This window comes from Nakamurella multipartita DSM 44233 (assembly GCF_000024365.1).
In the GTDB taxonomy this organism is placed as follows: domain Bacteria; phylum Actinomycetota; class Actinomycetes; order Mycobacteriales; family Nakamurellaceae; genus Nakamurella; species Nakamurella multipartita.
In genome coordinates, this window is sequence record NC_013235.1 from 2,859,037 (window position 1) to 2,974,379 (window position 115,343).

100 protein-coding genes and 7 pseudogenes (2 of these 107 only partly in view) are annotated in these 115,343 nt (G+C 67.9%); 47 read left to right on the forward strand and 60 right to left on the reverse strand.

Features of this window, described 5'->3' with window-relative positions; translation table 11 throughout:
- On the reverse strand, positions 1-47 hold the beginning of the coding sequence (locus NAMU_RS12935; RefSeq protein ID WP_015747841.1) for a class I SAM-dependent methyltransferase. It extends 1,096 nt beyond the left edge of the window; the window shows 47 of its 1,143 coding nt (coding positions 1-47); its start codon is at positions 45-47; its stop codon lies beyond the left edge, outside the window.
- A 113-nt stretch (positions 48-160) separates the two neighbouring features.
- Positions 161-1,831 carry a response regulator transcription factor gene (locus NAMU_RS30995; protein WP_041368852.1) on the reverse strand — a complete coding sequence of 557 codons (1,671 nt, stop codon included), beginning with the start codon at positions 1,829-1,831 and terminating at the stop codon, positions 161-163.
- A 132-nt stretch (positions 1,832-1,963) separates the two neighbouring features.
- On the opposite strand from NAMU_RS30995, the gene NAMU_RS12945 reads away from it, so the two are divergent.
- Positions 1,964-2,458 (forward strand): LuxR C-terminal-related transcriptional regulator, encoded by a 495-nt coding sequence (locus tag NAMU_RS12945; protein ID WP_407669243.1) that lies wholly within the window; start codon positions 1,964-1,966, stop codon positions 2,456-2,458.
- A gap of 74 nt (positions 2,459-2,532) precedes the next feature.
- Here the strand turns inward: NAMU_RS12945 and NAMU_RS12950 are convergent, their stop codons facing one another.
- Both NAMU_RS12950 and NAMU_RS12955 read right to left on the reverse strand, forming a co-directional pair.
- Entirely contained in the window at positions 2,533-3,204 is a 672-nt protein-coding gene (locus NAMU_RS12950; protein WP_015747844.1) for a GAP family protein, read from the reverse strand.
- Entirely contained in the window at positions 3,204-6,431 is a 3,228-nt protein-coding gene (locus NAMU_RS12955; RefSeq protein ID WP_015747845.1) for a bifunctional cytochrome P450/NADPH--P450 reductase, read from the reverse strand. The genes NAMU_RS12950 and NAMU_RS12955 overlap by 1 nt, the downstream gene beginning before the upstream one ends.
- Before the next feature lie 256 nt (positions 6,432-6,687).
- Here NAMU_RS12955 and NAMU_RS12960 point away from each other — a divergent pair, with 256 nt between their 5' ends.
- The 3 genes and pseudogenes from NAMU_RS12960 (at position 6,688) to NAMU_RS31000 (ending at position 8,641) form a co-directional block, all read left to right on the forward strand.
- Positions 6,688-7,890, forward strand: a complete 1,203-nt coding sequence (locus NAMU_RS12960; RefSeq protein ID WP_015747846.1) for a cation:proton antiporter — start codon at positions 6,688-6,690, stop codon at positions 7,888-7,890.
- A gap of 173 nt (positions 7,891-8,063) precedes the next feature.
- Positions 8,064-8,201, forward strand: a pseudogene (locus NAMU_RS31795) (alpha/beta fold hydrolase); the annotation flags it as partial.
- Positions 8,202-8,215: 14 nt separating this feature from the next.
- On the forward strand, positions 8,216-8,641 hold the full coding sequence (locus tag NAMU_RS31000) for an alpha/beta fold hydrolase (RefSeq protein ID WP_052307930.1): 426 nt from the start codon (positions 8,216-8,218) through the stop codon (positions 8,639-8,641).
- A gap of 74 nt (positions 8,642-8,715) precedes the next feature.
- Here the strand turns inward: NAMU_RS31000 and NAMU_RS12970 are convergent, their stop codons facing one another.
- Both NAMU_RS12970 and NAMU_RS12975 read right to left on the reverse strand, forming a co-directional pair.
- The gene (locus tag NAMU_RS12970; protein WP_015747847.1) at positions 8,716-9,039 is read right to left on the reverse strand and encodes an AzlD domain-containing protein; all 324 of its coding nucleotides are present in this window, start codon (positions 9,037-9,039) and stop codon (positions 8,716-8,718) included.
- The gene (locus NAMU_RS12975) at positions 9,036-9,266 is read right to left on the reverse strand and encodes a hypothetical protein (RefSeq protein WP_015747848.1); all 231 of its coding nucleotides are present in this window, start codon (positions 9,264-9,266) and stop codon (positions 9,036-9,038) included. Before NAMU_RS12975 ends, NAMU_RS12970 begins: the two co-directional genes overlap by 4 nt.
- Positions 9,267-9,491: 225 nt before the next feature.
- Here NAMU_RS12975 and NAMU_RS12980 point away from each other — a divergent pair, with 225 nt between their 5' ends.
- From NAMU_RS12980 to NAMU_RS12990, 3 genes are all read left to right on the forward strand, one after another.
- Positions 9,492-10,118, forward strand: coding sequence for a TetR/AcrR family transcriptional regulator (locus NAMU_RS12980; RefSeq protein ID WP_217180857.1), 627 nt, complete (start codon positions 9,492-9,494; stop codon positions 10,116-10,118).
- A 404-nt stretch (positions 10,119-10,522) separates the two neighbouring features.
- Positions 10,523-11,476 carry an ABC transporter ATP-binding protein gene (locus NAMU_RS12985; RefSeq protein ID WP_015747850.1) on the forward strand — a complete coding sequence of 318 codons (954 nt, stop codon included), beginning with the start codon at positions 10,523-10,525 and terminating at the stop codon, positions 11,474-11,476.
- Positions 11,473-13,056, forward strand: a complete 1,584-nt coding sequence (locus NAMU_RS12990; protein ID WP_015747851.1) for an ABC transporter permease — start codon at positions 11,473-11,475, stop codon at positions 13,054-13,056. Before NAMU_RS12985 ends, NAMU_RS12990 begins: the two co-directional genes overlap by 4 nt.
- Before the next feature lie 119 nt (positions 13,057-13,175).
- On the opposite strand, the gene NAMU_RS28330 is transcribed toward NAMU_RS12990, so the two are convergent.
- Positions 13,176-13,601: a nitroreductase/quinone reductase family protein gene (locus tag NAMU_RS28330; RefSeq protein WP_169312492.1), complete on the reverse strand. Its 426-nt coding sequence runs from the start codon at positions 13,599-13,601 to the stop codon at positions 13,176-13,178.
- Between the two features lie 277 nt (positions 13,602-13,878).
- Here NAMU_RS28330 and NAMU_RS28335 point away from each other — a divergent pair.
- Both NAMU_RS28335 and NAMU_RS31800 read left to right on the forward strand, forming a co-directional pair.
- Positions 13,879-15,321: pseudogene (locus NAMU_RS28335) on the forward strand (ISNCY family transposase).
- A 177-nt stretch (positions 15,322-15,498) separates the two neighbouring features.
- Positions 15,499-15,711: pseudogene (locus NAMU_RS31800) on the forward strand (endonuclease/exonuclease/phosphatase family protein); the annotation flags it as partial.
- A gap of 404 nt (positions 15,712-16,115) precedes the next feature.
- Here NAMU_RS31800 and NAMU_RS13015 read toward each other — a convergent pair.
- Together NAMU_RS13015 and NAMU_RS13020 are read right to left on the reverse strand one after the other, a co-directional pair.
- Positions 16,116-17,444: a DUF1214 domain-containing protein gene (locus NAMU_RS13015; protein ID WP_083786026.1), complete on the reverse strand. Its 1,329-nt coding sequence runs from the start codon at positions 17,442-17,444 to the stop codon at positions 16,116-16,118.
- 73 nt (positions 17,445-17,517) lie between these two features.
- On the reverse strand, positions 17,518-18,426 hold the full coding sequence (locus tag NAMU_RS13020) for an alpha/beta fold hydrolase (RefSeq protein ID WP_015747856.1): 909 nt from the start codon (positions 18,424-18,426) through the stop codon (positions 17,518-17,520).
- Positions 18,427-18,557: 131 nt separating this feature from the next.
- Between NAMU_RS13020 and NAMU_RS13025 the strand changes: the two genes are divergently transcribed.
- On the forward strand, positions 18,558-19,568 hold the full coding sequence (locus NAMU_RS13025; protein WP_015747857.1) for a helix-turn-helix transcriptional regulator: 1,011 nt from the start codon (positions 18,558-18,560) through the stop codon (positions 19,566-19,568).
- Between the two features lie 445 nt (positions 19,569-20,013).
- Here the strand turns inward: NAMU_RS13025 and NAMU_RS29930 are convergent, their stop codons facing one another.
- From NAMU_RS29930 to NAMU_RS31430, 7 genes are all read right to left on the reverse strand, one after another.
- The gene (locus NAMU_RS29930; protein WP_169312493.1) at positions 20,014-20,163 is read right to left on the reverse strand and encodes a hypothetical protein; all 150 of its coding nucleotides are present in this window, start codon (positions 20,161-20,163) and stop codon (positions 20,014-20,016) included.
- A 90-nt stretch (positions 20,164-20,253) separates the two neighbouring features.
- On the reverse strand, positions 20,254-20,736 hold the full coding sequence (locus NAMU_RS13030) for a DUF2254 family protein (protein ID WP_041368857.1): 483 nt from the start codon (positions 20,734-20,736) through the stop codon (positions 20,254-20,256).
- Between the two features lie 5 nt (positions 20,737-20,741).
- A complete protein-coding gene (locus NAMU_RS13035) occupies positions 20,742-21,533 on the reverse strand; it encodes an alpha/beta fold hydrolase (RefSeq protein ID WP_015747859.1) in 792 nt (263 codons plus the stop codon).
- An 18-nt stretch (positions 21,534-21,551) separates the two neighbouring features.
- Positions 21,552-21,722, reverse strand: a complete 171-nt coding sequence (locus NAMU_RS29935) for a hypothetical protein (RefSeq protein WP_015747860.1) — start codon at positions 21,720-21,722, stop codon at positions 21,552-21,554.
- The gene (locus tag NAMU_RS13040; RefSeq protein ID WP_138180153.1) at positions 21,715-22,362 is read right to left on the reverse strand and encodes a DUF4386 domain-containing protein; all 648 of its coding nucleotides are present in this window, start codon (positions 22,360-22,362) and stop codon (positions 21,715-21,717) included. Before NAMU_RS13040 ends, NAMU_RS29935 begins: the two co-directional genes overlap by 8 nt.
- A gap of 89 nt (positions 22,363-22,451) precedes the next feature.
- On the reverse strand, positions 22,452-23,252 hold the full coding sequence (locus NAMU_RS13045) for a DUF4386 domain-containing protein (protein ID WP_015747862.1): 801 nt from the start codon (positions 23,250-23,252) through the stop codon (positions 22,452-22,454).
- A gap of 20 nt (positions 23,253-23,272) precedes the next feature.
- Positions 23,273-24,268 (reverse strand): NAD(P)-dependent alcohol dehydrogenase, encoded by a 996-nt coding sequence (locus NAMU_RS31430; RefSeq protein WP_041370616.1) that lies wholly within the window; start codon positions 24,266-24,268, stop codon positions 23,273-23,275.
- 476 nt (positions 24,269-24,744) lie between these two features.
- On the opposite strand from NAMU_RS31430, the gene NAMU_RS13055 reads away from it, so the two are divergent.
- The 11 genes and pseudogenes from NAMU_RS13055 to NAMU_RS13105 all read left to right on the forward strand — a co-directional run bounded on the left by NAMU_RS13055 (position 24,745) and on the right by NAMU_RS13105 (position 33,148).
- On the forward strand, positions 24,745-25,776 hold the full coding sequence (locus tag NAMU_RS13055) for a sensor histidine kinase (RefSeq protein ID WP_015747864.1): 1,032 nt from the start codon (positions 24,745-24,747) through the stop codon (positions 25,774-25,776).
- Positions 25,773-26,426, forward strand: a complete 654-nt coding sequence (locus tag NAMU_RS13060) for a response regulator (protein ID WP_015747865.1) — start codon at positions 25,773-25,775, stop codon at positions 26,424-26,426. Before NAMU_RS13055 ends, NAMU_RS13060 begins: the two co-directional genes overlap by 4 nt.
- A 59-nt stretch (positions 26,427-26,485) precedes the next feature.
- The gene (locus NAMU_RS13065) at positions 26,486-26,872 is read left to right on the forward strand and encodes a nuclear transport factor 2 family protein (RefSeq protein ID WP_015747866.1); all 387 of its coding nucleotides are present in this window, start codon (positions 26,486-26,488) and stop codon (positions 26,870-26,872) included.
- Positions 26,873-27,977: 1,105 nt separating this feature from the next.
- A complete protein-coding gene (locus NAMU_RS29940; RefSeq protein WP_169312453.1) occupies positions 27,978-28,319 on the forward strand; it encodes a three-helix bundle dimerization domain-containing protein in 342 nt (113 codons plus the stop codon).
- A complete protein-coding gene (locus NAMU_RS31015) occupies positions 28,316-28,519 on the forward strand; it encodes a DUF2795 domain-containing protein (protein ID WP_015747868.1) in 204 nt (67 codons plus the stop codon). Before NAMU_RS29940 ends, NAMU_RS31015 begins: the two co-directional genes overlap by 4 nt.
- Positions 28,520-28,533: 14 nt before the next feature.
- Positions 28,534-28,908: a response regulator gene (locus NAMU_RS31020; protein ID WP_015747869.1), complete on the forward strand. Its 375-nt coding sequence runs from the start codon at positions 28,534-28,536 to the stop codon at positions 28,906-28,908.
- Positions 28,909-29,258: 350 nt separating this feature from the next.
- Positions 29,259-29,608: pseudogene (locus tag NAMU_RS31805) on the forward strand (IS3-like element ISAar46 family transposase); the annotation flags it as partial.
- A 198-nt stretch (positions 29,609-29,806) separates the two neighbouring features.
- Positions 29,807-31,168, forward strand: a complete 1,362-nt coding sequence (locus NAMU_RS13090) for an ATP-binding protein (protein WP_015747871.1) — start codon at positions 29,807-29,809, stop codon at positions 31,166-31,168.
- A 1-nt stretch (position 31,169) separates the two neighbouring features.
- Positions 31,170-31,454 (forward strand): hypothetical protein, encoded by a 285-nt coding sequence (locus NAMU_RS13095; RefSeq protein ID WP_015747872.1) that lies wholly within the window; start codon positions 31,170-31,172, stop codon positions 31,452-31,454.
- The gene (locus NAMU_RS13100; protein WP_015747873.1) at positions 31,406-32,572 is read left to right on the forward strand and encodes a hypothetical protein; all 1,167 of its coding nucleotides are present in this window, start codon (positions 31,406-31,408) and stop codon (positions 32,570-32,572) included. Before NAMU_RS13095 ends, NAMU_RS13100 begins: the two co-directional genes overlap by 49 nt.
- Positions 32,573-32,614: 42 nt before the next feature.
- A complete protein-coding gene (locus tag NAMU_RS13105) occupies positions 32,615-33,148 on the forward strand; it encodes a sensor histidine kinase (RefSeq protein WP_015747874.1) in 534 nt (177 codons plus the stop codon).
- A 65-nt stretch (positions 33,149-33,213) separates the two neighbouring features.
- On the opposite strand, the gene NAMU_RS13110 is transcribed toward NAMU_RS13105, so the two are convergent.
- From NAMU_RS13110 to NAMU_RS13150, 10 genes and pseudogenes are all read right to left on the reverse strand, one after another.
- Entirely contained in the window at positions 33,214-33,954 is a 741-nt protein-coding gene (locus NAMU_RS13110) for an ABC transporter permease (protein WP_015747875.1), read from the reverse strand.
- Positions 33,951-34,919, reverse strand: coding sequence for an ABC transporter ATP-binding protein (locus NAMU_RS13115; protein ID WP_015747876.1), 969 nt, complete (start codon positions 34,917-34,919; stop codon positions 33,951-33,953). Before NAMU_RS13115 ends, NAMU_RS13110 begins: the two co-directional genes overlap by 4 nt.
- A 907-nt stretch (positions 34,920-35,826) precedes the next feature.
- Positions 35,827-36,462: a hypothetical protein gene (locus NAMU_RS13120; protein WP_015747877.1), complete on the reverse strand. Its 636-nt coding sequence runs from the start codon at positions 36,460-36,462 to the stop codon at positions 35,827-35,829.
- Complete coding sequence (locus NAMU_RS13125; protein WP_086008583.1) at positions 36,455-38,395, reverse strand: eCIS core domain-containing protein; 1,941 nt, start codon at positions 38,393-38,395, stop codon at positions 36,455-36,457. Before NAMU_RS13125 ends, NAMU_RS13120 begins: the two co-directional genes overlap by 8 nt.
- A gap of 317 nt (positions 38,396-38,712) precedes the next feature.
- Positions 38,713-38,838: pseudogene (locus NAMU_RS31810) on the reverse strand (excalibur calcium-binding domain-containing protein); the annotation flags it as partial.
- Positions 38,839-39,469: 631 nt separating this feature from the next.
- The gene (locus NAMU_RS13130) at positions 39,470-40,963 is read right to left on the reverse strand and encodes a serine hydrolase domain-containing protein (RefSeq protein WP_015747879.1); all 1,494 of its coding nucleotides are present in this window, start codon (positions 40,961-40,963) and stop codon (positions 39,470-39,472) included.
- A gap of 800 nt (positions 40,964-41,763) precedes the next feature.
- Positions 41,764-42,885, reverse strand: coding sequence for a cation:proton antiporter (locus tag NAMU_RS13135; protein ID WP_015747880.1), 1,122 nt, complete (start codon positions 42,883-42,885; stop codon positions 41,764-41,766).
- Between the two features lie 4 nt (positions 42,886-42,889).
- Positions 42,890-43,369 (reverse strand): cation:proton antiporter regulatory subunit, encoded by a 480-nt coding sequence (locus tag NAMU_RS13140; RefSeq protein WP_041368870.1) that lies wholly within the window; start codon positions 43,367-43,369, stop codon positions 42,890-42,892.
- A gap of 211 nt (positions 43,370-43,580) precedes the next feature.
- A pseudogene (locus tag NAMU_RS13145) lies at positions 43,581-46,016 on the reverse strand (HAD-IC family P-type ATPase); the annotation flags it as partial.
- A 24-nt stretch (positions 46,017-46,040) separates the two neighbouring features.
- A complete protein-coding gene (locus NAMU_RS13150; RefSeq protein ID WP_015747833.1) occupies positions 46,041-46,379 on the reverse strand; it encodes a DUF6788 family protein in 339 nt (112 codons plus the stop codon).
- A gap of 91 nt (positions 46,380-46,470) precedes the next feature.
- Between NAMU_RS13150 and NAMU_RS13155 the strand changes: the two genes are divergently transcribed.
- On the forward strand, positions 46,471-48,189 hold the full coding sequence (locus NAMU_RS13155; RefSeq protein ID WP_015747832.1) for an IS1634 family transposase: 1,719 nt from the start codon (positions 46,471-46,473) through the stop codon (positions 48,187-48,189).
- Positions 48,190-48,242: 53 nt separating this feature from the next.
- Here NAMU_RS13155 and NAMU_RS13160 read toward each other — a convergent pair.
- A pseudogene (locus NAMU_RS13160) lies at positions 48,243-48,563 on the reverse strand (cation-transporting P-type ATPase); the annotation flags it as partial.
- Positions 48,564-49,041: 478 nt separating this feature from the next.
- Here NAMU_RS13160 and NAMU_RS13165 point away from each other — a divergent pair.
- A complete protein-coding gene (locus tag NAMU_RS13165) occupies positions 49,042-49,884 on the forward strand; it encodes a recombinase family protein (RefSeq protein WP_041368874.1) in 843 nt (280 codons plus the stop codon).
- 225 nt (positions 49,885-50,109) lie between these two features.
- On the forward strand, positions 50,110-50,367 hold the full coding sequence (locus NAMU_RS29280) for a hypothetical protein (protein WP_083785830.1): 258 nt from the start codon (positions 50,110-50,112) through the stop codon (positions 50,365-50,367).
- A gap of 754 nt (positions 50,368-51,121) precedes the next feature.
- Here NAMU_RS29280 and NAMU_RS13170 read toward each other — a convergent pair.
- Together NAMU_RS13170 and NAMU_RS28365 are read right to left on the reverse strand one after the other, a co-directional pair.
- A complete protein-coding gene (locus NAMU_RS13170; protein WP_015747884.1) occupies positions 51,122-53,641 on the reverse strand; it encodes a S8 family peptidase in 2,520 nt (839 codons plus the stop codon).
- Positions 53,638-54,606 (reverse strand): AAA family ATPase, encoded by a 969-nt coding sequence (locus tag NAMU_RS28365; protein ID WP_015747885.1) that lies wholly within the window; start codon positions 54,604-54,606, stop codon positions 53,638-53,640. Before NAMU_RS28365 ends, NAMU_RS13170 begins: the two co-directional genes overlap by 4 nt.
- Before the next feature lie 392 nt (positions 54,607-54,998).
- Between NAMU_RS28365 and NAMU_RS13180 the strand changes: the two genes are divergently transcribed.
- Positions 54,999-55,715, forward strand: coding sequence for a TIGR02391 family protein (locus NAMU_RS13180; RefSeq protein WP_052307936.1), 717 nt, complete (start codon positions 54,999-55,001; stop codon positions 55,713-55,715).
- A gap of 236 nt (positions 55,716-55,951) precedes the next feature.
- On the opposite strand, the gene NAMU_RS31025 is transcribed toward NAMU_RS13180, so the two are convergent.
- Positions 55,952-56,155 carry a hypothetical protein gene (locus NAMU_RS31025; RefSeq protein WP_041368878.1) on the reverse strand — a complete coding sequence of 68 codons (204 nt, stop codon included), beginning with the start codon at positions 56,153-56,155 and terminating at the stop codon, positions 55,952-55,954.
- Here NAMU_RS31025 and NAMU_RS31815 point away from each other — a divergent pair.
- From NAMU_RS31815 to NAMU_RS13200, 4 genes are all read left to right on the forward strand, one after another.
- Positions 56,138-56,758, forward strand: a complete 621-nt coding sequence (locus NAMU_RS31815; RefSeq protein ID WP_407669244.1) for a hypothetical protein — start codon at positions 56,138-56,140, stop codon at positions 56,756-56,758. The genes NAMU_RS31025 and NAMU_RS31815 overlap by 18 nt on opposite strands.
- Before the next feature lie 617 nt (positions 56,759-57,375).
- Positions 57,376-57,756, forward strand: a complete 381-nt coding sequence (locus NAMU_RS13195; RefSeq protein WP_015747888.1) for a MerR family transcriptional regulator — start codon at positions 57,376-57,378, stop codon at positions 57,754-57,756.
- Positions 57,757-58,145: 389 nt separating this feature from the next.
- Positions 58,146-58,832, forward strand: coding sequence for a DUF6287 domain-containing protein (locus NAMU_RS29285; protein ID WP_138180161.1), 687 nt, complete (start codon positions 58,146-58,148; stop codon positions 58,830-58,832).
- Between the two features lie 421 nt (positions 58,833-59,253).
- Positions 59,254-59,505, forward strand: coding sequence for a hypothetical protein (locus NAMU_RS13200; protein WP_041368882.1), 252 nt, complete (start codon positions 59,254-59,256; stop codon positions 59,503-59,505).
- Positions 59,506-59,521: 16 nt separating this feature from the next.
- On the opposite strand, the gene NAMU_RS29290 is transcribed toward NAMU_RS13200, so the two are convergent.
- The 5 genes from NAMU_RS29290 to NAMU_RS13220 form a co-directional block, all read right to left on the reverse strand.
- Positions 59,522-60,475, reverse strand: coding sequence for a hypothetical protein (locus NAMU_RS29290; protein WP_138180163.1), 954 nt, complete (start codon positions 60,473-60,475; stop codon positions 59,522-59,524).
- 320 nt (positions 60,476-60,795) lie between these two features.
- Positions 60,796-61,164, reverse strand: coding sequence for a hypothetical protein (locus NAMU_RS13205; protein WP_015747891.1), 369 nt, complete (start codon positions 61,162-61,164; stop codon positions 60,796-60,798).
- A 145-nt stretch (positions 61,165-61,309) separates the two neighbouring features.
- The gene (locus NAMU_RS27420; protein WP_015747892.1) at positions 61,310-62,260 is read right to left on the reverse strand and encodes a hypothetical protein; all 951 of its coding nucleotides are present in this window, start codon (positions 62,258-62,260) and stop codon (positions 61,310-61,312) included.
- 47 nt (positions 62,261-62,307) lie between these two features.
- Positions 62,308-64,302, reverse strand: a complete 1,995-nt coding sequence (locus NAMU_RS13215) for an ATP-binding protein (RefSeq protein WP_015747893.1) — start codon at positions 64,300-64,302, stop codon at positions 62,308-62,310.
- 113 nt (positions 64,303-64,415) lie between these two features.
- Positions 64,416-65,534, reverse strand: coding sequence for an AAA family ATPase (locus NAMU_RS13220; RefSeq protein ID WP_015747894.1), 1,119 nt, complete (start codon positions 65,532-65,534; stop codon positions 64,416-64,418).
- A gap of 172 nt (positions 65,535-65,706) precedes the next feature.
- Between NAMU_RS13220 and NAMU_RS13225 the strand changes: the two genes are divergently transcribed.
- Positions 65,707-66,048 carry a histone-like nucleoid-structuring protein Lsr2 gene (locus tag NAMU_RS13225; RefSeq protein WP_015747895.1) on the forward strand — a complete coding sequence of 114 codons (342 nt, stop codon included), beginning with the start codon at positions 65,707-65,709 and terminating at the stop codon, positions 66,046-66,048.
- Between the two features lie 180 nt (positions 66,049-66,228).
- Here NAMU_RS13225 and NAMU_RS13230 read toward each other — a convergent pair whose 3' ends face one another.
- Both NAMU_RS13230 and NAMU_RS13235 read right to left on the reverse strand, forming a co-directional pair.
- A complete protein-coding gene (locus NAMU_RS13230; RefSeq protein WP_015747896.1) occupies positions 66,229-67,575 on the reverse strand; it encodes a vWA domain-containing protein in 1,347 nt (448 codons plus the stop codon).
- Positions 67,576-67,595: 20 nt separating this feature from the next.
- The gene (locus NAMU_RS13235) at positions 67,596-68,756 is read right to left on the reverse strand and encodes a hypothetical protein (protein WP_015747897.1); all 1,161 of its coding nucleotides are present in this window, start codon (positions 68,754-68,756) and stop codon (positions 67,596-67,598) included.
- A gap of 63 nt (positions 68,757-68,819) precedes the next feature.
- Here NAMU_RS13235 and NAMU_RS13240 point away from each other — a divergent pair, with 63 nt between their 5' ends.
- On the forward strand, positions 68,820-70,166 hold the full coding sequence (locus NAMU_RS13240; RefSeq protein WP_015747898.1) for an AAA family ATPase: 1,347 nt from the start codon (positions 68,820-68,822) through the stop codon (positions 70,164-70,166).
- Complete coding sequence (locus tag NAMU_RS13245) at positions 70,163-70,573, forward strand: hypothetical protein (protein WP_015747899.1); 411 nt, start codon at positions 70,163-70,165, stop codon at positions 70,571-70,573. The genes NAMU_RS13240 and NAMU_RS13245 overlap by 4 nt, the downstream gene beginning before the upstream one ends.
- On the opposite strand, the gene NAMU_RS13250 is transcribed toward NAMU_RS13245, so the two are convergent.
- Genes NAMU_RS13250 through NAMU_RS13260 form a run of 3 tightly spaced genes read right to left on the reverse strand, consistent with a single transcriptional unit; the run spans position 70,558 to position 73,430 of the window.
- Entirely contained in the window at positions 70,558-70,782 is a 225-nt protein-coding gene (locus tag NAMU_RS13250) for a hypothetical protein (RefSeq protein ID WP_015747900.1), read from the reverse strand. The genes NAMU_RS13245 and NAMU_RS13250 overlap by 16 nt on opposite strands.
- Before the next feature lie 15 nt (positions 70,783-70,797).
- Positions 70,798-72,786, reverse strand: coding sequence for a hypothetical protein (locus NAMU_RS13255; protein ID WP_015747901.1), 1,989 nt, complete (start codon positions 72,784-72,786; stop codon positions 70,798-70,800).
- Positions 72,787-72,836: 50 nt separating this feature from the next.
- Positions 72,837-73,430, reverse strand: a complete 594-nt coding sequence (locus NAMU_RS13260; RefSeq protein ID WP_015747902.1) for a hypothetical protein — start codon at positions 73,428-73,430, stop codon at positions 72,837-72,839.
- A 118-nt stretch (positions 73,431-73,548) separates the two neighbouring features.
- Between NAMU_RS13260 and NAMU_RS29945 the strand changes: the two genes are divergently transcribed.
- The 3 genes from NAMU_RS29945 to NAMU_RS28375 all read left to right on the forward strand — a co-directional run bounded on the left by NAMU_RS29945 (position 73,549) and on the right by NAMU_RS28375 (position 75,805).
- Positions 73,549-73,707, forward strand: a complete 159-nt coding sequence (locus tag NAMU_RS29945; protein ID WP_169312495.1) for a hypothetical protein — start codon at positions 73,549-73,551, stop codon at positions 73,705-73,707.
- 44 nt (positions 73,708-73,751) lie between these two features.
- Entirely contained in the window at positions 73,752-73,991 is a 240-nt protein-coding gene (locus tag NAMU_RS29295; protein WP_015747903.1) for a hypothetical protein, read from the forward strand.
- A 149-nt stretch (positions 73,992-74,140) separates the two neighbouring features.
- Complete coding sequence (locus NAMU_RS28375) at positions 74,141-75,805, forward strand: AIPR family protein (protein WP_015747904.1); 1,665 nt, start codon at positions 74,141-74,143, stop codon at positions 75,803-75,805.
- 266 nt (positions 75,806-76,071) lie between these two features.
- Here NAMU_RS28375 and NAMU_RS13270 read toward each other — a convergent pair whose 3' ends face one another.
- The 3 genes from NAMU_RS13270 to NAMU_RS13280 all read right to left on the reverse strand — a co-directional run bounded on the left by NAMU_RS13270 (position 76,072) and on the right by NAMU_RS13280 (position 79,276).
- Entirely contained in the window at positions 76,072-77,511 is a 1,440-nt protein-coding gene (locus NAMU_RS13270; protein WP_169312496.1) for an FtsK/SpoIIIE domain-containing protein, read from the reverse strand.
- 302 nt (positions 77,512-77,813) lie between these two features.
- Entirely contained in the window at positions 77,814-78,434 is a 621-nt protein-coding gene (locus NAMU_RS29950) for a hypothetical protein (protein WP_041368888.1), read from the reverse strand.
- A 131-nt stretch (positions 78,435-78,565) separates the two neighbouring features.
- The gene (locus tag NAMU_RS13280) at positions 78,566-79,276 is read right to left on the reverse strand and encodes a hypothetical protein (RefSeq protein ID WP_138180167.1); all 711 of its coding nucleotides are present in this window, start codon (positions 79,274-79,276) and stop codon (positions 78,566-78,568) included.
- A gap of 229 nt (positions 79,277-79,505) precedes the next feature.
- Between NAMU_RS13280 and NAMU_RS13285 the strand changes: the two genes are divergently transcribed.
- Positions 79,506-80,273 carry a YfbU family protein gene (locus NAMU_RS13285; RefSeq protein WP_015747908.1) on the forward strand — a complete coding sequence of 256 codons (768 nt, stop codon included), beginning with the start codon at positions 79,506-79,508 and terminating at the stop codon, positions 80,271-80,273.
- 64 nt (positions 80,274-80,337) lie between these two features.
- On the opposite strand, the gene NAMU_RS29300 is transcribed toward NAMU_RS13285, so the two are convergent.
- The gene (locus NAMU_RS29300; protein WP_015747909.1) at positions 80,338-80,586 is read right to left on the reverse strand and encodes a hypothetical protein; all 249 of its coding nucleotides are present in this window, start codon (positions 80,584-80,586) and stop codon (positions 80,338-80,340) included.
- A gap of 94 nt (positions 80,587-80,680) precedes the next feature.
- The gene (locus NAMU_RS13290) at positions 80,681-81,001 is read right to left on the reverse strand and encodes a hypothetical protein (RefSeq protein WP_015747910.1); all 321 of its coding nucleotides are present in this window, start codon (positions 80,999-81,001) and stop codon (positions 80,681-80,683) included.
- Positions 81,002-81,205: 204 nt separating this feature from the next.
- Between NAMU_RS13290 and NAMU_RS13295 the strand changes: the two genes are divergently transcribed.
- The gene (locus NAMU_RS13295) at positions 81,206-81,862 is read left to right on the forward strand and encodes a hypothetical protein (protein WP_041368890.1); all 657 of its coding nucleotides are present in this window, start codon (positions 81,206-81,208) and stop codon (positions 81,860-81,862) included.
- 151 nt (positions 81,863-82,013) lie between these two features.
- Here the strand turns inward: NAMU_RS13295 and NAMU_RS13300 are convergent, their stop codons facing one another.
- The 5 genes from NAMU_RS13300 to NAMU_RS27425 are packed head-to-tail and all read right to left on the reverse strand — an operon-like array spanning position 82,014 to position 88,499.
- Complete coding sequence (locus tag NAMU_RS13300) at positions 82,014-85,859, reverse strand: FtsK/SpoIIIE domain-containing protein (RefSeq protein WP_138180170.1); 3,846 nt, start codon at positions 85,857-85,859, stop codon at positions 82,014-82,016.
- 1 nt (position 85,860) lies between these two features.
- The gene (locus tag NAMU_RS13305) at positions 85,861-86,475 is read right to left on the reverse strand and encodes a nuclease-related domain-containing protein (protein ID WP_041368892.1); all 615 of its coding nucleotides are present in this window, start codon (positions 86,473-86,475) and stop codon (positions 85,861-85,863) included.
- A 59-nt stretch (positions 86,476-86,534) separates the two neighbouring features.
- Positions 86,535-86,672 carry a hypothetical protein gene (locus tag NAMU_RS29955; RefSeq protein WP_015747914.1) on the reverse strand — a complete coding sequence of 46 codons (138 nt, stop codon included), beginning with the start codon at positions 86,670-86,672 and terminating at the stop codon, positions 86,535-86,537.
- A gap of 25 nt (positions 86,673-86,697) precedes the next feature.
- Positions 86,698-87,696 carry a DUF7007 domain-containing protein gene (locus tag NAMU_RS13310; protein WP_015747915.1) on the reverse strand — a complete coding sequence of 333 codons (999 nt, stop codon included), beginning with the start codon at positions 87,694-87,696 and terminating at the stop codon, positions 86,698-86,700.
- Positions 87,693-88,499 (reverse strand): hypothetical protein, encoded by an 807-nt coding sequence (locus tag NAMU_RS27425; protein WP_138180172.1) that lies wholly within the window; start codon positions 88,497-88,499, stop codon positions 87,693-87,695. The genes NAMU_RS13310 and NAMU_RS27425 overlap by 4 nt, the downstream gene beginning before the upstream one ends.
- Positions 88,500-88,787: 288 nt before the next feature.
- Between NAMU_RS27425 and NAMU_RS29305 the strand changes: the two genes are divergently transcribed.
- The gene (locus NAMU_RS29305; RefSeq protein ID WP_138180174.1) at positions 88,788-89,141 is read left to right on the forward strand and encodes a hypothetical protein; all 354 of its coding nucleotides are present in this window, start codon (positions 88,788-88,790) and stop codon (positions 89,139-89,141) included.
- A complete protein-coding gene (locus NAMU_RS13320; protein WP_041368894.1) occupies positions 89,138-89,782 on the forward strand; it encodes a hypothetical protein in 645 nt (214 codons plus the stop codon). The genes NAMU_RS29305 and NAMU_RS13320 overlap by 4 nt, the downstream gene beginning before the upstream one ends.
- On the opposite strand, the gene NAMU_RS29310 is transcribed toward NAMU_RS13320, so the two are convergent.
- The 4 genes from NAMU_RS29310 to NAMU_RS13335 form a co-directional block, all read right to left on the reverse strand.
- The gene (locus NAMU_RS29310) at positions 89,730-90,674 is read right to left on the reverse strand and encodes a hypothetical protein (RefSeq protein ID WP_138180176.1); all 945 of its coding nucleotides are present in this window, start codon (positions 90,672-90,674) and stop codon (positions 89,730-89,732) included. The two genes, NAMU_RS13320 and NAMU_RS29310, sit on opposite strands and share 53 nt — an antisense overlap.
- A 142-nt stretch (positions 90,675-90,816) precedes the next feature.
- On the reverse strand, positions 90,817-91,899 hold the full coding sequence (locus tag NAMU_RS13325; RefSeq protein ID WP_015747919.1) for a helix-turn-helix domain-containing protein: 1,083 nt from the start codon (positions 91,897-91,899) through the stop codon (positions 90,817-90,819).
- A 324-nt stretch (positions 91,900-92,223) separates the two neighbouring features.
- The gene (locus NAMU_RS13330; RefSeq protein ID WP_015747920.1) at positions 92,224-93,594 is read right to left on the reverse strand and encodes a hypothetical protein; all 1,371 of its coding nucleotides are present in this window, start codon (positions 93,592-93,594) and stop codon (positions 92,224-92,226) included.
- Positions 93,591-96,074: a type IV secretory system conjugative DNA transfer family protein gene (locus NAMU_RS13335; protein WP_052307938.1), complete on the reverse strand. Its 2,484-nt coding sequence runs from the start codon at positions 96,072-96,074 to the stop codon at positions 93,591-93,593. Before NAMU_RS13335 ends, NAMU_RS13330 begins: the two co-directional genes overlap by 4 nt.
- 917 nt (positions 96,075-96,991) lie before the next feature.
- On the opposite strand from NAMU_RS13335, the gene NAMU_RS13340 reads away from it, so the two are divergent.
- Positions 96,992-97,348 (forward strand): hypothetical protein, encoded by a 357-nt coding sequence (locus tag NAMU_RS13340; RefSeq protein ID WP_015747922.1) that lies wholly within the window; start codon positions 96,992-96,994, stop codon positions 97,346-97,348.
- On the forward strand, positions 97,345-97,503 hold the full coding sequence (locus NAMU_RS29960) for a hypothetical protein (RefSeq protein WP_015747923.1): 159 nt from the start codon (positions 97,345-97,347) through the stop codon (positions 97,501-97,503). Before NAMU_RS13340 ends, NAMU_RS29960 begins: the two co-directional genes overlap by 4 nt.
- A gap of 299 nt (positions 97,504-97,802) precedes the next feature.
- On the opposite strand, the gene NAMU_RS13345 is transcribed toward NAMU_RS29960, so the two are convergent.
- The 5 genes from NAMU_RS13345 to NAMU_RS29965 form a co-directional block, all read right to left on the reverse strand.
- Positions 97,803-98,327, reverse strand: coding sequence for a hypothetical protein (locus NAMU_RS13345; protein WP_138180178.1), 525 nt, complete (start codon positions 98,325-98,327; stop codon positions 97,803-97,805).
- Between the two features lie 282 nt (positions 98,328-98,609).
- Positions 98,610-99,923 (reverse strand): hypothetical protein, encoded by a 1,314-nt coding sequence (locus tag NAMU_RS13350; RefSeq protein ID WP_015747925.1) that lies wholly within the window; start codon positions 99,921-99,923, stop codon positions 98,610-98,612.
- 5 nt (positions 99,924-99,928) lie between these two features.
- Positions 99,929-100,339 (reverse strand): hypothetical protein, encoded by a 411-nt coding sequence (locus NAMU_RS13355; RefSeq protein ID WP_015747926.1) that lies wholly within the window; start codon positions 100,337-100,339, stop codon positions 99,929-99,931.
- Positions 100,336-101,391, reverse strand: a complete 1,056-nt coding sequence (locus NAMU_RS13360) for a hypothetical protein (RefSeq protein WP_015747927.1) — start codon at positions 101,389-101,391, stop codon at positions 100,336-100,338. Before NAMU_RS13360 ends, NAMU_RS13355 begins: the two co-directional genes overlap by 4 nt.
- Positions 101,391-103,109 carry a hypothetical protein gene (locus NAMU_RS29965; protein WP_015747928.1) on the reverse strand — a complete coding sequence of 573 codons (1,719 nt, stop codon included), beginning with the start codon at positions 103,107-103,109 and terminating at the stop codon, positions 101,391-101,393. The genes NAMU_RS13360 and NAMU_RS29965 overlap by 1 nt, the downstream gene beginning before the upstream one ends.
- Positions 103,110-103,215: 106 nt before the next feature.
- On the opposite strand from NAMU_RS29965, the gene NAMU_RS13370 reads away from it, so the two are divergent.
- From NAMU_RS13370 to NAMU_RS13380, 5 genes are all read left to right on the forward strand, one after another.
- Entirely contained in the window at positions 103,216-104,022 is an 807-nt protein-coding gene (locus tag NAMU_RS13370; protein ID WP_138180180.1) for a hypothetical protein, read from the forward strand.
- 535 nt (positions 104,023-104,557) lie between these two features.
- On the forward strand, positions 104,558-106,606 hold the full coding sequence (locus tag NAMU_RS29315; protein WP_169312497.1) for a GNAT family N-acetyltransferase: 2,049 nt from the start codon (positions 104,558-104,560) through the stop codon (positions 106,604-106,606).
- Complete coding sequence (locus NAMU_RS28380; protein ID WP_015747931.1) at positions 106,603-107,073, forward strand: ASCH domain-containing protein; 471 nt, start codon at positions 106,603-106,605, stop codon at positions 107,071-107,073. The genes NAMU_RS29315 and NAMU_RS28380 overlap by 4 nt, the downstream gene beginning before the upstream one ends.
- An 83-nt stretch (positions 107,074-107,156) precedes the next feature.
- On the forward strand, positions 107,157-108,245 hold the full coding sequence (locus NAMU_RS28385; protein ID WP_015747932.1) for a DUF4917 family protein: 1,089 nt from the start codon (positions 107,157-107,159) through the stop codon (positions 108,243-108,245).
- A gap of 1,203 nt (positions 108,246-109,448) precedes the next feature.
- Positions 109,449-112,565 (forward strand): hypothetical protein, encoded by a 3,117-nt coding sequence (locus NAMU_RS13380; RefSeq protein WP_015747933.1) that lies wholly within the window; start codon positions 109,449-109,451, stop codon positions 112,563-112,565.
- Positions 112,566-112,731: 166 nt separating this feature from the next.
- On the opposite strand, the gene NAMU_RS29320 is transcribed toward NAMU_RS13380, so the two are convergent.
- Positions 112,732-113,748, reverse strand: coding sequence for a hypothetical protein (locus NAMU_RS29320; protein WP_138180186.1), 1,017 nt, complete (start codon positions 113,746-113,748; stop codon positions 112,732-112,734).
- A 1,517-nt stretch (positions 113,749-115,265) separates the two neighbouring features.
- On the opposite strand from NAMU_RS29320, the gene NAMU_RS13385 reads away from it, so the two are divergent.
- Positions 115,266-115,343, forward strand: the 5' end (the start) of a protein-coding gene (locus tag NAMU_RS13385; RefSeq protein ID WP_138180188.1) for a hypothetical protein. Its footprint extends 843 nt past the window's final position; only the first 78 of its 921 coding nucleotides appear in the window; it begins with the start codon at positions 115,266-115,268; its stop codon lies beyond the right edge, outside the window.

Here is a 115,343-nt window from a genome sequence, read left to right on the forward strand (position 1 = left end):
GCCTTCGTGTCGACGGCCGCCGGCGGTGCGGTCTGGGTCGTGGTCATGGCGCCTCCCGGTGCGATTGCCGGGTCGTTCCCGGCCTGCTCCGAATCTAGGAAGGTCGGCGACCCGCGCGCTTCCGCAGAAATGTGCACTTTCCGGGCCCGCTGTGCATGCTTCAGTGCAGGTCGGGCGGCCCGTCGTGCAGGCCGTTGCGCCGCGCCCAGGCGACGGCCGCGGTCCGGGTGGAGACGCCCAGCTTGCGGTGCACGTTCGCCAGGTGCCGGGCGACTGTCTTCTCGCTGATCACCAACGCCTGCGCGACCTGCCGGTTCGTATCGCCGCGGGCGACGAGCGCGAGGATCTCCGTCTCCCGTGCGGTCAACCCGCCGGGCGACGCCGTCGTTCCCGGGCCGCCGGCGAGCCTGCGCAGATCGACGACCGCCCCGAGGACCGTCAGGGTCCGCTCCGCGGCCTGACGCTCCAGTCGGGCCGAGGAGTTGTCGCCGAGTGCCGCGAGCGCCTCGGCGAGGACCGTCCGTGTCCTGGCGCAGTCGTACGGCGCCTCGAGCTCCCGCCACCGGGCCACCGCGTCGCGGAGCGGGGCCACCGCGTCGGCCGGCCGCCCGCCCGCGACCGCGACCACGCCGTCGGCCTGGGCGGCCGCGGCCAGCAGCCCGTCCGACCCCCAGCGCCGGGCGATCTGGGACAGCTCGGCGCACGCGCCCCGCGCCCTGTCCAGGTCGTGGGCCTCAACGGCAACATCGACAAGCGCACGGAGCACAGGCGCCCGCCCGTACGCGGGTCCACGGTGTCCCGCGAGAGACGAATTCAGCGCCGCGACGGCCGCACCGACCTGCCCCGACTGGGCCCTGAGCAGCGCCAGGCCGGGTTGCGGGTCCCGACCCAGCTCGTGAGCCTGCACGTAGGCGGCCTCCGCCTCGCCGATCCGCCCGCGCAGCCGGAGGAGGTCGGCCCGAAGGTAGTGACCCTCCGCCATCACCGCGACGTTCATGCCGATCAACTCGGTGCACACGATCCGGGCCTGCTCGGCGGCCACGTCCCACTCCCCGGCGACCTGCCGCAGCTGGACCTGATGCATGCGGCAGATCCCCGAGAACATGACGGCGCTGTCGAAACCCTCGCACCATCGGGCGACCGCCTCCGTCCACTCCCGGGCCCGGCGCAGGTCGGACAGCTCCCAGCAGATCGCGATCATCTGGCAGTACAGGTTCCCGGCGAAATCCGGCGGAACCGCGCCGGCCTGCACCGGCAGCATCGCCTCGTCGAGCAGGGACAGCCCCTCGGTCACCGCGCCCCCGCTCAGCCGCGCCGTCCCCTCGGTCATCAGGGCCAGCGAGAGCAGCGCGTGGTCGCCGACCCGCTGGGCGATCTCGCGGGCGTGGCGGGCGCGGTCGACCGCGCGGTCCAGGTCGCCGCCGCCCCGGAGCGCGTCCTCGGCGGCGAACTGTGCGGAGTAGCCGGCGGCCAGCTCGTCCGGGGATTGCTCGAGCAGGGAACGACCACGCTGGATCCAGCCCGAACCCTCAGCCAGATCCCCGCGCAGCATGAGCAGGAAACCCAGCCCGATGGCCTCCTGGGCGGCCCGGGTCATCGAGCCGTCGGCGAGCAGCCGCCGGTGCCCCAGCTCGGCCAGCCGGAGCGCCTCCTCGGTCCGGCCCAGCCACCACGCCGCGCCGCTCCACGCCATCAGGTCGTCGGCCGCCAGCCCGGCGACCGGGCCGGCGCGGCCGAACGCCTCCAGCGCCGCACCGAACCGGCGGTCGGCGGACGCCTGGCGGGCCTGGGCCAACGGCTCCGGCTGCACCGTCACGTCGGCGTCGTTCATTCTCCATGGATACAGCATTCATGCTGTCCCTGACCACTTTTCGCGGGCGGAGCGGCAGCCGGTCGCGTCGATGCAGGTCACGTGGACCTGGCGAGTCGTGGTGTTGACCGATGCGATTCGTGAGTGCAGCTGATTCCGAGTTCCTCCAGCGAACTCGAGCTGGACTCATCCTCGCCGACGCTTTGCGGGTGGATGCCCGGCCGCACCGGACTCGACGTCGCCGCCGAGGTCCGACGGCTGGGCCTGCCCACCCGGGTGGTCATCCTGACCACCTTTGCCCGGGCGGGCTACCTGCGCCGCGCGCTGGACGCGGGAGCCGGTGGTTACCTGCTCAAGGACGCACCGTCGGCCACCCTCGCGGCGGCGATCCGCACCGTCCACGCGGGCGGTCGCGCCGTCGACCCCGAACTCGCGGCCGACGCCTGGAGCGAGCCCGACCCGCTCGCCGACCGGGAACGCGAGGTCTTACGGCTGACCGAGGACGGGCTGTCCAACGCCGACATCGCCCGGCGCCTGCACCTGTCGGAGGGAACCGTCCGCAACTATCTATCCGAAGCCACCCACAAGCTCGGCGCCGGCAACCGCATCGCTGCTGCCCGGCAGGCCCGCGAACGCGGCTGGCTGTGACCGTCGCACACGACCACCAGTGCACGGTCGGGCCCCTGAGCGGAGTCCTGGCCGTGTGCCGGCCTGAGCGGGTGTCACATCGAAATCGAGCTCAGGCCCTCGATGCCCTTGCCGATCAGCACCGCGCTCAGAATGAGGATGAGGACCGCCATCATCCCGGCGTTGTTGGCCTGCAACCACACCTTCGCCCGGTCCAGCCAGGGTCGCATCCGCTGCCCGGCCACCAGGTAGCCGATCACCGGAATCGCCACCGTCAGGGATGCGATCGCGGTGAACACGATCAGCACGACCACCTCGGCGCCGATCGCCAGCCCGGCCGTCCCGATGGCCAGCCCGGCGGCAACCGCGAGAATGAGATTCTTGGGATTGACCGCGGACAGCAGCATCCCGACGACCAGGGACCGGCCGAAGGTGAAGTTGTCGATCGCCTTCATCCATTTCGGAGTGTCCCGCTGCTCGCCGCGGCGGCGCCACCGGCCGGCCCCCCGGAGCACCAGCAGAATGCCGAGGACGATCTTCGTCCACGAGGCCCAGGCCGGTGGCGGGCCGCCGGTGTGCAGGCTGCCGGACAGCCCGATCATGACGACGGTGACCACGACGACGCCGATGATCCAGCCGAGCAGGAAGCCCGACCCGTTCGTCGCGGCCCGTGGGGACAGCAGCATGAGGATCGCCGCGATGATCGGCAGGGGCGACAGGGCGATGCCGACGGCCAGCGGCAGGGTCTGCCCGATGACCGCTCCCATCAGCCGGCGCCCCAGATGTCCTCCAGGAAGCGTTTCTCGGACCGTAGACCGGCGAGCCAGGTGTCGGCGTCGTCGGCCGACTGCCCGGTCTTGCTCGCGGAGATCTGGGTGAGGGCGGCCCGGACCCCGGGCGCCAGGGTGCGCGCGTTCCCGCAGACGAAGATCGACGCGCCCTGCCCGATCAGGTCCCAGATCTCGTCCTGGTGGGCCAGCATCTCGTGCTGGGCGTACCGCCGGCCCTCCACGGGCTGCCGGGAGAAGGCGGTGTAGACCCGCACGTCGGCGGTCTTCTCGGAGTCGGCCAGCTCGTCGGCGTACAGGAACTGATCGGGGTAGCGGCAGCCGAAGAACAGCAGCGAGGGGGCCACCGGTTCGCCGCGCTCCTTCTGCACGGCCCGCTCCTGGAGGAAGCCGCGGAACGGGGCGAGCCCGGTGCCGGCCGCGATCATGATCATCGGGATGGTCGGGTCGGCGGGTGGCCGGAAGGGGATGGTCGGCTCCCGCCGGAAGGCGAAGATGGTGCTGTTGGGTGCCATGGAGGCCAGGTAGTTCGAGCACACCCCGGCGAACTCGTGGTCCCGGCCCGCCGCCGGTGCGCGCAGCACACCCGCGGTGATGGTGCATTCCGCCGGGCTGACCAGCGGCGAGGACGAGATCGAGTAGTAGCGAGGTTGCAGCGCCGGGAGCAGGTCCAGGTAGACCGCGAACGGGATCGCGCAGTCCGGGTAGCGCTCCAGCAGATCCAGCACCGACAGGTTCGGCCCGGACACCTGCTCGCGGTAGCGGGTGCGGGACTGCTCGTCGTCGCCCAGCAACGCCTGCAGCTCGGCCCGCTGCGCCGGGTCGTCGGTGTACTCGGCGAGCACCTCGATGTCGGCGCGGGTCGCCGTCGCCTGCAGTTCCACGCAACTGCCCAGGACGCCCAGTAGAGGAGTCTGTTCATCGGTGGGGAGGTGGGTGTGGGTGCCGCTGTTGGGAATGATCGTCAGGTACATGCCGGCGTCCAGGGCGAACCGGAACATCACCCGGCGGATCAGATCGATGCCGTTGCGCGGCAGCACGCCCAGGTGGTCACCCGCCCGGTACTCGACGCCCTCGGGCAACGTCACCTGCAGGTGCCGGGTCGAGCGGGCCCCGGGGCTCGCCGGATCGGTCAGGGTCAGCTCCCGGTTCTCGGTCACCCGGGCGGCTTGGGCCTCGTACGACAGCACGACCGGGTTCGCCAGCTGCCGGTTCACGATGGTGATCGAGAGCCGGGGGCCCGCGGCCGCCGGTTCGGCAGCGGTGGCCGGCAGGCCGAGCGCAGTCGCCAAGTCGGCCCACAGACCGGCGTGCCAGGACCGGTACTGGTCGTCGAAGTCGGCGTGCGCGTCGCCGGCGCCGCGGGGGTGCACCCGCGTCGCGCCGTGCCTTTCCAGCTCGGTGTCCAGCAGCGTGGGCACGGCCTGGTAGGTGGACGCCCAGTCGGTGTCGCCGCAGCCGAACACGGTGAAGGACAGGCCCGCGAAGGCGTCGGACGGCAGCGAAGGATCGCGCATCCAGGCGACGAAGTCCTCGGCGTTCTCCGGCGGCATGCCGTTGTAGGACGCGCTCACCACGATCAGCGCGCCGTTGGCGGGCACCTGCCCGACGTGCTCGTCCAGGGGCGCGAGGGTGACGTCGAAACCGCGCTCGGTGCCCTCCCGGGCCAGTTTGGTGGCGATCCCCTCCGCGGTGCCCAGGTTGGAGCCGAACAGGACGGTCAACGGGGTGCCATGACCGGCCACCGCCGGCCGCGCGACGGCCGCGGGGGCGGCGGTCGCCGCGGCGGCGGCCGTCTCGCGGTGCACCAGCGCCCGGCCGGGGCGCAGCTTAACCTTGATGAAGAACTCGTCGGGCTTGACGGTGAGGGTGGTCTTTGTGTGCAGCTGATAGTTGCGGTGGTCGACGAACTGGAACCGTTGCAACAGCATGCCCAACACCAGGGTTGCCTCCTGGAGGGCGAACTGCCGACCGATGCACGACCGCATCCCGGTGCCGAACGGCTTGTAGGCGTTCGGCGGCAGCGCAGCCTTGCGCTCGGCGGAGAAGTGATCGGGATCGAACTCGTCGGCGCTGTCCCCCCACACCGATCGGTCCCGGTGCAGGCTGGGGATCACCACCGACATGGCGGTGCCGGCCGGGATGGCGTACTTGCCGCCGAGCAGAGTGTCCTCGAAGGGTGCCCGGGTGAAGATCGGCGCGGTCGGCCACATCCGCAGGGTCTCGTCCAGCACCTGCGCGACGTAGGTCAGCCGCCGCACCTGGTCGTAGCTCGGTTCGGCGTCGTCGCCCAGGACCTCGTCGACCTCGGCGCGGGCCCGCTCGGCGAACTCGGGATGCTTTATCAGGTAGTAGATCGCGAAGGACAGCAGCCCGCTGGTGGTCTCGTGCCCGGCGACCAGGAACGTCAGGCACTGGGCGATGATGTTCTCGTCGGGCAGTCCTTCCCCGTTCTTGTCCCTTCCGGTGAGCATGCGGCCCAGCAGGTCGGTGTTGTCCGCCTGGTCGCCCTGCCGGCGGCGGTCCTCGACCAGGCCCTGGACCAGGTTCTTCATGAACTCCTGGTCCTCCTGGGTCTGCCGGTTGGCCTTGATCCGGAGCCGCTGCGCGATCTTGGGCTGGGTGGCCCGGCGCTGGGCCTCGGTCAGCACCCGCACCATCGCCTGCACGAACGGGTGCTGGGTGTCCCGGTAGTAGGAGTTGAAGCGGTAGTCGAACCCGCATAGTGCGATGGTGTCCAGGGTCAGGCTGGTCATGTCGACCGGGACGTTGACCTCCTCGTCGGGATTGAGCCGCGACCACTTGCCCATCAGCTGCCCGGCGATGTCCAGCATGCGTGGCATGTACTCCCGCATCGCCTGCTGGCTGAACGGGGCCATCAGGATGTTGTGCGCCCGGTGCCACATCGGATCGGCGGTGTCGCTGGTGAACAGCCCCGAACCGGCCACGCTCTTCTGCAGGGCCTTGAGCCCGGCGCCGATCTTCTTGTCGAACTTCTGGTCGTCGCACATCTGGTCGACCAGATCGGCACCCGAGACCATCACTCGCGAGCCGGCCGGAAGGGTCAGCCGATAGATGGGGCCGTACTCCTTGGCCATCGCGATGAAGCCGTCGACGGGGCTGTGCGTGTCGATGTCGAACAGGTTGCCCAGCAGCGGAAGACCGCGTGGGCCGGGGAGCTGGTCAAGGGTGATCGGTTCCGTCATTACTGGTTCTCCCCACGATCGTGACGGACAGGCGTCCGCGGTGGCGTGCACGCTGGACGCGGCCGGCGTCCATCGTGGCGCGCGCCCAAGCCCGGCAAACCTGACGATTTCCTGACAATTCTGTCGTGAGTTGACCACTGAGCGTCTGTCGTGAGTTGACCACTGAGCGCAATCGCAGAGCCCGCAATGACACGGAAAGTGATTCCTCTGGCCGGACGCGACCCCGGACGACAAGGCGCCGACCCGCACCACCACCATGGCGGGCATGGACGCTCTGTTGCTGGTCTTCGCGGTGACCCTGCTCGTCGCCGTGCTGGTGTCCGACCTCGCGCAACGGACCATCCTGTCCACCGCGGTCCTGTTCCTGCTGGTCGGCATCGTGTGCGGGGACGGCGTGCTCGGGCTGGTACCGCTGACCCCGGACAGTCCGATCGTGGCGACACTGGCCCAGCAGGCCCTGTTCTGGGTGCTGTTCACCGATGGGATGCGGGTCGGCTGGTCCGACCTGCGCGCCGCCTGGCGGCTCCCGGGACGGGCCCTGCTGCTCGGCCTGCCGCTCACGGTGGCCCTGACCGCGGCGCTGGCCGCCTGGCTGGTCGGCCTGTCCTGGCCCGAGGCACTGCTGATCGGCGCGGTGCTGGCCCCCACGGACCCGGTGTTCGCCGCGGCCCTGGTCGGCAACGAGCGGGTGCCAGGACGGCTGCGCCAGCTGCTGAACGTCGAGTCCGGCATCAACGACGGCCTGGCCCTGCCGCTCGTGCTGATCTTCCTGGCGATGTCCGGCGACGCGGATGCCCAGCCGGCGAGCGGGACCCTGCTGGCCGAGTTGGTCGGCGGGGTGGCGATCGGCGTCTTCGTGCCCTACCTGGCCGTGCGCCTGGAGGGCAGCCGGCTGTTCTCGGCATCGGCGCGGTACCAGCCGCTCACCGCGATCGCCATCGGTCTGTTGATCCTGGGGATCTGCCTGGCGACCGAGGCCAATCTGTACCTGGCCGCGTTCAGCGCCGGCATCACCATCGCCAGCTGCGGCCCCCATCAACGGGAATCGTTCGAGCCGATCGGCGAGCTGATCGCCGAACTGCTCAAGCTGGCCGCCTTGCTGGTCTTCGGCGCCCTCATCTCGCCCGCCTTCCTGGCGGAGATCCCCTTCGGCGGGTGGATCTTCGCGGCGCTGGCGATCATCCTCGCGCGACCGGCGGCGCTGGCGGTCTCCTTTCTCGGTTCGTCCCTGACCAGGAGGGAACGGTGGACCGCGTTCTGGTTCGGGCCCAAGGGGTTCGCCGCGGTGGTCTACGGGTTGCTCGTGCTGCAATCCGGTATCCCCGCGGCGGACACCATCTTCCATCTGGTCGCCCTGACGATCACCCTGTCGATTGTGGCCCACTCCTCCACGGACGTGATCATCGCCCGCCGGTTCGAGGAACCGGAAAGCAGCCGCCCCACCGCCGACGACGGCTGAGCCCCGGGCGGCCGTGCGTTGCCGGACCAGAAGCAGGACCGCCGCGCCGGGCAGTCACCCGGTGCGGTTTCGCCTGGCACAGCCCGGTGTGGCGGCACTGGCTGGTCGGGCTGTCCCGCCACCGCACGCTGATCCGGTACGACGAACGAGGCTGCTGACTGTCCGATCGGGACGTGCCGGAACCCTCGTTCGAGGACTGGGTCACCGACCTGGAAACCGTCGTGGACGCGATCGGGCTGGACGATTTCGATCTGTTGGGCATCTCGCAGGGTGGGGCCTTCGCCGTCGCCTACGCGGCCCGGCACCCCGCGCGGGTCCGGACCTGGTGCTCTACGGAGCGTCCGCCCAGAGCCGGCTGGTCCGAGCCGTCACCGAGCAGGACCGCGACCGGCACCGGTTGCAGGTTGACCTGGCCCGGCTGGGTTGGGGGAGCGACGACCCCGCGATCCGGCAGGTGTTCACGTCCCAGTTCATGCCCGGCGGGTCGAAGGAATTGTGGCAGGCGTTCAACGAACTGCAACGGGCGAGCACCTCGGCGGAGAACGCGGCCAGGGTGCTCGACGCCTGCGGGTCCATCGACGTGATGGACCAGGCCCGCCGGGTGCGGGCCCGCACGCTGGTCATGCACGCCCGGGGCGATCAGCGGCCGCCATTCGAACAGGGCCGGCTGCTTGCGTCGCTGATCCCCGACAGCCGGTTCGTGTCCCTGGACAGCGACAACCACATCCTCCTGGACGGCGAAGCCGCCTAGAGCGCCTTCCTGGCCGAGTTCGAGTCGTTCCTGGGCGGGATCGACCGGCCCGCCCGGCCCTGATCCGGCGGCGATCAGCCAAGGAGGGCAACGGCTCCGCCGGCGACGAGAAAGCCGACGGCTCCGGCCACCAGGGACCGGGTCATCGATCTCCCGCGGACGGCGACCACCGCGCAGGTCACCACCGCGACCAGTTGGGGCACCCGGTGACCGCCTCCGGCCGTCGCGGGTGGCGTCAGCGCGGACACCAGCAGTGCGGCCATACCGCCGATCCCGGCGTACCGGAGGATGAGTTGGGTCCGCTCACCCAGCCGCATTCGGCCCGCGATCAGCAGCGGCGTGACCCGCAGGGCATAACTGCCGATCCCGACCAGAGCGATGGCGATCCAGGTGCTCATCGCGATCGCCCCGCGGTCAGGCCGCCGGCCAGTGCAGAGGCACCCATCGCCCCGAGCACGCCGGTCCCGGCGGGCCACGAGGCCGACGCGAAGCTCACGGTCACGGCCGCCGCCACCGCCACGAAGCCGCTGCCGGTCCGCAGCTGCGGGGCCACGACGGCGGCCAGGCCGAGCGGGACCGCCGCGGCCAGGACGGTCGACCCGCTGTCGATCGAGCCGACCGCCACGCCCGCAGTGATCGCCAGGAGCCAACCCGGCGGTCAGTGTGACGGCGGCGCCCACGAAGTGCCGTCGCCGGTCGAGCAGGGTCCCCGGCTTCCCGCTCCGGTCGCGGTCCCGAGCCCGATGCACGGGCCGGGGAAGGGATCCAGGAAGGCCACCCGCACTGACCACGTGGACGAAGAACTGGACAAATCTCACCAAAAGCTGCACAGATGTGCTATAGTCTGCACATGCGTGCAGTCGCGGATCTGACCGGAGCGGCACTGATCCGGGAAAGTGCGATGCGGCTGACCGCCGACCGGGGCTGGGCGGCGGTGTCGATCCGGGACATCGCCGCGGACGCCGGCGTGTCGTCGTCGCTGGTGGTGCACCACTTCGGGACCAAGGCCCGGCTCCGGGAGGCGGTCGACGCCCGGGTGACCGAGGTCCTGGCCGACCTGCTCGGGCGGATGGGCGACTCGGACGCCCTGTCCGGGGAGTACATGTCGATTGCTGCCGCGTTCCACGACCAGGTCGGCGCCGACGGGGTGCTGCTGTCCTACCTGCGGCGGCTGCTGATCGACGGCGGTCCCGCGGCGACCGCGCTGTTCGGTTCACTGTACGACATGACACTGGCCAGCCTGGCCGGGCTGGAGTCGGCCGGGGTCGTGCGGCCGACCGCCGACCCGCCTGCTCGAGCGGCCTTCCTGCTGGTCAACGACCTTGCGGTGGTGCTGCTCCGTGGCGAGGTGTCCCGGGTGCTCGGAGTCGATCCGCTGAGCCGGGCGGGGCTGCAGCGCTGGGGGAACACCGTGATGGAGATCTACCGGGGCGGTGCTTTCACCATCGCCGACGACGCCGGACGGGGGACCGGGTGAAGCATCGGCTGAGATGTCGGCGCCGGCCGGGTCCGGATGAACCGACCGGTTCGGCCCGACCGAGCGGTGACCACGCCACCGACCCGGGGTCCGACGAAACCGCCTGCGGCCGGCCGTCGCGGGGCGGACCCAGCGGCGGCCTGAGGCCGGCCGTCGGACAGGCCTTCTGACGCCGAGGAAGGCCGCGCCCGCCGTGCCGGTGCCGCGTTTGCGCAGGCAAGCGGGGATCCGGGCATCCGGCCGACCCGTCGCGACGACCGCGTCCCCCCGTTCCATCGAGTACCCGAATCGCCTTGTCGCCCGCGTCCCGGTCACCGTCCCGGACCCGGCCGCCGGGCCGCACCACCACCCTCTCGATCAACCTGCCGGGCGCGTCGAGCGCGCCGGCGAAGGGAGCACCACCGGTGAGCACAACCCGATCCGTCATCCGCGCCGAGGGACTGATCAAGGCCTTCGGCTCCGTCCGTGCCCTCGACGGGCTCGATCTCGAGGTCACGCGCGGCGAGGTTCACGGCTTCCTCGGCCCGAATGGTGCCGGCAAGTCGACGACGATCCGGATCATCCTCGGCCTCATCCGGGCCGGCGGGGGCCGGGTCGAACTGTTCGGCGGCGACCCGTGGCGCGACGCGGCCACCCTGCACGCCCGGCTCGCCTACGTCGCCGGCGACGTCGCCCTCTGGCCCGGGCTGACCGGCGGGCAGTGCCTCGACGTCCTCGGGGCGACCCAGGGCGGGCTCGACGAGACCCGGCGCGCCGCCCTCATCGAGCGATTCGAGGTGGACCCGACGAAACGGGTCCGCGATTACTCCAAGGGCAACCGGCAGAAGGTCGCCCTCATCGCCGCCCTCGCCGCCGACGTGGACCTGCTCGTTCTCGACGAGCCCACCTCCGGGCTGGACCCGTTGATGGAGCAGGCCTTCCAGGACGTCGTGCGCGAGCGGCGCGCCGACGGCTGCACCGTCCTGTTGTCCAGCCACATCCTCGGTGAGGTGGAGGCCCTCGCCGATCGGGTGAGCATCATCCGCCGCGGCCGGACCGTGACCACCGGAACCCTCGCCGACCTGCGCCGGCACACCCGCACGCACGTGCACGCGGTCACCGTCGGCGCTCCCGGCGGCCTTGCCGAGGTCCCGGGCGTAGGGGACTATATCAGCGAGCGGGTCGACGGGCACATCGACAGCCGGTTCACCATCGATCCGGCGCACCTGGACGCCGCCGTCGGCCGGCTGCACGCCGCCCGGATCCACACCCTCACGGCCACCCCGCCGAGCCTGGACGCGCTGTTCCTGCGCAACTACGAGGGTCAGGCCGCCCTGGATGCCGCCGAGCTGGGCGAGCCGGAACAGGCCCGTCGATGAGGGCCACCGGATTGGGCATCATGCTGGGGGTCCAGTGGCGGACGCATCGCAGCGGCACCCTGGTCTGGATGGTCGCCCTCATCGCCGGGATGGTCGGGACGGCCATTGCGGTCGCCGCCCTCTACTCGACCCCCGACAAGATCCACACCTACGCCCAGGCCGTCACCGCCGGGAACGCGCTGGTCGCGATCAACGGGCGGGTCGAGGGCATCGACAGTCTCGGCGGGGTGATCCAGGACGAGTTCGGCTTCCTCGCCGCCTTCCTCCTGCCGCTGCTCGGGATCAGCCTCGTCGCCCGGGTCACCCGTCGCGACGAGGAGGCCGGGCGGCTCGAGGCGATTCTCGGCGGACGGGTCGCGCGGCACGTCCCGGTGCTGGCCGGGCTCGTCCTCGCCTCCGCCGCCATTGTTGTCACGGCCATCGCATTCACCCTCGGCCTGGTGCTGGCCGGGGTGCCCGCGGCCGGATCGCTGCTGTACGCCGGGTCCCTCGGTGCGCTCGCCCTCGTCTTCGCCGGGCTCGCCGCGCTGCTCGCCCAGATCACCCTGCACAGCCGAGGCGTCTACGGGTGGAGCCTGCTCGTCCTGGCCCTTTCGTACCTGTTGCGGGGCGTCGGTGACGTGACAGGCACGTGGGTGACGTGGCTCTCGCCGTTGGGCTGGGCCGAGAAGGCCGCGCCGTTCGGTTCGATGCGCTGGTGGACTCTGCTCATTCCCCTCGCTGTCGGCGGCCTGCTCGCCACCCTGGCCGTCGTCATCGCCGCCCGACGCGACCTCGGGAGTGCTCTGGTCCGTGGGGGCGCGGGACCGGCCCGGGCGACCACCTGGATGCGCCGGCCCGTCGGTTTGGCGGCCACGATCCACCGCCCGGCGGCCATCGGCTGGCTGGCCGGCGCGGTGGTGATCGCGGGGATGATGGGCGCGCTCGCCCAGCAGTTCCTCGACGCGGTCGCCGGGAACCCGGCCATGGCGGCGGCCATCGGCATGTCGGGTTCGCAACCCGAGGACGGTTTCGTCGCCGTCACCCAGCTCTACGTCGCCGTGATCGCTATGGGATACGCCGTGCAGGCCGTCGGCACCCTGCGCGGGGAGGAGACGGCCGGCCGGCTCGAGCCGCGGCTGGCCGGCACCCTGTCCCGCACGCGGTGGCTCACCGCGCACGGTCTGGTCATCGTCACGGGCCTGATCGGCATCGTTATCATCGCCTCGATCGTGTTGGCCACGGCGGCGGCCTGGTCGATGAGTGAGCCGGTGGACCCGGGTCCGGTCGTGGGTGCGGGCCTGGCCTACCTGCCGGCTGAGGTGCTCGTCGGCGGGATCGCCCTCGCCCTGTTCGGCATGCGGCCGCGCGCGTTCCCGGCGGCCTGGGCGGTCGTCGCGGTCGTCGCCGGCATCGCCCTGCTCGGCCCGGGCCTCCAGCTCGCCGGCTGGGTACTCGACCTGTCTCCGACGACCCACGTCGGCAATCCTCCGTTGGGCACCGTCCAGGTACTGCCGCTCGTGGTCATGGGCGCGCTCGCCACCGTCTTGGCCGCGGCCGCGGCGACGGGTTTCCGGCGTCGGGGCGTGCCGCAGGGCTGAGCCGGGGGCGAGGCCGGCGAGTTCCGGGAACTGGCCGACACCGTCGACTTTCCGATCCCGGGAACCTGATCGTCCGCGCCGCGCCGTGGCAATCCGGCGTGGCACGCACTCTGTGGCCTTCAGCCCGAGTTGCCGTCAATCGGTACCAGTACCGCGATGGGGATGGTGCGGCCGGCCTTGGTGGCGTACTTGGCGACCTCGGGTGCCGCCGCGAGAACGACGTCCCGCCACATCGCGTCCCGGTCCGGGCCGGTCACCTCGTGTGGCCACACCCGTAGGTGCCGGTCCCGGATCTGCACCTGGGCCGTCGGCGCGGCGCGCAGGTTCTTGAACCAGTCGGGGTCGTGAGGGGCACCGGAGCCGGTGCCCCAGACGACGAAGCCATCGGCCGTCTTCAGGTACCGCACGCAGGTCGAACGAGGTCGGCCGGTCCGCCGACCCGGCGACGTGAGGAGCAGGACCGTGACGGAGCGGCTCCCGCTGGACAACCGGCCGCCCAATGCGCGGTACATCCACACGCCGATCCGGTTGCCCGTCCGCGTCATGGCCCTCGAATGCGTTGACATGACCGACGCCTCCGCTGGTCGACATTACACGCCGGTTCGTCCAGGATCGTTGCAGCGAGTCCACCCGTGTGGCTCCTCCGCGCATCTCAAGCAAGAACTGGGCGAGCAGCGCCAGATGCATGTCACGAAACGGCCAGGATCGCTCAAGTGCTAACTACTTCACCCTGAAAAAGTCGGGTGCGTCGGAGCTGCCGGTATGTGCCCTGAGCTGCGAAGATGGTCCTGAACCCTTGGGCTAGAAGGGATCAGGACCATCGTGTTTCGTACTGTAGGCGATCAGATCTCGTTGTGGGAGGCCGTCCTTCCCGAAGAGTTGCTGCGGCTGCCCGAGGAGTTGGCTCGGGTGGACGCGCTGCTGGACGACGAGGCGTTCTTCGGACCGTTCGAGCCGTTCTTCGACCCGCGGATCGGCCGACCGTCCACACCGATGGAGGTCTACCTCCGGCTGATGTTCCTCAAGTTCCGGTACCGACTCGGGTACGAGGCGTTGTGCCGAGAAGTGAGCGACTCGTTCACCTGGCGGCGGTTCTGCCGGATCCCGTTCGACGGGGCCCCGTGCCGCACCCGACGACGCTGATCAAGCTCACGACCAGATGCGGATCGACCGCGGTTGACGGGTTGAACCGGGTGCTGCTGGCCCAAGGCGGTCGAGGCGAAAGTGGTCCGCACGAACCGGGTTCGCGCCGATACCACGGTCGTCCCGGCGAATGTGGCGTACCCGACCGACTCGGGGTTGCTGGCCAAAGCGATCCGCCGGATCGGCACCAGCGTGAAGCGGATCCACGCGGCCGGCGGCGCGGTCCGCACAAGGGTGCGGGACCGGTCCCGGTCCGCCGGAGCGAAGGCGCACGGGGTCGCTGCCAAGCTGCGGTCCCGCGCCCAACTGGGTCGAGACGAGGCCCGCGCCGGGGTGCAGAAGATCACCGGCGAGCTCGCTGACCTGGCCGAACAGGCGATCAAGGACACCCGCAAGCTGCTGGTCAACGCCCACCGCGCCGCGGACAGGGCCCTGGCCAGGGCCAAGGCGCTGGCCAAGACCGGGATCCGCGACGCGGCCGTCGGGCGACGCCGCGGCCGGTTGGTCCGCGCGGTCAACGACCTACAGAACCTGGTCGAGGCGACCGAACGGATCATCGAGCAGACCCGGACCCGGCTGACCGGCCGCACCCCGGACGGCGCCACCCGGGTGGTCAGCCTGCACGACACCCAGGCCCGGCCGATCGCCAAGGGCCGCCTCGGTAAGCCGGTCGAGTTCGGCTACAAGGGCCAGGTTGTCGACAACCAGGATGGCATCGTGCTGGACCACAACGTCGAACTGGGCAACCCGCCCGACGCACCACAACTGGCGCCGGCGATCGACCGGATCACCGCGCGAACCGGTCGGACGCCGCGCACGGTGACCGCGGACCGCGGCTACGGCGAGGCCAGTGTCGACCAGCAGCTGACCGACCGCGGCGTGCGGAACGTCGTCATCCCCCGCAAGGGCAGACCCGGCGCGGCCCGCCGAGCCGTCGAGCATCGGCCGGCGTTCCGGCGGACCGTGAAGTGGCGAACCGGCTGCGAAGGCCGGATCAGCACCCTCAAACGCGGCTACGGATGGGACCGCACGCGCCTGGACTCGCTCGAAGGAGCCCGGACCTGGACCGGACAAGGGATCCTGACCCACAACCTGGTCAAGATCGCCGCCCTGACCGCCTGAAACCCATCCGAACCAAGATCAACTACCCAAGCACCAGGAACTGCGGCCGACGAGCCGGGCCGATCAGACCGAATCGGCCTTCTTCATGGCGAAGTAACTAAGCCGTCTCCGAATTTCGGTCGCCTTGCGACTGCACCGGGGAAACCTTGAAGGGGTCCTGTCGAGAAGTGTGGGGACGAGCGGGCTCGGTTCGCCGCCTACGCCCTGTACCGACGGGCCGCCGAAGGAGCGACCGTGCGGGTCGTCGCCACCGCCATCCTGGACGACCACGGGCAGGACCGGCGACTGGTCGTGCTGGGCGACCTGAACGACACCGAACAGGCCGTCACCACCCAGCTGTTGTATGGGCCGCCCGGCTCCCAGGACGGGACCGGCGGCTTCAGCCGTCCTGTCTTGATGTGGCTGAAGAGGTCGGTAACGCTGTCGGCCTCTGTCAGCCGGTCGGGCAGTCCGGCAGCGGGAACTCTTTCAGTGCGCCGGAGGACGGGTTGCGCTTGACGATGGTTATCTGCGGCGGGTCCGCGTCGATCGACAGGCGGAAGTCCGCGGGGCACGTACGACCGGAGCAGCATGATCCGGAGGTCCTCGGAGATGTTCCCGGTGCCCACGGGGACTTTGACGGCGGACGCGGCACTCGCGGGCACCGCGCGCGTCGACGGATGGCGACGCCGCCGTCCGGCGGATTTCGCACCGGCGCCGACGGCGACCGTGCCGAGCACGAGGGCGGCAACGGCAGGTTGTGCAACACGACCTGCGGACATGAACTTCACGGGAATCATCTCTCGGCTCGGTCGTCACCGGGGCATGATGGCGGGTGGGATGTACTTGTCCTTCGCGATGTTGCTCTTGGGAACGACGCCGTAGACGCGGAGCATCAGGTTGAACTCGCGATCGCCGACCGGCAACCAGTTCGCCGTCGCGACGCCGTCGGGCTGGGTCCGTGAGATATAGATCGAGATCGAACCATCCGCGTTGGTCTGCAGCCCCTCGGTGTAGCTGGCGACGAGGTACTTGTCGATCGGGTTGGGGATTGGCTGGATCGCATCAGGGGTGTACGCGGTGAGCGACCAGAAGCGGGACGCTTCGGGGGTCGCGCCGGGAGGGAAGGTGAGCACGTAGCCGTCGGGGCGTGACCCGGTCAGCGCGGCGCCGCTGCCGTCGTAGAACGCGTGGTAGTAGGCCGCGGTTTCCTTCGTGTTGCAGTACTGGCAGAACTCCGTGATCGACGCCCGGTCGAGCACCTTCTTCTTCCACAGGCCGATGTTCGTGAAGTGGGTCCAATTGGTTGCGCCCCGGTTGTCGAGGTAGTTGTTGATGATCGCGTCGTGGGCGGACTTGGCGCCATCGGCGAACTGCTGCCGCTCCGAAGCTGTCAGCCCCATGCCGTCACCGAACAGCGCGTCGAAGTCGTCCGAGAGCTTCGCCTCCTGTTGCGTGAGCGCGGGTGTCCAGTCACTCGCGACGGCGGTCTGCAGCTGCGTCAGGAAATCGATCGGAGCGGTGCGGATGAGCAGGTCGGCGAGCGTCTTCACGGGTGCGCCGAACTCGGCGACAGGTTTCACTGCAGTCCCGACCCCGTCGATCGCCAGATCGTGACGGAACGTCGTCGCCTCGGTGGTCATGTTCATGCCCCCGCTGTACTTGTCGACACGGAAGATGAGGATCATCTGGTCCATCGGCAGCGGCACTGTGACCTCGCCGGTGATGGGGCCGGTGTAGCCGGGCCCGATCAGCGAGTAGGTGGTGTCGGGGGTGGGCACGTTCGCGCCTTTCGACGGAATGCCCACCGGATGCACGTTGCCCCAGGCGTCGAGCAGGAGCACCGAGTAGCCGGCCGAAGTGGCGGGCACATCGACCACGACCTCGTGGCCCCGCACGTCGATCGGGGTGCTCGCGTAAAGGGTGTCGTCGTTGATCGCGACGACCGCTTGGTACACGGGCGAGATCTTTTCGGGCCCGATGAACTCGTTGGCGGGCACCGGCAGCACCTGCGTCTGGAAGTGCGTGAACCAGATCGGATAGAAGGCGGTCACGTAGTTCTCCGTCGTCGAGACGATGTCCTTCCCGCCGTTGTTCCCGTTCGGTTCCTGAGCTGCGTCACTGGCGCTCACCGGCAGCGCCATCGCCATCACGGTCGCGAGGGTGAGCGCCGCAACACGTATGCGTGATCTCATCTGCTGATCTCCTTTTGCGTCGTCAACGCTTGTCGGCGTGCCCATTGGGCAAGTCTTGGTCGGCCATTCGGTCGCCCGCTGCCAGCGGCGCCCAGAACTGAGCCCACCGGTCGCGGTCGACAAAGCCGTAGTGGCCTGCGCCCCGCCAGACGTGGAGGGTCGCACGTGGAAGTCGTTCGGCGACGTGTATCGGCATCTGCGGTGAGATGATCTGGTCGGCGTCGCCGTAGAAGACGTCGAACGGCTGCAGCACGTCCTCGAGTTCGAAGCCCCAGTGCCACAGCGCCATCGTCATCTCGTACAGCCCTTCCTCGTCCTGAACCATTCCCGCGGTGAAGTTCGCTTCGAACATCTCCCGCTGGGCAGGATCCGAAAGAAAGGTCTGGGCATCTGACGGGTCGTCCTCGGCCATCGACTCGACGAAGGTCCCGATGTCCTGCTTCGCTTTCCTGACGTCGGACCGGTACGCCCAGCGGAGGACGTGATGCAGGTGACGCAGCTTCACGATCAGCTTGAGGTCGCGCATCACGAGCATCTTCGCGAATCCGTCCTCATCGAACGGGCCCACGGGGGACGCGAGAACGCCCCCCACAACGCGATCCGGCAGGTGGGCGGCGATCGCGAGAGCGTGCGGGCCTCCGCCGGAGTGCCCGGCGACCGCGAAGCGATCTAGCCCGACGTGGTCGGCGAGTTGCTCCATGTCGGGGCCCCAGTCGGCCATGGTCCGGCCCCGCTGGGGTGTGGACCCGCCCACCCCCGGCTGGTCGGCGACGAAGACGCGTACCCCGAGGGAGTCGTTGAGCACAGCGTCCGGGTTTCGGATCAATCGCGAGTCCGAGAGTCCGTGGCAGAAGATCACCGGTTCCCCGTCAGGATCACCGTACGAGTCGTAGGAGAGTTCGCGGCCATCGGCCAAGGTCATGGTCTGCATCAGATCTCCTTCGACGCGCGCCCGTGCCATCCCATGTGCAACCGACGATAGGGGGCACCGGTCAGACGGCCGTTGCACGTCAGTCCCAACTTTCCCTTGAGGCTTCGACTCGTCGGTCGCAGACTGTGACCATGCGCGGGGCGAGCGGAGCAGGGCTACCGGTCATCGTGTTCGATGCGCAGCCGACGTCCGCGGAGGAACAGTTCGAGCTGTTCCACGACACGACCGCGCCGGTGTTCGACACGCTCCCCTCGGGGAGCCCAGCCGACTTCTCTGCCCAAGCGACGGACTATCTCGTGGGTGACGTGGTCATCAGCCGGATCGCGCACGCACCGCAGAGCATGCGGCGCAGCATCCGCCATATCCGCTGCGGCAGCGAGGACGCGCTCGCAGTCCTCGTCTACCGCCGAGGGCGTGTCGACCTCAGCTTCGACCGCACCGAGATGACCCTGGACTCGCAGCACGTCGGCATCATCGACCTCGCTCGATCCTTCTACGCGGCCTGCACCGACATCGATTCGGTCTGGGCGGTCATCCCTCGTCGTCGCCTCCGTGCTTCCCTGGGGCGATCGCCGTGCGCGCGACTGCACAGGGACTCGCCCCGCGGGCGGGTGCTGCGCAGCACGGTCATATCCGTCTGGAACAGACTTCCGAACGCTTCCGCGGAAGACGCAACGACTCTGGCGCAGGAAATCATCGACGCCACCCAATCGGTGCTCACCGACGGCGACTTCGCGCCTTCCGACACCGCTCTAGCAGTGGCGATGAGCGACTTCGTCATCGCGCACCTGGATGATCTGGACCTCGACGCGCGCATGCTCGCCCGCACGTTCCACTGCTCGCGGTCGACGCTTTTCCGGATCTTCGCACCGCATGGCGGTGTCGCCGCCTACATCCGCGACGCGCGGCTGGACCGTTGCCTCGACGAGCTGCTCGAACCGTACGAGTCAACCCGCACGGTCCACCAGATCGCGACCAGATGGGGATTTGAGAACCCGAGTCATTTCCACCGACTTTTCACCACGCGCTACGGAACTCCGCCATCCACAGCGCGCGGCACACGCCACGCACCGCCCGGTCGCGCCTACGACCAAGACACGAGCAAAAAGATCAACACGTTCCATCAATGGGCCACCCGGTGAAACAGCCCCTGCCCGGTAGCCCACGAGCATGTGTGGTGAGGCCCGTCCGACGACCCCCTCACTCGAAGAGTTTCACAACATGCCGTCCAGTGAGGCTTCGCCTCTGACCGCCGAGGTGCGAGGCTGGTCAGCGTAGTCGGGGTGCGGCCAGGGTGGCGGGTATGGCTGCGTCGGTCACGGTGAACGACCTTCTTGATAGTCACGTGGTGCTGGACCTGGAGTGCCTGGATCGGATCTACCTGAATGGGTACCTGCCGAACCTGCAGGTGGGCGGCCAGGTGGTGACGTGCATGAAGCAGCACTTGGGGTACTCGATTCCGTCAACGGCGATCCTGATGAAGATCGGCACCCGGTTCCGGCGAGACGTCAGGCAGTTCGCCGAGACCCACTCGATCCCGATCGTGCGGTTCGGTCGGGACGACCGCAAGATCGACGTGATGCAACGTCACCTGGATGCGCAGGCCGCGACGGGTCGATCCGGGGTGGCCGCGATCGGGTACGCGCAGGAGTTCCAGAAGGTGTTCGCCGCCGCCGAGCGACCCAATTCTTCCGGGGTGCCCTGGTACACGTTCCACAAGGCCGGCCGGCGGGTCACCTGCTTCTACTTCTACCTGTGGGACATCGATTTCGGGCCAGGAACAGGACCAGGGCGATCACACTGGCAAAGTCAACACGAAGGCCGTGGTCACCGAGACCTGCGGGTCGAAGACCGCCTCGGCATCAGAACCGGTGCGGACCGTCGAAACACGGTCACCGAGAACGTGAACGTGCCGAGGAACGGGGCCAGCGTCGACTGGACGAACCTGTCGCTGCTGAAGGCGGGCTGCAGGCGGGGCGAGAACTGGCTGCTGGCCAGCTGCAAGGTGACCACCATCAGCGAGAACGTCGACGGTGTTACGGTGATCAGGGAGCCGGCGATGGTGGCCAGCACGTTTCGGGCCGCGTCCCCGCCGCCGCCGAGCAGGTACGGCGTCAGCCAGCCGAGCAGGTCGTCGTGCATATACTCGTCGACCAGCGGCAGCGTGATGCCGATCCCGGTTCCCCGTCGGGCGCCGCGGAACACATCTGTCGGCGCTTGCTCGATGGGACGGCCGGGAGCGGCACGGATCGGCGCCGGCCCGGCGTCACGGTGCCGGCCGGAGTCGCCGATTTCTGCCGGATCGACCACGCCCCTCAGGACTGACCGTCGAGGAACTCCAGCACCACGCGATTCCACTGATCGGGTGCCTGGACATGCCCGCTGTGGCCGACGCCGGGCAGCAGCACCAGCCGGGATCCGGGAATGGCTGCGTGCAGGGCGTCCGCGACCCAGGGAGGAGCCCGTACGTCGTCACGGCCGTAGAGCAGCAGGGTGGGCGCGGTGATTCCGGGCAGCGCCGGGCGCAGGTCGACCCGGGCGAAGCGCTCGACCATGGCGCGAGTGGTGGCCGGCCGGGCCTGGCTGACCATCGCGACCTGTTCGTCGACGAGGGCCGCCGGGGCGTCCGCCGGCAGCAGGGTGGCGACCATGTCCCGGGCCGCGTCGGCCGCCGGACGATCCAGGTCCGCAAGGGCCAGGGTGACGCGACGATCGACCTCCGACGGTGGAAGTGATCCCGCCCATCCGGCATAGGCCGACGCGAGGACGAGCGAGCGGACGGCGTCCGGATGACGAGCTTGGAAAGCGATGGACAGGATGCTGCCCAGCGAGTGGCCGATCACATGTGCGCCGGTGATGCGCAGCGCTCGGCGAAATCCGTCGAGATCTTCCACCAGCTGATCCAGATCGTGGCCCGCGGGCAGATCGGCTGACCCGCCGCACCCGGGCGCGTCCCAAGCGATCGTGGTGAAAGTGGGCGCGAAAGCCTCGAGCTGGTGGTGCCAGTCGCGGCTGTCGGCCATCGCTCCGTGCACCAGCAGGACGGGTGGGCCGGTGCCGGCGCGTCGGAAGGCAATGCGCCGGCCACCCACGTCGACGTGGTCCACGGCGCCACCCCCTTCGGGCTACTTGGGAAGGTGTTGGTCGCTTCCCGACGCCGTCGCCTGCTCGATCTTCAAGGCCTCGATCTCCAACTTCCGCATCGTGCTGCGGTGCTGGGTCGCGATCAGGACGATAAGCAGCAGAACGCCCATGAAGACGGCCACACTGAGAAAGATCCAGAACATGTCATTCATCGATTCCTCCTTGGCGGGTATTGCGGCTGTGCGCCAGCAGGGTGAGCGCGATCCAGGTGAACCACACGATCAGGCCGAGACCGAAGACGGACGCCGAGATCTGCGCCGCGGCCGGAACCAGCGTCGCCAGACCGGCGAGCCCGAGGGCCAGGCCGAGTCCGGCCAACCCGACCGGTATGGCACGGATGCGCAGCGCGGCGAGGCAGACGGCCAGCAGCCATAGCGCCCCGACGAGTTCGATGCCGCCGCCGAGCGCATCCTGGACAGTGGAAATGGCATGCCAGGAAACGACGGCCGCCCCGCGGTCGACGTCGGCGAAGGCCAGGACCGCCTGCTGGCCGACGAGGGCGAGCATGCCCGCGCCGAGCAACAGACCGGCCCAGATGAGGCCGAAGACCGTGCCGACGCCGACGACGACCGGATCCGCCGCCCGCAGGCGCCGCCGGAGGGCGAGCACGACGACCGGCAACGCGGCGCCGCCGACGAGGTAGAGGACCGAGTACCACACGTACATGGCGGCGGGCTGAGCGGCCAGGAAGTCCAGCGAGGCGCCCGGCTCGGTCAGCGGGTCGGTGAATCCGCGCGGCTGCAGGTACGCCAGCATCGCCAGGAAACCGATGACGTAGGTGCCGGCGACCACGTGCGCCGCGATTCCTCCTGTGAGCTCCCGGCCGGGGGCGGCCCGGCCCGCATCGATGTCGACGGGTGCGCCGGTGGCGCCCTGGGTCGTCATGTCCTCACGTCCTCCTGGCTCAGGTTCGGTCGGCGGCGATCACGGTGCGGCGACCCGGGCCGGTTCGCCGCCGGTCGAGCGTTCCCGCCGCGTCCGGCCCGGATCATCAACCAGAGGGTGAACCAGAGCTCGCCGCAGATCGACGGGAGCGCCACCATGACCAGGAACATCGGGGCGAAGGTCGAGTAGTCGGCCAGCAACACGTGGGCGAAGGTGTCAACCAGGTAGGCGCCGCCGGAAACGATCAGGATCCATCCCAGGAGCACCGGAGCCGGACGCGCGGTGACGATGATCCGTCCGATGAGAACGAGATGGATCCCGAACGCGGCCAGGCCGATGAGCCACAGGTAGTCGAACGCCTCGATGGTCAGCATTACCGCGGCGGCATCGGCATCCGGACCGAACCCGTCGGCGAACGTGGAAGACGTCGCCAGGCGGAGGGCGAGGAACAGGAACACGCAGGCCGCTCCCAGCAGGATCGTGTACCCGAGGCGGAACCAGGCAGCGAGCAGCGCACGTCGCGGGCCGTAGGGACGGAACACGACGTACAGGGCCCAGGCGATGGCGATGTCCAACAGGAAGACGATGGTGAAGGCGGCGACAGCGAGCCGCACCTGCCCGTCGGACTGGGCCAGGTTCTGCGTCGTGGCGGCGGCGTCGGACGGGTCGACCAGCCGCATGCGCACCGCGAAATTGGCGTAGATGGCCAGGACGAAGATCGCCGCGTAGCAGATGCCCGCGAGGCGGGCGGCGCCGCGCGCCGAGATGTCCGGCCGGGGAATCGGCCTGCTGCTCATGCTCGCTGCCTCCGTCGCCGTCAGTCCGGGCCCTGTTCGCGTGTCGACCGGACCTCGATGACGCTCTTGCCCCGGATTCGTCCGGCTTCGAGATCCCGCAGCGCCCGGGGCACCTCCTTGAGCGAGTAGGTCTCGGTGACGACAGGCGTCAAACCCTGCTCGAGGGCCAGGCGAAGCCGTTCCAGGCGTTGCGGCGTGGGAGATGAGACGAAGGCGGTCAGCCGTTGCCGGGACACCGTCGAACGGAGGACGGCGCGCAACTGGCGGCCCACCCCGCCGGTCCACCGGCCACCGTTCTCGCCTCCGACGATGACCAGGGTTCCGTCGCGGGTCAAAGCCGTGCGCAGCGTGCCCAGCCGGCGGCGTCCGCCGATGTCCAGGATCAGGTCGTAGCGGATCGATCCGTCGCAGGGATCGTCCTGCGCGTAGTCGATGACCCGATCCGCACCCAGGGAACGCACCAGGTCCAGCTTCGCCCGGCCGGCCACGCCGGTCACCCGGGCGCCGGCGAGCGCGGCCAGCTGGACCGCGAGGCTGCCGACACCACCGGACGCCCCCAGCACGAGCACGTGCTGACCCGCCTCGACCCGGCCGACCTCATGGACGGCCTGCATCGCCGCCAGGCCTGACGTCGGGGCGGCTGCCGCCTGCCCGAAGGACAGTCGGGTGGGCTTGGGCACGAGGCGGTCGGCGCGGGCGACGGTGTACCGGGCGAAGGTCCCGGACCCGATCCCGACCACCGCATCGCCCACCCGTGGCCGGTCGACGTCCGGTCCCGACGCCACCACCCGGCCGGCCACATCGCTTCCGAGCACCGGCTGCCGGGGACGACGCAGCCCGAACCCCGTCAGCCGCATCAGGTAGGGCAGGCCCGTCACCACATGCCAGACGCCGCGGTCCAGTCCCGCGCTGCACACCTCGATCAGGACCTCGCCCGCTGCCGGCGCCGGGACCGGGACCTCCTGAACCGCCACTGCGGACACCGGCCCGTACCGGTCCCGAACTGCGGCGCGCATGCGCTCCGCCACCCCGGCCTCCGGGGCGGGGGACAGGGGTGTGCGATCGCTCGCGCTGCCATCAACCTCTCGCGACGGGGCCGCTTCGCGGCTTCTGCCACCGGGCATGGTCTACCTCCGGTGCGGACTCATCCGCTTGGGGACAACCACCGGCTGCGCGGCCGCATTCGACCCTCCGGTCGGAAACGTGCTCTGTCAGCGGCCATGGTGCTCGCCGGCGATCAGCTTCGCCCTCGAGTCTTGTCCATAGCACGGCGGCGACCAATGGGTGTCCATACCCAATTCCGGCCGCGCCCGGCGCGGAGGCGTGAACCCGATCGGCTGAAGATGGGTGTCGGACATCATTGCGCGGTGTGGCGGGTCGTGCATGCTTGCCAGACCGGCATTGGCCGTGCCGGTCCTGACCGGTCCTGACCGGTCCGTCCGTCGTCCGGCGGGCACCACCGAGGACGACGGATGCCGGGACGGAGGAGACGATGACCCTGACACGTCAAGATCTGTCGCCGGTGCGCGACGGCCGCCGACGGCGGCCCGCATCTCGCGGGTGGTCGTTGTACCTGCAGGTGGTGGCGGTGAATACGGCCATCATGCTGGCGGCGGCGTTGCTGCTGGTGTTGTCACCGATCACGGTCTCCTTCCCGGTCGCCGCGGAACAGGGAGTGTTCCTCGGTGTCGGCGTGATCGTGATCGCGATCGCGAACGCCGCCCTGCTGCGGCTGAGCTTCCATGGCCTGGCCGGACTCGTCCGCCGCATGGAGAACCTGGACCTGCTGCGGACCGGTGAACCGTTGCCCGTCCGAGGCGGCCTGGAGACCCGGGCATTGATCGCCGGCTACAACACGATGCTTGATCGTCTGGAGACCGAACGTCGAACCAGCACCCGCCGGTCCGTGTCGTCGCTGGAAGGCGAGCGACGCCGGATCGGGCAGGAACTCCACGACGAGATCGGTCAACGACTGACCGGCATCCTGCTTCAACTGCGCGGGCTCCGCGACGGTCTTCCGGAGCAGGCCCGGCCGCAACTCCATCAGATCCAGAGTGAAGTGCGGGCGACGCTCGACGAAGTCGGCGCGCTGGCCTGGCAGTTGCGCCCCGGCATCCTGGACGACCTGGGCCTACGACGCGCGTTGGAGGCCCTGTGCGACACCCTCCGCGCGCACGCCACGGCCCGCTTCGTGCTGCACCTGCCGGCCCGAACACCCTCGCTCCCTTCCGAGGTCGAGCTGGCCTTCTACCGGGTCGCCCAGGAGGCGCTCACGAACGCCGTCCGGCACGCCCACGCGTCGACCATCAGCGTGTCGCTGTCCGCCCGCGGACGTCGGGTGGCCCTCGACATCGTCGATGACGGAACGGGTCTGGCCGACGGGACCGAGGAAGGAGCGGGGATTCGGGGAATGCGCGAGCGTGCGCTGCTCATCGGCGCGCGCATCGCGGTCCGGTCGTTGCCGACCCACGGTGTGCAGGTGACACTGACGCTCGACCTACCTGGATCGGACGGCCGGTCGTGACCCGCTTCCCCGCGCTCATCCTGGTCGCGGACGACCACTCCGTGGTGCGTGAGGGCCTGAAAGCCGTGCTGAGCCGGCATTCCGATCTGCGGGTCGTGGCCGAAGCGGTCGACGGCATCCAGGCGGTCGAACTCGCCGGCGGCGACATCGACCTTGCGATCCTGGATGTGGCGATGCCGCGGATGACGGGACTGCAGGCGGCGCGGGAGATCAATCGCCGCGCACCGGACCTGCCGATCCTCATGCTGTCCATGTACGACCGCGAGGAGTACTTCTTCGAAGCCATCTCGGCCGGGGCCGCCGGCTATGTCCTGAAACGACAGGCAGATCAGGACATCGTGGAGGCCTGCCGGGCCGCCCTCCGCGGAGAGTCGTTCATCTACCCCGCCGCCCTCACCTCCCTGATGCGCACCTATCTCGACCGGCTGGCACGGGGAGAGCGGCCCGGCCGCGGCCCTCTCACACCCAGGGAGGCCGACGTCGTCAAACTCATCGCCGAGGGCCACTCCGCGCAGGAGATCGCCGATTGCCTGAGCATCAGCCCCAGGACCGTGGATCGGCACCGCGCGAACATCCTGGAGAAGCTGGATCTACGTGACCGCGTTGACCTCACCCGATACGCGATCCGGGCCGGTCTGATCGAGCCGTGACCTCCGGTCTGGCCACGTCGCCCGTGCCGGGTGCCGCCCGAAGGTGGAGAATCCAAGGAATGGCGCACGACGACGACCTGCTCGATCTGCTCGCCCGACACACCGACGCCTGGAATCGCCACGACATCGACGCGTTGATGAGCCTGTTCGCCGACGACTGCGTGTTCGAGGCGTCCGGCGGCCCTGAGGTCTGCGGCACTCGCTACGCGGGCGTCGCGGCCGTCCGGCAGGGTTTCCTTGAGGTGCTGACCTCGATGCCGGACGCCCAGTGGGGTGGCGGCCGGCACCGTGTCATCGGCCCGGACGACGGCGTGTCCGAGTGGACGCTGACCGGGACCCTGGCCGACGGCCGTCGGGTCGAGGTGAACGGGTGCGACTTCCTCACGGTCCGGGAGGGAAAGATCATCCGCAAGAACTCGTTTCGCAAGCAGCGACCCCCCTTTTAGCCGGTGGACGGACGGGGACCAGCGGATCGGCCACCGCCGTCGGGAGGATGCTCTCGGCCGGGTAGGTGAACTCCGTCCCCGTCTGGTCCGTCAGCGAGACCCGATTGCGCCTCCGGTGAATTTCGGTCACCGTGCGGGTGGAGCCGCGCGGGTCCGGCCGGAAGAGGTCACCCGGAGCGAGGTGTCCGATGTGGTGCGTGGTGAGAGTGATGCCGCGGCCGGAACCGGATGCGTGATGCTCGTGCACGGCGGCAGCGTTGGCGAGGGTGACCGACGCGGCTGTCTCCTATCCGTGAGCGCCTCGAGAAAGCATTCGAGCCTCCCCGACATCGACGATCTCATCGCCATTGATGCACAGCCTTCATCGATCGATCAAATGCGCGGGAAGGTGCGAACTGCGGTCCCTGACGGCCGAACCGGCGGCCGGTTCATTCGGCGACCGGGCTGGGCCGCCCGTCCCGGACGCTCCCGTCAAGAGCTCGGGCTGAGGTCACTGATCAGCGGAAACGGAGTTCTCTCCGGTACCTGAACAGGTCGGGGCAGGCGGCCCGGCGACCTTCGGGAACCGACCGCAGGCGAGCGACCAGAAAGCAGCATCTTCGCGCAAATGAGGACGTGGATCGTCAGCTGATTGTAAGGTGTCCCGGGACTTGAATGCGCCAGGTCGAGCCGTTCTCCCGGCATCAGGCTCCCGGCATCAGGAAAGTCAGGAAGCCGTCAGGTTCATTTGTTGGCGATGGTGCCACGGTATTCACATGACCGGAAGCAAGGAGTGCGCGATGTCGCTGATGAACCGCTGTGACCGGATAGTTCTCGATAACCGGCTTCCTGTGGCCCGTGTCGGGACCCAGCGGTGAACGGGTCCGTGCCGGCGTCGCGGAGCGACGCGTGCGCGTGCTGCGCGCGGGTGTACCCGGCCGGCACGCCGATCGCCTGGGACCGTTCGATCAGTGGTTGGGTGCTCAGCGCCCATCGCAGCGTGGCCAGCACGTACCTTTCAACGCCGTCCAGGGCGGTGCCGGCGTGAGCGCCCGACACCTGAGCGGCGCGATCGTCAGGTACTCGTCAGGTCGGCCCGCTTCAAGAGACAGTAAAGTCGGATGTGGTGTCGACACAGCGAGAGGGTTTCATGGCGCCGGTCGTGGTCGGAGGTCGCAGTCACCGAGGTGCAGCCGAACCGGGCCGCCGGGCGGATGCGGTTCGTCAGACCGCCAGGCTGCATGAGGTCGCCCAACGCCTCGCCGGTGAGTTCGCCCAGTTGCTGCCGCCGGACATCGTGCCGACCGTCGTGAATCAGGCCTACCGCGACCTGGTCGACGAGGTACCCGGCGAAGCGTTGCCGGAGTTCGTCTTCCATGCCGCCCGCCAACGGTTGGTCGAGGCGGTCGGGGCCGATTCGGTGGGCCCGGCCGACCGGCGTCTCCCGATGCGCCGGCGGGCGTCGTGACGGCCGCCACGGCTTCGGCGGTGGCCGAGGCCACCGCGGCGGCGTTCTCGTTCGGTTCGGCGACCACGCGCGAGTTGTTGACGGCCGCCGTGGCCGCCCGAGCCACCAACGTCGTCCTGGAGGAGCTGCTGGGCCTGTCGGACGGTCGGTACTCAAGCGCCGCGGAGCTGACCTACTGCCTCGGCGAGCGGTCCGGCTGAGCGACTTCCGCGAGGTGATACGCACGCGCGTCCTGCTCGTGGAGGACGACCAACGGATCCGGCAGGCCCTCGGCCTCGCTCTGGCCGACATCGGTTTCGAGGTGGTCGAGGCCGATTCAGGCGATCAGGCGCTCGATCGGCTCGATCATTTGGTCGTCGACGTCGTGCTGCTGGACCTGATGCTGCCCGGGGTCGACAACCTGACGGTATGCCGAATCCCGCGGTCCTGCGGTGATCTGCCGATCATCATCGACAGCGCGAGAACCGACACCGAGGGCGTCATCGAGGGTCTGGAGTCCGGCGCCGACGACTCCCGCCGTTCTCCGTCGCCGGTGCGGAACCAACCGTCCTGCAGCACCGCGGCGGTGGCCTCCGTCCTGTTCAGGTAGCGGGTACACGTTGTAGCCGCCGCGGATGATCATGTCCTTGGCCCGGTTGCCGCACCACTACCGGAGGGTCACCCCGCACCTGTTCACCGACACACAGATCACCGCGCTGCTGGAGGCGACCAGCACCTTGCAGCCGGCGTTGCGGGCCCGGATTTGGCATACCCTGATCGGCCTGCTCGCGGTGAGCGAACTGCGCGTCGGCGAAGCGTGCCGCCTGGACGACACCGGCCTCGGCGACGACTCCGGTAGCGACCCCGCGGACGGGGTCTGCGGTCTGCCGACCATCCGCAAGAGCAAGCACGGCAAGCATCGGCAAGTCCCGATCCATGCCAGCACGGTCGCGGCCCTGCGCCGACCGCGGCACCTCAATGACCAGCAACACCGTCGCCGACCTGTTCGCCGACCTGGAAGTGACCAGATCGCATTCCCGGCCGCACGTGTCGACAACCCATGCTCCGAGGCCTGGTTCACGACCCTGAAGTACGCACCGGTGTTCCCCGAGCGGTTCACCAGTCTGCAGCCGCGCGAACGTTCATGTCCGATTTCGTCGATTCTTCATCATCATCATCATCGGCACCTGGGCGTCGGGCTCCACACGCCCGCAGACGTGCACTACGGGCACGCCGACGACGTCCAGCAGCGCCGCCTCCAGGCGCTGGCCGCGGCCCGGCAGCAACACCCCACCCGATTCACCACCGCCACCCCGATCCAGCGGGAGATCGAGATGCGCAACCAGGCCGGGAACGCGGCGTGATGCCTGCCCTCGCCAGCCCCATCATGGTGCCGTCCTCATCGGCGTCAAGGCCAGGCCCTGCGGGTGGAGACCCGAGAGTGGGGTCGACGGCCCCACCGTTAGGTCCATCCCACGCCGACGGGTCGGTGGGAGGATGCTTGGGGAATGCTGCGATCACTGACTGTTGTCGCGATGGTGGCGTACGTTGTAGTGGTCTACGCCATCGTGGTGGTTGGCGGCGGCGCGCTGGTGGGAGAGACCGGAGCGCCCGAGCTGTGGTTGTCGGTCCTGGCGACGGCCGTCGTCGCCATCACATTCGAGCCCATGCGGGCCGATATTTCCCGATGGCTCGCGCGAGTGCTTCGTCGGGACCGGATGACGCCCTACCAGGTGCTCGCCCAGTTCCGGCAGACGGCGACCGATGCCTATCCCGCGGCGGAACTGCCCGTCCGGATGGCCAGGGTGTTGGCGGAGGGCACCGGCGCGGCCGCGGCGCAGGTCTGGTTGACCGTGCGGGGCCGGCTCGAGCTCGCGGCGATCTGGCCGGCGCACCATGCTGACGAGGGTGGGTTGGCGGCAACCTCGCTCGAGGCTGCGTCGGTCGGGGCGCCGGCCGTCGGGCCTATTGAAGCAGCGGACGCTCCGGCCGTGGTCGTCGAGGGATCCCGGCGGAGCGTGGCCGTCCGCGAGCGCGGCGAACTGCTGGGAGCGCTGGCCGTGGTGGTGCGCGACGGGCAGGAACTGACTCCGGTCGAGGAACGGCTGTTCGCCGGGTTGGCGGGGCAATCGGCCCTCATGTTCCGGGTGGCCGGGCTGCGGGCGGGGCTCGAGCAGGAGCTGGTCGCCGTGCGGCGGCGCACCGGGGAGCTGCGGGCGGCCCGGCGGGACCTGGTCGAACGGCAGGACGCCGAGCGACAACGGCTGGAGCGCAACATTCACGACGGTGCCCAGCAGCAGGTCATCGCCCTGCTGGTCAATCTGCGTCTGATCCAGACGCTGCTCGGGCGTTCCCCGGAGCGAGGTGCCCGGCTGCTGGGCCAGCAGGTGGCGGCCGCACGGGAGAGCGTCGACACCCTCACCGCACTGTCGAGCGGGCTGTACCCGCCGATGCTGACCCAAGCCGGGCCGGTGGCCGCCCTGTCCGCCGCAGTGACGGACGGACCGATCCCAGTGGAGTTGGTGTCGTCCCGACTCCCACGCTGCCCGTCCGATGTGGAGGCCGCGGTGTACTTCAGCTGTCTGGAGGCGGTGCAGAACGCGGGCAAGCATTCGGGTGCCGCCGCCGTCAGGATCGAGATCGACGGTCGGTTCGGTCCCGGCGGCGCCGGCGAGATCGACGTGACCGTCGCCGACGACGGACGAGGATTCGACGTCGACGAGCGGACGGGCAGCGGGCTGCTGAACATTCGCGATCGGATCGAAAGTGTTCGGGGCACCGTGTCGATCACCTCGGTGCCCGGCCGCGGAACCACCATCCGCAGTTGGATCCCCACCGCTTCGATCGACATCGTCGCCCACCGGACCTGACATGCGGGTTGTGGGCTGGGTGCTGTTCGCGGCCACCTGCGGGATGGTCGTCCTGCAGGGGCTGATCCTGGCGACCGCGGGCTACTCCATGACCTCGTACGAGGTCGTGGTCGATCACGTCTTCCCGCTGCTCGGCATCGGGGCCATCGTCGGCGCCGGGGTCGGCGCACTGGTCGTCTGGCGATATCCGGGGAACCCGCCCCGGTCGCCGGACGAATCGCGGGATATCTCGGACAGGTGTTCGGGACCGTCATTGCCGTCACCGTCCTGTCGGCGATCTTCATGATCGTGCCGGACGGGCGGCTGCTGTCCCGGCGATGGCGATTCGCCGTCGCCGTCCCGATCGCCGCGCAGGTGCTGTGGTGGGTCGGGGTCGTCACGACCTCCCTCGCGGTCGGCGACCCGGGCAACGATCTCGAATCGGGCGCCGGCGTCCAACCGGCGGCTTTCGCCGGCTTCGCCGGGACGCTGCTGTCGATCCTGCTCGGGGCTGTCGCTCTGGGCCTGCGCCTGCGACGATCCACCGGTCAACAGCGCCTGCAACTGCGTTGGATCACCTCGGGGGCTGTGGCGCTCGCGGCGACCTTCGTGCTGTTCGCGCTGAGCGACCTGATCCCGGAGCCGACGCCGTGGATCCTGCCGGTGGCGACATGCCTTGCCTACATTTATTTCTCGGTGACCGTGGGCGTGGCCATCTTCCGCTACCGTCTCTCTGACCTCGACGTGATCCTGAGCCGGGCAATCGTCCTGGGCGTTCTCGCCGTGTTCGTCACCGTCGGGTACATCGTGGTCGTGGTCGCCATCGGCGCCGTGCTGATGGCCGTCGGCGCGCCCGGATCGACCCTCTACTGGCCGTCGTTGGTGGCGACCGCGCTGGTCGCAGTCGCGTTCCAGCCCCTGCGCAGCCACGTCCTGCGGCTGGCGGATCGGCTGGTCTACGGCGACCGGGCCGTGCCCTACGAGGCTCTGGCCACCCTGAGCCGGCGGCTCGCGGACAGTCCATCACCCGACGTCCTGCCGGCCAGGGTCGCGGAGGCGACCGGCCGGGCCGTCGGCGCGGCCGGCGTGGTGGTCCGGCTCGGTAGGCGCGGAGAACCGGCATTGACACGTCGTGCGGTCTGGTCGGCCACTGGTTCCTCGCCCCGGTCGGGGCCGGTCGATGGGCCATCGCTGGCGCTGGCCGTGCTGGACTCGCGGGAGCAGGTCGGCGACATCGAGATCATCATGCCACCTGGCCGAGCGTTGCGGACCTTCGAGCGGCGCCTGCTGGAGGACGTTGTCGCGCAGACCGGCGTGGCCTTCCGAAACGCGCTGCTGGAGACGGAACTGGCGGCGAGGGTCCAGGAGGGCCGCGCCCAATCCGCGGAACTCGAGTCCTCCCGGCGCCGGTTGGTGGGAGTCTAGGATGAGGCGCGGGCCCGGCTGTCGGCGGCGATCCAACGCAGCGTGGTTCCGCATCTGCTGGCGGTCGCCCGTGGGTTGACGACCGGTCCGGACGCCCGTCAGGGCCAACCGCCGGGTCTGGAGCAGTTGATCGGCCGGACCGAGACCGCGCTGGACGAACTGCGCACCGTGTGCCGCGGATTGTTCCCCGCCCTGCTCGAACGGCGTGGCCTGGTGCCGGCACTGGCTGACCGGTTGGCCCACACCCATGCGCACACCCGGGTGGAAGTCGACGATTCCGCCGATCGACGCCTCCCCCGGGCGGTCGAGGCCGCAGCCTACCTGTTCTGTGTGGAAATGGCCCCGGCAGACCGGCCCGGCATGATCACATTGCGGGTGGAGAACGACCGTCTGGTCGCGGCGGTCGTCGCCGACGACGCCGGGGCGAACGAGAACGCCTGGTCCGACACGACGACCACGGCCGCCGCGTGGCAGCACTGCCGGGATCGGGTGGCCGCACTCGACGGTGCGGTGCACGTGCACAGTTCCGGCCGCCAGGCGACGATCACCGCGATCATTCCGGTGAAGCAGCGATGACGAAGCGACGGTGCCCGGACCATAGTGGTCCGGGCACCGTCGCTCAGGTCTCCGCTACCCGCCGTTCACGCGTCCCGTCGGCGCGCCGCCGCCAATGAGACGGCGAGCATGCCGGTTGCGACGAGCGCGAAGTACGCGAGGGAGGCCCAGGGACCGGCGCCGAAGGGTCCGGTCGCGGACGAGCCGTCCGCGATAATGAAGTCCTTGGCCGCATTGAACGGTAACCACGGCGCCACCGCCGCCCCGACGCCGGGGATCAGTTGCAGCAGCTGCTCGGCCATCAGGATCCAGACGAGCACGATCGAAACGGCGCCGGCCGTGTGCCGGACCAGAGTGCCGACCGACACCGCGATCACAGCGGCAATCAGGTACACCAGACCGACGCCGGTGACGTGCCGCCAGTCGTCCAGGCCCGACAAGGACAGGTCGAACTCGGGCAACAGCACCAGGCTGATCGCCCAGGCCCCGAAGGCCGCTACCAGACCGATGACGGCGGCCAGCGTGCCGACGACGACTGTCTTGGCGATCAACGCCGGGCTGCGGCGGGGGACCGCCATGAACGTCGTCCGCATCGTCCCGACCGCGTACTCGGTGGTGACCGCCAGGGTGGCCATCAGCATGACCACAGCCATTCCCAGCACGTACCCGAATTGCGTCGAGGCGACCGTGCCGATCTGGCCGTCCTTCGCGGTGGCCACCGCGATCAGGGCGCTCAGGCTCACCGACGCGAGGATCGCCGCGCCGGCCGACCACCACGGGGACCGGGTTGACACCAGTTTGATGCGCTCGGCGGCGATGAGAGTCATCGCATCCACCTCCCTGCGCCGGCCAGGGCCGGGATCCTGTCCGCACCATCGACGGAATCGCCGGCGGTGTATTCGATGTCGTGACCGGTGATGTGCATGAAGGCGTCCTCCAGCGAGGCTCGCTGGACGGAGAGTTCGGTGAGCACGACTCCGGCTGCGGCGGCGAGCGTGCCGACCCGGGCAATGTCGGTGCCAGTGACGATCAGCGAGAAATCGCTGTCGGCGTCGGGTTCGACGTGGACTCCGGCGCGTTTGAGGGCGGCGGTCAACTCGTCGATCTGCAGGGTGCCGACCCGAACGGTCGAGTGCGATGCGGATTCGACGAAGTCGGTCGTCGAGGCAGCCTTGATCAGCCGGCCTCGCCCGATGACGATCAGATCTGTTGCCGTTAGGGCTATTTCCGGCAGCAGGTGGCTTGAGACGAGGATCGTCCGACCCTCGCCGGCCAGTTGCTTCATGATCTGCCGGATCCAGACGATCCCCTCCGGGTCGAGGCCGTTCACCGGCTCGTCGAACAGCAGGATCTCCGGATCTCCGAGCAACGCGGCGGCGATCCCGAGTCGCTGGGACATACCCAGGGAGAACGCGCCGGCGCGGCGATCGGCCGCGCCAGTCAATCCCACCTGGTCGAGAACGGCGTCGATGCGCGCTTTGGGAATCTGGCCGGAGGCGGCCAGCCACCGCAGATGGGATCGAGCGGATCGGTTGGGGTGCACCCACTTCGCATCGAGCAAGGCACCGACCGTGCGTAGCGGGTACTTCAGGTCCTGGTACGGCTGGCCGTTGACCAGGGCAGCGCCGGCGGTCGGCCGGTCCAGCCCCAGGATCATGCGCATGGTGGTCGATTTCCCGGATCCGTTTGGTCCGAGGAAGCCGGTCACCCGGCCGGGCTCGACACGAAATGACAGGTCGTCGACGGCCGTAGTCCCTCCGTAACGTTTTGTCAGGCAGCGGGTTTCGATCACTGGTACCTCCGGATGGTGGACGGGGCGTTGGCTGTGTTCACCATCCCGCGCTGCCTCAGCGGCGCGAAGTGGGTTTTCCCCACGAATCGGGGTGGCTGCCCCCCGATGGACGCGGGTTGACCCTCCACCGGACGCCCAGGCCGTGGATCACGTCGGTTTCGACCCAGAACCGGACCACCAGGCCGGGCCGAGCCAGATCTGTCGACCTGCGAGTTGCAGGTTACCCGCCGGCGGTACGACCCGGTCGGACTCGATCGGCCCGTCCTTCCACGCCCTGTTCGTGGCCGAATCGTTGCCCGGTTCGGTCCGCTGGTCGCCCGCTGCCGCCGGTTGGTCCCTGGCGGCGCCGCAGCCGGCCAGCAGTCTCGTCGTTTACGACATCACGGAACAGGCGCTTACTGCGGCGTGCGCCGATGCATCGGCCACGGTCTGGCGAACTCCAGATCCAACTGTGGGACGTCGCCGACCTGACCGGCACCGGTCCGTCGACCCCTCATCACGGCTTTCGACGTGATCCATGACCAGGCCGACCCGGCAGCGGTGCTCGGCGCGATCCCCAGGGTCCTTGCCCCTGACGGTGTGTTCCTCACGGTGAATATCCGAGCGTCCAGCCACCCGCAGGAGAACCGAGACCTGCAAGGTACGCGTTCCTCTACGGGATCTCATTGCTCCACTGCATGACGGTTTCGTTGGCGCAGGACGGGCGCCGGACTCGGCGCAGCATGGGGCCGGCAGACCACCGCACGGATGCTCCACGAAGCCGGCTTCCAACGGGTCGACGTGTGCGCGGTGGAAGGGGACTTCGTCAATTGATTGCTACTTACCTGGCCCGCACCAAAACTGCCCGCGTCAATCGCGGGGGATCGATCCACGGCACGACCCCGCGCCGGCGACCCAAGTCACGGCGTCATCGACGCCCCGAATCCGGGCACAAAGGTTCCAGGACCGCACGGCCGTTCTGGCTACGTGGCGGCCGGTAGTCCTCGAGTCGTAGCAGGCGCTGCGTCAGCTCGTCCGCCTCGGCGAGGGTCGGCGGCGTGGCCGAGCCCAGGTCGCCCCGCACGACGACGGCCCCGACCGTCAACGACGCGTCGCAGGCGAAGTCGATCTGATTGAACAGTGCGGGCTGCGAAACCGATCGGACGCTGCCTTCCATGCTCACGGCGACCGAACACCCGTCGTACGGGCCGAAGGCGATCCTGGTCATCACGACCTGGTGGTACTCGCTGCCCATTCGAAGGCTTCCGTAGATGTCGTACACCGGGTGCGATTCGCCGTCGGCCTCGATCTGCCTGACGACGTTAGGAAAGGAGAAGGACTGACCGCCCAGCTGTCGCCAGCTTGCGACGCCAAATCTGATCGAGTTCAGCCGCAGGAGCGGGGCGTCGTCGGCCGTCTGCTCACCGAGACGCAGCGCGGCCAACGGCACCGTGATCGCGTGCACCAGTACCGGGTCGATGCCCACCTCCTCGCCCCACTGGATCGATCCGTCCAGCACCGCTTCGGCGCCGGACTGCTGCTTGAAAGTCAATTCGTCAGACATCGCTCTCGTACGCCTCCTTGACCTTGGCCTTTTGCTCCTCGGTCAGCCCACTCATGCCGGCCATCCGGACGTCGCTGATGATCTCACCGATGGCTGGCAGGACTTCGGAGACCTTGTAGCGCTTGGTGATCGCGCGATACTCCAGCGGAATCCCGCTCTGGTTGTAGAGCTCGAAGAACACATCGACGCCCCCGGAGTCGGTGGGCGGCTTGTCGGGTGCCGGCAACGCCTTCCCTACCACCACCTCGATCGCCCCTCCCGAGCCCAGGAGAACCTGCTCGACGAAGTCGGTGTAGTCGCCCTTGACCAGGCGCGTCGAGCTCGGGCGCGCCTCGAGCTTCGCGCCGAGTTTGCCCTCGCCGACCGCGGTCGGCCCTTCCTTTCGTGCCTCCTCGACCCAGTAGGCAACCTGCAGGTAGTTGGACTTCTTCAAGAAGCTGCCGATACTGCGCACGAATTCCCGTGGCGGCGGACTGTCCTTGAGCATGTGCGGTGCGGTACTGGCAAGCAGGCCGTACGGGCTCATCTTGATGAGGAAGGGAACGGCATTCTTGACCGTGGAGAGCGTTCCCCCGGAAGTCTGATGCAACGTGTCGCCCAGCAGGTAGCTGTAGATCAGGCCCAGAAGCCCCAGGAATGCATCCTTCGACACCTGGTCGAGCTTCTTGACCCAATGCTCCTCCGGGGCCGCCGTGAACTTCTTCTCCAGATCGGAGGTGACCTCCTGCACCAGGCCGAGAATCTGTTGGCGTGCCTGTGAGGGCGGGGCGAGTTCCACCTTCCCGCCGGGCAGCGCTGCCTGAGCAAAGAACTTTATCAAGGAGGAGGGGACGACCCCCACCGTCGCCTGCAGGTAAACATCGTCCTGAATCCCGTTCGTCAGATAGTCCTGGACCATGGCGTCCATTTCGCTGGACTCCTTGCCCATCAACCACCACCATTCGAGATCGGCGACGGGCACACCGGTCATGTAGCCGGCCTTCGCGGGCGCCCCGAGCTGCTTCATCTGCCCGCTCTTGGCTTGGGACAGGGCGTCAGTGAGCTGGCCCTTCAAAGCCAGTCCGACGGTCCTGAGCCTCTTGTTGGAGCCAGGCGCAAGTTCGTCCACCGCCTTGGTGACGAATTCGATCTTGGTCCTCGGTTCGGAGGGCTTGCCGGAGATCCAGCCCAGCTCGGCGAGCTTGCTCACGATCGGGGTGCGATCGATCGACCCCCCGTGATCGCTGTCCAGGCGCACGTCGACGTCCGCGGTCTTGCCGCCGATGTCGGTGCCGTAGGGAACGCCGCCGTCCAGGAACGACTTGATGGAATCGGTGACGTCGTCCGGATCCTTGGTGTACTTGAGTTGGTTGGCGCTCGGCCCAAGGCTGGGCACCATCAGTTCTGCCTCGAAACCGACCATGCGTCGCAGTTGACGACCGACGAGCCCAGACCGGGGCGCCTCACCGGGTGCCCGGCCCGGCGCGGTGTCGCCCGCTGACGGCTCCCGCAGCGCCGACAAAGGCGAGGTCGAACTGCCGTCACCGCGCGTGGCACCACCTGGATCCGCGGGATTATGGGTTTGCTGCCGCAGCACCCGCAGAACGTTGTCCGCGACCCGATCGGCCTGCTTCTCCGCGGGGTCGGCAGCGCGGCCGATGACCGGACCCGGTCCGGATGCGGCAGCACCCTGCTCAACGGTGTGGGCCAGCTCGTGGGCCAGCAACCGTCGCCCGGACGTGGTGTGCGGCGCGTAGCTACCCGCTCCGAAATAGATATCTCTTCCAAGCGTGAACGCCGTCGCCTGCACCGATCTCGCGAGATTGGCAGGTTCGCTGCCGGTATGGATCCGGACGTCGCTCAGGTCGGCGCCCATCGCCCCACCCATCCGCCCGGCAATGCTTGACGGTAGCGGCCGCCCCCGACCCTGCAGCCGCGCCAGCGCCTCGTTCATCTCCGGACTGACCCGTGAGCCGCCCAACGGGTCGTTGGGCTCGCTGCCCTGCCGACGGACCGGACCGATATTCGCCTCCTGAACCAGACCTGGAACCGGCGCCGGACGGCAGACCGCCGGCGCATCTGATCCTGCTGGCACCGCGAGCGTGACATCCGGGCCGGTCGAAGGACCGGCTCCGCTCTCCGGCCGATGCTCCCGTCGCCCAAACCTCATGCTCTGCCCCTTCGCGGTGGTTTTCAGCCATGCCAACTGGCTGATTCCCCACGGTCAGTAGTCGATCCCCACGGTCAGTAACATTCTGGGCCGACGCAGGTTCAAAATCCATGGTTCGGGCAACTTCGGCGACTCAAATTACTGGCCAACACCGGACTTCCCCACCTGCCGCCGATGCCATCACCGTCGCGGTCGAGACGGAATGCGTAGCCTGGTTCGCCGACGTAAAGAGAACTGCACCGGGGCCCAGTGCGGCCGGCGCCGCACCGCTATATGAACGACGCCGAACCCGATTCCGCTCGGGTGGTTGCCGGGGCAGCCAGCTGCTGATCGATTGTTGCCGGACCGGTGGCTGCCCGACGTGTCGCTGTGCCCCCGCCCCGGCAGCCATTACAGCCGCAGCGGTGCCCGTCAGCGTGGATGTCACGGTGACTGCGGACGGCGGTGCACTGACTGTGACCGTCGACGATGCCGGTGTGGTCATCCGGGCGACGGTCGATGTCATCATTGCTGGCCCGCCGGGCACCGAGGGCGACACTGCTGCCGCCCGATGCCCCGGCACGTGCTTGTTGGAGGCGTACTGGCCCACTGTCGATCGCGAGCCGGCGAAGCCAGCGTCGTTAGGCTCCCCAGCAGCCAGGGGACCAGGATTGCGAACACCGCAGCGACGGCAATCTCAGGGTAGTGGCCACGGCTTCCGCGGGTGCCTCCTCACGACAAGGCAACTCATTGAGCGGCGATGGATGATCGCCGAGGAGGCTTTGGTTTAGGCGCCCGACAATTATGGTTGGCCGGGTCGTGCTCGGCCGCGGCCGGCCCCACAGCGAGCCCGCTCGCGGATCCAGGCGCGACTGACCGTTACCGCACGACCTGGTTGGCCCGCGCCGGATGGCGAGCTCGGCGTCGTGTGGTCGATCGGCCCTCGGCCGGACCGGCGGCCCCCTGTCCAAATCGGGCCGTGTAGGCCACCCCGAGCCGGAAGACGGCCCAGAGCACGCCGGTCACCGCGGCGGCGACGAGGACGACCCCGAGGTCGGGCTGGAACAGGCTGATGGTACGAAGCGGCGATCCGACCAGTCTCGGCACCAGATCAAGGATGATCCACGCCGCGGCCAGTGTGGTGAACAGTGGGAACCAGAGACTGAACAGTCCTGCCGCACCGGATTTGGCGCGAAGTTCGACCCGGTGCCGCCAGGCCCAGATCATGCAGAGCAGGTAGGCGATCGGCAACAGCACCAGTGCGGCGAACAGGACCTGCCGCGGCAGGCGCGGTTCCTCATCGGCCTGATCGATGCCCAACGCGGCGGCCGTGATGCCGTCACGCAGGCGGGAAGTCTCCCCGAAGCCCATCCCGCTGCCCCCGTTGACCAGCACGACGACCCCGGTGTTGGCGGCGGGAACCATGGTCGCGAGCGATTCGTAGCCGGGGCTCGACCCCGAGTGCCAGACCGTCCCGTCACCGGAGTCCACGAACCAGCCCAGCCCGTAGAAGGGCGACGCCGCACTCGCGGGGCGCATCATCAGCGATTTCCCCTGGGCGCTGAGCACATCGTCGCGCCCGTTCATCATCATGGCCAGATACCGAGCGAGATCGGCGGCGCTGGCGACGACGCCGCCTTGCGGAGCCGTTCCGCGCGGCATTCTGTTGTCGGCAAGCGGCTGCATGCCGCCGAACCACGGTCGGTGCCCGGTCGCCATCGACTCATGGACCTGGCCGTCGGCGACGAAACTGTGCGTCATGCCGACCGGCTCGAGGATGTGCTCGGCGATGTAGGACTGGAATTCGTCCCCACCGACGACCTCGACCACCCGGCCGAGGATCTCGTAGTTCGCGTTCGAGTACTCCCACGTCGCACCGGGCGCGGCGGCCGGAGTGAGCCCGGCCAGCCGGTCGACCCGCCACGCCAGCTCGTCGGTCCCGCCGGTGTCGTCCGTGAAGGACGTGTTGCCCTGCAGGGTGGAGAAACCGCTCGTGTGGCTCAGCAACTCGCGTAGGGTGATGGCCCCCGCGGGCCGACCGGAGAACCCGTCGAGATAGACCTCGACGCCGGCGTCGAGGTCGACCGTGCCCGCCTCGACCAGTTGCATGATCGCGAGCGCGGTGAAGCTCTTGGAGATCGACCCGGTCAGGAATGGGGTGTCCGGAGTGACCTTCGTGTCGCCGCCCAGGGTCAGGACACCGCGCGCTCCGGCCGACTCCAGCCGGCCGTCGGCCACGACGGCGTAGGCCAGTCCGGGGACGCCGGAGGCTGGCATCTCGCTCTCGATCACGTCATCGATCGATCCCGCCGGCTCGCCCACCGCCAGCAGGGAGCCGGCACCGAGGGCGAGGATGGCCATCAGCCCGCGCACGGAGCATCAACTCCTCCTGGCCGGTCACACCGGGCCGGTCCGCCGGATCCTCATCGACGTGCTCGCTGGCTCCCGACTGGAGGTCGGCTCCGTCTCGGCAGCGGGGATCATCCGCACCTCCGGGCCGGGTCGGCGTCGGCCCGGAACGGGCCGGCAGCGTCTCCGCATCGTCGCAGTGCGGCACCGCCGCAAACCTTCCGATCAGCTGACGATCGTTCGACGGTGCCGTGGGGATCCACCACAACGGGCGGAACGTCGACCTGGCCCGACGGTCGCCGGGCTCGGAGTCGATGAAGGGGCCTGTCATAGATCAGACCTAACCGTCGCCGCCGCCGACGGATGCGCAATAATCGATTTCTGCACCCAACCGCGTTCGACGACTGACGGGTACTGTCAGTGAAGCCAACGTCGTTCCCGCCGGGTTGCGCACCGCAATGTCCGATACGCACGGTAGCTAGTCTTTTACTGAGCACCAATTCGTCGATTGGCCGGTTTCGCCCGCCCCTGCGCGACGTCCGTTTTCGAGTCAAATCCTCGTGTACCTCGGACCTGAATGTCCGGGTCGCCTGCTTCGCTAGTCGGGGCGCGGGCGGCCAGTTCAGCCCAGTAGAAAGCGAAAGAGTGACATCACACGAATTGGTCGACTCGGGCCATTTACGAGTGGGTGGTGATCAACGGTTGTACGCAATCAACGTGGGTCCAGCGACGGATCCCCGACTCATCCGCTCGATTCATTGAGGGTCGCGTGTGGTTTGTCGGTGACGATTTCCCTTCGCGGATTTCCTGGCTGCTGAGATGAGTCAGGTGAAGCGGACAATTACCGGCCCAACGGTCGCCACGATTAGTACATAGGCGGCCACCAGCGGTTCCAGGCGAGGGACTGCGGTCGCGGTGAGACCGACGATCACTAAGGAGAATTCGCCGCGCGGAATCAACGCAACGCCGGCCCGCAGCTGCCCGCGCCGGCCAACCCCATCTCGACTGGCGGCGTAGGCCCCGCTGAGGATCTTCGTGGCCATCGTGACCAGCGCGAGGCCGAGCGCTACGGGCCACACTGGCAGTAATGCGGCCGGGGCAATGGCGAACCCGATCGCCAGAAAGTAAATAGCCGCGAACAGGTCGCGCAACGGGCTCAACACGACCCGGGCACGGTCGGCCACCGGGCCGCTCAGGCACAACCCGACCAGGAACGCGCCGACCGCCGCAGATGCGCCGGCAAGCTCCGCCAACCCGGCCACGACCAGGGTGACGCCCAGGATGCGTAACAGCAGTTGTTCCGGTTCAGGATGCGATAAGGCCCGACCGATCACCCGGCTCCATCGGCGGGTGACCAGAAAGGCGCTGCCCACCGCTGCCGCGGCGAGCAGAGCACTCACCAGTGCCCGCCAACCGGCACCGCCGGCGGCCAGCACCGCGAGCGGCGGCAGGTAGACGGCCATCGCGAAATCCTCGAGCACCAGAACCGACAGCACGGCCGCCGTCTCTCGGTTACCGAGCCGGTCGAGGTCGCCGAGTAGGCGGGAAACGATCCCCGATGAGGACACCCAGGTCGCGCCGGCCAACGCGAGCATGCCCAGCGGGTCCAGTCCGAGCAGCCAGCCGACGAGGGCGCCCGGAGCTGCGTTCAGCAGACCGTCGAGTAGCGCCGAAGGTAGGTGGCGGCGCAGGCTCGCGGTCAACTCGACCACTGAGAACTCCAGGCCGAGGGTGAGCAGCAGCAGTACGACGCCGATCGACCCGCCGATCTCGACGAACTCAGCTGCCGCCGGAACGGTGGCGAGACCTCCCTCACCCAGAAGGAGTCCGGCCAGCAGGTACAGCGGAATCGGGGTCAACGCGAACCGGCGAGCTAACGCGCCCAGCGCGCTCAGCACAGCCAGGATGATGCCCAGCTCCAAGAGTAGGGCGATCGAGGTGTGCATCGGATCAGCCGCGCAGGATCCGTTCGACCCCAGCGATGCCCTCCGGGGTTCCGATGACGACCAGGACGTCACCGGCCGCGAGCACGTCGGACGGAGCGGGCGAGGCGATCACCTCGTCACCGCGGACGATGGCCACGATTGATGCTCCGGTCAGGGTCCGCGCCCGGGTGTCGCCGAGCAATCGCCCTGCATAGGGCGACCCTTCGTCGACCTCGACTTGGCCGGCGCTCAACCCGGGAACCTCGCGGGTCAGATCGGCGAATCGCTCCGCGATGCGCGGTGCGCCCAGGATCTCGGCGACCGCGTCCGCTTCCTCGGCCGTGAGTTTGAATAGCGTGACCGAGCGGTCGGGATCCCGCCGGTCATACCCGACGATCTCGAAGCCACCGTCTCGCCGGGCGATTATGCCGACCCGAGGGCCAGCGGCGGTAGCGAACTCGTACCGCAAACCCACACCAGGCAACAACACTTCGTTGACGTCCACCGAGCCATCATCGTACAGGGTGACCCGCCGCCATCGGTTCCCGGATCTGCGCACTCGGTACTTTCGGTTGACGATGCTTTGGAATGAGAACTAGAGGAGATCGTCGGTGGGATGAGTCGCCTACTGGTTCAATTGTGCTCCGATCTGATGCGTTGATTCTGGCTAGACACTTCGCCACGAAGAAGGCCGATCCGAGCTCGAGCAGGGCCTGTCAGACCGCGGACCGACGACGTACGCCTTCGAAGTGGGTCCGCTCGGTCATCCGGCGGCGGAGGTACTTGTCGGTGGCGACGACGAGCGAGGTGAGGGCGGCGACGCCCAGGATCCGAATCCATGCCTCCAGGGTGATCGGGGCGGTTTGGAACAGTTGGTTCATGCCGGGGAGGTAGGTCAGGGCCAGTTGGCCGACCAGTTGGGCGGCCACTCCGACGATGATCCAGCGGTTGCTCAGCGGACCGACGTGCCACATCGAGTGGGTCAGTGATCGGCAGCTGAACAGGTAGAACGTTTCTACGAGCACGAACAGGTTGACCGCCGCGGTCCTGGCCTGTTCTGGGGTTGCCCCGCTGGCCGATTCCCACGCGAACAGCCACCATGCGCCGCCGATCAGCAGGGCGGAGACCAGCAGGATGCGGGCCATCAGGGCACCGGTCAACAGCGGTTGCTGGGGATCCCGCGGGGGACGGGTCATGATTCCGGCCTCCTTGGGTTCGAAGGCCAGCATCAGACCCAGGGCGACCGCGGTGGTCATGTTGATCCACAGGATCTGGGTGGGCAGGATCGGCAGGGTCGCGCCGAGCAGGATCGCGGTCAGGATGACCAGTCCCTCGCCCATGTTCGTGGGCAGGGTCCACACGATGAATTTGGTGAGGTTGTCGAAGACGCCGCGACCCTCCTCGACGCCGGCTTCGATGGTGGCGAAGTCGTCGTCGGTGAGCACCATATCGGCGGCGTCCTTGGCGACCTCGGTTCCGCTGCACCCCATCGCGACGCCGATGTTCGCCTGGCGCAGGGCCGGGGCGTCGTTGACTCCGTCACCGGTCATGGCGACCACGTGACCGCGCGCCTGCAGCGCCTCGACCAGCCGAAGCTTCTGCTCGGGGGAGACCCTGGCGAACACCCGGGCGTTGTTCACGGCATCCGGGGATTCCTCCGCGGAGAGCCGGCGTAGGTCTTCACCGGTGAGTACCTGCCCGTCGGTGGGTTGATCGAGTAGACCGAGCTGGCCCGCGATGGCCGCCGCTGTCGCGGCGTGGTCGCCAGTGATCATCTTGACGTCGATTCCGGCGGTATGGCAGGCGCGTACCGCCGCGGCGGCCGCGGCGCGGGGCGGGTCGTGCATGGACTGCAAGCCGGTGAACACCAGATGGTCCACCCTGCCTTCCCGGAAGGCATCCGGGTCGGCCGACCGATGCACGGCGGTGGCCAGGACCCGCAGTCCGCGGTCGGCTAGGTCCTCGGCCGCGGTGAGGGCTGCGGCGGCGTCCAGGGGTTCGCTGGTCCCGGCCGCGCCCATCTGGGATGTGCACAGGGGTAGGACCCGTTCGATGGCGCCCTTGACCAGCATGATGTGGTCACCGCCCGGCCGCCGGCGGTGCAAGGTGGCCATGTACTGCCGGTCGGAGCTGAACGGGATCGTCGATTCCCGTGGGTAGGCCCGGGCGATCTCCACCGGGTCGATCCCGGCGTTGGCCGCGGAAACCAGCAACGCTCCCTCGGTGGGGTCCCCGGACCACTGCCAGGCCCCGTCCTGGCGGGTGATCGTGGCGTCGTTGCAGGCGGCGCCGGCGACCAGACACCACCGCAACGCCTCATCGGCCTGGCCGGTTACCGCGACACCGCCGGTGTCGATCAACACGCTGCCTTGGCCGGAGGCGGCTTCGGTGAGCTCGAAGGCGCGGGCCGGGGTCCACACCGTGCGGACCGTCATCCTGTTCTCCGTCAGGGTGCCGGTCTTGTCCGAGCAGATCACCGTGGTGCTGCCCAGTGTCTCCACCACCGGCAACCGACGGACCACTGCGCGCCGCTTGGCCATCCGGGCCACCCCGATGGCCAGGGTGATCGTCACGGCCGCCGGCAGCCCTTCGGGGATGGCCCCGACCGCGAGGGCGATCGCCGCGGTGAAGGTCTGTATCGCGTCCTGCCCCCGGATCAGTCCGATTCCGAAGGTCACCGCGGCCATGGCCAGAATGATCACTGTCAACACTTTGCTGAACCGGGCCAGCTTCACGGTCAGCGGGGTGTCCAGGGTCTCCGCGGAGCCGACCAGCCGGTGGATTTCGCCGAGTTCGGTCTCCGCGCCGGTGGCCACCGCGATGCCCGCCCCGTGACCGGCAGTCACCAACGTGCCGGAATACACCATGTTCCGCCGGTCGGCCACCGGGGTGGTCTCGGGCAGGACCACCTCGTCCTTCACCACCGGCACCGATTCGCCGGTCAGTGTCGATTCGTCCACGTGCAGATCGGATATCCGGATCAGCCGCAGGTCAGCCGGCACCATGTCACCGGCGTCCAGGAGCACCACGTCACCGGGCACGAGGTCTTCGGACGGCACCGTCAGCGGCTGCCCGCCGCGCATCACCCGGGCGCGGGTGTGTACCAGCGCCCGCAGACTATCCAGCGCGGCTTCGGCCTTGGACTCCTGAATCTCGCTTTCCGCACATCTGGGCCGCTATTTGTGCCCCCACCGAGGGTCCTGGTCGAGCACGCGTAGTGACAGGTCTTCAAGCTCGGTGACCAAGGCGCGGAGCCGGCGGGAGTTGTCGAACCAGGGCTGGTAATCGCGTAGTTGGTCCTCGGTCAGGCGCCGGGTGACGGTCCTGCCCGCGAGCTTTCGGGTCCAGCTCCAAAACGGTGGGTGGAGCACGGGCGGGTCGGCGTGGCATCGGCAGCTGGGCTTGCCACATCGGGCCTGACGGTGGGTCACGCTGCCGGGCAGGACGAACCCGAGGGCGGCCAGCTGCGCGCTGATCTGGTCGGCCCCGGCCCGGTGCTCGGGATCGATCTGCACGACACGCCTCCGAGATCCATCGCTGCCTCCACTGTCCACAGTATATGTACTGCGGACAGCTGATGTCGAGGATGACACGCGGGAGGCCGGAATGGGCGAGGCGGGCGGCGGGTCCGGCGCGGAGGCCGGCTTCGGGCTGGTCAGTCAGCGGTTGGGGCCGCTGCCGCTGATCAACCACTTCCTGGACCGCATCGGCCTGGACGCAGCGCTGGATCGGTGGCTGCCGGAGCCGGACCGCCGGTTCAAGCTCACGCCCGCGGCGGCGATCCGGCTGCTGGTGGTCAACCTGCTGGTGGGCCGGGCACCCTTGTACGGGTTGGGTGAGTGGGCCGCCGGGTACCCGCCGGCCCTGCTGGGTCTGCCGGGTCCGGACACCGCCTGGCTCAACGACGACCGGATCGGGCGGGCGTTGGTCGCCCTGTTCGACGCGGACCGGGCCAGCCTGCTCACCGAACTGATCGTCGGTGTGGTCGACGAGTTCGGCGTGGACACCGCCGAGATGCACAACGATTCCACCTCGGTGTCGGTGCACGGCCAGTACAAGCAGGCGGACGGCACCCCGCGGCGGGGCAAGCCGACGCCGGCGGTGACCTTCGGACATTCCAAGGACCACCGGCCGGACCTGAAGCAGTTGGTGTGGATCCTGACCGTCTCGGCGGACGGGTCGGTGCCGATGGCCTACCGCCTCGCCGACGGCAACACCAGCGACGACCCGACGCACATCCCGACCTGGGACGGGCTGGTCAAGGTGGTGGGCCGGCGGGACTTCCTGTACGTGGCCGATTCGAAGCTGTGCTCCGGGCAGGCGATGCGGCACATCGACGGCCAGGGCGGCCGGTTCGTCACCGTGCTGCCCCGCACCCGCGGCGAGGACAAGTGGTTCCGTGACTGGATCGGGACCAACCAGCCGGCATGGACCGAGGCGATCCGGCTGCCCGGGCAGCGGATCGGCGACCTGCCCAGGGTTTGGTCCACCTTCCCCGCGCCGCTGCCCTCGGCCGAGGGGTACCGGATCATCTGGGTCCACTCCACTGTCAAGGCCGCCCGCGACGAGCACGCCCGCCGTAGCCGCATCGAGGCCGGCGCCGCCGCCGTCGACGAACTCGCCGGCAGGCTGGCCGGGCCGAAGACCCGGCTCAAGACCCGCGCCGCCGTCGAGCAGGCCATCACCACCGTGTTGACCGACACCGGTTCCGCCCGCTGGCTGCAGGTCACCGTCACCGAAAGCATCGAAGAGGGCTTCCGGCAGGAAAAGCGTGGTCGGCCCGGCGCCGACACCCGCTACCGGCGCACCACCCGCACCCGCTACACGGTCAGCTGGCGATCCCGGGACGACGCCATCGCCCACGACACAGCAAGCGACGGCTGCTTCCCGATGATCACCAACGACCGGCACCTCACCGACCAGGAGGTCCTCGCCGCGTACCGGTACCAACCCAACCTGGAACGCCGCCACCACGTGCTCAAGAGCGTCCAGGACGCCGACCCGATCTGGCTGCGCGACCCCGCCCGCATCGAGGCGATCTTCTGCTGCCAGTTCCTGGCCCTGCTCGTCGGCGCACTCATCGAACGACAGATCCGCACCGCCATGAAAGCCGCTGCCACCACCAACATCCCGCTCTACCCCGAGCTACGCGCCTGCGAAGCACCCACCGCTGAAAGGATCTTCGCCGTCCTCGCCGACCTGACCCGCCACGAACTGCACCGCGACGGAGAACTCGTGCAAGCCTTCGAACCCGAACTCACCCCACTACAACAGCAGATCCTCGACCTGCTCGGCGTCTCCGCCACCGCCTACCGCCCCAGCTGACCTCCACCGCCGGTTGGGGGGCCATATCAGCTCCGAGAAGTGCGGAACGTCAGCTGAATGACACCGACCAGCACATTGACCAGCACCACCCCGAAGATCACGATGGAGTCGACATACTCGCCCAACGCCGCGGTGATCACGCCGGCCACGATCAACACGTAGATCAACGGATGGCGCACCTGCCCGCCGACGCGGGTCAGCAAGCCACGGCGCGCCGCGGCCGCGAAAGCATTTGGGCCGTATCGGTCCAGCCGGGCCGCCGCCTCGTCCGGGGTCAGCCCATTGTGGACGTCGGTCTCCAGCAACAACACAACCTGGTGACCGGCCAGCACGTGATGGGCGGTGACCGGCGGCGAAAGTTGGTTCGAGTTCACGGTTCAGCGTGTCGCATGAACCAACACGCGTGGCAGAGGAATAGGTCCCCAGTTGGTCCCTCCCGCCCCAGACGAGGTCCGGTCGCCGGGTGGCCCCTTCCCGGCCCCCCGGGGCCGACAGAGGTGCTGCAAGCGCGCAGGGGATCAGGATGCCCACACCGCTGACCTGGCCGGTCACGGCCGTCGGAGCGCGCGTCGATCCCGTCGATGCGTCGACGTCGAGGATCTGCAGTGCATAGAGGGGTCCCTCTAGAGAGGATGGCGGGCCGTCGGATGATCGCTTTGGCCAGGTCCGCCGTAGGGGCTGCGGGTGAACCCGCGGTAGGTGATCGGCACCGCCGCGCATGAGAAGCGTGTGCAGCTCGAACCAGACCCATCGCCCAACCCACTGGCCGACCTCGACGCGCTCATGGGCGTGACTCACGGTCCCGTGCCGGGCATCGCCGGCTCAGACCAGGCCGCTACAACCAGGACCCTGATGATCGATGCCGTCCGACAGGACGGCCGGTTCATCGGCGGGGCAGCGCCCTACGGTTACCGCCTGGTCCACGACCGGCAGCACCACAACCCCGGCAAGGCCATCCGGGGCCAACGGCGAGCCCACCTGGAACCCGACCGCGACCAGGCGCCGATCCTGCAAGAGATCTTCCACCGCATCCTGGCCGGCGACGGCCACACCACCCTGATCAACCACCTGACCCAGCGAGCCGCACCGCCGCCGATCCGACGCGGATCCGCCGGGTGGACCGTGAAGGCAATCTCCGCGATCCTGGACAACCCCCGGTGCACCGGCTACGAGTTCTGGCACCCCTACAGCGCCCGCCGCCATCCCTGCCTACCGCCCGAGGCCTACCAGATCCTCGTGCGCTCGGACCGCCCCGCGCACCCCGCCCTCGTGGCCATCCAGGACTTCCTCACGGTGGCCACGATGCGCGACCACCCGGTCAGACCCCGCCCCAGTCGCACCAGCCTCGCGGAGCCGATTCTGCTGCACCGGATCAGCTGCGCCATCTGCGGCCGCACCATGAGCGTCTCTTCCAAGGACGGCCGGGTCCGATACCGATGCCGCGCCACACCCGGTGACCCGGCGGCCGGTCACCGATCATCGGTCTACGTCGCCGAATCCCGGGTCCTGGCCGCCACCGCACCATGGCTGCGCCAACAGTCCGAGACGTGCCCATCATGGGCAGAAGACCGGCTCGCCCTCCACGCGATGATCGACGCCGTCAACCTACGGATCACCTACGACCACGGGACCGACAGCATCCATGCCACAACAGGTATCGGACGACAGATGGCGTTCAGACTCACCCGGGATTGATCGAACGAGGGGAGGCGTAAATGAGTGTCCGAGGGGGGACTTGAACCCGTCCATCGACCCAATCGCCCGATGTTGCGATGTCCTTGACCTGGTGAAACGTCTGGAACAACGTGGTCCGGCCCGGGTCGCGGGCTGCTCTGTTGGCCCATGATGGGCCAGCCTCCGCGTTCTGGCCCTCGGTCCTCGTTGTCCGTCATCTTGCGACGAGGCTACCGTCCGAACGGTATGGCGATCGGTATGGCAGGGACGATGAAGGTGACGGTGGCTCTGCCCGTGGAATCCGTGGAGGCCATTCGCCGACTGGTCGCCGACGGTGGGGCCGACGTTCGTCCAGCACGCCATGCAGGTCTCGCTGGACGACGTGGCCGGGGGGCGCTGCTCCGGCAGGCGCTGGCGGACACCGAGGGAGCGATGACCGACCAGGAGCTTCAGTGGGCCGATCAGGTGCTTGGCAGGTCCGGTTCGGCCGGAATCGCGGCGTGAACCCGGGCGTCACGATGGACGCCGGCCCGCTGATCGCACTGGACCGGGCGGACCGTCGGGTGATCGTTCTGCTCGGCCGGGCCGACCCGACCGGGGCCGCCCGTCATCGTCCCCGGTGCCGCGCACTGCCCAAGCGATCCGCGACCCCGCCCGGCAGGCCCGGCTCGCCTGCTTGTTGCGACAGCCTCGAACCCGGGTCGCACCACTGGACCGCGTGGACGCGACCGACGTCGGGCGACTGCTCGCCGCCAGCGGCACCAGCGACCCCGACGACCTGCGCATGCTCGACTCCAACCTGGCACTCGACGGCACCTGAACGTCGGACAGTGCAACCAGCGCGAACTCCGCGCGGCCGGGTCGGGACAAGAACCGCCGCCCTGGGTCGGGAACTGGAGCGGCGGGGGAGTCAAGATATTTGGTGCTTCGTCCCTGTCCCCAAGACTTGGCGAGCCTTGGCGGCCGCGGTTCCCGTCGGACTGTTTCGCGTTTGAGGTAACCGATCGCTCCGTCACCCAACCGGCACTCACGCCCGTCGAACCGCGTAGGCGATTCTCTCCCGCACGCGGCTTCACCGACGTCGTTTACCGTCGGCATTCGATGGCACCCGCCAGGCCCGGAAAGGCCTGGATGCAGGACCGATTCCTCGGTCCAGCCGCCGACCGCCCGCTTCGCCCAGGACCAAGATCGAGTTCACTTTCGAAGATCAACTTCGGGTCATGGCATACGATCGATCGAGGCCGATTCGCCGGGGCGATCATGACGTGGGTCGGATCCGGACCAGCGAACGGATCTGGTCGAAAACCTGTGAGTACACATCGACGCCAATTGTTGGCGAAACCCAGATGGATGCGACCGCGGCGTAGTCGATCAACTCACCGAATAACCCACCGGCCTGCTCGTAGCACTTGACGCGGATCGTGATGGCCGAGCCTTGCCCGCTTGCCCAAGCCTTCTCGATGTCCCACCGGAGGTGCTGGACTGTTGCCGCGCCTGCCTTTGACGCGTCGGCCGAGATCCCTGAAGCTGCACCGAAGTCGGGAACAGGACCTTCCGGCTTCACGAAAGAGAGTGCAGCGCGACGGTACTGGCGGTGCCGCCAGTTCACCGGCGAAAGCCAAGCAAGGGTGGCGTCGATCCGCTTGGCTTCCCGAACACTGAGGCCGTCCGGTAGCGGGATGGTCAACTCTTGCTCGGTTGCCGGGCCGATCTGGCCGAGGAACAGCAATACTGCTTCGTTGGTGGCGCAGCCGGCAGAAAAATCACGGATGAGAATTCCGTTGCCGATCGCGCGTTCCAGAGGAAAAACCGAGGTGCTTAGGTCGTCGAATCCACCAACGCCGTGAACGAGCAGCGCCTTAATCGCCGCAGCACGCTGGCGGCGGGTGATCGGTCGGCCCTCTGTGACCGTGTCGACGATGTCGTGGAGGCGGGCAGCCTGGCGTGAGACGAGGGCGGCCGAGACGCTCGTCCCGATGGTATGAGTCTCTCGACCGGCTGTGGGCGCAGCTACCCTGATCCCAGGGCCGAGGGCTCCCGCCGGCCGAAACTTGATGATGTTGGTTGTGGTCCCGCCGCTGGCAAAACAGGCGCGGCCACCCGGAGCCGCGAGGTCAGGCTTGAGGCTTCGCCGATAGCCCGACCCGGTGGCCGATATTGGGCTGACACTTCTAAGCCCATCGTTGGGATCGACGCGGTAGCCAAGCTCCGCATCTGGCGCGGCATCTTCGTGGGTCGCGCCGATCGTCAACCCGTTGATTGATTCAGCGGGAGCGATCAGGCGTCTTAGGTTTTGTTGCCGCGCCAGCGCCGCGAGCGTCGCCTGGCGGCGCTCATCTCCCGTGAGCGACGCGAGTTGGCTGCTGTCATTCGGTGCGAGATCGAGCGACGTGTAGTTGCCGGCCGACACGATGACAAGGACGCCATAGTGGTAGCTGAGCCAATCGATCATGCGCGCCCACGACGACAACACAGTGTCGAAAGGAGTCGCAGGATCGCCAACGGAGAGATTGATAATCGTGACATCGGGGGCGGCGGCGGGAGTGCCGTCAACCTGCTCCTCAAACAGGTCGCGAAAGGCTCGCCGCATTAGGTCAGGTGCGAGAGCCTCAACTGGCAGTTCCTCGATGCGATCGATGGTCTCGTCGCAGGGGCGCAAGATGGGCCGAACGAGGACCGGCCGTGTCGCTGCTGGCTCGCCGGAACCGCGGTCGCCCCAGATCGCAGCCGATACCATGGCCGTCCCATGTCTACGCTCTTCCACCGTGTAATCGGACTGGAGATCGTCAGGATCGAGGATCGTCACGCGCCCGGCGAGCACCGGATGGTTCGAAGCGGGGACCCCGTCGAACAGGCACAGCACTGGTCTATCGATCGGCGGCGACGCGTCCACGGTGACGTCGTAGTCGTTGTCGTCACCTGTCGGTAAGGCAACCTGGCCGGTTGCTCGCAGGTACATGACGTTGGCGGACTGCACTGTCTGGACTGCCCCGAAATCACGCCGAGCGAGTCGTTCGACGAGCCGGTTCGGCAGCCTGGCCTTGAGCCCGTGGTAGCCAATGTCCTCGATGATCGCAGAGGACGTAACGGACCCTCCGTCGCGGTGGAGCAACGCGGTCACTTCTGTTTGAACGGCCGTACGGCGGTCGGCCGACGCGCGGAACCACAGCTCGATGTCAATGGGTACGAGCGCCTCGGGGTCGCGACCGGCGAAATGAGCTTCCCAGTCGATGAGCTTCAGTCGGTCTTGTGGTCCCCAAAGACGCACGTCCTTTAGATGTGCGAAGAAGTCCCGCAACGGTGTGCGTCCGCGAGGCAAGTTCTCGCCTCGCCGCCAAGCACGCCAAAGAGACAGCAGGTCGTCGAGCGAGGCCTGGTTGACGCAGATGGCATGCAGGCAGGATGTGACGAGCGGACTGCGAGCCTTCTTGGACACCAGTTCGAACTCGTCGTCGGGATCGACCCGTGACTCGGCCTGACTGATGATCTCGATACCGAGCTTGTCGGCCACACCGGTGAGGTCGATGTTCTCGTCGCGTGCTTCCAACACGAGTACGAGTTGCGGGTCGGCCGCTTGGATAGATTCGGAGAGCTGGATCTGTTCACCGAGTGCGGCTTCCAACGCGTCGAATTGATCCTCGAGACGCTGGACACGGGCCTCTACGTTGATGAGCTTGACACGGCCTCCACCACCGCTCGGGCGACGAATGTCTCTCGGTACGCTTACCGTGCCCACGATGATCGGCCGCTGCGGTGAGACGTCGCCGACGGCGGTCACGTCTGACTATTTCGATTGCGGGTCGCCCATTCCCTGAGGACGCGTTGCGTGACTTCGCGAGCCTTTGGTTCAGGGCCGGACAGGATGGAGCGGCGCTGCACGTCCAGCGCGAACTGTTCGAGTTCAGCGAAGCTGACGCCGTAGAGTCGTTCGGCGATAGTCTTGGGCGCAAGGCCGAGATCAATTCTTGTGCGCTGTGACCATGCGCCCAGAAACTCAACCGCGGCAGCTCGAGTTGGTCGGGGAAGCTCGATTCGCAGCTGCATCCGCCGCCAGACCGCGCGGTCGAGCAATTCAGCGTGGTTGGTGGCGGCGACAACCACGACGTAGCTCGGTAGCTTGTCAACCTGAAGAAGCAGCGAGCTGACGACTCGCTTAATCTCGCCAGTCTCATGAGTGTCGCCACGCTCCTTGGCGACCGCATCGAACTCGTCGAAGAACAGAACGCAGGGACGAATGCGCACGGCGGCAAACAGGGTCTCGAGCCGAGATGCCGTCTCGCCGAGAAAGCTTCCGATGAGACCTTCGTAACGAGCAGTCAGAAGCGGGACAGCCAGTTCAGTGGCCAGAGCTTCTGCGAGAGTGGTCTTGCCTCCGCCCGGAGGACCCACCAGGAGAATGCGATGACGTGGTTCGACCCCATGACTTCGCAGAAGGTCGCGGCGGTGGTGTTCTTCAACCAGATCGTTGATCGTTTGGCGTGCAGCTGGAGGTAGCACGAGGTCGGCGACACGCCTCGCGGGCTCGCCCTCATGAAGGAGGGCGCCTGCGTCGTTCCGCGCAAGCGGGGAGATGTTGGAGGTCGGCCGGCGCCTGGATAGCGCGTCTGTCAGTTGGGAAGCAAGGACGCTGTGCCTCTTACCCTCTTCTTCGGCGATAAGGGCCTCGGCTGCTCGGCGGAACGCCAGGTCGTCGCCACCTGCGCCAGAGCTGACTAGTGCCAGCAACAGGTCGGCGCGCGCCATGCTTCCTCCATTCAGACTCGCTTACCCACATCGTCCCAGACACTAGGCGGCTAGTCGGACACCGACTCGTAGGCCGATGTCTTGTCCGCAACGATCTGCGGTTGTAGCGCAGTGTCACCGGTGCAACCCGCCCTCGTGTTCACGCTGTCGCCCTCTTGGTACGGCGTCGAGGTGTAACCCCATGCTTCAAGGGTTCTGCGGGCGGTGGCCAGCGTCACGCCCGCGGAAGCTCGTCAAAGTACCTCCGCCGAACCGTTCAAACGCCAGAGTCGGGCGGTGTACGTTGACCACCCTGGCGCAGGGGAACGTCGCAACAACCGCATCGACCTTGGCCGTTGGAAGCGGAACCCGACCGCGGACCTTCGTCGGTGGTTGGGGCTACTTTGACCACCGTGGATGCCAAGAGAGCCGCCGAAGCGCTCCGGGACCTCAAGTCTTGGGCCGAGACTGACGACGCGATCCAGCGCGAGACGCCGCAGCACACTGCGTGGAAGGCGAAGGTCCAGGGCGTCCTCGATCGAAGCCTCGGGCATGAGGCTTCGACGACCAAGGAGTTCCGCGAGCTCCGCTACTTCGTTGGCGTCTGGTCCGGTGCAATCGGCGAGGCGGAGCGAGATGCCCAGTACTTTCGTGGCAGGGTGCATGACGCTATGGCGCTGATCGAGGCCGCAATATACGAACTCGAGGTCGGTCTTCACGACGAGACCATCGACAGCGGCAGCTTCGATGCGGGGCTCTGGGATCATGTCAAGCACAACGTCGAGGAAGAGCGCTGGGACCAGGTGGCCTCAGCTGCTGTGATCTACACGGAGGACAAGGTCCGCCGCTGGTCATGCTCGCCCACGGACAGGCAGGGCCGGAAGGTCACAGGCAAGGACCTCTTCGTCCGGGCGCTCGCCGCAGACGGACCGCTACCGCTCGGCTCCCAGCCGAATGAGCAGGACGGCTGGCGCAACCTCGGCACTGGCCTCGTAGCGGCGCTCGGCAACGTCGATCGGCACAACATCCAGGAGCGCGACGACCTCCGCCGGTACGCGATGGGCGTGGTGGGACTGGCGAGCTTGCTGCTGACGCAGATCCGGTATCAACACCCCGGTGCAGTGCGTTGACGCAGATTCGTTGCTCTGACGGTCAAGGGCAAGCCGATTGCGCGACTGCATCCCTTGAACAAGAGGCTTCGCACCCGACTTGAGGTGAGGTGGTCCGCGACGCCGCGCATGACCAGCATGTGCAGCGCCAACCAGACCCAACGACACGTCACCTGGCCGACCTCGACGCGCTCCTGGGCGTCATTCACGGTCCCATACCGAACGTGGCCGGCTCCGGCCCGGCGGCCGAAGCACGGTCACTGATGATCAACGCCGTCCGGTGGGGCGGCCGGTACATCGGCGGTGCAGCGCCCTACGGATACCGCCTGATCCACGACCAACCGCACCACAACCCCGGCAAGGCCATCCGGGGCGAACGGCGAGCGCACCTCGAACCCGACCGCGATCAGGCGCCGATCCTGCAGGAGATCTTCCACCGCATCGTGGCTGGCGACGGACACACCACCCTGATCAACCACCTGACACAGCGAGCCGTACCGCCACCGACCCGACGCGGATCCGCTGGGTGGAACGTGAATGCAATCTCCTCGATCCTGGACAACCCGCGGTGCACCGGCTTTGAGTATTGGCACTCCTACAGCGCCCGCCGTAACCCGGCCTGCCGCCGGAAGTTTACCGGATCCTGGTGCGATCGGACCGCCCCGCGCATCCCGCCCTCGTCACCATCCAGGACTTCCTCGCGGTGTCCACGATGCGCGCCCAACCGGTCAGACCCCGAGCTAGTCGCACCAGCGACGCGGGGCCGGTCCTACTCCACCGGATCAGCTGCGCCAACTGCGGCCGCATCATGGGGGTCTCGTCCAAGGACGGCCAGGTCCGATACCGATGCCGCCCAACACCGGGCGACCCGGCGGCCAGCCACCGATCGTCGGTCTACGTCGCCGAATCGCGGGTACTCGCTGCACTCGAACCATGGTTGCGCCAAACAGTCCAAGACGGGCCCATCATGGGCCACCGCAAACCCCCAACGCGCGCGATCATCGACGCCGTCAACCTCCGAGTCACCTACGACCCCGGGGCCGACAGCATCCACGCCGCAATAGGTGTCGGTCGAGAGGTGACGATCAACCTCACCCGCAATTGATCGAACAAGGGAGGTGTAATTGAGTGTCCGAGGGGGGACTTGAGCCGACCATCCAACCAATCGCCACCCAGTGGGATCCGCTTGGCCTGGTAAAACGTCTGAACCGGTGTGGTCCGACGGGACCCGCAAACCGGCCTTCGTGCCCATCATGGGCACGCTCGGCGATGCCGGCCTCCCGGCCCGCACGACATACGGTGACGAGGACACCGCCTCAACGGCATGGTGGTCGGTCTGGCGAAGGTCACCGTCACACTGCCGGTGGTCTCCGCGGAGGCTATCTGCCGACTGGTCGCCGATGGCAAGGCCGATAGCGTCTCCGTGTTCGTAGAGCACCGCCATGCAGGTGTCCCTGGACAATGTCGCCGGGTGGAGCGCCCGGACGCCGCGGTCGCCGATGCTCGGACAGGCACTGCTGGACACCGGGGAGGGATGTCGGCCCAGAGTGGATAATCCCGGCAGCTGCTGGTTTCCTACAATGATGTCGGCGTCTCCGGCGCGACCTACCGTTGCGCCGGTGATCGGATAAACCGGCGGGACCGGGACTGACCGTCACCGTGCGGGGGAGGGCCGAGAAGCATGATCACCATCGGTCAGCTCGCCCGGTACGCCGGCGTGACGGTCAAGGCGGTTCGGCACTACCACCGGTGGGGCCTGCTCGACGAACCACAGCGGGACTCGTCCGGCTACCGGCGATACACCGCGGCAGACGCGCTCCAGGTGGTGAAGATCAGGATCCTGGCACGGGGCCGGCGTGCCGCTTGCCGCATCAAGGACCTGCTGACCGCCCACCCCGACCAGTTCACCGCCGCCGTCGCCGACATCGACCGCAGCCTGCGGGAATGGGCCGAGGCGATCCGCGACGCCCGCCTGCGTCTGGCCCAATTGGCCGCCGGCGACGAAGCCTTCGTCCCGAGGACGTGGCCGGCTATCTCGGCCGGCTGCGGGAACTCGGCGTGAGCCGGCGCGCGATCCGGATGGAGCGGGACGGGTGGATCCTGGTGCACTCCGCCTCCACGGGCGCAAGCGGCCGGGTGGATCGCCGACAAACTCGCGGCGATCGAGGACCCGGCGTTCACCGCGATCTACATGCGATCTGACCGCCGAGCACGCGGCCGAGGCTGCAGGTGCCGCACCGGCAGGGAGGCTGGATGAACCAGATTGGCCGGCCGGATCCAGCCGCCGGACTTGGCGGAGCAGTGGTGGCCGGGCATCGATCTGGCAGAATCGACCAAGGAGGGCCACCGCAGAACGGTCGTGTCTCAGGCGAATCAACTGGCGTTGATCGCGACGACGAGCGGGCATTGGGGGTAGCCTCGCCCCCCAGGGTCGGAACGAGGTTAGGGGACATGGGCGGTTCATTGCGAGGCCGCGCGCTGTTCCTGGTCACGACGGTGTCAGTGCTATCCGCCTGCACATCGCACCCCAACTCCGAGACATCCCCCTCAGCGTCCGGACGTCCAACCATAGAAAGCTCGTCCGCAACGACGGCAAGCACCGTCGCAGGGGACCCGACAGCGCTTACGGCCGACAGCGCGGAGGTCACCACGTCCGCCGATGCGATCGCGCCCGGCGGCCATGTCGCGCTCGATACCGACCCGGACCTGCAACAAATAGCGGCCGGAAATTACGCCAGCCTCATGGGAACGTGGACCGAAGAGGCTTATGCTGCTAATCCTCACGACGGCACTGGCGAACAATGGCATCAAGGGCGTGACGGAAGAACGCTTGACGTTACCAGCAACGATATAGTTTATGGAAGCGTCACGATACACGGAGGTACCCTGACATACGACGCGGGTAACGGCCCGACATCTCTCCCCCTCTCCTTTCGAAATGAAGGGGAATATCTAGAGGCATCGCCCGTGGACCAGGATGTTGTTATTAACTGGCTTGTTAGGTTCTACCCTAACGGGACGGTCGACCTCAACTCCGATCTACTTCCCAACAATGGCGTGACCCTCGATAACTCGAAGAATACGATTTACATTTGGTCGAGCAATAACGGCATCTCCGAAGTATTCTTTCAGGTCTAGTTTCAGGCGGTGTTTGGGCGCGTCCGGCGCAGGTTGGCCAATCTGCCCATGATCCTAGCCACGCCGATCGCCGAATGACTGGCCAAGCGATATTTTGCTGACCTGCCGCAAGGTGGCCGTCTCGGTGTGGGATCGGAGTCGTCCGACGGGATCTGCACGGTCGTGTCGGCGACCTGCCAGGCGCGCCTGACCCCGTTCTCGTCGACGTGCGTGGCGGTGCTGAACGATTCGACGGCGACGTCGGGGCGGGTGCCTTGCGCCAGGTCAGCACATCGAACCCGGCCGCGAACAGGTCGGCGAACAGGGCCGGAGACCAGCCGCCCCGGTCGAAATCGACCAGCACCCGCCGGTCGTCGCCGACGATGCGGCGGATATCGGGGAGCCGGCGGCGGATCTCGGCGGCCAACGACGCGACGGACGGGTGGCCATCACCACCCACACCAGAGCCCCGTGGGCGTCGGCGATCCACGTTTCCACGGTGGCCGGCGCAGGGAACCGCAGCCGGGACACGTACGTCAAGTTGATCGCCGATACTGCCGACGACGAAGAGACCGATAACAAGTCGAAGTCGGCCGAGCTTGAAGCAGCGAAAGCTCGTCATGTCTTATACCGGCCGAACTTGCAACTCCTGACCGGGATCGCCGAGTTCGAGGCAGCGGTATTAGCGGTATGACAAATGACGACATTTTCTAGAACTGCGGATAACTCTCACAGAAATTGGGGTTGGACACATCGACTGGTGTATTCCAGTTAAGTGCACCCCAATGTACAACTGGCGGGGTAACCTGATTCAACATCACGCCGGGGTTGTCCATGTCGCATAAGGACGCCGTTAATCGAAACGGAGTAGCGCCATTCACACCCTGTAATCCAATCGTTTGAGTTCCATGTTGGCCACCCACTGCGTAATCGTACGAAATGTTGAATTCAAATGAGTTCGTCCGGCTGGCCCGAGCCAAGACGATCAGCTTCACCTTATCGGTACTTGTAATCTCTACGTCGTGCGAATTGTCAAACAAGGCCCCATCTGAACTGTGACCGTCGGGATCCGGCACATTCTCTAGCTGAATTGGCTGATCATCCTCGAAATTCAGAAAGCCTCTCAATGGAGGGCCGCCGCCCCCGCCCTCCCCCCAGTGGCCAATTCTTGGGCCAGCGGGCACTGGACCAGCGACCACATCGCTCGCGCGAATGTTGCTGATTGTGGTGCTGGCCGTGTTGGCACCTTCGAGTGTCATTGTGATATACAGGTATCCAACGGAATATGCGCCACCACGAAGCTCTCTCATGAAGAATGCATCGTCACCCGCGGATCTCATTTCGGTGAAATCCGTATTCACGAACTCGCTAGAGTCGGTGTCAAGGTTGTAGGCAGCAAGCCAGGCAATATCGCCACTACGTACCGTGAGGATATCGACATTCGGAGCCTGCGTTTCGTCGGGTGCCCCCCAACCAAATGGATGCTGGGTCATAACGAAATTGGTGGCGGCGATCGTCAGAGAAACTAGACCGATGACGATACCTATGACAGCGAGGCGATGCGCACGTATCCACGACTCTTTTGATCTTGGATCAGCGGCTATCTGGCTAGCAGTTGATTTGGCTTCCTGTGAAGGCTGTAGCATGTCCCCCTGAGATGTCATGGCTTCGACGATCTCATATCGGCATCGAGCACGTCCCTGCAGGGGTGCATTGCCTGCGCGGGTCACGGCTGACGGTCAAAGTTCGAGCCACAGGTAGACAGAGACCGTGGGGTGATGTCCGTGCAAAGGCGCCTGCCCAGCACCACTATCCAGGCCGTCGCCGCCAGGTCGCGTAATGGCTCTTCTCGAAAGTTCCCGTCCGCCGGGGTGAAGCGAGGATGGGGCCCTGCCGAAACCGGACGAAGCGGGCGGCGCGCACTGGTCACCCCGCGACGAGGCCGGCGACCGGTTGCCTGCCAAGCGGTGGATCTTGAGCGAGGTCAATGGTGGGCGGGCCATGGATGACACGCGCCGACTCCGGCAGCGTGGGCCACGGCAGCCAGCACGAGATCGGTTCGAATCACGTCCAGGGCGGCGACGGCAGTCACGAGGTCGACCCGTTCGCCGTTCCCCAGTGAGGCGATGATCGCGAGCAGTCCTCGTTCGCCACCGGAGAAGGCCGCCGTGTTGTCCTCGGTCAGTTGGGTCCAGTCGATCCAGGTGTCGCCGTCGTCGATCCGGACCCAGGGATACCCGTGGTTGGCGAACCGGCCGCCGAACGACCGGAGGAGCAGTTCGACGGCCGCCTCGGTGGGACGGTTACCTCGCGCCCAGTCGCGCAGCTCGGATGCTTGTGGCGTCGTCGACATCGCGTCGGCCCTTTCGGATTCGTCGTGGGTCTGCTCACGACCTATGCCGGTCCGGGCCTTTGGGGTGGCGTGACCGGACCAGGCGACGTGACAGATCGGATAGTGCTCGGTCCGCCCGCGATCGGTTGACCACGGGCGGACCGCGTCATGCAGCGACTGCCTCGTCGCCCGGGTTGTCGTCGACGTCATAGTCGTCGACCTCGCTGTCGCCATCGTCTGCGATGCCGACGATGGTCGTGGCATCGGGATCGCCCGAGGTGACGTCGACTTCCTTGGTTCGCCAGGTGGTTTCGGTGAGCTTGCCGGCGGCGGTGTCGAGCACGGTGTAGCGGCAGACGCGGATCTTGGCGTATCCGGCGTCGCGGGGGATCGCGACGACGTCGCGCGGGTTGAACGCGACGAGCAGCAGGCGGCCGTGGTCGCCGGCCCACCCGCTGGCGTAGTCGTGGGTGCCGACGTGCAGTCCCTGGGAGCAGGGGGCGTCGCGCTCGTTGTCGACCTCGGAGCGGGCCATGACCAGGGTTGCGCCGACCGGGTTGGGGATGTGACCGGTGTGCGGGACGCCGTCGACCCAGACGGTGTTGCTGCCGGCGGTGATGGAGGTGTTCTGCTCGTCGCGGTGCACTCCCTTGTAGCCGACGAGTAGGCCGTCCTCGGTGATGGTCATGCCGCGGTCGGAAATCCACCGGTACAGCCGCTTGCGGACGTGGCGGGCGGGGTTGGCGGCCAGGTTCTCCAGGAAGTTGACCGGCCCGGTCCAGCTGTCGTCGTTCTGCTCGACCTTGGCGACGATGTGGTCGGCCAGCGCACCGTGGATCGGGTCGCCGTCGAAGAACAGGGTGCCGCCGAGGTAGGTGACCCGGTCAGTCAGGGCGCGCATGGCCGCGATGGCGGTGTCGGCGAAGTCGATGAGCGCGAGCAGGTCGGATTCGACGGCGGCGAGGGCCTCGGGGGCAGCGTCGTACTCACGGGTGAGCAGGTCGCAGATCTGGTCGAACTTCGGGTGGTCGCCGGCGATGACGTGCGGGCGACCGGCGAGCGCGAGCATCAGGTTGCGCCCGGACTCGTTCTCGGTGCGGATGAAGGGGATTCGCATGGTGACCTCCCGGTCGGCTGGTGACTTGTGTTCGGTGTCTGGCTGTCTCATGTGCGGCCTGGGCGCGCCGCCCCGAACGGATTGGGGGCGATCGCGTTGGCGTAGAGCACCAGGTGATCGAGCGCGTTCTCGTCGTACTGGAAGTTGGCGGCCCTGACCAGCAGCGGAAGATCGCGGTGGAGGGCGGGAAGCCCGCGGTGGGGGACGCGGCCGGCGTGCCTCTGGATCAGTTCGCGGGTCTCGGGGTCCAGGGACGTGAACGAGGCGGCGGCGGTGACGGCGCGGTGGTAGGTCGGGTGCGTGATGCGGTCGGCCCGGCTCTTGCCGAGGGCGGAGATCGCGGCCTTGACGGCGTTGTGCTCGCGCATGGCGGCGACCAGATCATCGAGGCTGCCGAGTGCGGCGAACCGGTCGTCGACCCATCGGCGGGACAGGTCGTCGGCGCGGACCGCCCGGGGAACTCGGCGGCGCAGGGCGGCGGTGGATTGGCCGCTGCGCAGGTGGATCACCAGGTAGCCGTCCAGGGCGCGGCGGAATTCGATGGATCGGATGGCGTAGGTGGGCAGGTGATCGTCGGTGTAGGCCAGGGGGTGTTCGGCGGAGTTCACCTGGTCGGCGGTCATGGTGGCCTGCCCGTTCCCGCCCACGAGTTGCACGTCGTAGCTGGTCTGGGTGCGTGGCCGGTCCGGCTCGGACGGTAGCTCGATGTCCTCGAAGCGAACCGTGTCAAGGGGGCTGTCGTCGCCCCAGGTCAGCCAGTCGACCCGGCCGCTCAGGTCGTGACCGTCGCCGAACTGCACCAGCAATCGCACGCGATTGTCCGCGACCCAGGCCTTCGCGTGCCGCCTGGCGGACCGGCCCTTCGGGACGCCCACCAGCACGGTGACCTGATCGAGGGTGGCGACGCTGAGCTTGTCCAGCGTGTTGGTGCTCAACGCCCCACGGGAGGTCTTGCCGTAGAACGTGGCGTGCGACCCGAGTTCGGCCGGCCCGAGGTCACTGATCGGCCGACCACGCCACTGGGCGGTGGACAGTCCGTGAACGCCGGTCCATTCGGCCGCGCGGCGGAGCGGAATGGTGGACAGCACGGCCATCGCCGCGCAGGTGGCGGCCGCGGTGCGCCGGTGGGCCTCCCTCTCGAATCGTTCGGGCAGATTCCGCAGAGCCGCCGCGACCGTGTCGATGGACCGTGACGTGTCGCGAACGGCCTCCCGGGAGGGGGTGATGTCGACCGAACCGATCGGCAGGAACACCGTCAGGCCGGGCCGCCCGTCGTGGACGTGCCAGGTTCCGCCGGCCCGCTCGCGCACGGCGTGCACTGCCGACGCCGGGAGGGGGTAGGCGACGCTGCCCATCACGACGGTGATGCCGCCCCGGCGGGTGTGCAGCACGTCGTTGCCGAGCCACATTCCATCGGTGTAGAGGGATTCGGGTTCGGAGCCGTCGACCAGGACGGTGCCGGGCCGCCAGGAGCGGAAGAACTTCTCGGCGGCGTCCTGCATCTGCCGGTGGTCGCCGACCGCGATGGACACGGTGACGCCGTTGGCGTCGACCGTTTCGGTCTCGGCCAGGATGTTGACCGTCCCGACTCCGTGGTTGTCCAGCGCGAAGACTGCGACGGTGCGTCGTCCGTCCTTGGTGGCGGTCACGACGAACTGTCCGCCGATGGTGAACGCGGACTTGGCGCCCAACCCGAACGACCCGATCTGGGTGTTGGTGCCGCGCTTGGTGGATGCGCCGTACCGGGCGTAGACGTTGACGATCTCGTCCCGGGACAGGCCGACGCCGTGGTCGGTGATGACCAGGGTCGGGTTCAGCGCGGTGGGCAGGGTGACCTCGACGGGGGCGGTGGTGCCGGCCGCGACGTGCGAGTCGAGCGCGTTGGTCGAGTATTCGCGCAGCACCGCCAGGTGCTTGTCGGCGTACAGGTTGGTCAGCACCTGGGTCAGGTGCGCCATGCCCTCCGGGTCCAGGGTCATCGTGGTGGACGCCACGCCCAGCGAGTTGGTGACGGACACGGCGGCCGAGGTGTCGATCTGCATGACTGCGCTCCCGGATGATCGGCGGTTCGAGGTTCGCTGTGGTCGTGCGCGGCCACCCCGGACCACCCGACCGCAACACGACAGCGCTTGATGAATAGAGCTTTTCGGGTCGGTCAGGCGGCGCTGGACCAGCGACCGGATGCGGTGAACAGGTCGCTGAACACCCGACGGGCGGCGTCGGGAATCTTGCTGCCCTTGGGTCGACCGGCCAACAGGGTGCGGATGGTGGCGGCAGCCAGGTCGGCGCGATCCGCCCGCCCGGCGGCGACCATCACGGCGATGGCGTCGTCCCACCGCCCCGGGTGGGTGCCGTCCGCGCGGCCCATCACGCTGATGGACCCGAGCAGGGCATAGAGCACGTCCGGGCGGTGCCGCCAGTCCACGATGCCTGGGTCGTCCAGCACGGCGACCGGGTCATACAGGGAGGCGGTCTCCCGCCATCCGATGAACTGGATGGCCGCGCCCTCGCCGACGCAACCGGTGACGGCCAGGTCGGCGGCGTCGACGTCGTCACGGGGCAGCTCGCCCAGGACCCGGGCGGCGTTGTGCCAGGATCGCATCGACGGCCAGGGCTTGCCGGCGTCCACGACGGTCGCGGGCATCTGGTGGATCAGGCTGCGGTGGGCCCGGGTGAACGCGACCACCTCGGATCGGGCCCGCAGCGCGTCCTCGTCGCGGTGCCGGCCGATCAGGTCGTTCATCGTGGGTTGGCTGGCGGCGGCGAAGTCGGTGAACATGCCGTCCCACCAGGCCTGGTGGTCGCTGACCCAGGTCAGGTGCAGGAATCGGTTGGCGATTGGCGCGGACAGTTCCTGCCCGTTGACCGCCATGCTCGGCGGGTTCGCCGCGGCGACGATCGAGACGGAATCCGGCAGTTGCAGGTCGCCCACCACCCGCTCCTGGCAGACCCGCAGCAGGGCGTTCATCACCGTGGGTGGGCAGGTGGTGAGTTCGTCGAGGAAAAGCAGCGCCTGGTCGGCCTCGGCGCATCGGACGGCCCAGTCGACGGGCGCGTTGCGGACGATGCCGTCGACCTCGATGGGCAGGCCGGAGATGTCGGCGGCGTCGCGGATGGAGCCGACGACGGTTTCGACGTGCCGCCCCCAGGCGGCGCCGAGCTGGTGCATGGTGGCGCTCTTGCCGGCGCCGGGTTCGCCCCAGGCCAGCACCGGGACGTTGGCCCGGACGGCGGCGGCGAGGACACGGAGGTGGATCGGATGCTGGCTGCTCATGCCGGCCCTGTGTGCGGCCGACCTCGACGTCCCGAGGAATCGATGATGCAACGGAGCAGCGCGAGCGTGGACGACCTGCTTTGGCGGCGTGTCCGTTTCCGGTTCGGGTATTCACGCAACAACGCCGTGAAGTCATTGCCGAGTCCATGGACGCATCCCGTACGATGCGGATATGGCAAAGCAAACCGTCACCACCATGGTGGACGATATCGATGGTTCGACCGACGACGTGATCACCTGTGCGTTCGGGCTGGGCAATTCTCAATTCGAGATCGATCTGAACGCCGCTCACCGCGAGGAACTGGAATCGGTACTGGCCAAGTTCATCGACGCCGCGCGCGAGGTGGGTGGCGGCCGCACCCTGCGTTCGCGCCAGACGACCAAGCGCGTCGAGCGTTCCGACCGGGAGCAGACGCAGGCGATCCGTCAGTGGGCGAAGGACAACGGGTTCGAGGTGTCCGAGCGTGGGCGCATCTCCAAGAGCGTGGTCGATGCCTTCGAGGCCGCCCACTGATCCTCCACCACATATGCACCGGCCCGGCAGTAATGCCGGGCCGGTTTCGTGTCCAGGCAACAATGAACCCGTGCCGACGACAAAGGTTCACTGGCCATCGGTGCACACAGGGGCGATCGACGGTCCGTGAAATGGTCATCGAAGTTGAGCTGAGCCGCGGGAATCACTCGGCAGCCACTGCTATTGGCGCTGGGTTCGCCTGGCCGTCGAGTTGATCCGCACGGTCCGCACCCAGTTCGGTGGCTGGGTGGTGCGCTGGCCGACGATCGCTGCGATGACGGGCACCCGCGCCGGCTGGCCGGGCCAGGGGGTTTCGCCGTCGGTGAGCACGACCACCGCGCTCGGTGCCGGTCGCAGACTCAGGGCGGCGTCGATTCCGACGCGCATGTCGGTGCCACCGCGTCCACGGACCTGGCTGATCGACACCGCGCCCTGGTACTCGACCACTTCATGCACGGCCGCATCCACGTCCAGCACCCGCAGGTCGCGACCACGGATACCGAGAGCGGCGGCGATGCCGACGATCTCGGCGGTGACCGCGGCGAGGTCGGACGCCGACATGGACCCGGAGGTGTCGCGGACCGCGGCGATCCGCGGCTGCGGCGAGTACGTGCCCGGGTAGACGACGCGTCCGGCGCCGAGCCGGACGTTGCGGCGGCGGCGGGACCGGCGGGTCCAGTCGGCGTCCGTGTTGCCGCGGCGGCAGGCGGCGGCCGCGGCCAGGTCGGCGCGGAGCACCTGCTGCCAGGGCACGGTCGGCGGGGCGAGGGTTTCGGCGGCCCGTTCGTGAAGACCCGCCGGGATGCTGCCCCGCCCTCGAATCGCGGCGTGATCGCGGATGGATGCCGCGGTGGCGATCCGCACGCGTCGCCGTTCGACCGGGCCCACCCCGGCGCCGGCCGAGTCGTCGGCTTCGGTTTCGTCGTCTCCGGGTGCGCCGGGGATCGGCCCGCCGCCGGCGCCCGGCCCGCACCCTTGATACGGCTCACCGCTGGCTGCGCCGGGTTGACCCGCCGGGGCGCCGGCCCCGCGTGGGGTCGGCGGCGATGCCGGGGTGGCGGCGTAGTAGATCTCCGCGCACCGGTGGTCGGGCTGGCCCAGCGATGCGGGAAGGATGCCGTAGGCGGCCAGCTCGGCGCAGCCGGCGTCACGCAGGTCGTCGTTGATTTCCGCGTCGGCGGCGGTGTTCCACCGGTCGTGGTCGTTGGGCCCGACACCGGCGTCACCGGCTCGTTCGGCATGTTCGTGGAACAGATGGCAGCACTCGTGCAGCAGCGCCTGCGCGCACATGGTGTCCGTCCACATCACCGGCTCTCCGGCCAGCGCAGCGAAGTTGACATACAGCCGCATCCGCCGGTCCACCGCGAAAGAGTCGACCCCGCTGAAGTTGCTGCACTGCAACGCGAACAGCATGGACGCCATGTACGGCATCTGGTCCAGGGCCAGTGCCCGCCATCGGGACAGGGCGCGGTGCTGGTCCTCGGTCGGCGATACCGGTCCCCGGGTTGCCGGACGCTGGATGCTCATGCCTGGCTCGTGTGCGGCGGTCACGCGCCGGCCAGCAGCACGTCCAGGGGTACGTCGCGGGTCACCCGACGCTCGGTGGGCACCCGGCCCGCGCTCCACCGCGGGCCGAAGTAGGCCTTCGACGCCGATCGCAGGTAGGGCTTGGCCGACAGCAGAGCCGTACCGCCGTTCGCGGCCAGCCCGGCCAGCAGGGCAACACCAGACGTGTCCACGGTGTTCGCGCGGCGGCGGTCGGTCTGCTCGACCGGTTCGACCTGCGCGTGCAGGTCGCCGTCGATCATCCGGTAGCCGGCCAGACGAGCGAAGCCGTGCCTGAACCGGTCGTCGTCGGGCTGGATGTCGGTGATCAGCAGGTCGTCGTCGACCCGGAGTCGGGCCTGACCGGTGACCCGGACCAGGGCCGGGTCGTCCCGGCGCGGCCGCCCGGCCGAGCACAGCCCGGTGAGAAGGTTCCGTTCGGTCAGCAGCGGATCAAGCCGCTGCATGGCCGTCCAGGCGTCGTCGGCCGCTTCCGCAGCCGCCAGTTGGGTTGCCTGGAAGGCCATCCCGCCCCACTCCGCGGCCTTCATGACCGCGCGTTCGGAGGTCGTAATGAAGCTCAGCGGCGACGAGCGGCCGATGGTCCGGCTCGTGCCGTCGAGCAGGACCGCGGCCAGCGCGGTGAAGAAGGGGAGAGGGTCACGGGCGTCAGGGGCGGGCAGGTTCAACGCGGACGCCCACGGTTTGACCGGCGCACCCGCCAATGAGGTCGGTGCCCAGTACTTCTCGTGGATCAGTTCGGGGATGACGACGAGGCGGGCGGTGCGTTCGGCGCGGATCAGGTGGGTGAATCGGCGGCGCATCGCGGCCACCGGGTCCGGACGCTGGTCGGTGGCGGGGATCCGGTTGGCGATCGTCGACGCCTTGGTCACGACGGTCCGGTTCACCGCCCACACCGTCGTCTCCTCGGTTCCGCCGAGAATGGTCATGGCGTCGGCGTCGTTGAATGGTCGCGGGATCCCGGCGGCCGGGCCGGCGGTGTCCATCAGATGGGGAACGCCGTTGCGGGCGAACAGGAACGTTCCGGGCGTCGCGCCAGCGACCGGTTGGCTCATCCGCGGGATCGGCGCGCCCTTCTCGTCGGCGCGCTCGCGCATCGCCGAGTCGTACTCGGTCACGGTTCGGGCGGGTGCTGCGGGCATGCCCACCTCGTGTGCGGCGCGTCTGGGGTGCCCGCGCCCCGCCGTCGAGCGGATGGGGTGGGCATGGCCGCACACGAGGTCGGCATGCTCAAGCGCACCGATGCTCCGACGTCGGATGACCCGTCGCGGTCGCCGACCTCCCAACCCGCGCGAACCGGATCGACCAGTCGCGGACTGATCCCCGGGTCGACGACGGCGAAGGCGCTGTATCAGGTGTGGTCCGGCACGCCGGTGACGGTCGTGAAGTCGCCGCCCGGCGCCGGCAAGACCGCGCTGGTGGTCGACGTCGTCCGGCAGCTGCTGACCCGCGCCGCCCTCACCGTGTACGTCGTTGCGCCCAACAACAATCAGGTGGCCGCCCTGGCCGCTCGCCTCGCGGACGCCCTGCCCGCGGATTCGGTGCTGGTGCTGGCGAAGAAGATCAAGCCCGAGGAGGTGCCGGCCGCCGTCTTCGCGGGTGACTCGGAGCGAGCCAGACACCTCGCGGCCGCCCACGTCACCGTGTGCACGATCGCCCGGGCGATGGTCCAGCCGCCGCAGTGCGACGTGATGGTCGTCGACGAGTCCTACCAGTCCACGCACCAGCAGGTGCGGTCGGCGATGGCCAAGGCAGATCAGGTGCTGCTGGTGGGCGATCCCGGGCAGATCGGGCCGGTCGTCACGGTCCGCACGGATCTGTACACGGGGCCGACCGCGCCGCACCTGCGGGCACCGGACGTCTTCGACCGGCACCCGGATGCCGTCGTGTTGACTCTGCCGCACACCTACCGATTCGGCGCGGACACCGCGCAGGCGTTGGCGCCGCTGTATGACTTCGGTTTCGGCAGCGCCCGGCCGCCGCGGAGCATCATCGGCCTGCCCGAACTCGCCTCGATCCGAGTCGACGGCGTGGAGGAAGGGAACACCGACGAGGATCTGTTGCAGGCGGTGGTCCGCCGGGCGGTCGGCCTGGTCGGTCGGGTCGCGGACGTCGACGGCGAGCTCCTCCCGGTCACCGACGGGGACGTCGCCGTGGTCGCCTCGCACAACGCGCAGGTCGCGTTGCTGCGCGGCATGTTGGCCGAGCAGGGCCATCCCGACCTGTTGGTCGGCACCGCCGACAAGCTGCAGGGCGGCCAGTGGGAGGCGGTCGTCGCCGTCGACCCGCTCGCCGGGGGTGTGCAGGGCAGCCATGCCACCAGCCTGGGGCGCCTATGTGTCATGGCCAGCCGGCACAAGTCGCACCTGATGTGGGTGCACGACGGCCGCTGGGACCGGGCGGTCGGCGTCGACGCCAGTCTGTCCGCCGCCGATCGCCTTCGAGCGCGTGAGGTCCGCCAGCGACTGACCGAACCGTCCCCGGCAGCCCACCTGCCGGGTCACGGCGACCGGGATCCGGCGGCGGCCGAGTCGAACTGGAGCACACGATGAGCAACGACGACCCGGCGGTCACCCGGGTGATGATCGTGCCGGCCGGCGGCGAATGGCTGTGGTCACCGATGCCGTTGGACGATGCGGCCGGGGCGATCACCGCGGCCGTCGGACACGACTACCGTGCCTTGGCGCTGACCGACCAGCTGACCGTGCTCGTGGGCGAACGCGACGATCCCGGGATCGACGTCAACCCGTACCTGCCCGCGATCGGGCGCCTGTACGGCCGTCCGCTCACCGGACGGGGATCTGCGGTGTTCACCGGCGGCCTGGTGCGGGTCGGGCAGGACCTTCGGGTCATGCCGCTGTCCGCGGCGCACTGCCGCCGGCTCGTCGACGTCGTCGATGCGACCCAGTCGCGAATGCTGGCGATCAGGCCGCGGCGGATCGATCATCCGGCGGGCTGATCCGTGTCCGCCGGTGGCCGTCCGGTGATCGGCGGGACGTCCGGATCGTCGACCGCTTTCACCTGCCAGGGCGGCGAGAGCTGTTCGGCGTAGCCGGCGGCGGCCTCACGGGTTTCGAAGGCGACTCGACGATGCCGGCTGTCCGGGTGCATGGCGATCCACATGCCGGTGATGGTCGCACCCGCCCCCGACAGTGCGGGTGCGACCATCACGACTGCGCCCGATCAGGACCAGGCGAAGCGCCAGGCTCGTCGGCCGGTCCACGGTACGGTCACGACCTGGGCCTGGGCCGGATCCCCACCGGACAGCTGGTAGTCGCGGCTGACCCGTTCCCAGGCCTGGTCCGGTGTCTCGCCGTCTCGAACGTCGTACACGTGCGCGGACTCGGCCCGCAGCCGATCGCCGCCGAACATGTCCGGGTGCGTGGTGTACCCGCCGACCTCCACCAGATGGGTCTCGGCGGCGCGCAGCAGGTCGCCGGTGGTCGGCGCGCTGCGATGCCGGGTCGCCCGAACCGGTTCGGGCATCGCCGCGAGCAGCCGACCGGCGGCCGGCCCGCTGATTCCATCGAACCCGACGACGCCGTACTGTCCGTTGCCGACCTGGTTGCCGTACAGGTGGGGGACGTACCGGGAGCTGGTGTAGGGAGTTAGCGATCCGGTCACCTCAGGGTGGCGGCTCCACCCGGTCGTGGCACCGTCCCGGGTGGTCGCGCTCGGTCGCCCTCCCGGTCGAGCCTTCCGCAGCATCGCGGCCAGGTCGATGCGCCGGGTGTCGGCCGGATCCGCACCGTGAGGATGCGAAACCTGGCTCGTCGACGCGGGGTCGGCGTGCCGCGACGCGACCAGCGGGCCCAGCACTGCGCCACTCGGTGTCCGGTCGACCGAGAACAGTTGCACGGCCGGGGTTCCGTCGGCGCCGTCGGCCGGCTGCCCGGTCCCGTCGGTCAGCACGACGGCGACCACCCGCCGCCCGTCGTGGATGCCGCTGCGCACGGTGACGGTCCGGTCGCCCACCCGTTCCGGCGGCAGGGTGCGGGCGATCCGATCGGCGACCGGCACGTTCTCGTCCCCGGCCGGCGGTGTCGGCCCGGTGCCGCCGGCAGCCGCGTTCGGGTCAGGCTGGGCCCGGTCCGGTGGTGGCGGCGTGGGCCCGGCCGGGATCCGATTGGCTCGGGCATAGCGAGCGGCTGCACGCCGGGCGACGTCGTTGTGCGCGTAGCGGGCACCGGTACGGTCCCGGTGACCGAGCGGGCAGGTGTGGGTGGCGGCTCGGCTGGTGAACCGCCCGCACTGCTCGCATTTGTCGACCGCCATCCGGGGGCGTCCCTTGACCAGCTTGTTGTACGCGCGGCCGGGGCTCCGGTCGACCCGCACGGAATCGAAGGAGGTTTCGGGCACCTGGTAGCCGTAGGTCTTGCCGCGGATGGTCACGCCCATGATCCCGGAACTGCTGTCGTAGGCGATGGTGTCGATGAACGTGGAGGGAACCGGAACCACGGTGACCCCGTTGCTGGCGACCTTCTCGGCCCGCCTGCGGCGCAGGTCGCCGGCCTGGGCCAGCGCGCGGCTGGGCCGGCGGGCCTCCAGCACGCAGGACACCGCCTCGGACACCTCGACGCCGGACGGGCCGAAGTCCCCGAGTTCGGTTGCGGCCCAGTTGCTACCGGAACGGGTCACGCGCACCCAGCCGGACACCACCCGTCCGTCGGCGGACACCGCGGACACCGGGACGTCGAAGGTGGTGCCGGTCTGCCGCTCGAACGCCTTGATGCTGGTCGCCGACGGCATCCGCACCGCGAACGACCCGTCGGCCGACTTGTACGCCATCCGATGCGTGCGCCGCATGCCGACGATGGACCGGCCGGACGTGCGCCGGGGAGTGAAATCGTCCGGCATCTGGGCGTAGTCGCCGTCGGTGGCCCCGTACTCGGCGGTGACGAAGTGGGTGTCCCACCACGACCGGGGATCGCCGGCCTGACGGGGGTCCGTGCCGGCGCGGACGGCGGCCGCCTCGATGTAGCCGGTCTGCTCGGCGGCCAGCCGCTGCCGCCGGGCCCGCAGGACCTCGCGGGTCCGGCGGGTCGGGTCGTCGGATTCGGCATCCGTGGGCGCGAGGCTCACCCCGGGGGCGGCGTGCTGGTGCTGGGTCCACTGGCCCCCGGTGCGCACCCCGGGTTCGATTCGCGGCTGGGTCAGGTAGCGGGTGCTCATACCGGGTCCATGCGCGGGACCCCGGTGCGCCGATGCGGCTGCCAGGACGGTCAGGCGTTGGCGTGGACGAACAGCCGGATCAGCCCCAGCTCCGCGAGGCTGTCCAGGTAAGTGGTCTCGGTGTGCGGGTCGAGAAGGACCACGTTGCCGTGCGGCCTGGGCGCGCTCGTGTACGGGGCGTAGTCCGTGGCAACCAGGATCAGCGGCGGCAGGTCCGCCGGCCAGTCGAACGACACTGGGCCCTCGTCGGTGGAGTCGCCGCCGCCGGGTTCGTCTACCGGGCCGGGGATGGGCAGCCCGGTGAACGGCTGGTCCCGGTCGCCCAGCAGCGCGGTCAGAACGTCCTCGCCGACCGCGGCCGGGTCGAACTCCCCGGCGGCGGTCGCGCCGGCCACCAACCCGGCCTGCACAGCGGCGGCCGTCGCCACGGCCTGCTCCCACCGTTGGCCAAGCGCCTCGTCATGACCCACCTGAGTGTCGGGGAGATCCGCGTAGCCGGGGATCAGCGCACCCAGCAGTTCGGTGCGGGTCTCCGCGCCCGTCAGATCGGTGCCGTGTCGCATCAGGAACGGGAAAGGATCGCCGCCGGGCCCGGTGAGCACGGGCAGCGTCGCGGTATCGCCGGCGGGAACGGTGGTCAGCATCGGGCGCCTCCAACAGTGGGTTCGACACACGCCCTATGCCGCCGCGGCCGGACCGGTCGGTGCGTCGGCCGCACAATCCTGTTGCGGTCAGGTGGGCCTGGCCGCGCACACTGACGGCATGACCAGTCGCAAACCCTCGGCGGGGGTGAACCCGCGCGTCAAGCAAGTGCAGCTGCTCCGCCGCAGCGGCGCGGCCGGCCCCCACGCGTCGAAGGTGCGCCGCAACCGCGGTCACGACCGCCGTCGGGCGATCGACCGCAGCAGCCGCGGCGAATAGGCGTCAGTAGGATCCTGCGAACACGGGTTCTACAATCGGGGCTGATGAGGCGGCAACAGACCACCGCGGCAGGATTCGGGCCCCTGGCCGCCCGAAGTGCGTCCGATGCGGTGGATCTGGATCTGCTGCGGGCGATCTCCTGGAGCGACTATCCTGATCTGCCGGTCGGCGTGGTGCATCTGGAATCGTGGCGGTTGATCCGCGCGGGTCTCGTCGCGCGAACGCCGAACGGGCTGGTCGTCACGGCCCGCGGGCATCGGGTGCTCGACGAGGACGACTTCTAGTTCCGTCCCATCTGGCCTCCGCCGGCACATCCCTTCGACAAAACCCACAGCCGCCGTCACAACTGGCCGGTCCGGCAAGCTGTTCGATCCGGATTGTCCAGACACCGTCGGCCCGAATCAGGCACCAAGCGGTGTGGGAGGATCGAACGATGGGGCGACTGCACGTAACGCAGATCGAGCGCAGGCTCGACGATACCGTGAACAAGCACATCGACATGTCCGATGTCCCGTTCACCGGCGACCAGCTCCGAGCCTCATCGTTGAGTCGAGGTCTGGCTGCGTTCATCGTAATGAAGGTCGCCAACGTGGATCCTCTGACCGCAGCCAATAGCGTGACGGACGAGGGTGGCGATAATGGGATCGATGCGGTTATTGCGCTCGCTCTTGAACGCAGGATCGTAATGGTTCAGGCAAAGTGGGCTTCAGACAGTCGGGGGAGTGCAGAGAAAGCCGACATTCTGAAGTTCCGCAAAGGCGTGGACGATTTCGTATCAGGTGATTGGTCCAAGTTTGGCCCGAAGTTTAACGCAAAGAAGTCTGAACTTGAGCCGTTGCTCTACGACCCGTCTCTGAGAATTGAGATGATCTTCTGTCATTTGGGGACGGGCGTCCTCTCTGCCGAGTCGGCCCTTCTGATGGACGAATACCTGGACGACATGAACAATCCAACCGAGATCGGATCGTTCCTGTATCTGAACCAGGGGCAGGTACACCGAATGTTGGTTGACGATGTCGTCAAGACCAAAGTAAACCTCGACGTGGAACTATCTGACTGGGGAACGCTTGAACAGGAGCCGATTGCATTCTACGGTCACGTCAGTGGCGAGACAATCGCCGGGTGGTACATTGAGAACGGCAGCTCACTGCTATCGCAGAACGTTCGTGTGCTGATTCCAGATTCTGAAGTCAACGATGGACTCGTGGCGACCCTAACGGACACGCCCGGAAAGTTCTGGTACTTCAACAATGGCCTGACAGTTCTGTGTGATCGAATATCGAAGGCACCTCTTGGTGGCGCCGATCGTCGCTTAGGCCGCTTTACTGTCGAGGGTGCATCGATAGTCAACGGAGCGCAGACCGCGGGCTCGCTTGCACGGTTCTCCGCTGCCGCTGGCGACCTCGCCGAGGTGAGAGTTCTCGTCCGTTTTATCTCTCTCGAGAATTCTCCGGCTGACTTCGCGAAGGATGTTACTCGGGCGACGAACACTCAGAACCGCATCGGCGGCCGCGAATTTGTTGCGTTGGATCCAGAGCAGGCACGACTGCGAGACGAGTTTGCAGTCGCAGGTATGACTTACGCGTTTCGAACCGGTGAGGAGGCACCCTCTCCGTCCGATGGTTGCGACGTCGTGGAAGCCACGGTGGGGCTTGCTTGTTTGCATAGCGCTCAATTGGCGACGCAAGCCAAGAGGGAGATTAGTCGGTTGTGGGACGATATATCACGGGCGCCGTATCGGACTCTATTCAATCCGTCAACCAACTACGTGCGGGTTTGGCGGTCTATCCAGGTCCTTCGAATGACAGAGGATTTGCTCCGAAGGGCGCGAGAGAAACTCGATGGCCGCGAGAAGCTGATAGCCACCCACGGAAATCGGGTAGTTCTGCACTTGCTGTTCCGTCGATGCGACACTTCGTCAATAGGGGATCCCGACCACGACTGGGAATCAGAGCTGGAAAAGATCAAGGGAGAATTTGAGGGGATTCTTGAAAAGGTTTTCGCGATAGTTGAGGGGGAATTCCCGGGTTATCCTGCGAGCTTATTCAAGAACGCATCGAAGGTCCAGTCGTTGGTGTACCGAGTTCTCGAGAGCTGATCTGTGGGTCTGTCTCGGTTGCTGGCTTCGCGATGACGAACACGCCGGAACCGCGCATGCATGCGGTATGGACATCACGCTGTGGTTCCCGATCACGGGCGGCATCGTCGGATGGCTTATCGGCGCGGCTCTGTGCCTGGCGGCCGACGGGATCGGTGATCCGGCGATGATCACGCCGGAGGACCGTGACCTGTTGGCGCTTGCGATGGCGACGGGAGTCGCCGTCGATCCGGACGAGACGCACGCACCATGCACTCCTCGGCGCTTCAGGACCGGTTCTGTAGGCGGGAGCTGCGGGCGTTCGCGGCGGCGATTCCACGAAGCGGCCGCCCGTTCCTGTCGGTGACCGGCTCGCCGTCGGGATCGGCGTCCGCGCCCCGGCGAGCGCCGCGTGGGGCCAGGAGTGCCTCGTCGACGCGCAGCGAATCGGTGTGCTGAGCGATCTGCCGCGCGGTGGGCTCCGGCTGGCCAGTGGTCGGCACGCCCAGCCGCAGGAGGGCGGCCCGGTAGTCGTCGCTTGCGGCGTAGAAGCTTTTGAAGACGTACGGTGCGGTGCCCTCGAGTTCTGCGCAGCCGCTTCCCTTCGCGGCGTCGCAGTCTGCCCGGATCGTCGGCGGGACGTGTGGGACGGATGTCTCGTCGTTGAAGGCCTGGGTGCGGGCCTGTCTGGACGGATTGGAGCCGACGAGGATCTTGTGCCCGATCTTGGCTTTCAGGCTGGGTCCGATGCCGGTGGAGTTGTTCGCGACCTGGCTGGACAGGACGAGTCGGATGCCGACGAACCGGAGTTCGGCGACGATCTTGTTGATGAACCGGTCGAGAGCGGCTTTCGGGATGTTCTCCTGATCGACCTCCACCTTCAGCGGGTGGTCGCGTGGGATGCCGGCCGGGACGCGGCGCGGTACGAGCAGCGCCGTGACCTCGTCGACCACCACCAGGATCGGCGCGAACTGCCGCTCCTGCGGGAGTTCCAGCCAGTTCACGACTCCCTCTGCGGCCAGCACTCTGGCGCGTCGCTCACCCTCGGCGTACACCAACGCCAGTGCGGTGACTGCGGCCTCGGCGTTGTCGCATCCCCACCCGCCGGGGCGCACCATGTCTTTGCACCAGGCGAAGTCCAGCGACTTGGCCGGCAGGTCGATCACGCACAGCTCACTGCCGCTGGCCAGCGAGCCGGCGATGATCGCATTCAACGTCACCGACTTGCCCGAGCCGGGCAGGCCCGCCACGAGCGCGAAGGCCTGCGCCTTCCAGTCGATCTCGGCCACCGAGCCCAGACGGGCGCCGGCCGCGGGAAGTCGGCGACCGAACATCAGGCGGTCCCGGTCGGTCGTGGAAAGGTCGGCCAGAGGGTAGGGGATCAGGGCGGGGAAGGTGGGCGGTTCGGACGGAATGAGCGAGGCGGTCAGGGCGGCCGGGTCGACCGTCACGTACCAACCCGGGCGCCCCACCACTGCGGTCGCCACCTCGTCCAGCTTTCCGTCATGGCGGGACGGCATGTACCGGTTGGGCAGGCCCAGGTCGAACCCGCCGTCGGCGCGCGGACGGCACCGCACCTCCCATGGCTTGACGCCCAAAGCCTGTGCCACTGCCCCCCGGCAGCGGATCGTCGGGGCGTCCATCCTGGTCAGAGTTGCCAGCCCGAGGTGGACGTCGAACCGGCTCATCACGTGCCCCGGGTACTGGTCCTCCAGCTTGGCCGCCATCCGGTCGCCGTCCGTGGGCCTGGTGCCTCGGGCCAGCCGCACATCGAAGGACTCGCGTTCCGACTCGGACGCGGACACCTGGGTGATCGCCGCCTGCCGGGATGCCGTCGCCCGGCTCGCCCCCAGGTCGATGTTGTCGATCTCCCACCCGTCACCGTGCCGATCGCAGATCAGCTTCAGCAGGCCGGCCGAGTGTTTGCGAGGGTCGAAGCCCGTCGGCAGCGGAATGGCGATGCGTTCGATGGTGGCCATACCCGGATCAGTCGCCAAGCCACCCTGTCGTTGACGCCGCCATAGCGCGGTCAGCTTCCGCGGTAGACGCGTGCCTGCAGCGCCAGTCTGGCTGCCTGACCCATCCGGCTGGCGGTGGTGTCGATCGGTTCGCCCGTCTGGCGGGAGACGACGTGAGCGAGGCCGGCCTGGACGACCTCTCGGAGATGAGGTGGGACGTAGGGGGACCCCTCCGACACTCGGATGTCGAACTCGGGACCGGCACCCTGACGCTGCCTGTGGACCAGTTCGGCGTCGAACCCGTCGCAGGGGACCAGCAGTTCGGCGCGCACGGTCCCGCACGGTTCGGCGTGCACGGTGAATGCCTGGTCGTCGGGGAGTTCCTCCCCGGCTATCGCCTCCCAGGCGCGCTGGGCCGCGGTGTTGCGCACGGCCTGTTCCCCGTGCCGGCGAATCCATTCGGCGTCCTCGGCTGGGTCGTCGTCAACGCCATCCGCGGCTGGAACGATGGTGATGGACTCGAATCCCGCGGTGGGGTGCGGTGCGGTTATTCGCCGCAGGCCGGGCGACACGACTCCCGAGTAGTCGTCGCCGTCGGCGTCGCGGAACTCGAAAAGCACGCCTCCCCCTGACCGGTCGACACCGAGGCTGACCACCTGCACTCCCGGGATGTCCGTCAGCGCGTCGTGCACAAGACTCCGGGGTTCGTGAGCGGTGTCGCCGGGTCCACGGAGGGTCACTCCGGACGTGCTCCGCCGATCTGGAGCGAATCGCCCACCGTCGAGGGTGCCCGCGGGCCGGCGATTCGGCCGGAAAGCCCCGTTCATGCGTGCTCGATTTCGGGCCGGGAGTGTCCGGTGGGTGTCCACCGACCGGTGTAGGCAGGCTTGCGGAGCGTGTCGCGGACCGCAACCTCGATGACGCTGAACAGGATCCAGGTTGCCATGCCCATTCGGCGCTGCAGGATCAGCGGCGCAGCGACGTCGACGAACTCGGCGAGTTCCTCCGGAACCGCCTGCCCCAGGGGCGCAACTGTCGCGGAGAACCGGTCCAGGCCATCGGCGGTGCCGAGCCCGGTGACGACAACGTCGGCGTTGGGGGTCAGCGGATCGCATACCACCAGTTCCACGCGCACCATGCCTGCATCGTCGACGGCGACAGTGAACCGGCCGGTGTGCCCCACCTGGTCCGGGTGCGCTTCCGACCAGACCTGGTGGGCGGTGAGGTCGCGGAGAAGGCAGCCGATTTCGGTGCGCAACGAGTCGGCGAACTCCTTGGCGCTGCGCCAGCTGGCGCCCGGGCTGCACCCAACTCTGGCCAGGCGTTCGGGCATTCCCTGGCCGTTCATCTCGATGAACGCCGAGCCGAACCGACCAGCGCATTGGCGGCCGTCCTTGGTGGTGAACGTGAAGGATCCACTGTGTGCGTTGCCGGGGCAAACGTCGGTCACCTCGACGGCGTCGATGCCCGCCAGCACGGCCTGGACTGTGGACGGAAGATCCGTCATGGATTGAGGAGGGTCGATGGTCCGCATGTCTCGGTCATGCGCGGCCTTCAGCTCGCCACCGGTGGGAACGATTGGACCGCTCGCGTCTGCGGTCGCCGAGCAGCGAGAAGGCTCGCTTCGGTACGAAGCGAGAACTCGCCTACGCCCGCTCCAGGGTCAACTGAACAAGCTGGCGAGCTCACCGGTCGCCAGCTTGTGGACCGTCGACGTATGACAGTGCTACGCTGAGCGTCATACAAGACACCTGGAGGACAGCATGGCTGTACTGAACATCCGAGTCGACGATCGGGTCCGCGACCATCTCAAGCAGATGGCTGACGTCGACGGCCTCACGCTCAGCGAGTTTGTGCGAAACCTGCTGCTGGAGGCGGTAGTCCCCATTTACGAACAGGAGGTCGAACATGGCGACGAGCCTGCCCCGGAAAGCATGCGGATCTTCGAGAGGCAGGCGCTCTCGCTCTTGCACCGCATCCTCGCCCGGGTGCTGCCCGAAGATGCTAACGAAGACGATGGCGATCCCGATTACCAGCTCATGCGTGCGCGCCTTCTTGAAGCGGGTTTCGCTGGCTCGTATTGGTATGAAGTCGCCGGGTTTAGCACCGAACTGTCTAAGCGAGATTGCGGCCGCGTTTCGGACATTCTACAGATGTTCCGGATTATCACCTTCAGCATTGATCATCTGGCGAAGGCAGGGGTACTCGTCGATGATGAATTGTCGTACCACCTAGAGTTCGGGGGCTTCGATCACAACGACGCTCTCGAAGGTCAAATGGCAAGCTACGTAGACTTTCTCATGCGCGATAGTCGATGGACGGAGCTGAAGCCCCAGATTAATCGCCATGACAATGGGAACTCGCACACGCTGATGTTGGACACATACTTGCGCATGCTGTCCGAGTTCCGCCGGATCATGGACGGCCGTAAACGGGGATCGGGCCGGCTGGACTACCTCCTTTCCTGCGAGGAACTGAAGCGCATCGTCGACGCCCAAATCCACCCTTCGAACCGCAACTACGACCGGTGAACCACGACGACGCGAAGCGACGTTTGATCTGGCCGTCCTGGGGGTCATGGGTCCGGCCCCAGGCTTACGCATGAGCTTCTGATGCCGCGAAATCGAAAATCGCAGCATCACGAGATAGCATCGGAGGCAACGATGTAGCAGAGCCAACCGATGCGGCGCCGGTGATCAGGGTGCAAGCGGCGAGCAGGGCGACCTGTCGGGTCGCCCGGCGATTGCGAAAGCCATCGGTCGGCAACCTCAGGTAAGTGCACATCAGTCCGAACGCGCTGACGAAGAACAGCGGCCAGACAATAAGTACGGCAACCATTTCCATCCGTTCTCCCTCCATCGGCCAGTCGTGCAGGCCGGCTACCCAAAAGCACGGGCGGGCTGTTGTCGTCGGTCCTCGTCGGTGTCCTGCGCGAGCGTCAGCGGGTCGGAGTGCCCCGTAATTGGGTGCGTAGGCGCGTCAGCTCGTCCCGCCGGGCGTCGTGCCAGGCTTGGTATTCGCGATCGACCACGTCGGGGGTGGTTGGGTGACCGAGGCGATCGCGCAGAGCGTCGTGGGCGGACAGGACGGCCGCCCGATGGAAGTCCCAGGCGTAGTCGTCCGGCTCGTCGCGTCCGTCGAGGTCGGCTCCGGCGTCGACAAGCATGGCCAGATCGGCCTCCAGCCGGGCCAGCGCATGGCTGACATCCGGATTGAGGGTGGCATCGGGCAGTGTCAGGGCGGTTTCGATGGTCGTCATGTCCGATTCATGCGCGGTCAGAGTAGATCGACCACGTGCGCTGCTCGGCCGGGCCGCGCATGACAATGCAGTACCTCGCGGTCGAACCGCGGTCAGACCCGGTTCGACGTCCGTGCCGAGAGTCCCGGTTCGCCTTCCACCGTGCGACAGGAGCAAGCAGTGACCAGGAATGCTGATGATGCTGCCGGTCTCGATCCGGCGCTGTTGCGGCTGGCCGACGTACCGGCCGGGCGGGTGCTGACCTGGTACAGCGATGACGTGACCGCAAGCGAGCCCTACGGTTACGGCTGGATCGACGTCCACATCGAAAAGGTCGAACGTGGCATCCGGTCACCGGCCTGGGCGCTCACCGTCGTGCCGCCAGGGGATCCCGACGACTGCGTGCACAACGTCGAGACCGAGCCCGACGTGGACCTGCACGTCGTGTTCGAGCAGGAAGGGTGCACTCGCCGACACGTGCTGCAATGCCCGGTCCCTCGGGGCGGCAACCTGGATACCGACGACGGAGACCGCCTTCGTGCGAGATTGGCCGCCGACCCTGCGCTGGGCTACTCCGTGGTCCCGGCCTGGACGGAGTCGGCGGTGACCAGCGCGCTGAACTCCTGGATCGCGGAGACCCTCGGCCGCCCGGACCTACGATTCTCCTGGAACAGCGCAGCCGGGCCCTCGCCGATGAGGCGACGCGTCGAACAGCAAGTGGTCGACGCGCGGAACGGACCGACCTACGACAGCGGCATCCCGGGCGTGCGGATCGCAGACGGCGTCATGGACACCCTGCTGGCGATACCCGCCGAGGATGCTGCCGCCGTGATGGAGGCCATCCGGGATGTGGCGAATGGCCCTGACAGCAAGGCGCGCTGAGCCGTACCCATCGGGGGTGCCCAGGGGCCAACCGTTCATGCGTCGGCGGGGCGACGGTCGAGTCCCACCCCTCGACCGCGCACCCGAGGGGACGAACCGCATGAAACTCGAATGGTCGTCGGGACGGATCAGGCCGGCCCCGGGTTGTCGCTCAACCGAGGTCGTCATCGATCAGGACGCGGCGCGGCAGCCTGAAGCCCGTCGAGACATCTCCGAACTCGTCATCGATCGCATGATGCAGCAGCGAAGGGCGGCTGGCAGAAATGGATTCCGCGTGGGTGCCTTCGACGTCCGCGTCCGGGTGGCCGGAACCGCCGGCTGTGCCCGACCGAAGCGTCGTCGTGGTGGCGGAATCGAACTCGTCTTCTGAGTCGGGGTCTCCCGCCGGGTCCCAGTCGAGATCCGGCAACTCGAACGCGCCGATCGGATCGGGGCCGCCGGTCGGTTGAAAACCCGCGGATGCCGCGGGAACTGGCATGCAGTCGATCGGCGCGCCGGGTTCGACGGTCGCCGGGTTCGACGGCCAGATCGACTCGGGCACGCTGGCGTCGTCGGAGCGGTCGGCGTCGATGTCCGGGATGGCGTCGAGGTCGTCGATGCTGAACTCGAACGTGCCCAGGTGCACGTTCAGGTCCGGTTCGTCGCGGGGGACGATGCTGCCGGGCAGTTCCTCGGAGCCCGGTGCCGGTAGGTATGGGCGGATGTCGATGCGGTCCTGCTCGCTGATCGGCGGCACCCCGGCCTGGAGGTGGACCCGGTAGTCGTCGGGGGTGGCGTACCAGAACTGGACGGCCTGCGCAGGCTCGGTTGTGGACTCCCAGATGCCGCGGCCCTTGGGGACGGTGTCGCCGAGCGTCGGCGCGTTCTCCGGATCGCGCAGGGCGGTCATCCGTTCACCGGGGTTGGCCTTGCCGAGCAGGATCCGGGCCAGGTTCGTCTTGAGGTCGCTCAGTCCGGCGGCGTCCAGGACGTCCTGCTTGAGCCGCTGGGTGGCCAGGATTAGGTGCACGTCGGCGCTGCGGGCTTCGGCGGCGATCCGTTCTGCGAGGAATGCGATGCGGCGCTTGGCGGTGTAGGCGGCCAGGTCGGCCAGTCGCCGCGCCTCCAGTTGGGGATCGTCCTCAGCCCGGGTAGAGGGTTTCGGGGCGTGGATGAGACCGACGAACTCGTCGAGGAACAGCACGATGGTGGGTGGGCGCAGGTTGTGCGGCAGGTCGCGCGCGGACCCGACGCCGTGGTTGGCGTTGACTTCTGCCCGTCGGCCGACCTCGGCGTGGATGGCCTCCATCAGCGCGGCGGCCTGGGGTAGTTCGGTGGCGAAGCCGATCAGGTGGTCCAGGGCGAACCGGAAGTCGGCGCCTTTCTTTCGGACGTCGACCAGGGCCACCCGGCATTCGGTGTCGAGCGCGGCGTAGATCAGTCCCTGGGCGGTCGAACTCTTTCCGGCGCCGGTGGTGCCGAACAGCGCCACATGCGGGGATTCGCGCAGGTCGACGACGGCGGTCGAGCCGTCCACCCGGGTGCCGATCGGCAGGGCGCCGTCGGGGTCGCGGAAGGCCCAGTCGAATGCCACCGTCGTGGGCATCGGGTCGACGGGGCAGGTCAGCAGGCGGATCGTGTCGGCACCGAGTGCCCCGGGCCGGGCCTCGACGAACTCGTTGACCGACGCGGTCTTCAGCTTGGCGATGTTGGCCTTGATCGACGCGAAGCTGACCGGCGACGGCAGCCGGAAGTCCAGCACCTGGATGGCCTGGTTGCCCGGCATCGACGCGGACTGCAGCAGGGCGGGTGGGTGCCCGTTCGCGCCTTTGACGCGGCAGTCCAGCCATATCTGCGCCCAGTCCAGGGCCAGCAGACGCAGCCGGTCCTGGTCCGGGTGGCTGAGCATGACGTCCGGGTTGGTGGGGGAGCCGCCCACGAAGACCTGGCAGGTGTCGGCGGTCGAGTCGTCGGCCTGGATCCGCAGCCATTCGGTGCGCAGCGCGGCCCGCAGCGCGTCGGAGCGGCGCATCACGTCGGCCGCGGTGCAGCCGTCGTAGGTGCGGATCTGTAGTTCCCACACCGCACGTTCGGAGCGGCCGGTGGTCAGTGCCTTGGCCCGCATCAGATCCGGACGGGGCAGTCGGACCGCGTCGAACGCCTGGTTCAGCTGGCCGGCCATGACCCATTTCGAGGCTACGGATGCCTTCAGCAGGTCCGGCCGGTCGGGGACCGGGCCGTGCGCCCAGGTGAGGGTGAACGCCTGCGGGTGCCGGTTGGTCTTCTGCCGGCCGGTGAACCAGCCGGTGATGGACACGAACCCGGCGCCGTCCATCGCCGTCCGTAGGCTCTTCTCGACTTTGCCGTCGTAGAGGGAAAGGTCGATGCCGCGGCGGACGACGAAGCCGATGAGCTTGACCTCGGTGCCGTTGGGGAGGTTCTCGGTCAGCCGGGTGGCGCCCTGCGGGACCGGTGGCGAGTTGCCCTGCTTGAGGGTTTCACCCCACACCCGATCCCAGTGGTCGGACATGTCGATCAGGTCGATCCAGGCGCCGTAGTCCGGGGTCGACTGATCGTCCGGCAGCGGCAGCGGTGCTTCTGGGTGGCCGATTGCGCCGAAGATGATCCCGTCGCCGCCGGGATCGGGGACTTGGTCGAACTCGACGAGGGCGGGCACCCCGAATGCCGAACTGAACGCCTCGGCGCCCAGGTGGGACCGGATCGTGCTCATCGACGGCCCGTTCGGCGCGACGAACACCGCCCGCCAGATCCCCGGTTGGGGACCGGGCTGCGGGTCCCGATCCGGTGGTTGGGAGATCAGGGTCGCCGATAGCAGCATCGGCCGCAGCATGCTGTTGGACTCGGCGACGTGGACCATCTGGCAGTGCGCGAACAGTTCCACGACGGGCACCGGCAGGGTCGCGTCGGTCAGGTCCGGGGTCTGGTCGGCCGCCCAGGTCACCACCCGGAAGTGCAGTGGGTGGGGACGGCCGGGTACCGGTTGGCCGCCCTGGTCTGTGTCCCAGCATTCTAGGATCCGGACCTGCATGCCGGCGCCGATCGCCGGCGCGAGCTTGCCCGCCAGCGGCAGGAAGGTCGCCGCGCCCTGCGCGGGTGGCGCGGTGAACGTCTCGATCCGGGCCGGCCCCAGGTCGGCCACGTCCAGCAGCATCGGGGTGGGATCGAACTTCAGCGACCGCCAGATGGCGTCCCACCGCGCGGCCTGCGCGCAGGCCAGCCGCCACCGGGACAGCGCGGCCCGCCGCCACGGCCGGCCCAGCACCAGCAGCGCCACCGTGAGCGCCACCAACGTGCACATACCTATGGTGGCACCCGGCACATCGGGTAGCACGAGGACGCGTGCCGGGTCGGGTTCGATGACCTCGTAGTCGACGACCACGGGCGACGGCGGCACTGGCAGCATCACGTAGGCCGCGACCCCGGCGGCCAGGCCCGTGACTCCGGCGACAACCCACACCAGGGGGCGGGTCTCCCGCAGGCTGTTCACCCGGACCCCCGGGTGCGGTGGCCCGACGTCCGGGTCGGCGCAACGGCGTCCGGCCGCGGACAGGGTCACCACGATCACGAACGACGAGTAGGCGTCCACGTGCCGCCAGGCCGTGTCGTTCACCGGGATCAGCCAACCGACGGCCGCGGCCAGCACGGCGGCCAGCCACGCCGCCAGCACCGGCCAGCCGGGGAGCCAGTCGCCGCCCGGCAGGATCAGGCGCCACCGGATGCCTGACCAGAACCGGTAGGCGGACAGTCGTTTCGCCTCGGCCGGGCCGGACGGGGTGGGGAGGCCGGACTGCCGGTCCTTCGGCCCGGTCAGGATCGGTGGCGGCTCCAGCCACGCGGCCAGCAGCGACGCCACCTGCAGCGCGGTGACCGGGGGATACCCCCGCCATCCGGCGATGCCCGCCGCCACCACACCCGACGCCAGCAGCAGCCGGCGGTGGCTCACCAGCGGGGACACCCCGGCGGCGGAGCGGCGTCCCACGGGTCGGCGAGCAGCCACCTCAGCGGATCCGTGTCGGCTGCCCGTTGCGCCCCACCAGTTCGGCCAGCGCGTTCAGCACCCGCGGATCGGCAGGCCGGTTGCCGATGATCCGGCGGATCCGGCGGGGCAGTGCGTCCGCGGCGATCGGTGTGCACCCCTGCATCCGCAGCCAGCGGACGCTGACCGTTCCGGTCGGGGACGACGGCCAGACGGCGACCAGCGGGGTGAGAACGGTCGCCGCGATGCCCCTCGAGTCCAGCATCCGGGCGATCCGGTCCCGCGCCATCGCCGGTGTTCGGGTGTCGGCGTGGCCGAACCGTTGCCGCCCTCGCCGGGTGACCCCCAGCAGGGTCCAGTACCGGCCGGACCGCCACGCCTTCGTGTCGATGAGCAGGACCTGGTTGTCGGAGACGACGGCGTGGTCGATGTTCGCGGTGTACCCGGCGGCCGGGACCGCCAGGTCGTGCAACACTGCCGTGTTGCTCGGGCGGTGATCGTCCAGCAGCCGGGCGGTTCGGATCTCGCCGTTGCGGCCGATCCGGGCGACCGCCGGGTTCGCAGCCCAGGTCGCGTCGACCAGGCCAGCTCCGGCGGTGCCGTGGACGTTGCGGGGGTCCGGCGTCCTGTGTCCCATGCCCAGGATCAGTCGCAACCTTGCGGCCCCGCCGGCCGGAATGTGCTGTGTCGCCGCCGCTACAGGAACATCGCGATCACGACGCCGGCGCCGATCAGCACCAACGCGACCGCCACCACGACGGCACCTACACCGGACAGCCAGTCGGTGATGTCGTCACGGGCGCGCTCCCGGGCGGAGGGGTCGTCGCGGTCCATGCCGGGATCAGTCGCCAACCATGGTTCAACGCAGCCGCCGGTCGAGCGTCCGCAGTTCGTCGACCCGGCCGTCGCCGATGGCGAGCATCGCCTTCTGCAATTCGCCCTGGCCTCGGGTGGCGGCCGAGCCGAGCACGGTGCCCCGGCTGTCGAACACGACGACTTCCCGCAGACCGAGGCCCAGATGCCGGACGGCGACGTCCACCCGGTGGTCACCGGATCGGCAACCCTGCAGCAGCATGCCGTGTGGGATGGTCATCACCTTACGGGCTTTCGCGTCCATGTTGCCCGCGACGACCGGGCCCATCTGCTCGTACATGTGCCGGGCGAGTTGTCGGTCGTCGTCGGTGACCGCCCGGTAGTTCATCCGATGCTCGAGCTTCTCCCGGTCGGTGAACTCGCGATCCCGGACGGTGGACTGGCCGGGCAGCACGCGGCGGCCGGTGAATCGTTCGTACTCGTGCGGGTAGTGGTCGCGCACCACCCGTTCGACGTGGGTGATGCCGTCCGCGTCGGCGCGGTCGTCGATGCCGCGCATGCGCTCGTTGATGCCGATGACACCGGGCTCGTCCGGGAATGCGATCGCCGCCTTCGCCCACGCGCAGTCCAGCTCGTACCAGCCGGACTCCTCCCGAAGGTCGTCGGGCACGGCCGCGTTCCGTTCGGGACTGAGTCGCCAGCCACCGTGCTCGGCGGTGCCGACCCGGCTGATCCCGGGTGCCACGACCGCGATCTCCTCCGCCGTCCCCCACGGTGTGTCGGTGCCGACACCGACCGCGGCCGTGGCCCATTGCCGGGTCTCGCGCAACCCCGGTTCGTCGACACCCGGGCCGCGCTCGCTCAAGCCCGGTCCGTCGGCGGTGGATCTGCTTTCTCGGTTGGCGGACTCCCAATCGGCGTCGAGCTGGTCGTCGTCGGTGAATCCGAGGTCGTCCAGTACGACCTGCGATGGGCTGCGCTCCTGGGCGGCGTACTGGCCCCCGACCCGAATCCCCTTGGGCTGCCGATGCTGCTGATCCGTCACGACGATCCTCCGCTGGTGCGGGTGCCGGTGGAGTTGCCCACCGCACGCTGGCGGCCGCGGGACGCGTCCACCCGGGCGACCCAGGCCAGCGAATCGGCGGCGGTCTGCTGGGTGATCGGGTGCTGCGCCACAACCTGCTCCCAAGCGGCCGTGCGCCGGCCAGGATCAGCGATGTCGTCAAGCAACAGGTCCTTCAGCCGCGACTCCCGTTGCGCCAGATCGTCCCGGGCGCGCTCATGCTCGACCCGGACACGGCCGATCTGCCCCTGCAGGGACCGAACTCGAAGCCGGTCGCCCGCGGCCTGTGCATCCGTGAGGTACTGCTCCAACCGGGCAAGACCGTCACGGCCAGCCGTCACGGCCACCCGGGAACCAAGCACGCTGTCCAGGACCATCGCCGGATGCTGGTCGATCCCATTGTCCAGCACCGTGACGTCGCGGCTGAAGCCGCGGTCGGTCCGGTACACCGACACGCTCACCGACGTCGCGCCGCCCAGCCCCCGCGCGCCGGGCGGACTGGTCAGCCTCGCGTCAGCCGGAGCAGCGACCTTGCCGATGAGGAAGCCCTTCGCGGCATTGTTGGCCCGACGCCGCTCCGGATCCGAATGCTTCGACGGATTGAACCATCCCGCCGCCCGCCCGTTCGGATCGTCGTCGCCCAGCAGCATCCACGACCGCCCGTACCGGGTGTCCACGAGCTTGGCCGCCACCAGATTCCCGTCCGTGTCGAACAGCGCCGGGAACGACGACGTTCCGCCGGCGTCGACGATCCGGGCCTTCGTGCGGTGCAGGTCCGCGGTCAACCCGCTCGCCCACTGCGACAGGAACCCGTCCGTGTCGCACCGCTCGAACGACTGGGCGGCCGACTGGGCTGATTCGTTGGCCCTCTGCCGGTGGTCCTCGGCGGAAAGACCGACAACCGCGGCCCGCTCGAGAGTGATCATCGCTGGCGCCTGGCCCGGTGACGTGAACTGGCCGCCGGTGGTTACGCCGGCCGGGACGCGGACTTGATGGCTCATGCCCAGCTCATGCGCGGCATTGCTGCCAGACCCGCCTAGTCTTAAAATTAAGACACATGAGAGGATCCTGGCATGCTGCTGGTGACCGGTCCGAGGCGAGTGAGCGTGCGCAGGATCGTCGGCGTACCACGTGCGCTTATGCGCTTGGTCGGTCTGGTGCCGCCGGTACAAGTGGCATTGTCCGAGGACACCCGTGCCCGCGAGACGATCCTGATTTCTGCAGTCGGGGATGGACAGGGCTTCCGGGCGAAGGTGTCGTCGGTCGGTCAGCTTGTTCTGCCTGCTCCAATGATCGCGGTCCTGAACCTCGACTCAGATCGGGCTGTATACCTGCGAGCTCGAGCGGACTTGACGGCCCTTCAGATGATGTCGCCGCGCCAAACCTTCGCGGTTGCGTCTGCGCGATCCTCGAAGGTGAGTTCATGACGGCGATCCACCGGCTCGCGATGGCACCGCTGACCTCGAAGTCTGCGCGCAGGTGGCGTTCGGTGGATCTCCTGGAGGCTTCACGCAGGGTCGTCTCAGGTGTGATCGGCGTCGGTGCCGCCCTCCCGCTGACGCGATTCGCCGGAGCGTTGGGCTTTCCGGTGGTTGAATGGCGGTGGGAGTCGCTGGCGATCCGTTCCAATCAGGCGTTCGAGTGCCTCTTGAACCCAGTGCAGGTTCGCGACGTGCTCGCCGACCCAGCTTGGTCGATGTCCTGCCCGCCGGCGCTGTCGGTCGTCGGCTTCATTGGGGTTGCGCCACTGCGGGAGTCTCGGGCAGAGCTTGCCGGATTGAGGTCGATGGGACGGACGGTCGCGTTGACTCCAGGACGTTCGGCGATTCCTCCGTTGACGCTGGCGGACTTCGACCTTCAGGGGACCGCTGTCGTTTCGGTCGAGGACGAGGTGGTGATCCTGGTCGGAGGTGACCCAGGCGTCCGCAAGGGTACTGAGATGTCCATAGTTTGGCAGCGATTCTATGAGGAGCAGCTGTTCGACTGGGCGATGCGGACCGATTCGCTTCCAGCACTCAGCGCGTTACCGCACCCCATGCACCAAGGAAACTCGGGTAGCTCCATTTAATACCGGTTGTCGACTCGATATCGATGTGAGTGAATTGTGCGTTTCTGCATAACGCACCCCACGACGACCGGCTGCAATTGCGATCGCCGCCCAGGACATGCCGGACGAGGTCTGTCAGTGACAGCAGGCTGTGAGTGAAGGCATGGGTGGCATCGATAACTGAGTCCAGGCGCAAGCCGCCGCATCGTTCACAGAAGCAGATCCAGTGAAGTTCGTCCGGGCTGAGTGCGATTGCCCTGCCGAGCGTGTCCGTGCGATGGAAACTGATCCCCTGGGGTAGGAAAGCCGATGGAAACGGCGAGGTGCCGAAACCGCCTCCATTTCGTGGCGGGTAGATGTGACGAAGGCTGGTGCTCGTGCCCATCGCGCCGAAGACGGCGTTTCCTGTGAGCGCTCCGATAGCAGCCTGATCTGTGCGCATGAGGGCCGATGGCACGGCGGAGTCGAGCAGATAGAGCAAGCCCTCGACCGCCTTCTTCGAGGCCAGCGGGTCACCTGTGGACCCGAAAAGGTAGATGACTGGGATACCATGACGCTCTACGACGGTGCGCAGGTCCGGTGCCCTGGTGGTGACCCAGTGATTGTCCGCGGGGACGGCGAGGAAGAACCGACCCGTGGCCTTGCGGGCGAGATCGTCTGCGTTCGCAAACAGCGACGCGAGGTCCTCGTCGGCGCCTCGGTCCAGGTATCCGCTGTCGGTGACGGCCCAGCTGGCACCGGCGTCCCACTGGCGCTGCAACCATTGCAGACTCAACGGCGCGCTGGCGGGCAGCCGGTTGGCACCGGAGTATCGGTTCGCGTCGGCGAGGGCAGTGGCGGCGCCGCCAGCGATCTCGCGATGAGTGGCCAGGACCCTCTCCAGTTGCGCCTCCCCGGACTTGCCACCGGGCATGGTGTACACCGCGCCGACAGACTCGGCCGCACACAGCTGCGCGATTGTCCGGACGCGGGTAGATGGCGCATGCGCGAAGAAGGATTCGCCTATCCCTGGGACCGGGCGCAGGGACGGGGGGATGGGACGACGGAGTATCCGGTTACTCATGGAGGTCCAATCTGAGCGGGGGCTGGCCGGAACTACCCGGGTCTGCGAGGAAGTACCGCTGGAACGCGGGTTCAGTCATCCCTGCGAGACGGGCGAGTTCGTCATCCGAGTATTCGTGCTCACGCCGCTGCAGCGCAATGATCTTGTTGACGATTGAAGGGCTCTCACGTGCAACGTCGCCTGGCTCGCTGGTGCGCCACCCGAGCTTCCCAAGCCGAACCTGAAACTCGCGGTACTGCCGGTCAGTGATCGTCTCCAGATCGTGCGCGCGCCGGATGAGCGCGGCCATTGACATTCCCCATTCGATCTTGAGGGCCATCAGCCGACGGAAGTCGCTGGTCCTGAGGCCCTCCAGTTCGTGACGGATCTCGTCCGCCGGAGCCAGGAACTCGCCGGCAAACGAATTCGCTTCAGCCTCCTGATTGTCAGTTGGCAGTCTGTGCATGACCAGATGGCCGAACTCGTGCGCCACCGTGAAGCGGAGGCGGTCGGAGGGCAGATCAGTATTAATGAGCATCATAGGTGGGCGGCCCGGATCCTCCGGCCATGTGCTCACTGCGTCCTGCCCGGTTGTGCCGAACGATCGGAAGACAATGACGACTCCCGCAGATTCCACGAGGCCGATCAGGTTTCTGATCGGGCCGTTTGGCGTGCTCCAGCGTCTTCGAAGTTCGCCCGCGATCGCGGCCGGTCCGCGGTCATCCATTATCTCGATACGCTCGAACGTCCTTGCGGGTGCGAGTTCGATGCCGGAGAGGAGCCCCTCTACGCTGATTCGTGAGAGGTGGGTAACGGCCTCAATGCGCTTCATCGTGTTCACAGTCATCGTGCTGGCCCGCCGGCGGTGCAGGCAGGTGATCTCGATCGACGGCAGGTCGGCGCTTCGCTCAAGAAAATCGGGAGGGCAGTCGAGGGCGTGGGCGAGGCGAGCCAGGCGCTCTGGATCGAGTTCCAAGGCTCCGGTCTCCACCTTGGAGATGACGGCCTGGCTCATGACCGCGTTCGCGGCGAGCTGCGTCTGCGTCCAACCACGAGCTTCGCGCATGAGGGTCACCATCGACTGTCTTGCGGCCATGTGCCCTCCCTTCGGAATAGAGCATACCTGATCTGCCGGGCGGTTTGCCGCCAGGAATGACGGCCTCTCCGACGGTACTTCGCGCGGTCGCGTTCCCTGTCTCGATTGCCGTTGTGAGGAACGCAAGCGGTCCAAGCGACGGGCTGTCCGAGCACTGAGTCCGGAGAGGATGCCTTGATCTCCTGTCCATCGCTCAACCATCGGCCGGCCAAGCAGCGGCAATCGGCCAGGTGCCGGATTGGACTCGGTCGGGCCGATCTCGGATGACTACCGCGGGTGTCATGCCGGGATCCTGCGCGGCGGAGTTCGGGCGTCTATGTCCGGTCACTCAGCCAGTTGACCGGCGGCGGATCGGCAATCTCGTCGCGCGGCGCGCACCGTCTCCCGCGGGGCCGGGTCGATAGGATCGGCCACCCCGCCGTGGGCCAGCAGCGCGGAACTGTAGAAGCCTGGTGGCGGGTTCTCGCGCATCCAGGCGGGTACGCCGAGCAGGTGGCGGCTGTTGCGGATCAGCGACTGTCCGGCGTCGGGGTCGGCAGGGGCGAATTCCAGGTCGAATGGGTCGAGCAGGTTCACCAGCTGCCACCTTTGGGTGTGCGGGCCGGTGGGTCGCGATGCCGCCAACGTCAGGAACGCGGTCGAGCAGGATCGGGCGGCGGGGAACCATTCCTGCCAGCGGGCGACGGCCATCCGCTGCGGCACTCCGCGGCGGACCGCGTCCGGCGTGCCCAGGGCGGCGCGACCGACCGCGGACCGCAGCGCTCGGTAGGCGGCAGTGACCTTCTTGCGGGGCCGGTCCGGGTTGACCGCTTCGACGAAGACGACGGACAGGCCGACGCGGCGGGTGTCCACTTCGGACAGGATTCGGGCCCACTTGTCGATCTTGCGGCCGGTGTTCTCGCCGTAGCTGGCGGTCAGCTCGATCGCGATCCGGTGCCCGTCGGGGCGAACCAAGACCGCGTCGGCGGTGCTGTGTTCGGTGCGTCGGGTGTCGGTTGACAGCAGGTCCAGGCGGCCCAGCAGTTCGCCCAGGACGGTGCCGACGTCGCAGTATTCGGCGACGCGCAGGGCGAGTTCGGTGGCCAGCACGTTGTGCCGGTCGTACTGGCCGCCGCCGGTCCAGGGTTGGCCGGCGGTGACGCCGATCCGTTCGTGGTAGTCCAGTTCGTCGGCGAACTTGTCGAACGCCTCGACGGTGCCGGGCCGGTAGAGCCGGTTGTGCCGGGCGGGCTGGGGGCCGGCGAGTTCGTGCATGAAGGTGCCGCGTTCGACCAGCCCGGCGTGGAAGGCCGGGGCCATGAAGTCCTCACGGGCGGTGGCCCGGTTCCCGGTGACCGCGGCGAGTTGCTGGGCGGTCAGGGTGCGCCACAGGTGGACGGCGCCAGCGGCGGCCAGCCGGGCGTCGCGTCGGTTGGTCCACAGCTCTTGGCGGGCGAGGGTCGGTCTGTAGCCGGTTTCCGCATTGGGCCGGACGCCGATGCCGTCGCGTTCCATCCGCCACATCGCGCCGCGGGTCAGCCAGGAGGTTTGGGCGCCGCCCATCCAGAGGCCGTGGTAGTACGGGTCAGCGCGGTGAGCGGCGGTGAAACCGGCCGCGGGACAGCGGGACCGCAGCGTGTCGAACGGGATGGGTGGCGGCAGGTCGGTGACGCCGCGCATCGGTGTGGCGACCGGCAGGTCGGTGCGGCGGGTCACCGACGTCCTCGCGTTGCGGGGACCAGCGGCGCGTCGACCGCGTCTGGCTGGAGTTCGGTTCGGTAGCCCTGGAGGTCGGCGAGCATGTCGGGCCGATCGCCGAAGAACTCCAGGCGGACGGGAACGGCCGGTTGCCGGCGGGCGTCGACGGTCGCCCGGACGATCGCGTGGTACTGGTCCAGGTTGATGATCTCGTCGGGAGTCCAGGAGCCCTCGCCGGAGCCGGCGGCCAGATCCTTGGCGGCGCGGGCGGCGGTGTCCGGGTTGTTCTGCGAGAACCACAGGACGGTGCCGTAGTCCAGCACGGAGGTGAGCAGCGCCGGCGGGAGTTGGTCGTCGCGTTGGGTGGCGAAAAGCTTGCGGACCCCGTAGTCGCGCCCCTGGTCGTGCAGCCAGGCGATGATGTCGGCGGAGTCGGCGGACAGCAGCTTCAGCTCGTCGGCGAAGATCGTGGTAGCCCGGCCCTGGTCGCGCCAGCCGACGCAGATCCGCTCGACCGTGTCGCGCAGCGCGAACATCAGGATCGCCGACAGGTACCCGGTCACCCGGCTGTCCAAGGTGATGCCGGAAGTGGTGGATCCGGTGTTGATCAGGACCGAATGATGGCCGGAAACGACCTGTTCCCAGGTGACCTTCGGCCGGTTCGGGGTCCACCAGGCCTCGGCGGCGAGCAGCTCACCCAGCCGGCGGCGGGCGGACTCGGTGGCGTCACGACGGCGGGCCTCGGTGACCCGGCCGGTGAACAGGAACGCCAATCGGGTGTCGGCCTCGGTCAGGTCGGCGGCCGCGGGGCGCCCCGCCTTCTCGGCGGTGACGGCGGCCGAGGTGATGGCCCGGGCCAGGTCGACGGCGGCGGTGTCACCCCGTCCGCCGCACAACACATGGGCGTAGAACACCGGCGAGTGCGCAACGGGGAGTCCCGCGTCGGCGGCGATGTCGCCGGTCACGGTCAGCGCAGCGGTGATCGTCGCGGACAGAGATTCGTAGGCGCGGCCCTGGATCTCTCCGTCGGCGAAGGCGTACACGAGCATGTTGGTGAAGACCCGGGCGCGCTCGGCGACCGACAGTGGTCGGCCGTCCCGGGTGGGGACGTGGAACACGTCGATGCCGTAGGTGGCCGGGTCGCCCGCCTCCACCAGCAGCGGCTGGTCGCCGGCGGCGTGGGCGTACCGCAGGTACGCGGTGGTGCCGGCGCCCTTGTTCTCGAAGGCGATCAGTCCGTTGCGCCGGCCGGGAAAGCCGGGCCGACCGGACGGTGTGACGCGCTCGAGGCAGTGCCAGCCGTACAGGGCGGCGAGCAGCGCGGACTTGCCCGAGCCGGGCTCGCCGAAGGCGGCGACACCGCGCCACATGTCGGCCGCGGACAGACGCACCCGGTCGCACTCCTGCGGGTCGTCCAGGCCATCCGGGTGACCGATCCACGGCCCCACACCCGGGTCGAGCAGCGCGGCCGGCGCGGTCCGCTGCCGGGTCGACACCTGCCCGGCGGCGGCCCCCGAATGCGGCGCGACCAGGCCGGCCAACAGACCTGGGCCCATCAGGAAAACCCGAAGGTGCAGCGGGTAGTCGCCCGGCGTCGCGGCCTTCTCGTTCCGGTTCTCGGTGGCCGGGTGTCCCCGGCTGGGCCGGGCTGGGACGGTTCGGCGCAGCGGGGGAGCGTCGAACCGACACCGGCGGGCCGCCCGGACAGTGCGGTGGCCGGTGCCGGGGATCCGACCCGTCACCAGGCAGCCCAGCAGCACGACGAGAGCTGCGGCGAGCAGCATGGCCGCGCGGATCGACCCGAGCGCGGCGACGGCGGCGACCGCCGCGCATGACAGCAGCACGCTGGCAGTCAGCGTGAGCGTCGGCCGCAGGATCCGGGTCCGGGTGGCGATGTCGAAACCGGGCAGCGCCGCCGCCACCTGGGACAGGACACCGCGGACCTGCTCGGCGCTGTCGCCGCCGGCGGTGACGGTGACCGCGACCGCGTTCGGGTCCCGGTAGTGGTGCACCGGCGCAGCGGAGCCAAGGCGGTGGGTGTACCAGCGGTCGGTGCGTCGCCGCTCACGTCGACGGGGTCGGCGCAGGGTGGCGGCTACCCAGGTGGTGTCGTCGGTCCGGTGCCGCAGCGCCGTTTCGACGCGCCGCGCGGTCTCGGCCGCGTCTCCGCCGCGGGTCGTCGCATGCACCGCGGGAGCGTGCACGTCGGCGCGCAGGAAGCCGACCACCCGGGTGCCCGACAGGTACGGCGGATCGTCCACCACGTCGATCTGGGCGCCCACCGCGTGCGCCAGGGACAACGCCGCGTTCGGGAAGTCCTGCCGGGCCGGGGTCAACAAGTGATGAGTCACCGCGTTACCGTCGGAGGTGGTCAGCAGGGTGACCGGGAACCGACCCAGGGCGGAGGCGAACCCGCGCATCCGGGTGTCGGTGTTGCCCGGGTTAGGCATCGAGGTGCCTGCCCGGGTCAGCCGCCGGAGGACCTGCTGCCTGCTCATGCGCGGGATCAGTCGCAAAGCCGGCGTGTGTCGGCAGGCTACGGTGGACCGGGCCAACCGAGTCCACGAATACCCCTGGGAAGCATCGGATCTCACGTCCGAATTGCCCGGTGCAGGTGCCCCTCGCCCGCCCCGGGGCCCACCGCCCTCCCAACTCTCCGGTGAACCGTCGGGGTTGGTCGATCAGCCGGGTCGGGGTCGAGGCGCGTGGCGCAGCGGCGCATCCGGTCGGTGGGCGGCTTCGCCGGTGACGGTGCGCATGCGCCCGCCCAGCCTGCGGCGCGCCCAAGGCTCCGACATGGTGCATCCCAGGGCCCGGCAGCAGCGGCAAAGCCGACCAGGATGAACAGGCCCAGCAGGTTGCCGTGGCGGCGGATGACCGCGACCAGGGCCGACCATCGGTGATCCGGCTGCGCCAGCCCCGAGATGCGCGGACCGCCATGTCACGTCGCCGACGGCCGCAGCTTGCCGTCCGCCCCGATGGGCAGATAGCCGAGCGTCGCCGTCGCCGGAGTGGAGCCGGAACGGGTCGGCACAGAGTTGGGGTCCGCACCGGCTGCTGGCCGATATCGGGAACATCGGATGGCAGCCGCGCGGGCGATGCGGCGATCGGCCCGCCGGGCCGACACGGCAAGGTGCACAGCCGAACCGCCACACCACCCCGAAGGGCCGGCACCGCAGGCGCACGAGGAACCGCCACGCACGACGACGCCCCGTCGCGCCCGCCCCGGAACCCGCCACGCAGTGGCTCCACCGCCGAAGGCGGTGTTCCTCATATCCGGCAAGGCCTGGCGGCCGGCTGACGGCGACGACTTCGCCGAGAGATGCGGGACGACGCAGATCGCCGCACACGAAGTGATCGGGAATGCTCGAGGGAGGCCGCGGATGACGATGACGATCGCCGACGGGCGGCGGTGATGGACTGGTTGTCGCAGCTGGGGCCGGTGGCCACCGGGTTGGTGGCGTTGGTGGCGTTGGTTGTCGGCACGCTGACGGTGCTGCAACGCAGCCGGGCGGATCGGCGCGATCAGTGGTGGAAGCGGGCGCAGTGGGCCATCGACCTGACCTTCGCCGGGGAGGCGGATCGGCAGAAGCTCGCGTTCCGGGTGCTCGGTGTGCTGGGCGAGTCGAAGCTGGCCGGAGCGGAAGAATTGCGGATCCTGGACTCGCTGGCCGCCGACGAGCTGCGACCGCTGGCGCTCGGCGCGGCCGAACACGACCCCGTCGACCCGGGTGATACTGGAGGTCGGAGCGGACAGGAGACCACGGAATGACGCAGCAGAGCGAGGTCGACCGAGACCGGTCCGGCGCGGTTCCGTCCGAGGTGCAGGTGGAGGCGGCCAAGCTGAAGCTGGTCACCGACCGCCGCCTGAAGCAGCCGACGCCGGAATGGGTGGTGCGGGTCGCACAGGGTCTGCCTGCCTGGTAATCCCCGCTCTCCGTGAGGCGACTTCTCTACCGGCGGAGCCCGTGTCACAGTAAGCGCGCAGGTTGCAGTGATGCCTGCAACGGGCGGAGCAAGACCCGGCCGACTGGCTCATCGCCGGTGCCGGGATTGCGCAAAGCACGGACAACCCTGGTGGCGTGCGCACCAGGCCGCCCTGATCAAGAGTGGGACGTAGTGGCCTGGGCCTGTCCGAGTGATCCATCCCGTTCGGGACGCCGCCGCCGATCGACTCCCGTGCGCGTTTCGGGCGAAGAGCCGCACGCGGCAGGCACCAATCCGACTCAGCTCATGGGGTCTCCCCCTAGCGCGTAAACCACCAACCCAGCCTGCGTCTTGATCGTCAGCGCGTCGATGGCACAGATGAACATGTCCTGCGAACCCTTCACCTCATCGACACAGGCAAACGTGTTGTACTCGTCGATCGATCCCGTGATCTTGGTCAGGTCGTCGTCCAGATCGATGAAGCGGGCACGGTCGATGTCATTGTCAATCATGTCCTGACGCAGCTCGGTGATCGCTTCCTTCGCGCGACCGACTTGCTGAACGCACGATTGACCGTCGCTGCACGCGGGTAGCTTGCTGATCTCGGTCAGCTCGGCACAGTGCCGCTCACAGAGATCAGCCAAGACGTCCTTTGTGGAGGACGTCGTGGTCCGCGCGGTTGTTGTCCGGGCCGTGGACGATGCGACTGTCGACGTCTTGGGTGCTGAAGTCGACACGGGTGTCGCCACCGGCGTGGGCTGGCTGCAACCTCCCAGAAGCAGAGCCGATCCGGCAAACACGACGACGGCAACACGAATCTTCATTCGTCCCCCCTGGACTGCGCAGTGTTGAGCTGCTTGCATAGCGGGACCTGCCCCGTCATTTCCCGCTGTGCGCCGATTGTGAGCCCGTCGGACGCCTAACGCCACCCGACCACCGCGCACGGCGACCTCACCGCCGTTTCGTTCAACCATCCGCCGCCGGCAATGAATGGCCTTGCAGACTTGAGACGGGCGCTCAAGGGCCCGATCTGAGGGGATGCTGAGGCATCCGACTGTCCGGGAAATCCCCTCCTCGAAGCGCCCGGGTGGTCAGGGCAGACGCCGTCAGGAGGCGGCGCCGGCGTCGCCCTCGTCGAGCAGCAGCCGGGTGGCGACGTCCCGGGCGATGGTGCGCACGTCGTGGATGGCGGAGACCAGCTCCGAGCGGCTGGTGAAGCCGAGTTGGCGGGCGGTGCGACGGTCCTGCTGGACGGTTAGGCCGTGCACCGAACAGTCCAACCATTCCCAGGCCAGGCGCAGAACTTGGTTGGGATGCCGGGCGGCGACCTGGGCGAGGATCTCCTCGCGGAGCAGGGCGATGTGGATGCCGGGCAGCATTTCGCCGGTCCCGAACAGCATGGCGGTGGCGGGGTTGTCGGGGTCGACGAGCAGCGGGTCACCGGACAGGTAGTCGGCGGCCGACAGGTATCCGCTGGTGGCGCGGAGCTTGCGGACGCCGATGTCGACGACCCGGTCGACGGTGTAGCCGGTGGCGGCGTCCAGGTCGCTGTAGGTGGAGTGGCGGTGCCGCCAGCATTCGACCCGCCGGCGGATCGCAGCCGATTCGTCCTCGCGGGCCGACCGCCCGTCCGGTTCGGCGATCAGGTCGGTGGGCCGGGCGAGCAGGCTCTCCTGGGCGCAGGTGAAAAGGCCGTGCCGGCTGACCATGTCCCGGTTGAACGCGACGAGCACGCGGCCGTCGCGGGCGGCGTCCGGGTGGGTGCTGGTGACCTCGTCGCGGATCCGCCGGGCCACCTTGTCCCGCCAGGCGCCGCGGGCGGGGTCGACGTCGGCGGCGCGGGCGATCGCGAGCTGGTCGGGGCGCCGGGTGGCCTCCGCGACCCCGTAGGTTTCCGCGCGGCGGTCGTTGGCCCAGGCAGCGGCCTGCGCCGGGGACGGGTCCAAGCCCCGCAGTTCGGACAGTTCGCTGATCGCCTTATACAGCTTGAGGGCTCGGCGGTGCGCGGTGACGTCGGCGACGGCATCCTCCAACGCCTGCCGGGTGACCGGCGCCGACCACTGCACCAGGTACTTGGGCACATTGGCTGGTCCGAGACGCCGCGGGTCAAGCTGCGGCGCCGGCCGGTCGGTAAGCAGCCCGGCGAGATCGTCGGCGGACAGTGCGGTCCGCCCCCACCCGGTGATCAGGTCGGTGCCGTGCAGGCGCAGCGCGTCCAGCAGTTTGACCAGCGACATCCAGGCCTCGGTGCGCAGGTCCTCCCGGGTCCAGGAGGCGGGTAGCCGGCCGCCGTGCAGCCGCAGTCCCTTGGCCGCGATCGTGTCGACGAGGTCGGGGCGCTGCTGGGTGAACCGGTTCCGCAGCAGCGTGTACCGGTGGCCGTGCGCGGCCATCACCGCGGTCAGGTCGGCCCAGTCCATCCTGTCTACATCCCCCTGGTCTGCGGCGTGAACGGGAACCCGGTCCACGGCGGTTCGCGTTGGATGCTCGGTTGCAGCGAGAACCAGCAGGCGAGCCGGCGTCCGCGGCAACGGCTGTCGAGCAGCCATCCGACGGTCAGTTGCCTCATAGAGATGCGGTCGGCGCCGCATCTGGCACGCAGCCGGGTCAATCTGGTGTGGATGGTCTTGCCGGACAGGCCGCCGGCGTGGGTCAGGATCTGCCGCAGGGTCAGGGCGAGCAGCGGACGCCCGTCGATGGTGGCGGCGTGCCGGAACAGGTCGACGGGGGTGACGAGTCCCTCGTGCAGGGCCTCGAGCCATTCGGCACGCAACCGCAGCGCGGCCCGCTGGCCCTGGCGAAGGGACCGCAACGGCACGAACGGTGGGGTGGTCATCGTTCGCCCCACGCGCCGATCGGGTTGCCGCAGATGTCGGCGCTGCCGTGGTCGCGTTGGTCGGACCGGCCGGCGCCGCCGGACGCGTCGGCCACGCGGAGCGGAGTGGACAGGGAACGCAGCAGGCGGTCAGGGCCGAGTTTGGACTGCGGGTAGGCGCGGCGGAACTCGACGAGCAACCGGTCGGGGTCGGTGATGCCGGTCTGCCGGGCGAACCGGCGCACCGTCGCCCCGACGCGGGGGTCGCCGATGTGCTGCAGCAAGGTGTCGGCGGCGTCCCGGCGCAGGGTGCGGCGGATGTGGTGCAGCAGGTCGACGTTGGTGACCTGCCCGGGGGTGATGAGCCGGTTGAGCAGGCGGAGGACGGGGGAGTCGGGGGCGCCGTCGTGGCCGAGGATCAGCCGGTCGGTCACCGTTTGCAGTTCGGTGTCGTCGAGCCGGGCGGCACCGTCGGTCAGCTCGAGGGTGAGGTTGGAGTGGGCGGTGCGCACCGCTGAGCGCACGTAGGGTTCCAGGTCGCGCAGCACCTCCCAGCGGGCGTGCTGGCCGTCGCGGACCAGCGCGGACAACCTCGCCCGGATGCGGCTGCGACCGGTGGGTCGGGCGGTCAGGCAGGTGACGTCGGGGTCGAAGCCGCGACCGTCCGCGTCGCCGCCGTCGGTGGTCCCGCTGCCCGTGGTCAACCGTCCGTCGTGGTCGAGCGGGGTGTGTTCGCAGTGCACGATCAGGCTGCCGGCCCGGTCAATGCCGAGACCGAGCGCGCGCCAGAGGACGTCGACGGCGGCGCCGCGGGGGATGACGAGCAGCGGTCCGGGGCTGTGTTCGACCTGGATGGGCAGCAGCAGCGCGCCTCCGTCGCCGGCGGCCTTGCGGCCGGTGTCGATGGCCGGGACCGACCACAGCCAGTCGGGCAGGTCGACCACCGCGCCGTCGGCGGGGAGGTCGGTGGCGAGCAGTGTCGCGGCGTGCTGCCCGGCGATGATCCGGGACAGGGATCGGGTCAGGGTGTCCAGCCAGCTGTGCCGGGATCCGGCCCGGTCGCGGCCGCCCATCAGCGGTGGCCCCGGCGGCGCCAGCTCAGGATGCTGCGCCGCGGGCGGGGGGCGGGCCGGAATTCGGGTCGGCCGGTGATGCGGTGCAGGATCCGGTCCAGGGCGGCGGCGTAGACGGCGTGGTCGGAGGGGATCCGCCCGTTGTTCATCATCTCGACGACGGTGTCGTCGTTGCCGATGCGTTCCAGGTCGCACACATAGGGGGAGAACCGTTGCCGCACGTCGTCTTCGGAGAAGTCGACGACGCTCTTGTTGATGACCATCAGCATGTGCTCGCGGCCGACGCCGGCGGCGGCCATCATGCTCAGCCGGTCGGCCAGGTTGCTGACGCCGACGCTGGAGGAGTCGGTGTTGGCGATGCCCCACACACCGGGTGTGGCCAGCAGCGGGACGGCGAGATTGTCGATCAGCCCGGACGTGTCGTGCGCCTCGACGATCTGGGTGTCAACGATGACCAGGTCCGAGTTCAGTTGGGCCTGTTCGATGACCTGCGCGTACACGTCGGACGTGACGACGGTGGGGTCGGCCTCGTCGGTGCTGCGGGGGCCCGGGATCAGGTGGAAGTGCAGCTCGTCGAACCACCGTCCCGGCCGCAGGTCGTTGGCCGCCTGCATCGTCAGGACGGCGCGGGCGGGGTCGCCGGTGACGGCGGCGTCGAAGATGCCGGGAATGGTGGGTCGGGCCAGCCGCAGGTACTTGGTGATGTCGGACTGGCCCCGGTTGGCGTCCACCACGGTGACCTGCAGGTCGGGGCAGCGTTGCCCGGCCCGCTGGGCCAGGGCCAGCGCGATGGAGGTCTTGGCGGCTCCGCCCCGGGCTGCCCAGCTGATCACCAGGTGGCCGAGCTGTCCGCGACGTCGGGTGCGGTCGCTGCCGGGCGTCGCCGCGGCGCGGGGGCCGGCCATCAGGTCCAGCAGGTCGTCGCCGGTGACCGGCGGCGCCGTGACGGTGGCAGGCCGGGCCGGCGCCGCGGCCAGGACCGGTAACGGGTCGGGTTCCGGGTCCAGGATGGCCGGCCCGCTGCGGGTGACCAGGTCGGACTGGCTGACAGGGGTCGGTGGGGCGGATTCGTCGCTGCCGACCGGCATCTCGGCCCAGGCGGGGACCGGCGCTGCCGACGGCCGCCCGGCCGGCGGCGGGTCGGCATCGATCGCCCAGGCCGGGATCGATGCGCCTGCGGCCGGCCCGCGGGCCGCAGGTGACGTCGGATCGGACGGGGAGTCGTCGAACTCGGGCTCCGGCCATGGCGGCTGCGTCCATTCCGGATCGTCGTCCAGATCCGGGATCTGGAAGTCGGCGGCGTTCTCGTGGACGGACCCGTCGCTGTGCAAGGTCTTGTCGGAGTAGGTCGGGTGGTCGTCGAAGCCGGCGGCCGTCACCAGCGCCGACAGGTTCGCCGGCAGGGGCAGGATCTCGGCGCCGGTGATGGTCGGCGGCTGGTCGTCCGGGTCGATTAGGACGACGGTGCGCTTACCCGGAGGGGTGTGTCCGGAGATCGAGTTGAGCCACGCGCCCATGCCGACGTGCTGCCGACGCCAGCGGGCGATGATCACCGGGACCTCGTCCGCTGACCGCGCCTGCTTGGACCGTTCCCGGATCGCCCGGACGGAATCGCGGAAGTCGCTGCCGGTGACCACGGGGATCCCGGCCGCGGTCAGGACCGAGACGAGGCCGGGGGAGTCGATGATCCCGACCGGCGTCGAACGGATGTCTGTCATACCGGGTCTATGCCGGCCGCGCGGGAACCGGTCACCCGGCGGACGTCGCCGGGTGCGGGTCCGCGTTCGTGACCGTCGGGGAGGTCGCCGGGTCTGGGCGATCGGCGTGAGCCGGTGCGAAGATCAACGTTCAAGTGACGGACGGGCGGGTGAACAAGGCGGTGCGGGTGACCAGACGGAAGGCTGCGCGAGCCGATACATCCGGCTGCCGGTGCCCGCGGCGTTTTTCTTGCCGGTTCGGAGTGGCGTGGTGACCCGCGCGGATCCTGACGCCGATGCGCTCTGGGCGTGGCTGCTCGGCCTGCGGGACCCCCTGCTGACGATCGAGCACCGTTTGGCCGCGCAGTCCGGTGTTCTGCGTTCCCTGCAGGAATCGCCCGGTTCCACCACCCACACCCTGGCCGGCGTGCTGGCCGCGATCGGGAGGGCGTTGACCGAGACGGCCGAGGCGATCGATTGGGGTCCCCTGCAGATCGACGGCCGACCCGCGGTTCGCCTGCTGACCGTTCAGGTGGGCCCGGTGCGGATCGGCGATTCGGCGGTGCCGTTGCCGCACGTCACTCGGATTCTGATGGCCCCGCCCCGCATCGGCCGCGTGTTCGCCGAGCCGCCACCGGCCGCCGCCTGGGGTGTCGTCGCGGCGGCCACCATTCCCGACGCGTCGGTAGCGCCGCCGATCGGGCCAGGGGATGGCCCGGACCCACAGACGCAGATCCGGGCGTTTCTGGTGTCCGCGCCCGGTCCAGGCGCCGGCGCGCTGGCGATCGCCGGGGCCGCGTTCGCCGCGGCTCGGTGGATGCTCGCCGCCAACGACGTCATCGGGCGGGAATGGGCTCCATCGGAGAGCATGCTGCGCACCGCCCTGGACGACGCGCTGGCGGCAGCCACAATACCCAGTTGGGACCGGCCCTGACACATCGGCGAGTCGTGATCCACGCGCTCCGCCGACCAACTTGCAGAAACCGATAGATGGAGAGACGTGACAGCTCAGAATTCCCCGCAGCGCGGCAATCGAATGGCCACAAATCGGTGGATTCTATCCAGACCGCATGGACACAAGCTTAATTCCTTGCCCCGACGCGGCATTCACTGCTTCAGCCGTGCTGAAGACGCAGCAAACTCACCTGCTTCGACTGGCAAGGGCCATTCTAGCGAAGAGCTGATGCCGTCCAGCGCTGCGCAGCGCTCCCAGCCTTCGATCACTAGCATGTGTGAGCTGCACGCTGGTTTCTTACTACGTCCCTGTGGGCGATATTCTGTGCGAAGTCCATCCGACACTGTTTCGTCCGCCAGCACAAGGCGCCGTCAACCGGGGACTCTCCACCAAAACGTGCAAGCCGTCGTGAGCTACTCGCCCCGTTCGTCGGCCTGTCGATCTGCATCACCGACTGTCATCGGATATAACAACATCCATGACGGTATGGGCGGAACAGGATGCGCCTCGAGTCGTGCAGGTGCAGCCGGATCAGGATCTCTTCAACGCTGTGTTCGAACTGGGCGAGTCGCACAAGAAGTCTGTGGGAATGTTGCCTATGGAAGCATGGAGGGACTACGCGTGCCGGGATGGTTTGATCGCAGCTATCCGAGGTACCGTTTCGAGCCCGACCTTGCTCGGCTTTGCCGCTTTCCGCGTTGGAGCCACGCGACCAGAGATCTCGCTTGCCCAGATGGTCGTATCACCGGGAGTTCGCGGCGGCGGAACGGCTCGCCGACTGATCGAGTTCATTTCTAGTAAACACTCAGAGATGCGTGGGATTCGACTTAAGTGCCGCCGGGACTTACCCGCTGCAACCTTGTGGCCGCGTCTGGGTTTCGTCGCGCGCGGTGACATACCGGGTCGAGGCAATGATGGTGCCTGGTTGACTGTCTGGTGGCGCGACCATGGTCACCCCGACCTTCTCACCTGGTCAGGGGTATCCGACTCGACCATTGCGGTCGTTCTCGACACAAACGTATTTATCGACCTTCACGGACCGGGCGAGGACGGCCGCTCGAAACATACGCGCACCGTCCTCGCTGCCAACGATGACCGAATCCAACTGTTGGTCACACCCGAACTCGGCAACGATCTCAACCGCTGCGCCGACGATCGCGTCCGGTTCAATCTGCAAAAACTGCAGTCCGCGCACCCGGGAATTAACGCTGCCACCGACTTGATCGATGAGACCTTCCAAGAGCTGGTTGCAGACGCTGGGACCGCACCGCGAAGCGATCAAGATCGCAGCGATCTACGTCACATCGCCTACACAGCTCGTACAGGCGTCCATGTCTTCCTCACATGGGACGAGGCGTCTATCCGGCGGTGGGGTAGATCAGCACGCGAACTTCACGACGTCGCTATGGTGACTCCCTCCGAACTCGGGGGCCTGCTCGACGAATTGGAATCTGCCCCAGGCTATACTCCGGTTGCCTTGCTCGGCACCGGGTACACAAGCCGGGAGGCCGGGACCGCCGACTCTGATACTATCCGAATGTTCCTAGATACCTCCCATGGCGAGAAAGCCCCAGAATTTGCCACCCGGCACCGCCAGCTTGCATCCGGCCCGCAGACTGGCGCTCACAGGATTCTATTCTTCGAGCCCGCTGGTGCTGCCGTTGCGATACTTGGATACACCGTTGATAGCGCTGTCGTGAATGTCAGCCTGATGAGAATGCATCAGTTTCCAATCGCGCAGACTATGGCTGCCCAACTTGTGGCAATGATGAGGGTCATCGCAACAGAGGCGGATGCTTCAGTAGTACGGGTGCGTGATCGACATATCAATCCGCTCTTCGCCGACGCGCTTATAGCCGACGGATTTCACCAAATCAACGAGACGTACGTAGGACTCAGCGTAAATGCTCGAAGCAGTATCCAAGAGCTGATTCCATCGCTCACGCCGACAATCTCGATGCTCGGATCACAAGAAGAGGCTGCGTTTGGAACTCTTCTCGATTCAGCTCAACGCCTGACATCAAACACAGCCGCAGAAGTGTGTTCAAACTTGGAGCGCCTGCTCCGGCCGCTGCGGATCGTCGACGCGCCACTTGAAACTTGGCTTGTTCCTATCAAGCCCCACTGGTCAGCGCAATTGTTCAACAGCCCGCCCGACCTATTCGGACAGATTCCAGAGCTTGGGATGAGCGTTGAGCACGTGTACTACCGCGGGGGACGCTCAGGCGAAACGGAACCGGCACGAATTATATGGTGGGTGTCGGGACCAAGTGCGGGCCATGCCATCGCGTGCAGCGAGCTGATCGAGGTTATTGATGGAACCCCTTCCGAGCTATTTCGGCGCTTCCGGCGGCTCGGTGTCTGGACCTGGTCGGAAGTGCAGGCCGCAGCGGCGACTAGTGGTCAGCTACGTGCTCTTCGGTTTATCAACACCGAGATGTTCGCTCATGAGGTTCCGCTCGAGCCACTCGAACGACAGCGTGGTCGGCGGCTACGCCTAGCTTTCCCGGTAAAGATCGACCCCGACACCTTCGATCAGATCATCACGGAGGCACGTGCGTGACTAGCCCTGAGCTCGGTCGGATCATGCTGATCTCGGTTCACCCACGTCATGTCGAGAGAATCCTCGACGGCACGAAGACCGTCGAGCTCCGTCGGACGAAACCCGCGATCGACCCAGGACAACCCGCTGTGATCTACGCGACCATGCCCTCAGGTGCGCTCGTTGCGACCTGCCGAATCGCAGCGGTCGAGGTATCTGCTCCATCACGACTCTGGCGGACCGTGGGTTCCGCTGCGCAAGTGAGCCGCGCCGAGTTTGATCGCTACTACTGCAACTCAACGATCGCGGTTGCACTGCACCTCAACGATGTCCGACCTCTAAGCGATCCAGTAACGCTCGGGCAGCTTCGCGCTCGCTCTCGATTTCACCCGCCGCAGACGTGGCACTTCGTCAATGAACGCGACCTGCGCTTCATGCTCGGAGGCCACCCTTCTGCCCATGTCATGGCCGAGCTCATCACCTGCTGACTGCTCACGACGCAGGCGAGGAGATCATTTGCTGTCCGGCGTGTCGCCTCGCAGATCCTGGGTTTGAGAATCAGGCTCAGGAAGTGCGTCCCGACAACCCCGTGCCTGATGTAAGGATCGCTCAATGGACCGACATCCAAGGACTGTTCCATGACGGAGACAGCGACGATGGAGCACTGCTTCTCGGCAACGGCTTCTCGACGAACATCTGGTCGAGATTTGCCTACTCCAGCCTTCTCGCTGAGTCCGAACTCACTGGCCAGGCGAGGGAGCTCTTCGGAAGGGGATGCAACTTCGAAGCCGTTCTCGCGAACCTTACGGTAGCCCAACAGATTTCGTTGGTCGTTGAACCGAACAACCTAAGGCTGCATAGCAAACTCGGGCAGCTGGCCGACGAAATCCGGGGAGGTCTTCGACAGGCCGTTCAACAGGTGCACCCTGAGCCTAGCGACCTTTGCGCAGGTTTGCTGCCCATGCCCGGGATGTGCCACACCGTCGGGTTACCCAGGAACGTCCTGGACGACGTAAAGATGCATCTCCCGCGATACTCGGTTGTATTCACCACCAACTACGACCTAATCACCTACTGGGTCGTCGTCTCGGCCGGAATGGCCGACCTCTTTCCCGGAGGAGATGCTTTCGATGTTGAACGCGCTGAAAGCTGGCGTCAAGATTCGACGCAGCCGAAGATCTTTTTTCTACATGGTGCGTTGCACCTTTGGCGGTCCCTAAGCTCGAACGCTGAAAGCAAGCTAACGACGAATCCAGGAGTAGCACTTCTCGACATGATCCGGTTGGCAACGGCCGACCCTGATCACGTTCCGCTGTTCATCAGCGAGGGCTCGTCGCCAGACAAAGTCGCTCGTATCGGCGCATCTCCGTACTTGTCATTTTGTGCCCGCAGCTTGGCTGCATCTCGTGCTCCGCTCACGGTGCTTGGTCAAGCCCTTGATGACGTCGATCTGCATATCCGGGAGTTAATTGAATGTCACCCGGACCGACCCGTCGCAATCGGAGTTTGGGTCGGGGACATCCCAGACCAAACAAATAGGCCGGATGTCCTTCGGGCCAGGGCAACAATGATTCGGGGCAGGCTTCCGCGGTCCCGAAATGTCACCTTCTTTGACTCCTCCGATCATCCACTAACCGATCCGGAAATGAATTGCGGCTAGGTTTCAAGTCGAGGTCTGGAAACGGCAAGCTGCGCCCAGGGTGTCTGGAGGCGTTCGGAACTCGACTTTCGCGCGTCAATACTGCCGACCGTCAAGTTGGTAAAGCAAGCGCGTGCTGGGTCATGCGGGGCCAGTTTCACGGCTTACCTACACAAAGGGTCAGATGGTTCCTTCACGATGGCGCGCGACACGGCCTTTCTCCATCGGTCGCGGCCTCCGGCCGGTGTCGGCTCGGCGCCGTCCCGGGGAGGGAGCCTGTGACCGTCGGGTTGGCGCCGAGCCGTGATCCTATCGGCCCCGCCAAGCACCGCATCGCGAGTCGGTCAGCCGGACCCGCCGGGTCCAGTTACTCTCCGGTGTGCGGCTCGCGGGCCTCCGCGGTAGGGAGCCTGTGACCGTCGGGGTGAGTTCGCGAGCCGAATCCTATTGCACAGGGCAAGAAATCAGCGAACCTCGGCGTGTCGCCTCGTCCGGTGCCGCGGATCTGCCGATGTCGAGCCGGCCCGGGCGGACTGTCTTCACTTCTGTCGGCGGGAAAGTGCCGCGGCAGGCGATGTCCGGTGCCCCTCGCGTGTACGCGCGCGAGGTCGGGCCCGCGGCCGGGCGGAGCCGGACGCCGCCGCCGGTGAGTCGCCGATGCGCCCGCTGCGCGGTCGTCGACACCGAGCCGCGTCCGGCACTCGCGGAACAGGGTTTTCGGCGGCGAGCGGCAAAATGAGCGGCTCCAAACGCCCGGTCACGAGTGGGTCCGACCCGGGCTGGCCGACCTTCTCGTCGGCGATCGCGCAGGCTCAGCAGCTGCGCCGTCTGGACGGCCGAGGCTTCTCCGCTAGGTCGGTGTACCGCCGCTGACCTGCGGTTCCAACGGATCGTCGCAGGTCAGCGGCCTTCGCTCGCGCGCACGTGCGCGACGTGGTCTCTATGGGAGGTGGGGACAGTGTGTGTGTCCGCCCCTTTCTTCTCTTCTCTTTCTCTTTCTCTTTCAATAAAGAAATAGATACATACATACATACAGAAGGGGTCGGAGAAGGTCGTGAGCTGCGACAACAAGTCGGAACCGGCCTGTAAGCCTCGTACAGCACAGCCGACGTGCGCCGCGGCGGCCGTCAACCGAGACCTCGGCACGGGCCGATCACCCCGCCCCCCTGGTCCGACGACGGCACGTCGGTCACCGGTCGGCTGGCCCATGGCATAGGAATCGGTGTGACCGACATTCCCACCGCGCACCACGCCGGCCCGACGACGCCCGGCGACCCCGGAACGGACCCGGTCGGCTCCTGGGAGCTGGACGTCTACCGGCAGGTCGTCGCCGGACCGGGCGCGGCCAAACTGCAGGACTCCCGGGTGGCGCCGCTGGTCGCCGCCGCTCGCGGCTACTGGCACGCCGACCAGGCCGCCGAGAAGGTCTGCGCCGACCTGGCCGGGGTGAACTTCCGCGGCCGCACCGGCGAACAGCTGCGGGCCGCGCTGCGCATGGGCTCGATGGTGATGCCCCGGTACCTGCCCGCGTCGGGCCGGGTCTGGGAGTCATCGAGTGACGGGTCGGATGGGCGGCTCCGCCCGTTCCTGATCGAACTGAAGCCGGCCCACCCGCGGACCGAGACCGACCGTGCCTCCGGCAAGGTCCGGGTGATCAAGTACGAGACCCTGCGGCCGACCGGGTCCACTGCCGGCTCCATCATCGACGTGCACCCGGCCACCCCACGCGACTGGGACGACGCGCCGGTCGCGCTCATCACCGAAGGAACCCTCAAGGGTGATGCCGCCCTCACCGCCCTGCTGCTGGCCGCCGGGATCACCCGCGACGACCTGTCGTTCCCCGCCTCGATGCCGCCGACCCAGCGGCAGGCGCTGGCCCGGCTGCGGGAACTGATGGACCGGGTGCCCGCGGACCGTCGCACCCTGATCCTGACCGTCACCGGGATCGCCAACTGGCACCACAACCCGGAATGGGCCGAGGTGAACCTGCGGGACAAGCGGGTCTGGCTCACGCCGGACGGCGACGTGCACCGCAACCCGCAGGTGTGGGACCAGGCCGACCAGGCGTGGACCTACCTGTCCAGCCGACGCCGCGCCCAGGTCAAGCTACTGGACCTGGGCGCGGCAACCGCGCCCGCCGCCCTGTCCGACGACGACAGCGCCAACATCGCCGTCACGCCCGAGGAAGAACCTGACGACACCGACGACGACGTTCCCGAACCCGACGGTCCGGCCGCCGGGCCGAAAGGGCTGGACGACTACCTCGGCCAGGCCGGCGGCTGGGATACCCTCCCGCCGTTGCTGCGGCAGCAACTGCCGCCCCGACCGCGCGGCAAACGTCGACCCACCGGCACCCTCGAGGTCGACGAGAAGCGTTGCGTCGTCAAGGAATGGCACGACTCCGACACGCGCAGCGGCAAACCCGCGGGCTGGCGGGTTAACAGCCACATCGCCGGCCGCGTCGTCGCCGTCAACGACCAGCGCAACGCCTCCGCCCTGGAGATCCGCACCGGACTGATCGACCAGAGCGCCGAGGCCGAAAGTTCCGTGCGGGCAACCGTCGTCATCGAGGTCTACTGGATCGACCAGGACGGCGACCGGGTCAGCCATCGGATCACCGGTCCCGACTCCCTGCTGGTCGACAACCCGGCCTCCTGGCACACCGAACGCGTCGGCGGAAACGTCCCCAGCGCTGTCAAGGCCCACCCATCCTGGCCGTGCGACATGAAATGGCTGGCCGCGATCAAGGCCCACCGCCCCCGCGAGACGACCCGCCAGTCCCGGTGGGGACACATGGGCTGGGTGCCCACCGACGACGGCCACCCGGTGTTCCTGGTCGGCGCCCAGGTGATCGGCGCCGACGGGCTCATGCCGGCCAAGGCCACCCCCGGCGTCAGCCCCGACATCCTGGCCAAGGCCAACCTGTTCGGCGTCATCGAACCCGCCGACGACGAGCACCTGCGGACCGCGCTGCGCAACGTCGTGCACGCCTACGACCGGGTCTGGACCAACCCCCGGTACACTGCGATCGCGCTGGCCACCGCGCTCCGCCCCATCGTCCCGCTGCCGTACAACACCCCGGTGATGTGCACAGGGGCGTCGGGCAAGGGCAAGAGTCACATGGCCAGCCTGATCATGAGTTTCTGGCAGCACGCCCCCGGCACCTGGAAGCCGTCGCTGCTGCCCGGGTCGATGCTCGACACGATGGCCAGCACGCAGTACTCGCTGTCTCGAACCCCGATCTGGGTGGTCGACGACCTCGCCCCTTCCTCCGACGATCGGCGGGCCAAGTCCAACGAGGCGCTGATGGAGGACCTGCTGCGCGCGGTGCACAACCAGGCCAACCGGGCCCGCATGATGATGACCGCCACCGACATGACCCAGCGCCGCGAACAACCACCCAGGGCCGTCATCGTCGGCACCGCCGAGAACGAGGTGTCCACTAACTCCGCCGCCAACCGGGCCGTCAACCTGACCTTCCAGGCCGGGTCGCTGCTCGGAAATGAGGTGGATGCCGCCGACGAGATCCGCGACGACACCGGCGAGGCCGCCATGGTGACCTTCGGCGCGATCCGCGCCATGGCCCGCGTCGCCGGCGACAACTGGGAACTCGCCGCCGGACTCTGGCAGACCCGCAAGGACGACCTGATGCGCGACGGCGTCGAACGGCTCGGCGCCGAGGGCAGCGCCCGCCGGCAGATGGACATGGCCGCCGACCTGGCCATCGGCCTGCTACCCCTGGGCTACCTGGCGCAGATGCTCGGGCTCGAAGAGATCCACCGACGGGTCGACGGCTGGATCGACGACATCTTCGACCACGTCTTCGCCGAGACCCTGCGGATCCACCAGAACACCCCGGGCCGGGCCCTGCTCGCCGCGGTCCGCGCCGCACTGCGCGCCGGAGCCGCCTACATCGAAGCCCGCGACACCCCCACCCAGCCGCCCCTGCAGGAAGGCAAGGGGACCGTGTCCGCGACCATGCTCGGCTGGCAGGCCGCCGGAGACGGAGCCCTCCGACCCGGCGGCACCCGCATCGGCAGCCTCGTCGCCAAGAACGACCACCTGTACGTCCTGCTCGACCCGGCCAACGCGTTCAAGATCGCCCAACGCCACCAACCCGACCTGATCCCCTACGGCTCCCGGCAAAACACCTCTTGGGCCGCCGTCTGGGCCGAAGGGCTCACCTGCCCCGACGGCGACCCGTGGAAGCGCCATCAGGTTGGTCAGCATCTGCGACCGGTCGTCCGGGCCTACGGCCTTGAAGCAGTGCCGTTCCCTCTTGATCAGATCGTGGGTGGCGAAGTCGGTCTGGAGCGATTGGGGGATCGCCAACCAAACTAACTAGTATGCGTATGGACACTCACACTGCGCGTGGCGGTCTAACCATCGCGGGTCACCCACGGATATGGTATCGCTTGAGGAGCGCATTCGTCTCCAACCCAGAAAATGCACTCTCGAAGAGCGGATGTCTTGGACCTTGATTCGCTCTGAGCCTGTCAAGCACTTCTTAGAGAAGTATGCGGCTCTTGCGTCCCCAGTTCCGAACCTCGTCGCGGATTGAATCGTAATTTTCCACGACGTCTGTCAGCGTAGGGGAACTCGCAGAATCGATCCCGGCCGCAACAAGCTCTTCGATCTCTCCTGGGCTCAGCGTAACGGCTGCGTATGCTTGCAGCAGGATTCGAAGCTCTGCGCCACGGTTGCTGCTTTTTTCGCTCGTTTCGGGCCATGACCATGGTGCTGATGAGCGCCATTTTGCCGGCAATAGCGATATCGTGCGAATCTGGTCTACGGATTCATCCAGCTGATCACTTTGCGCCAGCCACCAAACGTCCTCAATCGCGTCCGGAGATTGGTGATCATGATCTATGAGCGAACCGGTCTCAAGGATGGTTGCTATCCAGAGTTGAGCGTCAACGATCGCCTGCCTCCAAGTGATATCGCTTGCAAAGAAAATCATGCTCGCTTGGTTCAGTAGAGGCTGGCGGACGTCGTCTATAGAATCCTGTACTATTGTATAGAAGGGAAGATCTGGCTTTGCCCTGGCGTAAATCACCGGGTAATCATCATCGGAACTCTGCGTCATGATCCTCGCAAAGTCGCGCCTAAACGACTCGGTTGGCGATTTGCGGCCCGACGATGGCACTGTTGCAATGTTGAGCCCCACTAGGGTTTGTGTCGCCGATGGAATCGAAGCCTCAATCCAAGCCCTCTGAAACGGCAGGTCGGCCAATGGTCGTCCCCATGATTGGTGATAATCGGGAATGGAGGCGTAAAGCTCAAGTGCTCGGGCGGCTAATCCATAGGACATCGCATTTAGTTCAAAGAATCTAAGAGAGGCTCCCGTATCTAGCCAAGTCAACAGCTCGCGCATGTAGACTGCCAATGCCTGCTCGAGTTCTTGATCGGTGCGGTCTCGAAGGTGTCGCAATGACTCGATACGCTCTGTGATCGGTTCTACGATGTCGGCGCAAAACGCGTGGGAAGCCATCTCGGCTGCGCCGCGGGCGGGTTCGTTCCTCACGCTTGGTGCACCCTATCTCGCTCGACCCTAATCCTGGCTACATTAGCTTCAACCATGTACCAGGGTGCCCAGTATGACTGATTCGGCTTGCAGACCGAGGAGTGGCTTCTGCCATCCTGTGAGTCATGCTGTGTGTCATGCCAGTACGTGTCGTAATTGACCACATCGTCAGGATTCGCAAAAAGGACTGTTGGCCTGAGGGCCTGAAGACCTTCGTTACCAAACTCGTCGAGCAAGGTCCTGGTTCTAGTCCTGATTGAGTTCAGTGTCGCAGAGTTCACTGCCAGTTCAAGGTAGGCAGGCGCCATGTTCAATCGCAACTCGGCGAATCTCAAGAGTCCAAGCTCTCGCGCAAGCGCGACTTTGCCGGAAGGGCGGAATCCGCCAGTGGCAGGGCTGAACAGGAATACGCGTGCTGAAAGTACATCCGGAGGCGGGCTTTCCGCACCTGAATGCGGTTTGTGCCAGTTTTCAGCGATATATAGCAGTGCGCACCGAACCACAAGGCCACCCAGGGAGTGGCCCACGATGACCAACTCCTTATAAGGCATTTCGATATGAGGTCGGATTGGTGAGTTGTCAAGAAAAAGAGGGCCGGTCGGCGGGTGTGGGTAGAAGTCAAAGAGTAGCTGACGTAGTCGATTCGACGTAGCCGCGACGCTGTCGCTAAGGGAACTGTAGCCGAAAAATAGCATATCTGACTTGCGCCACCAGTCACTTACTCCGCCGCCAGCGTCGAATTGTCTCCACGTCTTTACCGATTTGCCCATGAAGCCGTGAACGAATATGACAAGCCGATCAGGTGGCTGGTGAGAAACGTAGAGCCAGGACTCCCGCCTAAATGTCGGTATTCTTCGCGCAGTGTGCCAATCCATGAGTACTCTCTCAGCCTTCCTGCCCTGGGGCTCCGATACTATCTCCTATACTACTTTCCAGACGGTCCGCGCGTAGTCCGTGCAGTATCCGTGACTTCCGTTGGGGATCCGTTCCAGACGTCTGGGGAGTGGCGAGCAAACCTCGCCGTGGGTAATAGCCGCGTACTTGATTCTGTGCGTGACGGTGTCTCCTACCTGCGGATGATGACCGGCTGCGCTATCCTGGGGAGCTTGCCCTTGCCCCGTTCCTCAACCGGCGCAGATGCTGACTCCAATTGTCCTTGCTGTTTCAGCGATCGATGCTCTCGTGCTTGCGCCACTCGCGCAGCGAGAAGTGACCCGTAGTCTTGCGGGAATGCCCTGCCGCGGCGCCTGCGTTGTTGAACTCGTCTCCATGGCTGCCCCTCCCCGGTGACTCCGAGTATCGGGTCAATCGATGAGCCGCGCCACCGGGCGCTTCCGTGCGCGGTCCAACTTGACGATCTTGCCGCCCGTGTCTTGCCGTGAAGTACGTACGGGGACGGATCCTCGGCTACTTGAGTCGGTCGCGCCGGTCCGGCTCGACAATCAGCGACGATCAGGCTCACCATCCGAGACGGACGGTCGCCGCGTCTCCAGCCGTGTCGGGTCTGGGCCGCGCATGTGCCGGGCATGAACCAGAATCGTGTGCCTGCCGGTGTCCGGTCCGGCGGCCAGTTCGCTGCCGACGAGCGGACGGTG

Bases quoted from the DNA above. Each gene is read 5' to 3' on its own strand.
- NAMU_RS13120 (WP_015747877.1), bottom strand. From the start codon at position 36,462: ATGTCTGACGAATTGACTTTCAAGCAGCAGTCCGGCGCCGAAGCGGTG.
- NAMU_RS13220 (WP_015747894.1), bottom strand. From the start codon at position 65,534: ATGAGCAGCCAGCATCCGATCCACCTCCGTGTCCTCGCCGCCGCCGTC.
- NAMU_RS13195 (WP_015747888.1), top strand. From the start codon at position 57,376: ATGATCACCATCGGTCAGCTCGCCCGGTACGCCGGCGTGACGGTCAAG.
- NAMU_RS29955 (WP_015747914.1), bottom strand. From the start codon at position 86,672: ATGGACCGCGACGACCCCTCCGCCCGGGAGCGCGCCCGTGACGACATC.
- NAMU_RS29945 (WP_169312495.1), top strand. From the start codon at position 73,549: ATGACCAGTCGCAAACCCTCGGCGGGGGTGAACCCGCGCGTCAAGCAA.
- NAMU_RS13355 (WP_015747926.1), bottom strand. From the start codon at position 100,339: ATGACCACCCCACCGTTCGTGCCGTTGCGGTCCCTTCGCCAGGGCCAG.
- NAMU_RS13045 (WP_015747862.1), bottom strand. From the start codon at position 23,252: ATGAGCAGCAGGCCGATTCCCCGGCCGGACATCTCGGCGCGCGGCGCC.
- NAMU_RS13320 (WP_041368894.1), top strand. From the start codon at position 89,138: ATGACGGCGATCCACCGGCTCGCGATGGCACCGCTGACCTCGAAGTCT.
- NAMU_RS28330 (WP_169312492.1), bottom strand. From the start codon at position 13,601: ATGACGCGGACGGGCAACCGGATCGGCGTGTGGATGTACCGCGCATTG.
- NAMU_RS13360 (WP_015747927.1), bottom strand. From the start codon at position 101,391: ATGGGCGGCCGCGACCGGGCCGGATCCCGGCACAGCTGGCTGGACACC.
- NAMU_RS13325 (WP_015747919.1), bottom strand. From the start codon at position 91,899: ATGGCCGCAAGACAGTCGATGGTGACCCTCATGCGCGAAGCTCGTGGT.
- NAMU_RS29295 (WP_015747903.1), top strand. From the start codon at position 73,752: ATGAGGCGGCAACAGACCACCGCGGCAGGATTCGGGCCCCTGGCCGCC.
- NAMU_RS13095 (WP_015747872.1), top strand. From the start codon at position 31,170: ATGCGGGTTGTGGGCTGGGTGCTGTTCGCGGCCACCTGCGGGATGGTC.
- NAMU_RS13015 (WP_083786026.1), bottom strand. From the start codon at position 17,444: ATGGCGCTGCCGGTGAGCGCCAGTGACGCAGCTCAGGAACCGAACGGG.
- NAMU_RS29965 (WP_015747928.1), bottom strand. From the start codon at position 103,109: ATGACAGACATCCGTTCGACGCCGGTCGGGATCATCGACTCCCCCGGC.
- NAMU_RS29300 (WP_015747909.1), bottom strand. From the start codon at position 80,586: ATGGAAATGGTTGCCGTACTTATTGTCTGGCCGCTGTTCTTCGTCAGC.
- NAMU_RS27420 (WP_015747892.1), bottom strand. From the start codon at position 62,260: ATGCGAATCCCCTTCATCCGCACCGAGAACGAGTCCGGGCGCAACCTG.
- NAMU_RS13240 (WP_015747898.1), top strand. From the start codon at position 68,820: ATGGCCGCACACGAGGTCGGCATGCTCAAGCGCACCGATGCTCCGACG.
- NAMU_RS12990 (WP_015747851.1), top strand. From the start codon at position 11,473: ATGAGGGCCACCGGATTGGGCATCATGCTGGGGGTCCAGTGGCGGACG.
- NAMU_RS13165 (WP_041368874.1), top strand. From the start codon at position 49,042: ATGATCGATGCCGTCCGACAGGACGGCCGGTTCATCGGCGGGGCAGCG.
- NAMU_RS29290 (WP_138180163.1), bottom strand. From the start codon at position 60,475: ATGACATCTCAGGGGGACATGCTACAGCCTTCACAGGAAGCCAAATCA.
- NAMU_RS12960 (WP_015747846.1), top strand. From the start codon at position 6,688: ATGGCGGGCATGGACGCTCTGTTGCTGGTCTTCGCGGTGACCCTGCTC.
- NAMU_RS13235 (WP_015747897.1), bottom strand. From the start codon at position 68,756: ATGCCCGCAGCACCCGCCCGAACCGTGACCGAGTACGACTCGGCGATG.
- NAMU_RS13065 (WP_015747866.1), top strand. From the start codon at position 26,486: ATGGCGCACGACGACGACCTGCTCGATCTGCTCGCCCGACACACCGAC.
- NAMU_RS12955 (WP_015747845.1), bottom strand. From the start codon at position 6,431: ATGACGGAACCGATCACCCTTGACCAGCTCCCCGGCCCACGCGGTCTT.
- NAMU_RS13260 (WP_015747902.1), bottom strand. From the start codon at position 73,430: ATGCTGACCACCGTTCCCGCCGGCGATACCGCGACGCTGCCCGTGCTC.
- NAMU_RS13025 (WP_015747857.1), top strand. From the start codon at position 18,558: ATGCGCGGGGCGAGCGGAGCAGGGCTACCGGTCATCGTGTTCGATGCG.
- NAMU_RS13345 (WP_138180178.1), bottom strand. From the start codon at position 98,327: ATGAAGATTCGTGTTGCCGTCGTCGTGTTTGCCGGATCGGCTCTGCTT.
- NAMU_RS12950 (WP_015747844.1), bottom strand. From the start codon at position 3,204: ATGGGAGCGGTCATCGGGCAGACCCTGCCGCTGGCCGTCGGCATCGCC.
- NAMU_RS13270 (WP_169312496.1), bottom strand. From the start codon at position 77,511: ATGGCGGCCAAGCTGGAGGACCAGTACCCGGGGCACGTGATGAGCCGG.
- NAMU_RS13090 (WP_015747871.1), top strand. From the start codon at position 29,807: ATGCTGCGATCACTGACTGTTGTCGCGATGGTGGCGTACGTTGTAGTG.
- NAMU_RS13305 (WP_041368892.1), bottom strand. From the start codon at position 86,475: ATGGGACACAGGACGCCGGACCCCCGCAACGTCCACGGCACCGCCGGA.
- NAMU_RS29310 (WP_138180176.1), bottom strand. From the start codon at position 90,674: ATGCCCGGTGGCAAGTCCGGGGAGGCGCAACTGGAGAGGGTCCTGGCC.
- NAMU_RS30995 (WP_041368852.1), bottom strand. From the start codon at position 1,831: ATGAACGACGCCGACGTGACGGTGCAGCCGGAGCCGTTGGCCCAGGCC.
- NAMU_RS13280 (WP_138180167.1), bottom strand. From the start codon at position 79,276: ATGCGGACCATCGACCCTCCTCAATCCATGACGGATCTTCCGTCCACA.
- NAMU_RS13290 (WP_015747910.1), bottom strand. From the start codon at position 81,001: ATGACGACCATCGAAACCGCCCTGACACTGCCCGATGCCACCCTCAAT.
- NAMU_RS13340 (WP_015747922.1), top strand. From the start codon at position 96,992: ATGGACTGGTTGTCGCAGCTGGGGCCGGTGGCCACCGGGTTGGTGGCG.
- NAMU_RS12980 (WP_217180857.1), top strand. From the start codon at position 9,492: ATGCGTGCAGTCGCGGATCTGACCGGAGCGGCACTGATCCGGGAAAGT.
- NAMU_RS13225 (WP_015747895.1), top strand. From the start codon at position 65,707: ATGGCAAAGCAAACCGTCACCACCATGGTGGACGATATCGATGGTTCG.
- NAMU_RS13230 (WP_015747896.1), bottom strand. From the start codon at position 67,575: ATGAGCATCCAGCGTCCGGCAACCCGGGGACCGGTATCGCCGACCGAG.
- NAMU_RS13125 (WP_086008583.1), bottom strand. From the start codon at position 38,395: ATGAACGAGGCGCTGGCGCGGCTGCAGGGTCGGGGGCGGCCGCTACCG.
- NAMU_RS13285 (WP_015747908.1), top strand. From the start codon at position 79,506: ATGGCTGTACTGAACATCCGAGTCGACGATCGGGTCCGCGACCATCTC.
- NAMU_RS13020 (WP_015747856.1), bottom strand. From the start codon at position 18,426: ATGCAGACCATGACCTTGGCCGATGGCCGCGAACTCTCCTACGACTCG.
- NAMU_RS13250 (WP_015747900.1), bottom strand. From the start codon at position 70,782: ATGGTCGCACCCGCACTGTCGGGGGCGGGTGCGACCATCACCGGCATG.
- NAMU_RS29305 (WP_138180174.1), top strand. From the start codon at position 88,788: ATGCTGCTGGTGACCGGTCCGAGGCGAGTGAGCGTGCGCAGGATCGTC.
- NAMU_RS13255 (WP_015747901.1), bottom strand. From the start codon at position 72,786: ATGAGCACCCGCTACCTGACCCAGCCGCGAATCGAACCCGGGGTGCGC.
- NAMU_RS29285 (WP_138180161.1), top strand. From the start codon at position 58,146: ATGGGCGGTTCATTGCGAGGCCGCGCGCTGTTCCTGGTCACGACGGTG.
- NAMU_RS29280 (WP_083785830.1), top strand. From the start codon at position 50,110: ATGGCGATCGGTATGGCAGGGACGATGAAGGTGACGGTGGCTCTGCCC.
- NAMU_RS12970 (WP_015747847.1), bottom strand. From the start codon at position 9,039: ATGAGCACCTGGATCGCCATCGCTCTGGTCGGGATCGGCAGTTATGCC.
- NAMU_RS29935 (WP_015747860.1), bottom strand. From the start codon at position 21,722: ATGAATGACATGTTCTGGATCTTTCTCAGTGTGGCCGTCTTCATGGGC.
- NAMU_RS28365 (WP_015747885.1), bottom strand. From the start codon at position 54,606: ATGGCGCGCGCCGACCTGTTGCTGGCACTAGTCAGCTCTGGCGCAGGT.
- NAMU_RS13245 (WP_015747899.1), top strand. From the start codon at position 70,163: ATGAGCAACGACGACCCGGCGGTCACCCGGGTGATGATCGTGCCGGCC.
- NAMU_RS13135 (WP_015747880.1), bottom strand. From the start codon at position 42,885: ATGCACACCTCGATCGCCCTACTCTTGGAGCTGGGCATCATCCTGGCT.
- NAMU_RS28375 (WP_015747904.1), top strand. From the start codon at position 74,141: ATGGGGCGACTGCACGTAACGCAGATCGAGCGCAGGCTCGACGATACC.
- NAMU_RS13350 (WP_015747925.1), bottom strand. From the start codon at position 99,923: ATGGACTGGGCCGACCTGACCGCGGTGATGGCCGCGCACGGCCACCGG.
- NAMU_RS13335 (WP_052307938.1), bottom strand. From the start codon at position 96,074: ATGAGCAGGCAGCAGGTCCTCCGGCGGCTGACCCGGGCAGGCACCTCG.
- NAMU_RS31430 (WP_041370616.1), bottom strand. From the start codon at position 24,268: ATGCGCGCCGCAGTTCGGGACCGGTACGGGCCGGTGTCCGCAGTGGCG.
- NAMU_RS13110 (WP_015747875.1), bottom strand. From the start codon at position 33,954: ATGACTCTCATCGCCGCCGAGCGCATCAAACTGGTGTCAACCCGGTCC.
- NAMU_RS29960 (WP_015747923.1), top strand. From the start codon at position 97,345: ATGACGCAGCAGAGCGAGGTCGACCGAGACCGGTCCGGCGCGGTTCCG.
- NAMU_RS13205 (WP_015747891.1), bottom strand. From the start codon at position 61,164: ATGTCGACGACGCCACAAGCATCCGAGCTGCGCGACTGGGCGCGAGGT.
- NAMU_RS13215 (WP_015747893.1), bottom strand. From the start codon at position 64,302: ATGCAGATCGACACCTCGGCCGCCGTGTCCGTCACCAACTCGCTGGGC.
- NAMU_RS13155 (WP_015747832.1), top strand. From the start codon at position 46,471: ATGGGCGAGGCGGGCGGCGGGTCCGGCGCGGAGGCCGGCTTCGGGCTG.
- NAMU_RS13055 (WP_015747864.1), top strand. From the start codon at position 24,745: ATGACCCTGACACGTCAAGATCTGTCGCCGGTGCGCGACGGCCGCCGA.